General features: G+C 62.8%; 112 protein-coding genes, 1 tRNA gene, 1 other RNA gene and 1 riboswitch (1 of these 115 cut by a window edge). Of the genes, 25 read left to right on the forward strand and 89 right to left on the reverse strand.

The genetic code is table 11. The annotated features are described in order from the left end of the window. Positions 1–285 precede the first annotated feature (285 nt). Positions 286–1,257: a conjugal transfer protein TraS gene (locus tag Q7V46_RS18310; RefSeq protein WP_304915008.1), complete on the reverse strand. Its 972-nt coding sequence runs from the start codon at positions 1,255–1,257 to the stop codon at positions 286–288. A gap of 16 nt (positions 1,258–1,273) precedes the next feature. Beyond that, positions 1,274–1,849: a hypothetical protein gene (locus Q7V46_RS18315; RefSeq protein WP_304915009.1), complete on the reverse strand. Its 576-nt coding sequence runs from the start codon at positions 1,847–1,849 to the stop codon at positions 1,274–1,276. Positions 1,850–2,093: 244 nt separating this feature from the next. Here Q7V46_RS18315 and Q7V46_RS18320 point away from each other — a divergent pair, with 244 nt between their 5' ends. Next, positions 2,094–3,041 (forward strand): hypothetical protein, encoded by a 948-nt coding sequence (locus Q7V46_RS18320; protein ID WP_304915010.1) that lies wholly within the window; start codon positions 2,094–2,096, stop codon positions 3,039–3,041. Here the strand turns inward: Q7V46_RS18320 and Q7V46_RS18325 are convergent. From Q7V46_RS18325 to Q7V46_RS18345, 5 genes are all read right to left on the reverse strand, one after another. Next, complete coding sequence (locus Q7V46_RS18325; protein ID WP_304915011.1) at positions 3,001–3,978, reverse strand: ParB/RepB/Spo0J family partition protein; 978 nt, start codon at positions 3,976–3,978, stop codon at positions 3,001–3,003. The two genes, Q7V46_RS18320 and Q7V46_RS18325, sit on opposite strands and share 41 nt — an antisense overlap. After that, positions 3,959–4,819, reverse strand: a complete 861-nt coding sequence (locus Q7V46_RS18330; RefSeq protein ID WP_304915012.1) for a ParA family protein — start codon at positions 4,817–4,819, stop codon at positions 3,959–3,961. Before Q7V46_RS18330 ends, Q7V46_RS18325 begins: the two co-directional genes overlap by 20 nt. Before the next feature lie 213 nt (positions 4,820–5,032). Continuing rightward, a complete protein-coding gene (locus tag Q7V46_RS18335) occupies positions 5,033–5,896 on the reverse strand; it encodes a DUF932 domain-containing protein (protein ID WP_304915013.1) in 864 nt (287 codons plus the stop codon). A 95-nt stretch (positions 5,897–5,991) separates the two neighbouring features. Continuing rightward, positions 5,992–6,444, reverse strand: a complete 453-nt coding sequence (locus Q7V46_RS18340; RefSeq protein ID WP_304915014.1) for a single-stranded DNA-binding protein — start codon at positions 6,442–6,444, stop codon at positions 5,992–5,994. Positions 6,445–7,145: 701 nt separating this feature from the next. Beyond that, positions 7,146–7,682, reverse strand: coding sequence for a JAB domain-containing protein (locus tag Q7V46_RS18345; protein ID WP_304915015.1), 537 nt, complete (start codon positions 7,680–7,682; stop codon positions 7,146–7,148). Positions 7,683–8,258: 576 nt separating this feature from the next. Here Q7V46_RS18345 and Q7V46_RS18350 point away from each other — a divergent pair. Both Q7V46_RS18350 and Q7V46_RS18355 read left to right on the forward strand, forming a co-directional pair. Continuing rightward, complete coding sequence (locus Q7V46_RS18350; RefSeq protein ID WP_304915016.1) at positions 8,259–8,600, forward strand: hypothetical protein; 342 nt, start codon at positions 8,259–8,261, stop codon at positions 8,598–8,600. Between the two features lie 9 nt (positions 8,601–8,609). After that, the gene (locus Q7V46_RS18355) at positions 8,610–9,398 is read left to right on the forward strand and encodes a FadR/GntR family transcriptional regulator (RefSeq protein ID WP_304915017.1); all 789 of its coding nucleotides are present in this window, start codon (positions 8,610–8,612) and stop codon (positions 9,396–9,398) included. An 8-nt stretch (positions 9,399–9,406) separates the two neighbouring features. Here Q7V46_RS18355 and Q7V46_RS18360 read toward each other — a convergent pair whose 3' ends face one another. Beyond that, complete coding sequence (locus Q7V46_RS18360; protein ID WP_304915018.1) at positions 9,407–10,108, reverse strand: nitroreductase; 702 nt, start codon at positions 10,106–10,108, stop codon at positions 9,407–9,409. A 98-nt stretch (positions 10,109–10,206) separates the two neighbouring features. Between Q7V46_RS18360 and Q7V46_RS18365 the strand changes: the two genes are divergently transcribed. The 4 genes from Q7V46_RS18365 to Q7V46_RS18380 are packed head-to-tail and all read left to right on the forward strand — an operon-like array spanning position 10,207 to position 14,282. Further along, positions 10,207–11,487 carry a CaiB/BaiF CoA-transferase family protein gene (locus tag Q7V46_RS18365; RefSeq protein WP_304915019.1) on the forward strand — a complete coding sequence of 427 codons (1,281 nt, stop codon included), beginning with the start codon at positions 10,207–10,209 and terminating at the stop codon, positions 11,485–11,487. After that, a complete protein-coding gene (locus tag Q7V46_RS18370; RefSeq protein WP_304915020.1) occupies positions 11,484–12,677 on the forward strand; it encodes a thiolase family protein in 1,194 nt (397 codons plus the stop codon). The genes Q7V46_RS18365 and Q7V46_RS18370 overlap by 4 nt, the downstream gene beginning before the upstream one ends. Beyond that, positions 12,674–13,108, forward strand: coding sequence for a Zn-ribbon domain-containing OB-fold protein (locus Q7V46_RS18375; RefSeq protein ID WP_304915021.1), 435 nt, complete (start codon positions 12,674–12,676; stop codon positions 13,106–13,108). The genes Q7V46_RS18370 and Q7V46_RS18375 overlap by 4 nt, the downstream gene beginning before the upstream one ends. Positions 13,109–13,130: 22 nt before the next feature. Beyond that, on the forward strand, positions 13,131–14,282 hold the full coding sequence (locus Q7V46_RS18380) for an acyl-CoA dehydrogenase family protein (protein WP_304915022.1): 1,152 nt from the start codon (positions 13,131–13,133) through the stop codon (positions 14,280–14,282). A gap of 82 nt (positions 14,283–14,364) precedes the next feature. Here the strand turns inward: Q7V46_RS18380 and Q7V46_RS18385 are convergent, their stop codons facing one another. The 6 genes from Q7V46_RS18385 to Q7V46_RS18410 all read right to left on the reverse strand — a co-directional run bounded on the left by Q7V46_RS18385 (position 14,365) and on the right by Q7V46_RS18410 (position 20,359). Beyond that, on the reverse strand, positions 14,365–14,856 hold the full coding sequence (locus tag Q7V46_RS18385; protein ID WP_304915023.1) for a MaoC/PaaZ C-terminal domain-containing protein: 492 nt from the start codon (positions 14,854–14,856) through the stop codon (positions 14,365–14,367). After that, positions 14,853–16,250, reverse strand: coding sequence for an MmgE/PrpD family protein (locus Q7V46_RS18390; protein ID WP_304915024.1), 1,398 nt, complete (start codon positions 16,248–16,250; stop codon positions 14,853–14,855). The genes Q7V46_RS18385 and Q7V46_RS18390 overlap by 4 nt, the downstream gene beginning before the upstream one ends. 31 nt (positions 16,251–16,281) lie before the next feature. After that, positions 16,282–17,244: a tripartite tricarboxylate transporter substrate binding protein gene (locus tag Q7V46_RS18395; protein ID WP_304915025.1), complete on the reverse strand. Its 963-nt coding sequence runs from the start codon at positions 17,242–17,244 to the stop codon at positions 16,282–16,284. A gap of 71 nt (positions 17,245–17,315) precedes the next feature. Next, positions 17,316–17,648 (reverse strand): NIPSNAP family protein, encoded by a 333-nt coding sequence (locus Q7V46_RS18400; protein ID WP_304915026.1) that lies wholly within the window; start codon positions 17,646–17,648, stop codon positions 17,316–17,318. Further along, positions 17,648–19,378, reverse strand: coding sequence for an FAD-dependent oxidoreductase (locus tag Q7V46_RS18405; protein WP_304915027.1), 1,731 nt, complete (start codon positions 19,376–19,378; stop codon positions 17,648–17,650). Before Q7V46_RS18405 ends, Q7V46_RS18400 begins: the two co-directional genes overlap by 1 nt. Positions 19,379–19,393: 15 nt before the next feature. Beyond that, a complete protein-coding gene (locus Q7V46_RS18410) occupies positions 19,394–20,359 on the reverse strand; it encodes a tripartite tricarboxylate transporter substrate binding protein (protein ID WP_304915028.1) in 966 nt (321 codons plus the stop codon). A 147-nt stretch (positions 20,360–20,506) separates the two neighbouring features. Between Q7V46_RS18410 and Q7V46_RS18415 the strand changes: the two genes are divergently transcribed. The 3 genes from Q7V46_RS18415 to Q7V46_RS18425 are packed head-to-tail and all read left to right on the forward strand — an operon-like array spanning position 20,507 to position 23,434. Continuing rightward, complete coding sequence (locus Q7V46_RS18415) at positions 20,507–21,919, forward strand: hypothetical protein (RefSeq protein ID WP_304915029.1); 1,413 nt, start codon at positions 20,507–20,509, stop codon at positions 21,917–21,919. A gap of 13 nt (positions 21,920–21,932) precedes the next feature. Beyond that, positions 21,933–23,042 (forward strand): CaiB/BaiF CoA-transferase family protein, encoded by a 1,110-nt coding sequence (locus tag Q7V46_RS18420; RefSeq protein ID WP_304915030.1) that lies wholly within the window; start codon positions 21,933–21,935, stop codon positions 23,040–23,042. Between the two features lie 8 nt (positions 23,043–23,050). Further along, positions 23,051–23,434 (forward strand): hypothetical protein, encoded by a 384-nt coding sequence (locus tag Q7V46_RS18425; protein WP_304915031.1) that lies wholly within the window; start codon positions 23,051–23,053, stop codon positions 23,432–23,434. A 240-nt stretch (positions 23,435–23,674) separates the two neighbouring features. Here the strand turns inward: Q7V46_RS18425 and Q7V46_RS18430 are convergent, their stop codons facing one another. The 4 genes from Q7V46_RS18430 to Q7V46_RS18445 all read right to left on the reverse strand — a co-directional run bounded on the left by Q7V46_RS18430 (position 23,675) and on the right by Q7V46_RS18445 (position 27,446). Further along, positions 23,675–24,487, reverse strand: a complete 813-nt coding sequence (locus Q7V46_RS18430; protein ID WP_304915032.1) for an enoyl-CoA hydratase-related protein — start codon at positions 24,485–24,487, stop codon at positions 23,675–23,677. Then, complete coding sequence (locus tag Q7V46_RS18435; protein ID WP_304915033.1) at positions 24,484–25,053, reverse strand: DUF2889 domain-containing protein; 570 nt, start codon at positions 25,051–25,053, stop codon at positions 24,484–24,486. Before Q7V46_RS18435 ends, Q7V46_RS18430 begins: the two co-directional genes overlap by 4 nt. 1 nt (position 25,054) lies before the next feature. Further along, complete coding sequence (locus Q7V46_RS18440) at positions 25,055–26,224, reverse strand: CaiB/BaiF CoA-transferase family protein (protein ID WP_304915034.1); 1,170 nt, start codon at positions 26,222–26,224, stop codon at positions 25,055–25,057. Positions 26,225–26,285: 61 nt separating this feature from the next. Next, positions 26,286–27,446, reverse strand: a complete 1,161-nt coding sequence (locus Q7V46_RS18445; RefSeq protein ID WP_304915035.1) for an acyl-CoA dehydrogenase family protein — start codon at positions 27,444–27,446, stop codon at positions 26,286–26,288. Between the two features lie 148 nt (positions 27,447–27,594). Between Q7V46_RS18445 and Q7V46_RS18450 the strand changes: the two genes are divergently transcribed. After that, a complete protein-coding gene (locus Q7V46_RS18450; protein ID WP_304915036.1) occupies positions 27,595–28,188 on the forward strand; it encodes a TetR/AcrR family transcriptional regulator in 594 nt (197 codons plus the stop codon). Positions 28,189–28,286: 98 nt separating this feature from the next. On the opposite strand, the gene Q7V46_RS18455 is transcribed toward Q7V46_RS18450, so the two are convergent. From Q7V46_RS18455 to Q7V46_RS18485, 7 genes are all read right to left on the reverse strand, one after another. After that, the gene (locus Q7V46_RS18455) at positions 28,287–29,441 is read right to left on the reverse strand and encodes an ABC transporter substrate-binding protein (protein WP_304915037.1); all 1,155 of its coding nucleotides are present in this window, start codon (positions 29,439–29,441) and stop codon (positions 28,287–28,289) included. A 44-nt stretch (positions 29,442–29,485) separates the two neighbouring features. After that, complete coding sequence (locus Q7V46_RS18460; RefSeq protein WP_304915038.1) at positions 29,486–30,532, reverse strand: branched-chain amino acid ABC transporter permease; 1,047 nt, start codon at positions 30,530–30,532, stop codon at positions 29,486–29,488. Beyond that, positions 30,532–31,404, reverse strand: coding sequence for a branched-chain amino acid ABC transporter permease (locus Q7V46_RS18465; protein ID WP_304915039.1), 873 nt, complete (start codon positions 31,402–31,404; stop codon positions 30,532–30,534). Before Q7V46_RS18465 ends, Q7V46_RS18460 begins: the two co-directional genes overlap by 1 nt. Then, on the reverse strand, positions 31,404–33,263 hold the full coding sequence (locus Q7V46_RS18470; RefSeq protein WP_304915040.1) for a long-chain fatty acid--CoA ligase: 1,860 nt from the start codon (positions 33,261–33,263) through the stop codon (positions 31,404–31,406). The genes Q7V46_RS18465 and Q7V46_RS18470 overlap by 1 nt, the downstream gene beginning before the upstream one ends. Continuing rightward, positions 33,256–34,035 carry an ABC transporter ATP-binding protein gene (locus Q7V46_RS18475; RefSeq protein WP_304915041.1) on the reverse strand — a complete coding sequence of 260 codons (780 nt, stop codon included), beginning with the start codon at positions 34,033–34,035 and terminating at the stop codon, positions 33,256–33,258. The genes Q7V46_RS18470 and Q7V46_RS18475 overlap by 8 nt, the downstream gene beginning before the upstream one ends. Next, positions 34,032–34,823, reverse strand: a complete 792-nt coding sequence (locus Q7V46_RS18480) for an ABC transporter ATP-binding protein (protein ID WP_304915042.1) — start codon at positions 34,821–34,823, stop codon at positions 34,032–34,034. The genes Q7V46_RS18475 and Q7V46_RS18480 overlap by 4 nt, the downstream gene beginning before the upstream one ends. Positions 34,824–35,018: 195 nt before the next feature. Beyond that, positions 35,019–36,272 (reverse strand): NAD(P)/FAD-dependent oxidoreductase, encoded by a 1,254-nt coding sequence (locus tag Q7V46_RS18485; protein WP_304915043.1) that lies wholly within the window; start codon positions 36,270–36,272, stop codon positions 35,019–35,021. Positions 36,273–36,387: 115 nt separating this feature from the next. On the opposite strand from Q7V46_RS18485, the gene Q7V46_RS18490 reads away from it, so the two are divergent. Further along, on the forward strand, positions 36,388–36,981 hold the full coding sequence (locus tag Q7V46_RS18490; RefSeq protein ID WP_304915044.1) for a TetR/AcrR family transcriptional regulator: 594 nt from the start codon (positions 36,388–36,390) through the stop codon (positions 36,979–36,981). Between the two features lie 110 nt (positions 36,982–37,091). Here the strand turns inward: Q7V46_RS18490 and Q7V46_RS18495 are convergent, their stop codons facing one another. From Q7V46_RS18495 to Q7V46_RS18525, 7 genes are read right to left on the reverse strand one after another with little or no spacing between them, the layout of a single operon-like run. Then, the gene (locus Q7V46_RS18495; RefSeq protein ID WP_304915045.1) at positions 37,092–38,645 is read right to left on the reverse strand and encodes a long-chain fatty acid--CoA ligase; all 1,554 of its coding nucleotides are present in this window, start codon (positions 38,643–38,645) and stop codon (positions 37,092–37,094) included. A 33-nt stretch (positions 38,646–38,678) separates the two neighbouring features. Beyond that, entirely contained in the window at positions 38,679–39,809 is a 1,131-nt protein-coding gene (locus Q7V46_RS18500) for a hypothetical protein (RefSeq protein WP_304915046.1), read from the reverse strand. Continuing rightward, positions 39,806–40,321, reverse strand: a complete 516-nt coding sequence (locus Q7V46_RS18505) for a hypothetical protein (RefSeq protein WP_304915047.1) — start codon at positions 40,319–40,321, stop codon at positions 39,806–39,808. Before Q7V46_RS18505 ends, Q7V46_RS18500 begins: the two co-directional genes overlap by 4 nt. Beyond that, complete coding sequence (locus tag Q7V46_RS18510; protein WP_304915048.1) at positions 40,318–41,361, reverse strand: phosphotransferase family protein; 1,044 nt, start codon at positions 41,359–41,361, stop codon at positions 40,318–40,320. The genes Q7V46_RS18505 and Q7V46_RS18510 overlap by 4 nt, the downstream gene beginning before the upstream one ends. Before the next feature lie 29 nt (positions 41,362–41,390). Then, positions 41,391–42,695, reverse strand: a complete 1,305-nt coding sequence (locus tag Q7V46_RS18515) for a TRAP transporter large permease (RefSeq protein WP_304915049.1) — start codon at positions 42,693–42,695, stop codon at positions 41,391–41,393. Next, positions 42,695–43,201: a TRAP transporter small permease gene (locus tag Q7V46_RS18520; RefSeq protein WP_304915050.1), complete on the reverse strand. Its 507-nt coding sequence runs from the start codon at positions 43,199–43,201 to the stop codon at positions 42,695–42,697. Before Q7V46_RS18520 ends, Q7V46_RS18515 begins: the two co-directional genes overlap by 1 nt. Before the next feature lie 6 nt (positions 43,202–43,207). Then, positions 43,208–44,239, reverse strand: coding sequence for a TRAP transporter substrate-binding protein (locus Q7V46_RS18525; protein WP_304915051.1), 1,032 nt, complete (start codon positions 44,237–44,239; stop codon positions 43,208–43,210). Between the two features lie 246 nt (positions 44,240–44,485). Between Q7V46_RS18525 and Q7V46_RS18530 the strand changes: the two genes are divergently transcribed. After that, on the forward strand, positions 44,486–45,394 hold the full coding sequence (locus Q7V46_RS18530) for a DMT family transporter (RefSeq protein WP_304915052.1): 909 nt from the start codon (positions 44,486–44,488) through the stop codon (positions 45,392–45,394). Here the strand turns inward: Q7V46_RS18530 and Q7V46_RS18535 are convergent. From Q7V46_RS18535 to Q7V46_RS18610, 16 genes are read right to left on the reverse strand one after another with little or no spacing between them, the layout of a single operon-like run. Beyond that, entirely contained in the window at positions 45,351–45,965 is a 615-nt protein-coding gene (locus tag Q7V46_RS18535) for a TetR/AcrR family transcriptional regulator (RefSeq protein WP_304915053.1), read from the reverse strand. The genes Q7V46_RS18530 and Q7V46_RS18535 overlap by 44 nt on opposite strands. Before the next feature lie 45 nt (positions 45,966–46,010). Next, positions 46,011–47,252 carry a CoA transferase gene (locus Q7V46_RS18540; protein ID WP_304915054.1) on the reverse strand — a complete coding sequence of 414 codons (1,242 nt, stop codon included), beginning with the start codon at positions 47,250–47,252 and terminating at the stop codon, positions 46,011–46,013. After that, positions 47,253–48,956, reverse strand: a complete 1,704-nt coding sequence (locus Q7V46_RS18545; RefSeq protein WP_304915055.1) for an acyl-CoA dehydrogenase family protein — start codon at positions 48,954–48,956, stop codon at positions 47,253–47,255. After that, positions 48,956–50,278, reverse strand: a complete 1,323-nt coding sequence (locus Q7V46_RS18550) for an NAD(P)/FAD-dependent oxidoreductase (protein WP_304915056.1) — start codon at positions 50,276–50,278, stop codon at positions 48,956–48,958. Before Q7V46_RS18550 ends, Q7V46_RS18545 begins: the two co-directional genes overlap by 1 nt. Continuing rightward, positions 50,275–51,168, reverse strand: a complete 894-nt coding sequence (locus Q7V46_RS18555) for a CoA ester lyase (RefSeq protein ID WP_304915057.1) — start codon at positions 51,166–51,168, stop codon at positions 50,275–50,277. Before Q7V46_RS18555 ends, Q7V46_RS18550 begins: the two co-directional genes overlap by 4 nt. A 5-nt stretch (positions 51,169–51,173) precedes the next feature. Continuing rightward, positions 51,174–52,025, reverse strand: a complete 852-nt coding sequence (locus tag Q7V46_RS18560; RefSeq protein WP_304915058.1) for an acyl-CoA dehydrogenase — start codon at positions 52,023–52,025, stop codon at positions 51,174–51,176. A 58-nt stretch (positions 52,026–52,083) separates the two neighbouring features. Beyond that, positions 52,084–53,610, reverse strand: coding sequence for a 3-hydroxyacyl-CoA dehydrogenase (locus Q7V46_RS18565; protein WP_304915059.1), 1,527 nt, complete (start codon positions 53,608–53,610; stop codon positions 52,084–52,086). Between the two features lie 4 nt (positions 53,611–53,614). After that, on the reverse strand, positions 53,615–54,388 hold the full coding sequence (locus Q7V46_RS18570) for an enoyl-CoA hydratase-related protein (protein ID WP_304915060.1): 774 nt from the start codon (positions 54,386–54,388) through the stop codon (positions 53,615–53,617). Continuing rightward, a complete protein-coding gene (locus Q7V46_RS18575; protein WP_304915061.1) occupies positions 54,385–55,179 on the reverse strand; it encodes an enoyl-CoA hydratase/isomerase family protein in 795 nt (264 codons plus the stop codon). The genes Q7V46_RS18570 and Q7V46_RS18575 overlap by 4 nt, the downstream gene beginning before the upstream one ends. Further along, the gene (locus Q7V46_RS18580) at positions 55,180–56,382 is read right to left on the reverse strand and encodes an acetyl-CoA acetyltransferase (protein ID WP_304915062.1); all 1,203 of its coding nucleotides are present in this window, start codon (positions 56,380–56,382) and stop codon (positions 55,180–55,182) included. A 3-nt stretch (positions 56,383–56,385) separates the two neighbouring features. Then, entirely contained in the window at positions 56,386–57,864 is a 1,479-nt protein-coding gene (locus Q7V46_RS18585) for a hydroxymethylglutaryl-CoA synthase family protein (protein WP_304915063.1), read from the reverse strand. A gap of 47 nt (positions 57,865–57,911) precedes the next feature. Beyond that, positions 57,912–58,805: an alpha/beta hydrolase gene (locus Q7V46_RS18590; protein WP_304915064.1), complete on the reverse strand. Its 894-nt coding sequence runs from the start codon at positions 58,803–58,805 to the stop codon at positions 57,912–57,914. Further along, positions 58,802–59,548, reverse strand: coding sequence for an SDR family NAD(P)-dependent oxidoreductase (locus tag Q7V46_RS18595; RefSeq protein ID WP_304915065.1), 747 nt, complete (start codon positions 59,546–59,548; stop codon positions 58,802–58,804). Before Q7V46_RS18595 ends, Q7V46_RS18590 begins: the two co-directional genes overlap by 4 nt. 2 nt (positions 59,549–59,550) lie before the next feature. Next, complete coding sequence (locus Q7V46_RS18600) at positions 59,551–60,384, reverse strand: enoyl-CoA hydratase/isomerase family protein (protein WP_304915066.1); 834 nt, start codon at positions 60,382–60,384, stop codon at positions 59,551–59,553. A 27-nt stretch (positions 60,385–60,411) separates the two neighbouring features. Then, complete coding sequence (locus tag Q7V46_RS18605; RefSeq protein WP_304915067.1) at positions 60,412–60,906, reverse strand: aromatic-ring-hydroxylating dioxygenase subunit beta; 495 nt, start codon at positions 60,904–60,906, stop codon at positions 60,412–60,414. After that, positions 60,903–62,198, reverse strand: a complete 1,296-nt coding sequence (locus Q7V46_RS18610) for an aromatic ring-hydroxylating dioxygenase subunit alpha (RefSeq protein ID WP_304915068.1) — start codon at positions 62,196–62,198, stop codon at positions 60,903–60,905. Before Q7V46_RS18610 ends, Q7V46_RS18605 begins: the two co-directional genes overlap by 4 nt. 163 nt (positions 62,199–62,361) lie before the next feature. Between Q7V46_RS18610 and Q7V46_RS18615 the strand changes: the two genes are divergently transcribed. Beyond that, positions 62,362–62,682, forward strand: coding sequence for a 2Fe-2S iron-sulfur cluster-binding protein (locus Q7V46_RS18615; RefSeq protein ID WP_304915069.1), 321 nt, complete (start codon positions 62,362–62,364; stop codon positions 62,680–62,682). A gap of 9 nt (positions 62,683–62,691) precedes the next feature. Here the strand turns inward: Q7V46_RS18615 and Q7V46_RS18620 are convergent, their stop codons facing one another. The 14 genes from Q7V46_RS18620 to Q7V46_RS18685 all read right to left on the reverse strand — a co-directional run bounded on the left by Q7V46_RS18620 (position 62,692) and on the right by Q7V46_RS18685 (position 75,322). Continuing rightward, a complete protein-coding gene (locus Q7V46_RS18620) occupies positions 62,692–63,573 on the reverse strand; it encodes an acyl-CoA thioesterase II (RefSeq protein ID WP_304915070.1) in 882 nt (293 codons plus the stop codon). Positions 63,574–63,576: 3 nt separating this feature from the next. Then, positions 63,577–64,329, reverse strand: a complete 753-nt coding sequence (locus tag Q7V46_RS18625; protein ID WP_304915071.1) for an NAD(P)H-dependent oxidoreductase — start codon at positions 64,327–64,329, stop codon at positions 63,577–63,579. A gap of 1,067 nt (positions 64,330–65,396) precedes the next feature. After that, a tRNA-Val gene (locus Q7V46_RS18630) sits at positions 65,397–65,471 on the reverse strand. 91 nt (positions 65,472–65,562) lie between these two features. Further along, complete coding sequence (dnaQ, locus tag Q7V46_RS18635) at positions 65,563–66,267, reverse strand: DNA polymerase III subunit epsilon (RefSeq protein ID WP_304915072.1); 705 nt, start codon at positions 66,265–66,267, stop codon at positions 65,563–65,565. A 34-nt stretch (positions 66,268–66,301) separates the two neighbouring features. Further along, positions 66,302–66,640: an ISC system 2Fe-2S type ferredoxin gene (gene fdx / locus Q7V46_RS18640; RefSeq protein ID WP_304915073.1), complete on the reverse strand. Its 339-nt coding sequence runs from the start codon at positions 66,638–66,640 to the stop codon at positions 66,302–66,304. A gap of 45 nt (positions 66,641–66,685) precedes the next feature. Next, positions 66,686–68,557, reverse strand: coding sequence for a Fe-S protein assembly chaperone HscA (gene hscA / locus Q7V46_RS18645; protein WP_304915074.1), 1,872 nt, complete (start codon positions 68,555–68,557; stop codon positions 66,686–66,688). Positions 68,558–68,607: 50 nt separating this feature from the next. After that, the gene (hscB, locus tag Q7V46_RS18650; RefSeq protein WP_304915316.1) at positions 68,608–69,126 is read right to left on the reverse strand and encodes a Fe-S protein assembly co-chaperone HscB; all 519 of its coding nucleotides are present in this window, start codon (positions 69,124–69,126) and stop codon (positions 68,608–68,610) included. Between the two features lie 138 nt (positions 69,127–69,264). After that, entirely contained in the window at positions 69,265–69,588 is a 324-nt protein-coding gene (gene iscA / locus Q7V46_RS18655) for an iron-sulfur cluster assembly protein IscA (RefSeq protein ID WP_304915075.1), read from the reverse strand. Between the two features lie 127 nt (positions 69,589–69,715). Then, positions 69,716–70,102 carry a Fe-S cluster assembly scaffold IscU gene (gene iscU, locus Q7V46_RS18660; protein ID WP_304915076.1) on the reverse strand — a complete coding sequence of 129 codons (387 nt, stop codon included), beginning with the start codon at positions 70,100–70,102 and terminating at the stop codon, positions 69,716–69,718. Positions 70,103–70,236: 134 nt separating this feature from the next. Then, positions 70,237–71,454 (reverse strand): IscS subfamily cysteine desulfurase, encoded by a 1,218-nt coding sequence (locus tag Q7V46_RS18665; RefSeq protein ID WP_304915077.1) that lies wholly within the window; start codon positions 71,452–71,454, stop codon positions 70,237–70,239. A gap of 129 nt (positions 71,455–71,583) precedes the next feature. Next, positions 71,584–72,120 carry a Fe-S cluster assembly transcriptional regulator IscR gene (gene iscR, locus Q7V46_RS18670; protein ID WP_304915078.1) on the reverse strand — a complete coding sequence of 179 codons (537 nt, stop codon included), beginning with the start codon at positions 72,118–72,120 and terminating at the stop codon, positions 71,584–71,586. A 376-nt stretch (positions 72,121–72,496) separates the two neighbouring features. Then, on the reverse strand, positions 72,497–74,617 hold the full coding sequence (uvrB, locus tag Q7V46_RS18675; protein WP_304915079.1) for an excinuclease ABC subunit UvrB: 2,121 nt from the start codon (positions 74,615–74,617) through the stop codon (positions 72,497–72,499). Beyond that, on the reverse strand, positions 74,571–74,945 hold the full coding sequence (locus Q7V46_RS18680) for a DUF6172 family protein (RefSeq protein ID WP_304915080.1): 375 nt from the start codon (positions 74,943–74,945) through the stop codon (positions 74,571–74,573). Before Q7V46_RS18680 ends, uvrB begins: the two co-directional genes overlap by 47 nt. Positions 74,946–75,013: 68 nt before the next feature. Further along, the gene (locus Q7V46_RS18685) at positions 75,014–75,322 is read right to left on the reverse strand and encodes a hypothetical protein (protein ID WP_304915081.1); all 309 of its coding nucleotides are present in this window, start codon (positions 75,320–75,322) and stop codon (positions 75,014–75,016) included. A 55-nt stretch (positions 75,323–75,377) separates the two neighbouring features. Here Q7V46_RS18685 and Q7V46_RS18690 point away from each other — a divergent pair, with 55 nt between their 5' ends. Beyond that, positions 75,378–75,971, forward strand: a complete 594-nt coding sequence (locus Q7V46_RS18690; RefSeq protein WP_304915082.1) for a 3'-5' exonuclease — start codon at positions 75,378–75,380, stop codon at positions 75,969–75,971. Here the strand turns inward: Q7V46_RS18690 and Q7V46_RS18695 are convergent. Next, positions 75,932–76,180, reverse strand: a complete 249-nt coding sequence (locus Q7V46_RS18695; RefSeq protein WP_304915083.1) for a DUF3820 family protein — start codon at positions 76,178–76,180, stop codon at positions 75,932–75,934. The two genes, Q7V46_RS18690 and Q7V46_RS18695, sit on opposite strands and share 40 nt — an antisense overlap. Then, positions 76,177–77,028: an alpha/beta fold hydrolase gene (locus Q7V46_RS18700; protein ID WP_304915084.1), complete on the reverse strand. Its 852-nt coding sequence runs from the start codon at positions 77,026–77,028 to the stop codon at positions 76,177–76,179. The genes Q7V46_RS18695 and Q7V46_RS18700 overlap by 4 nt, the downstream gene beginning before the upstream one ends. Before the next feature lie 103 nt (positions 77,029–77,131). Between Q7V46_RS18700 and Q7V46_RS18705 the strand changes: the two genes are divergently transcribed. Then, positions 77,132–77,725: a lysophospholipid acyltransferase family protein gene (locus Q7V46_RS18705; protein ID WP_304915085.1), complete on the forward strand. Its 594-nt coding sequence runs from the start codon at positions 77,132–77,134 to the stop codon at positions 77,723–77,725. A gap of 58 nt (positions 77,726–77,783) precedes the next feature. Here the strand turns inward: Q7V46_RS18705 and Q7V46_RS18710 are convergent, their stop codons facing one another. Next, complete coding sequence (locus tag Q7V46_RS18710; RefSeq protein WP_304915086.1) at positions 77,784–78,986, reverse strand: PLP-dependent aminotransferase family protein; 1,203 nt, start codon at positions 78,984–78,986, stop codon at positions 77,784–77,786. Positions 78,987–79,143: 157 nt separating this feature from the next. On the opposite strand from Q7V46_RS18710, the gene nth reads away from it, so the two are divergent. After that, positions 79,144–79,782, forward strand: a complete 639-nt coding sequence (gene nth, locus Q7V46_RS18715) for an endonuclease III (protein ID WP_304915317.1) — start codon at positions 79,144–79,146, stop codon at positions 79,780–79,782. A gap of 108 nt (positions 79,783–79,890) precedes the next feature. Here nth and nqrM read toward each other — a convergent pair whose 3' ends face one another. The 23 genes from nqrM to Q7V46_RS18830 all read right to left on the reverse strand — a co-directional run bounded on the left by nqrM (position 79,891) and on the right by Q7V46_RS18830 (position 102,251). After that, on the reverse strand, positions 79,891–80,112 hold the full coding sequence (gene nqrM, locus Q7V46_RS18720) for a (Na+)-NQR maturation NqrM (protein ID WP_304915087.1): 222 nt from the start codon (positions 80,110–80,112) through the stop codon (positions 79,891–79,893). 20 nt (positions 80,113–80,132) lie between these two features. Then, on the reverse strand, positions 80,133–81,173 hold the full coding sequence (locus tag Q7V46_RS18725) for an FAD:protein FMN transferase (protein WP_304915088.1): 1,041 nt from the start codon (positions 81,171–81,173) through the stop codon (positions 80,133–80,135). Between the two features lie 2 nt (positions 81,174–81,175). Then, a complete protein-coding gene (gene nqrF / locus Q7V46_RS18730; protein WP_304915089.1) occupies positions 81,176–82,408 on the reverse strand; it encodes an NADH:ubiquinone reductase (Na(+)-transporting) subunit F in 1,233 nt (410 codons plus the stop codon). A 34-nt stretch (positions 82,409–82,442) separates the two neighbouring features. Then, complete coding sequence (gene nqrE / locus Q7V46_RS18735; RefSeq protein ID WP_304915090.1) at positions 82,443–83,051, reverse strand: NADH:ubiquinone reductase (Na(+)-transporting) subunit E; 609 nt, start codon at positions 83,049–83,051, stop codon at positions 82,443–82,445. Next, entirely contained in the window at positions 83,051–83,716 is a 666-nt protein-coding gene (locus Q7V46_RS18740; RefSeq protein WP_304915091.1) for an NADH:ubiquinone reductase (Na(+)-transporting) subunit D, read from the reverse strand. The genes nqrE and Q7V46_RS18740 overlap by 1 nt, the downstream gene beginning before the upstream one ends. Before the next feature lie 6 nt (positions 83,717–83,722). Then, on the reverse strand, positions 83,723–84,514 hold the full coding sequence (locus Q7V46_RS18745) for a Na(+)-translocating NADH-quinone reductase subunit C (RefSeq protein ID WP_304915092.1): 792 nt from the start codon (positions 84,512–84,514) through the stop codon (positions 83,723–83,725). Beyond that, positions 84,504–85,724: an NADH:ubiquinone reductase (Na(+)-transporting) subunit B gene (locus tag Q7V46_RS18750; RefSeq protein ID WP_304915093.1), complete on the reverse strand. Its 1,221-nt coding sequence runs from the start codon at positions 85,722–85,724 to the stop codon at positions 84,504–84,506. Before Q7V46_RS18750 ends, Q7V46_RS18745 begins: the two co-directional genes overlap by 11 nt. 2 nt (positions 85,725–85,726) lie before the next feature. Further along, positions 85,727–87,079 (reverse strand): Na(+)-translocating NADH-quinone reductase subunit A, encoded by a 1,353-nt coding sequence (locus Q7V46_RS18755; protein ID WP_304915094.1) that lies wholly within the window; start codon positions 87,077–87,079, stop codon positions 85,727–85,729. Between the two features lie 228 nt (positions 87,080–87,307). Next, positions 87,308–88,585 carry a DUF445 domain-containing protein gene (locus tag Q7V46_RS18760; protein WP_304915095.1) on the reverse strand — a complete coding sequence of 426 codons (1,278 nt, stop codon included), beginning with the start codon at positions 88,583–88,585 and terminating at the stop codon, positions 87,308–87,310. 77 nt (positions 88,586–88,662) lie between these two features. Further along, the gene (locus Q7V46_RS18765; RefSeq protein WP_304915096.1) at positions 88,663–89,217 is read right to left on the reverse strand and encodes a histidine phosphatase family protein; all 555 of its coding nucleotides are present in this window, start codon (positions 89,215–89,217) and stop codon (positions 88,663–88,665) included. Beyond that, entirely contained in the window at positions 89,214–90,149 is a 936-nt protein-coding gene (gene cobS, locus Q7V46_RS18770) for an adenosylcobinamide-GDP ribazoletransferase (RefSeq protein WP_304915097.1), read from the reverse strand. The genes Q7V46_RS18765 and cobS overlap by 4 nt, the downstream gene beginning before the upstream one ends. A 4-nt stretch (positions 90,150–90,153) precedes the next feature. Beyond that, complete coding sequence (cobT, locus tag Q7V46_RS18775) at positions 90,154–91,221, reverse strand: nicotinate-nucleotide--dimethylbenzimidazole phosphoribosyltransferase (RefSeq protein ID WP_304915098.1); 1,068 nt, start codon at positions 91,219–91,221, stop codon at positions 90,154–90,156. 17 nt (positions 91,222–91,238) lie between these two features. After that, the gene (locus tag Q7V46_RS18780) at positions 91,239–92,702 is read right to left on the reverse strand and encodes a cobyric acid synthase (RefSeq protein ID WP_304915318.1); all 1,464 of its coding nucleotides are present in this window, start codon (positions 92,700–92,702) and stop codon (positions 91,239–91,241) included. 14 nt (positions 92,703–92,716) lie between these two features. After that, on the reverse strand, positions 92,717–93,694 hold the full coding sequence (locus Q7V46_RS18785) for an aminotransferase class I/II-fold pyridoxal phosphate-dependent enzyme (protein ID WP_304915099.1): 978 nt from the start codon (positions 93,692–93,694) through the stop codon (positions 92,717–92,719). Beyond that, positions 93,691–94,662: an adenosylcobinamide-phosphate synthase CbiB gene (gene cbiB / locus Q7V46_RS18790; RefSeq protein WP_304915100.1), complete on the reverse strand. Its 972-nt coding sequence runs from the start codon at positions 94,660–94,662 to the stop codon at positions 93,691–93,693. Before cbiB ends, Q7V46_RS18785 begins: the two co-directional genes overlap by 4 nt. A gap of 12 nt (positions 94,663–94,674) precedes the next feature. After that, positions 94,675–95,667 carry a biotin synthase BioB gene (bioB, locus tag Q7V46_RS18795; RefSeq protein WP_370690400.1) on the reverse strand — a complete coding sequence of 331 codons (993 nt, stop codon included), beginning with the start codon at positions 95,665–95,667 and terminating at the stop codon, positions 94,675–94,677. Between the two features lie 37 nt (positions 95,668–95,704). After that, positions 95,705–96,286 carry a cob(I)yrinic acid a,c-diamide adenosyltransferase gene (gene cobO, locus Q7V46_RS18800; protein WP_304915102.1) on the reverse strand — a complete coding sequence of 194 codons (582 nt, stop codon included), beginning with the start codon at positions 96,284–96,286 and terminating at the stop codon, positions 95,705–95,707. 24 nt (positions 96,287–96,310) lie between these two features. Beyond that, positions 96,311–97,069 carry an ABC transporter ATP-binding protein gene (locus Q7V46_RS18805; protein ID WP_304915103.1) on the reverse strand — a complete coding sequence of 253 codons (759 nt, stop codon included), beginning with the start codon at positions 97,067–97,069 and terminating at the stop codon, positions 96,311–96,313. Continuing rightward, positions 97,069–98,025 (reverse strand): iron ABC transporter permease, encoded by a 957-nt coding sequence (locus Q7V46_RS18810; RefSeq protein ID WP_304915319.1) that lies wholly within the window; start codon positions 98,023–98,025, stop codon positions 97,069–97,071. The genes Q7V46_RS18805 and Q7V46_RS18810 overlap by 1 nt, the downstream gene beginning before the upstream one ends. 76 nt (positions 98,026–98,101) lie before the next feature. Further along, on the reverse strand, positions 98,102–98,983 hold the full coding sequence (locus Q7V46_RS18815; RefSeq protein ID WP_304915104.1) for an ABC transporter substrate-binding protein: 882 nt from the start codon (positions 98,981–98,983) through the stop codon (positions 98,102–98,104). Beyond that, complete coding sequence (locus Q7V46_RS18820) at positions 98,980–99,543, reverse strand: bifunctional adenosylcobinamide kinase/adenosylcobinamide-phosphate guanylyltransferase (RefSeq protein WP_304915105.1); 564 nt, start codon at positions 99,541–99,543, stop codon at positions 98,980–98,982. The genes Q7V46_RS18815 and Q7V46_RS18820 overlap by 4 nt, the downstream gene beginning before the upstream one ends. Then, positions 99,536–100,360, reverse strand: coding sequence for an ABC transporter substrate-binding protein (locus Q7V46_RS18825; protein WP_304915106.1), 825 nt, complete (start codon positions 100,358–100,360; stop codon positions 99,536–99,538). Before Q7V46_RS18825 ends, Q7V46_RS18820 begins: the two co-directional genes overlap by 8 nt. A 58-nt stretch (positions 100,361–100,418) precedes the next feature. Beyond that, positions 100,419–102,251: a TonB-dependent receptor domain-containing protein gene (locus Q7V46_RS18830; RefSeq protein ID WP_304915107.1), complete on the reverse strand. Its 1,833-nt coding sequence runs from the start codon at positions 102,249–102,251 to the stop codon at positions 100,419–100,421. A 77-nt stretch (positions 102,252–102,328) separates the two neighbouring features. Then, a riboswitch (cobalamin riboswitch) is annotated at positions 102,329–102,593 on the reverse strand. A 49-nt stretch (positions 102,594–102,642) separates the two neighbouring features. Here Q7V46_RS18830 and Q7V46_RS18835 point away from each other — a divergent pair. The 4 genes from Q7V46_RS18835 (at position 102,643) to Q7V46_RS18850 (ending at position 104,629) form a co-directional block, all read left to right on the forward strand. Then, entirely contained in the window at positions 102,643–102,885 is a 243-nt protein-coding gene (locus Q7V46_RS18835) for a DUF904 domain-containing protein (protein WP_304915108.1), read from the forward strand. After that, the gene (locus Q7V46_RS18840; protein ID WP_304915109.1) at positions 102,882–103,244 is read left to right on the forward strand and encodes a cell division protein ZapA; all 363 of its coding nucleotides are present in this window, start codon (positions 102,882–102,884) and stop codon (positions 103,242–103,244) included. The genes Q7V46_RS18835 and Q7V46_RS18840 overlap by 4 nt, the downstream gene beginning before the upstream one ends. Before the next feature lie 106 nt (positions 103,245–103,350). Continuing rightward, positions 103,351–103,530: non-coding RNA, 6S RNA (ssrS, locus tag Q7V46_RS18845), on the forward strand. A gap of 283 nt (positions 103,531–103,813) precedes the next feature. Further along, a complete protein-coding gene (locus Q7V46_RS18850; protein ID WP_304915110.1) occupies positions 103,814–104,629 on the forward strand; it encodes a sulfite exporter TauE/SafE family protein in 816 nt (271 codons plus the stop codon). Between the two features lie 171 nt (positions 104,630–104,800). Here Q7V46_RS18850 and rraA read toward each other — a convergent pair whose 3' ends face one another. Then, positions 104,801–105,328: a ribonuclease E activity regulator RraA gene (gene rraA, locus Q7V46_RS18855; RefSeq protein ID WP_304915111.1), complete on the reverse strand. Its 528-nt coding sequence runs from the start codon at positions 105,326–105,328 to the stop codon at positions 104,801–104,803. Between the two features lie 270 nt (positions 105,329–105,598). Here rraA and Q7V46_RS18860 point away from each other — a divergent pair, with 270 nt between their 5' ends. The 4 genes from Q7V46_RS18860 to Q7V46_RS18875 all read left to right on the forward strand — a co-directional run. Beyond that, the gene (locus Q7V46_RS18860) at positions 105,599–106,084 is read left to right on the forward strand and encodes an SWIB/MDM2 domain-containing protein (RefSeq protein WP_304915112.1); all 486 of its coding nucleotides are present in this window, start codon (positions 105,599–105,601) and stop codon (positions 106,082–106,084) included. A gap of 344 nt (positions 106,085–106,428) precedes the next feature. Continuing rightward, entirely contained in the window at positions 106,429–108,231 is a 1,803-nt protein-coding gene (locus Q7V46_RS18865; RefSeq protein WP_304915113.1) for an adenylate/guanylate cyclase domain-containing protein, read from the forward strand. A gap of 25 nt (positions 108,232–108,256) precedes the next feature. Then, the gene (locus Q7V46_RS18870; RefSeq protein WP_304915114.1) at positions 108,257–109,366 is read left to right on the forward strand and encodes a phosphatase PAP2 family protein; all 1,110 of its coding nucleotides are present in this window, start codon (positions 108,257–108,259) and stop codon (positions 109,364–109,366) included. Continuing rightward, positions 109,363–110,758 carry the 5' portion of a hypothetical protein gene (locus Q7V46_RS18875; RefSeq protein WP_304915115.1) on the forward strand. The gene runs 638 nt beyond the window's last position, so only the first 1,396 of its 2,034 coding nucleotides appear in the window; its start codon is at positions 109,363–109,365; its stop codon lies beyond the right edge, outside the window. The genes Q7V46_RS18870 and Q7V46_RS18875 overlap by 4 nt, the downstream gene beginning before the upstream one ends.

The raw sequence follows: 110,758 nt of genomic DNA on the forward strand, positions 1-110,758 counted from the left end.
CAGCGAGGGGTACTCGCCCCGGTGTTCGAGCACCATGCGAACGGCACGCTCGCGGACCTCGGGTGAAAACTGGTTCGACTTCTTGCTCATGGCTCAATCCTCTCAGAGAAAAGAGCCTCCTCAAAACCCGGGGCGGTTCAAAGCGCGCAACACGATTGTAGAAACCTCGTATGAGCACGCGAAGTTCAAGAGCCGCAGAGTCTGATTGCGGGATCGCCCTCAACCTCCCCTGCGTAACCAGCAACCATCTGCTACGCAGAAAGAAGTGCGCACGTTGGAGGGACGCTAGCGGCGAATCTGCGGACTGACCAAGGGTATCGGACGCTGCGTATCCTTGCCAATTACTTGCATGCCTTTCTGAGGATTCCAAGACGAAGTCGCCTCCTGAATGAACAAGGCAATCGATCCAGCCAACCTCACGTCCCTGGCATCGGGTGACTTCGCAAGGGCTTGCCCGATGTGAAGCCAGCCCTTCAATGCTTCCGCCCTGCTGGTGCGGGTCTTGTCCCCAGAACTGGAAGTGGGTCGAGCTTTCCTCAATCGCCCATCTTCCTTGGCCTTCAGCCGCCAGAGGTCCGGGTGCCTCACGTTCCGGCCACGGGTGGCCTGCCGCGTGGCTTCGGCCTCAACCCCATAGCCACGCAATTTCTCGGCAAAAGTCTCGCGCCATCGCTGCAGGTCGGCCTTGCGCGGGTTGAGTCGCCTGCCGTATCGCGATTCGGCCCGCACGCTGATGTGCACGTGCGGATTGGCCTGGTGGTCGTGCAGCACCATCACGTACTTGTGATCGGCCAGTTCGGTCTGCGCGAATTCGCGAGCCGCCTTCTGCACGATCAGAGGGTCGGTTCCCCGGGGCATGGACAACATGATGTTGAAAGCCTCACGCCGGTACCCTACGTCGTCGATCAGGCTGCCCCCGAACCGCCAGTCGTCGGCCAGCTCGTGCACCGCGCCTTTGCCACGGACGGTCTCGCCCTGCTCGTTCTCGATGTCGAGCCGGCCGTTCTTGCTGATGTAGCGGAAGTGGGCCGCAATGGCCTGCATGCCCCGCCCTCCCCCGGTGACCTTGACCATGACCTGCGGCGCCCTGCGCACCACCGTGGCTTCGATGCGCTGGCGGATGGCGGTCGCCCGCTGTCGAATGGCACCACTGTCCAGCCTGGGCTGGGGTTTGACCTTGACGACCCGGTTGCCAGGATAGAACAGGCGGTCGCCCCACTGAACGAGCACACCATCGATGTTGGGGGTCTGGGCCATGGCTTTCTCCTGGGTGTCAGCGGCTGGCACGGTGCCGAGTTTCGGCGGTGTGCCCTCGCGGGCGCAGGTCGGCGAGCAAGCCTGCGGCCTGGGTGAGATGGCGCCGGACATCCCCATCCAGGGTGTCAAGCATGTCGCGGTACACCAGCGCCTGCGGCACGTTGCCCAGGGACAGGAAGCGTGTGAGGGCGTGTATGTTGCGGCTGAGGCTGGAGAGTTGGGCGTTGGACGCCGTGAGCGCAGCGAGCTGATCGGTTCGGCTGACACTGGAGGTCAACGCGGGGATGCCTGCGATGAGCCCGGCCAGGTAAGCGCCACGTGATAGACCCGCTGAACCGGCACCAGCCAACAATCGTTCAGCTTCGTCGGTTGTCAATCTGATGGACAACTTGACGATGCCGGAGCCCGAGGCCAAGCCCTGCAGGGCATCGAGCTTTGCCTGCACAGGTGCCTCACCCACGCCCAGTTCGCGGGCCACCGCCCGCCGGACGAGAACCGACACACTCACTCGCTCGGCTTGAGCGCGTTCGACCAGCAGGCTTTTGAGACCGCGCATATTGACCGTGACGAAGCCAGGGTTGTGGGTGTTCATATGCCAACCGAAGGGTGCAAACGTGAGCGAAGCGAATCGTTTGTGAAATCGGCGGCGGGCCGCCTATCCTGCACTCATCCATGAACCTATGGTCGTCGAGGATCGGTCGATACGAGGCGCTGGATTTGGTCGAAAATCCAGCAAACCGCATGCGGCGCTGATGGCGGGCAGGTTGTCAATCAGATTGACAACCGACCAGGCGAAGCGCGTCTGCATGCACCTTGACCCACACGGGAGGAACCAGTTGAGCAACGAATCAGTGCCTCGCAGGCTGGAACGGACACCAGAGAGAGACGAGGTGCTGCGCCGCATCGGACGCAATGTTGTGAATTTCCAGATGGTCGAAGCCTTGCTCAAGCACCTGAATGCCAACGCGTCGGTGCACGGACCGGCAAGCCAACTGGCAGAACGTATGGAAGCGCAAAGAACTGCGATGCACCGCAAAACCATGGGCGAACTGGCCGGGAAGATGGTGGCTCAAGTCTTTCAGGCTCCGGCAGAAAGCCAGACGCCGGATGAGATCACCGAACCCTGGTTCGGTTTTCACTTCACTGTGGAAACCGATGCGCAGTTCATCGACCAGCACGACCAGGAGATGCGCGCGCTGGTGGCTGCGCGCAATGATCTGATCCATCACTTTCTGCCCCAGTGGTATTCAGCCGTTGACGGTGACGCGGAAACGGCCCTCACTTACCTGGATGCCCAGCGGGACGAAACCTTTCGCATGATGGACAGACTCAGGGGCTGGGTGAAGGCGCTTGACGAGGGCCGACGTCAGACGGCGGCCTTCATGACATCACCCGAAGGCAAACGGCAGATGGAACTGGGGTTGCTACAAAGCAGTCACCTTGTGGCGATGCTCGGAGAAATCGCCTTGAAGACCGCACGGCCAGACGGCTGGGCTTATGTCACCACTGCGCTGAACCTGATTCGTCGCGAGGCACCAGCTGAACTGGCCGACCTACAACAGCGGCACGGACACCAGAACCTCAAGGGCATCCTGCTGGCCGCCGAGCACTTCGACGTGCTGGACGAGGCACTGCTCAACGGGGGCGTTCGAACGGTTTACCGGATCAACGATCGGTACACGCTACAGCTTGGCCAGGATGTTGCCAGCGAACCAACATCGGCATCGAAGGCCTTGCCCTCTGTCAATCAGATTGACAACTCACGTCCCGCACCAGGCCAATGAGAGTCAGGCGACTGGTTTCCACCGTTTCCTTCTGACCGCCCTTCAACGGGGTCACATAGAGCCGTCCGGCTTGCGCCGGAGCCTGCAAGGTGTTCACCACCACTTCGGTACCACCCATGCTCGCCAGCAGCCTCAAGGGCGCCTGCCTAGGAGCGCGAGCAACAGGTTCCGCGGGCCGAGCGAAACCGTCAAGCATTTTCTCTGCCTGACCCTGGGCGACGCCCTCCCTCAGGCTGGCCTCCATCGAATCGATCAGTGCCGAGGTGCCACGCCGCACGCTGCCCGACCCCTCCGCCAGATCGGCTCGCAAGGCCATCACTCGATCCCGGGTGATGGCGCTGTGGTCCGATGCCCAGGCTTCGACGTATTGCGGGTGTTCGTTGGCCAGTTTGCGAAGCTCATAGAGCTCGTTCAAGCCCCGGCAGCGTCCCTCCCGGTACGCAGACATCAGCCAGTCGGGCGGATCGATCAGCGCGGTGGCCAATGTCACGTACTGCCGGCTTTTGCCGATGCTCCTTGCGATGTCGGCCTTTGTCTGCCCCTGTTTCAACGCCCGTTGCACGAACAGTGCGATCTCCAGCGGAGTCAGCCCTTTGCGTTGTTCGTTTTCGATGAACTGGTCCACGCTGTGGGCCGTTTTGTCCACGAAGGCCGGAATGTCAGGTATTCCTGCGAGGCGGGAAGCCCGCAGGCGCCGCGCCCCGAAGTTGAGCATCCATCGCCCCGGCTGCGTGGGGTGTGGGCGCACGGATACCGGCTGACGCACGCCCCGCGCCTTGATGGTCTCAGCCAGCTCGGCCAGAGACTCGTCATCGAATTCCTGCCGTGGTTGCTCCGCGTCTTCATCAATGGCATCGAGCGATATCCGCATAGGAGTGCCGCTTTGCCCCGCGCCAGCCGGTGGCAGCAGATCCAGGTCATCGAGCGACAGGGCCATGATGCGCTCCGTTGAGGGGTTGGATCGTGGTGGGTGCCTCCCCCGCAGGCGGTGACAACACCGTGTTGGCGATGAAGGTCAGTCCGGGCTCGATCTCGCGCCAGGCGTCGCGCGCGGCGGTTTTCTTCATCTCCCACAGGACGAAGCCTTCTGCCTGCGCTTCGGCCACGGCAGACCTCCGTTGCATCGAGGCGATGTCGCCCGGCTTGGGCCCGATGGCTATCAGCATCGGGCTGTATTTCTGGATCAGCTGCATGAAGTTCTCCCGCTGCAGCGGTGTGGCTTCCACCATCGTCGGATACAGGCCAATCAGGTGCAGTTTGGGATTGAGAACCGCCTTGATCCTGCGCACCCCCACCCGCGGGTGGTTGAGCAGCGCGGACACGCCGTCCATGGCTTCCTGGTTGAGCTGGATGGGCGAGAGCACGAAGTCGGCCGAGACCAGCGCCGCGATCATGCGGATGTCCGGGTTGGGGTTGGTATCCACAATGCAGACGTCGAACCGGGCATCCATGGCCGCCAGGAAGAGCCGAAAATTGCTGGCGAAGGTGTTGTGCAGTGCGGGCTGGCGCTCAAGCCCGGAGAGGTCCCGATCAGCGGCCACCAGCACGAAGTCTGCCGCTGGTATCTGGGCGTTGTTCTGCGCCAGCAAGCCGCTGGCCGGCACATCGGCCACGGCGGCGCGTTGGCTCTTTCGCAGAGGATCAGAGAAGTTGCCCTGGTGGTCCAGGTCTATGGCCAGCACGCGCAGGCCGAGTCTTCGGTAGTGGTGAGCCAGCAAGGTGGCGACGGCGGATTTGCCGACGCCACCCTTCTGATTGGCGAGCACAAGGGTCTTCATGGGGAGTCCTCCGGCGCGACCGTCAAGGGGATCACCGAGGCGGAGGACGTTTCCCGCGCGCCGCGCTCGATGCGCCAGCGGCCGGGATCGCGCGAGCCGGCGCCAGCCGGCGAGCGCGCTTCAGACTTTCACGCGCACGCACTACCCGATGATGGGAGCCGTGCGGCGTGGCGCGCGCGCTGGATTCGGGTGTGAATCCAGCGCCTCACTCGTTCATGCCTTGAGCTTGCGCATCTCTTCAGCCAGCACCCACAGCGCCCGGTTCAGACTCACGCTGCGGTCGATGCTGGCCACCGGGCGGGTGTGGAGACGGCGGCCCTTGGCACCCCTGCCCGGCTGGCCGCCTTTCATCGCGTTCTCCTGCACTCGCTGGAAGGTGGTCCATAGGCTGGCACCGAAGTCTTCGGGCCGGCGGGCTTCGATCAGTTGCTCGGCGGTCACCGGGGCCGGTGGTTCGCCCTCCCCTCGTTCTCCGTAGCGCAGCGCCAGCGCGGCGGTGGCAAAGGCCCGCTGTTCCTCGGGCTGCAGGGTCAAGGCTTTCATGCCGTCGGTGGATGCGTCCACAGCCTCGAAATCCTCCAGCACCCGAAAGGCCCCTTCGATTACCTCATCGCGGATGTTGCCCTTGTGCGGGATGCGGATGTCGTTGGTGACGTCGCCAACCACCAGCCCGTTGCAACAGACAAACCTGAAGACACCCGCGAGCATCTGGTAGCTGCTGGCGCCGTCGTGGCTGTTGATCAGGATGATCTCGTTGGCCTCGGGCCGGGTGTTCACCTGCCCGGCGTGGCGCATGCGGATCATGTGCTTGGTGAACTCAGTTTTGCCTTCGATGCGGCTTTTGCTCTGGCACACCATGAAGGGCTCGAAGCCTTCCTGGCGCAGACCGCGCAGCACGTCGATAGTGGGGATGTAGGTGTAGCGCTCGGATCGGCTGCCGTGTTTGCCTTCGGCAAAGATGGACGGCGCGGCCCGGCGCATCTGGTCTTCGGCCAGCGGGGTCTCGCTGCGGATCACGAAGGTGTTGTGGCCGAAACGGGCGGCCAGCTGGGGGCGGGAAGCTTGGACGGTGTTCATGGTGAATGCTCCAAAGAAGATAGGAAATGGAGATAGGAAAAGAAGAAGGGATGGCCAGACACACCGGGCGGATGGGCTCCGGCCGGTGTGGGTGCTCAGGCGTGCCCGGGCAGGTGTTCGCTGCGGGCCTTGCGGTGGCCGCTGGTGGATCGGGTGGGTGCTGCGAGTGGCTCGGCCCCGCCATCGCGTGCCCGTCGGGCTTCGGCCTCTGCGCGACTGTCCAGGTAGTCAATCTCGTCGACGACGAAGTCCAAGGCGAAAACCTCAGCCCCGTCGCTGCCCTGGTACTGGTTGTTGCGCACCCGCCCGACGATGTTCACGTGCGAGCCTTTGCCCAGGTACGCGGCGGCGTGTTCGGCCTGCTTGGCCCACAGCGTCCACAGGATGGCGGTGGCCATCTCCTCACGGTCTTCACCGCTGCCTCGGTGTTGGTTGCTGATGGCGATCAACACCGCCTTGGCGACCTTGCCATCTCTCCCTTTGACGAATTCGAGCTTGACGGCACCGGCCAGGTGGGCGTGGCGCTGGATGACTTGAACGTTGGCCATGATGGAACTCCTTGCAAGAGCGACCAGCCGGACCCCGATGCGGGCTCCTCAAAGCTGATCCTCTCGCTCGGACTCCCTCGCTCCCGCCCACGGGCGGGCGGGGGGTGGGCAAGGCCCCTTCCCTTGGGAAGGGGTGGGGGATGGGGAAAACCACGCAGCCGAAGCAGTGAGCCAGTCACCTGGCCCACCGCTGAAAGATCCCCCCACAAGTCCCCCTCACCCGTGGATGGGGGCGCCGTGGGGGGATTGCGGTGGGCTGTTTGGCGTACGCGCTGCCCCGAGCCACTTCGGGCGACAAGCAAAGCGCAGGCGACCGCATGACCTGAGCAGTGGCGGCTCTGCGGACGGCGTGACACCAAGCGTAGCGACTGGCGCGACGTTCGAGCCGCTGCGATCACTTCAGGACTTCGGGCTCTCCGGTCTGCCAGCGGCCCGGCTTCGGGCATGGCGGGTGAACGGGGGGACGATCTGGCGGGCGGGACGGGACCAGAGCGCAGCGTCGGGAGCGGACCGAGGGTCAGTTCGTCCAGCGGGCTCGTTCCCGCGCAGCGGGAAGGGAAAAAGACCGCGATCCCCGGGCACGGGAAAGGGCCGCGTTCCTTGCTCAGCCGGCTACGCCGGCCAAATTACGCCCTCCCCTGCGCTCGCGCGCAGTGCGCTGTTCAAGATAAGAAAAGAATGGGGCCAAAAGGCCCCAGGGTTCAAACGAGGCCTCGCTCCGCCATGGATTGAACGGAGCCGCCCGCGACGATGAAGTGGTCCAGCACCCGCACATCCACCAGCGCTGCCGCCTGCTTGAGCGTCTGCGTCAGATACTCGTCGGCACGAGATGAGTCGGTTGCGCCTGAAGGATGGTTGTGCACCAGCAGAAGAGCGCAGCTGTTGCGAAGAAGCGCATCGCGCACCACTTCGCGCGGGTAAACCGATGTCTGACTCACCGTGCCCCGGAACATCTCGACGTAGTCGATGACGCGGTTCTGCGCGTCCAAGTGCACCACGGCAAACACCTCATGCGGCAGGTTGCCCAGACGGGCGCGCAGGAAGTCCTTGACCACGGCGGGCGAAGACATCACATCGCTGCCCCGCACCTGCGCCGCCAGCAACTGCTGAGCAGCCATCAGAACCTCGTCGGCCTCGGCCGGACGGTACTGACCCGCGACATCGCGCACCAGCAAAGCGGAAGCGGCAACCGAGAGTGCCTGGAAAGAATCGAGGGAAGAAAACAGATCGTGCTGCATGACCAACTCCAGTGATCGGGCGGGATTGCCCGAGACCGGAACCGGCACGCCGCAGCGCAGCGGTCACAGGTTCGAAGACGGCCGCACGGCCGCAAGCGCACGCAGTGCGCGCAGACCTTGACGGCGAGAACGGTGTGCAAGGATGAAGGGAACAGCAAGCCAGCCCCACCACACCGCCCGAGTGAAACAGGCAAGCGCAGCGCGCAGGCCGGGGGCATGCCCTCGGCCGAAGGCGTCAGGGATCGAAGCCGCATGGCCGCGACCCGGCACGGGGCGCGGGGCGAAGCCTGCAGAGCCCGACGGCGGAAAGCCGGGACGTCAGATCAAAATCGGTACTCGTCATTTGCCGCAACCAGGGCCACCGAAGGCAATCCCATCCGCCATCGGCCGCATCAATGAAGTCCTGGCAGAGATCCCGGTGGGCGTCCGATACGACCCCGCCAACGCAGCCGAAATCGCCGTGCTCCTGCTGGGAAAGCTCCCGGCCCCGCGCCAGACCGTCGGCCACTGGACGCCCTGTACAACGCCACCGTCGGGAGCATCCGAGAACTGGTTTCCTTGATGGATCAAGCATCCGTGAGTGCCACCGTGCGCCAGAAACGACTTGATCGACTGTTTGAAGCTATCAGGAAGACAACCTACCGGCTTCAAGCTGCCGTCGTCGGAGCTGCCAAGGTCAAATCTGTGATGTTGAGCAACCAGGAGTTGACACGAAACTTCAAAACAAACCCGAGCCATGGCCCCGTAGATCGACCGGCAGAAACCCTTCTCCGAGAGGATGCCCTCAACGCCCTTGCCCGGATTGAGATGAATTCCCGGCACAAAATCCTTCAACTCCAAGCTCGAAGTCGCTTATGTGTAGTTGCTTTTTTGGACGCGATTCGTCTTGGTCCTATCATTGACCATATTCGCCTCTGATCGACCGCTATGGCCACCTCGAACATCCCGCCTTCAATCGCAGCTGTCCCCGCACCTACGACCTTCAAGCCCATTCGTTCGCAGCGCGCGTTCGAGGAGATCGCCGACCAGATTCGAACTGAACTGGCGCAAGGTCGTCTGGGCGTGGGTAGCCGCTTGCCGTCTGAACGCGCGCTGGCAGAACAGTTCGGTGTATCGCGCAACACCTTGCGTGAAGCACTCCGATCGCTAGAGCATGCCGGACTCATCAGGCTGCAGAAGGGCGCCACCGGCGGCGCTTTCATTACCGAAGGCAACGGTCATGTCATTGGCACCGGTCTGCTTGACATGTATCACCTTGGCGCGATCCCGCCCGCGAAATTGACCGAGGCCCGAATATGGCTCGAGTCCATCATTGTTCGCGAGGCATGCCTGCGAGCCACTGCCGAGGATCTTGAGAAGCTTCACGCCAATGTTCGCGACGTCGAGGCCGCAATCGCCGCTGGCGACTTCCATCGCCGTGCTGAAATCCATCTGGAGTTTCACCGCATCCTTGCACGCATGACCGGCAATCCCATCATGGAGATCGTTATGGATGGGGTTCTCACGGTTCTCCGTCACTACGTGCTCTCCATTGGTGACTACGAAAACGCCTTCGTTCTGCCCTCGCGGAAGCGCTTCTTGAAACTCATGGAAGCGCGCGATGTGGATGGCGCGATTGCAGAGATGGAGGCCAGTCTTAAGAAGCTACAGCGAAGCTACCTCTCGCAGGCGCGCAACCAATCGCCCATGGGAGTGGCGGTTGATGCCGGCAAATAGCGTTCGGCTCATGTTGAGCGCCAGTCAGCCACATCTTCCAACGAAGCTCGAGCAGTCCTGAAGCCATTGGCGGCATGCGACTCGTCGGCATAGCCGAATGAGATGCCACACACCACAAGCCGGTCCTCGCCAAGTCCAAAGAACTCGCGCACTCGCGCCGGTCGGGATGCCAGTGCCGCCTGTGCAACGCTGGCCACGCCCATGCCGCGTGCGGCCAACAGGAAGTTCGCGACATACCCACCGCAGTCCACAGCCCCATAGACGCCCAATGCGGCGTCGGTGGTGACCATGGCCACATGCGGAGCTCCAAAAAAACGGAAGTTCTCGCGAGCCTGTTGCGCTGAGGCCTCGCGGTCTCCGCGAGCGATCCCCACGCAGTCGTAGAGCTGCAGGGCGCAATCCAGGCGCCTCTGGCGGTAGACACCCCGGTACTCGCTAGGCCAGGCGAAATCCGGCCCCCCCTCGTCTTCGCTCTTGGGTGACAACATCGCCGCCCGAAAGCGCTCTGTGCCAGCACCTTCGGTAATGTGTACTCGCCAAGGCTGCGAGTTGCACCAGGACGCGGTGCGCTGCGCGATATTGAGCAACTCCATTTGCAGTGCCCTAGGCACTGGCGTAGGCAGAAATCCGCGGCAACTATGACGCCCCGCGGTCAGGCGGTCCAGGGCTGCGTGGTCGGCGGACCAGGGGATTTCAAAGCTTGGTTCCATGTCGAGTCTCCAGATATGTCGGATGGCATGCAATGGCTTGGGGTTGCCAACCCGCCGGCAAAAAGTATAATGGTTGAACCATTGATCTGGAGACTAACATGTTTGATCAGCAACGCATCGACGCCTTGCCCATTCACCGCCCGCCCACGGCAGCGGCCGCACCAGTGCTTCAGGGCCTGAAGGTAGTGGACTTCACCCACTTTGTCGCGGGGCCCCTGGCCACGATGACGCTCGGCGACTTCGGCGCTGACGTTATCAAGATCGAGGCCCCTCTGCGAGGCGACGACTTCCGGCACTACCCCACCGTGGACCCTGAAATTCCCGCACAGGGCGGACCGTTCCTCTGGACGAACAGAAACAAAAAGAGCTTGGCCCTTGACCTCAAGAGCGAGGCGGGCCTGCAGGTGGTGAAGGATTTGATCGCTCAGGCCGACGTCTTGGTGGAGAACTTCTCTTCAGGCGTGATGGACCGCTTCGGCCTCGACCCCGAGACCTGTTCGCGAATCAATCCACGACTTATCTACTGTTCTGTCTCCGCGTACGGACGTGAGGGACCGTACGCCGACCGCCTGGGATTTGACCCGATCGTGCAGGCAGAAAGCGGTTTCATTTCCATGAACGGCTATGCCGACCGACAGGGCGTGCGCACCGGCGCCGCCGTGATGGACACGGCCACAGCCATGACCGCCACGAATGCCATCCTGCTGGCCCTGCTGGCCCGGGCTAGGGACGGAGTCGGCCAACGTGTTGAGGTGGCACTGCTAGACACCGCGATTCTGATGACCGGTTTCGGTGCCATGCAGCATCTGACCACAGGCTATGAGCCCAGACGAAATGGCAACGTGAGTCCGGACACCTGTCCGTCCGGTGTGTTCATGGCGCAGGACAAGCCGTTCTACATCAATTGCGGCAACGACAAGATCTATCAGCGCCTCTTCGAGCAAGTGCTGGAACGACCTGATCTCGCGCATGACGCCGTGCTGTCGCAGCGCGTCAACCGCTTGCGCGAGCGCGAGCGCCTCTTCAAGGTCATGGATGAGACATTCTCTGCCCAGCCCTGGAGTCACTGGGCTCCCAAGTTGCGTGCGGCAAACGTACCGCACGGACAGGTAAAGACCTTGAGCGAAGCTCTGGCCTCCGATGAGGTGCGCTCGCGCGATCTGGTCACTCGGATACCACACCCGGTCAAGGGCTGGATTCCGAACATTGCCTCGCCCATCAGGATGTCGCGCACACCCCCGGTGGCCCCTCAGGCGGCGCCCGCCGTTGGCGCTCACAGCGACGAGGTGCTGCGCGACGTACTAGGCTATGGCGAAGAACGCATCGCGGCGCTGCGAGAGGCGGGTGCTTTCGGAGTCGTCGAAGGGGTATCCGCATGACGCGTCGGGTCGCCCTCATCGGTGCGAGTGCGATTCCCGTCGGTCGCCACCAGACGGCAGACAACGCCGCCTTGCAAACACTGGAACATGAAATCATGACGCGCCTGGTCTCCGACGCCGTGCGCGATGCCGGCGTAAACAAGGAGGATATCCAGAGCCTGATATTCACACTGCCGCGACCTTACACACGGCAGAAGTACTTCCACACGTTCCTCATTGGCCAACTGGGACTGACCTGCCGTGGCAGTGTGATGGAGGTGATGGGCAACGGAATGACCGCCGCGCTCGCCTTCGACAAAGCCTGCGACGAGATCCTGCTGGGGCGCACGGACGTGGCCCTAGCCTTGGGCATCAATATGGAAAGCGCCGTATCGGCTGCTGAGCACATGATGAGCAGCATGCGTACAACAGGCGACGTGGACTTCCACACCTCGGCCGGTTTCACACCCATCGCCTGGTATGCGATGGACGCCACGCGCTACATGCATGAGCACGGGGCCACGCGCGAACAACTCGGTTCGGTGGCAGTGAAGAACCGCCACCACGCCTCGTTGAACCCCCTGGCGCAGTACCGCAAACCCATCACGCTCGATGAAGTGGTGGCGCAGCGGCCCATCGTGGAGCCTCTTGGTCTTTACGATGTGCCGCCGCGAGGCGATGGCGCGGCCTGTCTGGTGCTTGCCAGTGAAGACGTGGCCAAGGCCACGGGGCGACCCTACGCCCTCGTGCGCGGCCGAGGCTTCTTCCACGACGGCTCGCACCAAATCAGCGATGTGCCGAACGACATGATCGCCTTCAAATCTGCGGCGCAGGCTTCGTACGACGCGTATGCGCAGGCCGGCATCCAGGCCTCCGACCTTGACCTGGCAGAACTCTATGCGCCCTGCACGATCGTCGAAGTCCTGGTGAGCGAGGCCATCGGCCTAGTCGCAAAGGGCCAGGGAGCGCGCGCCGCCTTCGAGGGTGAGACGCGATTGGGCGGTCGCATTCCTGTTTCAACCTCGGGCGGTCTCACTTCACGGGGCCACCCCGCCTACGTCACCTCGCTCTACAACTATGTCGAGCTGGCAGAACAACTGCGCGGTCGCGCCGGCGAACGCCAGGTCAAAGACGCCCGATGGGGCCTGTCGACTGGGGAGCTCGGCAACTACAACGCTGCCCTGGTTCATGTGCTGGAGGCCGTGCGATGAGCCCCGCAACCCGACTCGAAACCTTCCCCGTGGCAGGCACCCGCCCCTACCCGCCTCGCCACTCGAACTTCACTGCTGTGTTCTGGCAAGGGTTGAAACAGGGGATCTGGCAGACCACACGCTGCGGCGCCTGCGGCCACGCCACCTTTCCGCCCAAACCCGTCTGCCCGCACTGCTGGTCCGCCGATATGTCATGGGCTCCGCTGGGCTCGCGCGGACATCTCTATTCCTGGACGCGCATTCACGCCGCACCTGCCATCTTCGCCGCCGAATCGCCGTACGCCGTAGGGATCGTCGACCTTGACGAGGGTCTGCGCCTGGCCTGCCGTCTGCTGGAAAACGAAAACACCACCTGGACGCCGGGCATGCCCGTCGAGATGGTGGTGCTGAGCTACGAAGACGGCCCGCTATTCGCCGCCCGACCCATCTGACCCCAACCCGAGGAAACACACCATGTCACTGATCAACACCAACGGATTGACCGAAGAGCAAAACATGATGCGCGAAGGCGTGCTGGATCTGCTTTCGCGCCACCTGCCTTGGGAGCGTGTGCGCAAAATGGACGAAGCGCGCGAGTTCCCGCATGAGGCCTACAACGCTCTTGCCGATGCCGGCTACCTGGGCATCTTCTACCCCGAAGAACTCGGTGGCATGGGCGCGAGCTACAAGGACATCGCCGTCTTCATGGAAACGCTGGGCTACTACTACACCGGCATCGCCCAAGGCGTCACCACCACAGCCATCTATGCCGGCATGCACGTAGCCAAGTTCGGAACACCAGAGATGAAGAAGGACATCGTGCCGAAGATCATTGCCGGCAAGGTCAAGCTCGCTTTGGCCATGTCCGAGCCGGGCACCGGCTCCGATGTTGCAGGTATCAAGACCTCTGCCGTGCGCGAAGGGGACGACTACGTCATCAATGGCAGCAAGGTATGGATCACCTGCGCGCACGTGGCCGACTACCTCGTGGCCATTGTCAAGACAGACAAACAGGCTCGCCACAGTGGCATCAGCACCATCCTCGTACCAACCAATACACCAGGCGTGACCATCCGCCCGCTGTCCATGCTGGGCCGCCGCACAACCCACGCCAATGAAGTTTTCTTCGACAACGTTCGTGTTCCTGCGGGCAACCTGTTCGGGGGCGAGGGCCAGGCCTGGAAGAACATCATGGCCGCCCTGGGCCTCGAGCGCATGGGCCTGGCCGCCATCTCGGCCGGTCACTGCTTCAAGATCACCGAGTACGCCCGCGACTACGCGCGCGAGCGTATCCAGTTTGGCCAGCCGATTTCCCAGTTCCAGGTCATCCAGCACAAGCTGGCTGACATGATGATCATGGCCGAGACAGCCCGCCAGTCGGTCTATCGCGTGGCCGAACTGCTCGATGGTGGTCACCGGGTCGTTCAGGAAGCATCCATCGCCAAAATCGTCTGTACCGAGAACAACTTCAAGTGCGCTGACATCGGTATGCAGATCCTGGGTGGCGCGGGCTATTCGAACGAGTACGACATGCAGATGTTCTTCCGCGACTCGCGCGTGGGTCCGATCGGTGGCGGCACCAACGAGATCCAGCGCAACATCATTGCCAAGCAGATGGATCTCTGATCAGGAAGGGCCTTCGGGCCCTGCCTCAATAAAAAAAACCGGGCTCGAGGCCCGGCTTCGCTTCCTTGAGCTTGAGTTCGAGTCAAGCTGCAACGGTAGCCGGCACGGGGCGGCATCGGTACATGTTGGAGATGACCATGGAATGCACGGTTTCGTCGCGCTGATTCTTCACGATTCGCTCGCATGTCACGATGCCCTTGGTACCACTGCTGGTGAGCTTCTTCTCTACCGGCGTGATCAGTGCATGGATGGTATCGCCTGCCTTTACCGGGAGGTGCATACGCCACTGGTCCAGCCCCGTCATGGCAATGATGGTGCCGTCGTTGATGCCGCTGAGGCACTGCAGGCCGCCCACGATGGCCAGCACCAGGGGACCATGGGCGATCGGTTCGCCGTAGGACTGCGTCTTGCAGAACTCGTGGTCGATGTGCGGGGCATTATGATCACCCGAGAGGCAGGCGAAGTTCACGATGTCCGTCAACGTCACCGTGCGACGCGATGTGACAATGATGTGGCCGATCTCGAAATCTTCGAAGTACATGCCACGTGGGCGGTAGTTGGGGTGGTGGCTCATGACATTCCTTCAATAAGGGGGGGCGTCAGCAGCGCGATCAGCTCACGCGTGTTGCTCACTTGTTCGAGTGCAAGGCAGGTATCCGCAAAACGATTGGCGCGCTCGCTACCAAGGACAGGCCGCGACAGCACCATGAATTTTTCAATGACATCGCCTTCTGACAGGGGCGCCTGCGGAGATCCCCGCGGCGCGGACAAGGCTTGCGAGGCGGCTTGCCCGCTGGCATCCGTCACACGCACCTCGCACTGGTGATAGTGGGTCAGCGCCGGGTCCGGTCGGACCTCGATTCGCCGCATGGTGTACTGGAGATCCGCCCGCTGAAGCTGTTGATCCAGGTCGATGCTGTGTTCTGGCAGGATGACGTCGGCGCCGCAGGCGGCCAACGCAATGCAAAACTGCAGATGAAAGCGTGCGTCGTTCGAGGAATGCGGCATGCGATCCTTGGCCACGACATCGGCGACATAGGGCGCCACCCGGACCTCAATCCGGCTTTCATTAAACGTGGGACCGGGTTGACGCATCAGCCGACGCATCGCGTCAACTGGAGCATGCAAATAGCCACAGCAGGCATGTAGCTTTCGGCGAGGTTCTGACAGGGCCCAGCTGCCCTCCCATGCCCCGGCATCCCAGTGGGCCCCGTTCGATACCGAAGAAAAGTATCCGGTCTTACTGTCCAGGATCTCGTTCGGGCCGGTCATTCCGGCGCGGGCGTACCAAGCCGCCGTTGCACCTGTATCCGCCGGTTGCGCACCAAAGAGCATGGGCTTGACAGTACCACCGCTACCGAAGATGACCTCCGCTGGGCACCAGCCAGCCAATGCAGCTGCGATCGCCATGGCCGAGAGGGTCTGCTCGTCGTCCAGGTCGAGCATGCAGGCTGCGGCAGCAGCAACACCGATGGATGACGGGATGCCAACTGGTACCAGAGCCATATCCGTGTAGCGCTTGAGCGTGGGGTAGACGGCGCCATACACTCGTGCTGTCACTTCGATCCCACGAACAAGCGCCTCCTGGGTGCGCACACCGGATGCGCCCAGGGTTTCCGCGAGCGCCAAGGTCGCTGCGACGGTGCCGATGCTGGCGTGTCCGCCGATGAGGTCGTTGAGCTCGAGCACATCACCGAGGTAGCCGTTCACGCGCATTGCGCCTCGCCATCCTCGACGATAGGGTGTTCCCACAACGGTCGCACCGGATTCGCCGGGTATCTCTGTCTCACAAGCCAGCGCAAGAGCGGCCTCTTGCGTCCTTGTGCCAGCCAGCATACAGCCGATAGTGTCCAGCAGGCACAGACGCGCCTGGAGCCGGACGTCATCCGGGATTGTCTGCATCGTCATGGCACTGGCGTGCCGCGCCAGATCAGACAAGGCGGATGGGGAAGCAGAGCGAGTGTTCATGTGCGGCCTTTCCTCCTTTGTTACACGGGCCTTATTCCTTCTCGATTCCGGCCTGCTCGGCAACCTCGCTGTACTTCGCGAAGTCCTTGCGCATTTCGGTGGCATAGGCTTGGGGAGACAGGACGGTCGCCTCCATGCCAAGCCTGGCATACAACGCCTGGATTTCCGGCGATTTCACAGCCAGCGCAATTTCTTTGTGCAGACGATCGACGATGGGCGCCGGTGTCCCGGCTGGGGCAAGAATGCCAAGCCATCCGTTGAATGCGAAGTCTTTGAAGCCAAGCTCCTGCATGGTGGGGACGTCCGGCAGGGACGGCGTGCGGTTTGAGCCGAGGACTGCAAGTGCCCGCATGCGCTTGGCCTCCAGCATCGGGGTGGCGGCGCCAAGTGCGTCAGGATTGACGCTCAAACGCCCACCGAGCAGGTCGGCAGCCGCCTGAGCTGGTCCCCGGAAGGGAACACCGAGCAGATCGATGCCCGCCTCATGGTTGACCGCTTCCATTGCGATGCGGTACAGCCCGGCCGAGTTTCCATACGTCAGCGTCTTCGGCGACTTCTTGGCGGCGTCGATCAGATCCTGCAGCTTCATATAGGGCGACTCATTCTGCACGGTGAGCAACAGCGGTGTGTTGGCCATCGTTGCCACGGCGGTAAAGTCCTTGAACAGATCGAACGGCACGTGCTTCGCAATGATGTGCGGCACCACCGTCGACGAAACGGTGCCGACCGCCAGCGTGTAGCCGTCTGGCGTGCTGCGCGCCACAGCCTGCATGCCAATGCCACCACTGGCGCCGGGCCGGTTCTCAACCACCACGGGTTGGCCCAGCGGCTCGGCAATCTTCTGCGCGATGGCACGCGCCGTCACGTCCGAGCTAGATCCTGGTGTGAAGGGCACGATCAGCTTGATCGGCTGGCGAGGATAGGCCGCATCTTGCGCGTGCAGCAATGGGGTCGTTGCGACCAGAACCGCCATGGCGAGTTTGGCGAATGGCATGGATTTGTCTCCTGTTTCGGTTGGGGGGAAATGGCAGTCCGGCTTCGAAGCCGGCAAAGGTGATGGCCAGGCTATGGCATGGGCACCGCGCGGATCAGACGTGTTTCCTGTGCAGTAATCAGATGGCCGGAGGCGGCTAGGTAGGCGGGGAAGTCCCGGTGCGTGTCGCGCGCCAGGCAGCGGCGCTCGTAGTCCGCGAGATCTTCGTAAGCCCAGAGATGGATGAACTGGTTCTGCGGGCCCACCACGCTGGTCCAGAAGCCCAGCGGGTGGCCCAGGGTCTCCATCAGGATAGGCATTGCCAGCCGATTGAACACCTCAACGAACTCTGGCATCTTGCGCAGAGCGATGGTGTAGACGCGGTGGTCAATCAAGGCCTTGCTCGGAGTATGAATCGCGCTCATCACGCCTCCACAGGCACCTGGTCCACCACCGACTGGAGTGATGTCTCTCCGGATGCGATGTGGCGGGCCGTGATGTAGGCAAAGGTCATGTTGGGCCCGTGCGTGATACCCGCGCCTGGGTAGTTGCCCCCCATGAGGCTGGCTCGGTCGTTTCCAACCGCATACAGCCCTTCGACAACCGACCCATCGCGTCGCAGAACAGCCCCCTCCACACTGGTTTGGAGGCCATCGAAGGTGCCCAGGTCGCCCACGAGTAATTTGATGGCGTAGAACGGTCCACTGACTATTGGCGCCACGCAGGGATTTGGCCTGTTGTCCGGGTCTGCGAGATAGCGGTTGAAACTGTTGCCTCCGCGATCAAAGGCCGGGTCTTCACCTTTGACTGCGTACTGGTTGTAGCCCCGTACGGTGTCTTCAAGGCCTTGCGGGTCAATGCCCGCCTTGCTCGCCAGTTCCCACAACGTCTTTCCTTCCAGCAGGTAGCCATTGCGAAGGAAGGGCGTGATCGGCATCGGCGCCGGCTTGACATAACCCAGACCGTAACTGGCCAGTGCGCGCTTGTCGCAGACCAGCCACATGGCCGTTTCGGGCAGTGTTTCGCATTCCTCGATCATGGCCGCGCCCACGTCGTGATAGGAGTTGGATTCGTTGGTGAAGCGCTTGCCGGTGGACAGCACGCCAATCACGCCAGGCTTGTAGCGATCCAAAAGATGCGGGAACACGCCTGTCTCCCCCTTGCCAAAGTCCACACGTGTCACCGGCATCCAGGCGGCAGGCTGGGGGAACCGGATGTCCACGTGTCCACCCGCTGCCTCGGCCATGCGACAACCGTCGCCTGTGTTGCTGACAGGCGTGGGTGACAGGTGTTCATGCCCGCGCCGCAGGTGCGGATAGGCTTCGCCAATGCGCTTCTTGTCGTGCGGAAAGCCCCCGCAGGCTAAGACGACGCCCTTGCTGGCTCTGATGTGCCGCTCGACACCATCGCTCTCAATGACCACTCCATTGGCACGATCACCGACCATGGCTATGCGTGCTACCGGTGTCGAGGTGAGGATCGGGATGCCCAGGTCGAGAGCGGACTTGGCCAGGCGTGCTGCCAGGGCATTGCCGCTGGTTACCTGGACGGCGCGTCGGTAGAGCACAAGCTCTTTCACATGGTTGAGCAATCGCCTTGCCACATACAGCGCGGAGCTAAGCGACTTCGTTGCCCTAAAGAAGTGCTTGAGGTCGGCGTTCGAGGAGTTGAACATCATCCCAATGAAGGTGATGGTCTTCAGTGGTGGCTTGAGGCGGTCCATGTCCTTGCCCAATCCACGGATGTCGTAGGCCTGGGCCAGGATGGAGCGCCCCACGTCAGCGCCGCCGGGCGCGGTGGGGTGGTAGTCCGGGTAGAGCGTTGGCACGAACTTCATACTGGTCTCGCGCTCAAGGAAGTCCACCATTTGGGGACCATGAGCGATGAACGCCTCAACTGATTCGCTGTCGTAGAAGCGGCCAGTTTCACTCTGCAGGAATTCCCGCACAGACTGCACCGAATCACCAGGGTTCTGCGCGCGCCCATGATGCGTCAGCGGCACCCACAACACACCACCCGACAGTGCGGTGGTCCCTCCGAACACAGGCTCCTTCTCGAGCACCACCACGTCAAGGCCAAGTTTGCGGGCCGTGATGGCGCAGGTGAGGCCCGCCGCCCCTGAGCCGACAACGACCAGATCGTATTGAGACTTCATGCCACGCGTTCCATTTCAGTCGGCCTTGATGTTGTGCTTGGTGATCACTTCGCGCCAGCTGGCATGCTCGCGCTGCATCACGCTGGCGAGCTCTGCCGGGCTGGACACTCGCGGAACGGCACCCGTTGGCAGCAACCTCTTTGCCAGCTCCTCGCTGGACATCACCTGGCGAATGGCAGCGTTGACCTTGTCGATCACGGCATCGGGCGTGCCTGCTGGCGCGAGCAGGCCGAACCATACTTCGGCAACGAAATCAGGCACCACGCTATTGATCGTGGGCACCCCCGGCACAACGGGCGACGGTTCTGCAGATGCCACGCCCAGCATCTTGAGGTTGCCCTGCTGCACTTGCCCCAGCATGACAGACGATGGCGTGGTCAACAGCATCTGTACCTCACCGGTGCGCGCAGCCATCGTGGTGGCCGCCTCGCCGCGATATGGGATGTGATCCAGTTTCAGACCAGTCATCGCGCCAAGGCGAGCTGTCGCCAGGTGCCCGTACGAGGCCGTTCCCGCCGAGGCGTACTGCAGGCCTATGGGTGCCTGTTTGGCGTACTTGAGGAAGTCGGCGAGGTTCGTAGCAGGCACAGCCTTGTTGGTCACCAGCACCATTGGCACGGAGGTCACCTGCGCAACAGGTTTGAAATCCTTTAGAGCGTCATACCCCGTTTTGTCATTGAGCAGCGGGGCAATGATCACGCCATTGTTTGGGTACAGCAGGGTGTGACCATCAGCTGGCGCTCGCGCCACGAATTGCGCAGCAATGGCGCCGGAGGCTCCGGGCTTGTTGTCGACGATGACGGGCTGACCCAATAGCTTGGCCAGCCCATCCTGGAACATGCGCACCTGGTTGTCACTGGTTCCCCCTGCGGGGTAAGGCACCACGATGGTGATGGGACGCGTGGGATACGCGTCTTGTGCAAAAGCGGCCACACCGGCCGAAAGTGCTGCAACTGCAGCAAGAATCTTGATTGCCTTCATGTCTCTGTCTCCTTTGGTTGAACGTTGTCCCTGAAATCTTCGTCATTTGTCAATGGTTGATCCAATGATAGTATAGTTGCGAAAATACACAACCACAAGCGGCTGCTTTTCGCGACTCACCGACGAGCGGCACCTACACCAGCAAACATGCGTGATTCCGCGACGGCCTCCCCCCATGACGTCACGCCACCGGCTTCCGCGTTTGAGCTGGTTGTGACCGGGGCCATCCCCGCCATTACCCTCGTGGATCTTTTGCTGCGCCCTGAGGGCTCCAGCGCTTTGCTCGCTGGGACACTCGTGGTCTTTCTGCTTCTGCATTGCAGTCAGATCAACAAGGGCGTTCAGCGCACGTCGCTGCTGCTGGCCCTCGCCTTGTTGCTGCTGCTTCCCGGGTTGGATCGTCCCTGGCAGGTCATCGAGCAAGGAGTGCGCATCGGAGGTCTGGTTGCCTCGCTCCTCGTCTCGGTAAATCTCCTGTCCCGCGCTGCGGGGCGCGTGCAACATGTGCGCGAAGTGCTGCAGACGATGTACCAGACACCCGGCCACTCGCGCTACTTCCGCTTGAGCGTGGCTAGCCAGTTTTTTGGCGGGCTGCTCGGCCTCGCCGGCATTGCCATGATGATGGAGACTGCGGCGAGTCAGGATGATGCGGACACAAGCGAACAGCTGTCTTCCTTCTGCGCTATCGCACGCGGCTATTCCGCACTGAGCCTATGGAGTCCGCTCTACAGCAACATGAGCATCGTGCTCGGCCTGTACCCGGGCGCAAGCTGGGCGGGCATGCTACCTATGGCCCTCGGCGTCACGGCGCTTTTCATTGCGGTGGGCACCGCAATGAACCGTTTGGCACGGGGCGCCAAAAGCTCCGCGATCGATGCCCGGCATGTGCCGGCTCGCGAACTCTTGCAATTGGGCGCTCCCTTGGGGGCGGCGATGTTTGCCTTCATGGCGCTGCTGGTGGTACTGAGCCTCTGGCTGCATTGGCCCATCACCGCCGTGATCATCATGATCACGCCGCTAGGCGCCTGGCTCGTCAATGCCTGCATCGGCCAACACGGCGCGAAAGGCCTGAATGCGGGCATCCGGATGCTTTGCTCAGACATGGCGGGTTTCCGCAACATGGCCAGTGAGGTGATGATGTTCCTCGCGTCCGGATGTGCGGGAACTGTAATCGCTGGCTCCATCCCCGATGCGTGGACCAGTCAGGTCGGCGCCTGGGTGTCCGGCACGCCCATATTGGCCTGCTTCGCGCTGTCGGCCCTGATCGTATTGCTGTGTGCTGCGGCCATTCACCCCATGTTGTGCGCTGTCATCGTGGGCAGCAGTCTCGACCCCATCACACTGGGGTTGCCCTTACCGGTGCACTTGACGGCCCTGCTGGTCGGATGGGGCCTTGCGATCACCATCACGCCCTTCTCGGTGCTGAGCCTGATGGCGAGCCGCTGGTCTGGCGTGCCCGTACTCACCATCAGTCTGCGAGCGAACGGTTGGTTCGTGGCTCTGGCGCTGCTGGTGTCTTCCGTCCTGCTGGGTGCCCTGGCGTCCTTCCCTGGTCAATAAAAGATACATACTCATGAACAACACCAATCCAAGCCACAGCGGACCACTCAGCGGCGTCCGCGTAGTCGAGTTCGCAGGCCTTGGGCCGGCGCCATTCGCGTGCATGCTGCTCGCCGACATGGGCGCCGACGTGGTGCGAATCGCCCGGCCTGACGTACCGCCCATCGACCCCCACGACATCGTCAACCGGGGCCGCCGCACGATCGCCTTGGACTTGAAAGCGGCGAACGACACAATGCAGGCGCTTGAGTTGATTCGGCACGCGGATCTTTTGGTCGAGGGTTTCCGACCGGGCGTGATGGAACGTCTGGGTCTCGGGCCAGCGACCACACATGCCCTCAACCCTCGTTTGGTCTACGGGAGAATGACCGGCTGGGGGCAGGAAGGTCCGCTGGCCCACGCGGCGGGACACGACATCAACTACATCGCTTTGGCAGGGGCGTTGTCGCTGATTGGCGCACCAGGTGGCGCGCCTGTCCCACCACTGAATCTGGTTGGCGACTACGGAGGCGGCAGTCTCTATCTCGTGATGGGCCTGCTGGCCGGATTGCTGCATGCCCGTGCCTCGGGCCAAGGCCAAGTGGTGGACGCCGCCATCTGCGACGGTGTCCTTTCGCTGCTGAGCAACAACCACTCCCACCGCATGCAAGGCCGCTTGCGTGACCCACGGGGTAGCAACATGCTCGACGGTGGCGCGCCCTATTACACAACCTACGAAACGGCTGATGGGCGATACGTGGCGATCGGGCCCATCGAGCCAAGGTTCTTCCGGGAGTTGTGCCATAAACTTGAACTGCCCGATTCCTTCGCCACGCTGCAGAACGATCAATCGCGCTGGCCAGAATTGCAGGCTGCTATTTCTGGCGCTTTTCGCCGTCACTCCTTGGCTCACTGGTGCGAGCGGCTCGAAGGCACCGATGTGTGCTTTGCACCAGTGCTGACGCCGCCCGAGGCTGCCCTACACCCCCACATCGTGGCGAGACAAAGCTTTGTTCATGTTGATGGCATCGAGCACACGGCTCCAGCACCACGCTTTTCAGCTACACCAGGCTGTATCGGACGCAGTCCCTCCGCCGCACCGGTGTCGACCCAGCAGGTATTACGCGACTGGCAAGTGGCCTGAGCGCCGCCATGCCCATTTCCACCACGCACGAAACCCTGCTGGACCTGCTGGAGCAAAAACGCTCAAGCAACCACCACAAGGTCGCCTTGCGCTACTTCTTCATGCTGGAAGCGCTGGGACACCCGATTCCTGCTGCACAAAGGCGCTACTGCGGAGCAGCCATGCACCGCTGCACGCCCCGCGATCTGGAGCGAATCCAAAGCGCCGCAAGAGATTGGGCCACATTCGTGAATGGTGCGATGCCACGTATTACCCCGTCGATCGCCCTCGATGAACTTGTGGAGCATGTGCTGAAAATCCTCGGTAGCCACTCAGCAGAGTGCCGCCGTCATCGATATCCTGTTTGTACAGAATCAAGAGGCCGGGCTCCTTCCGCACCAACAAAGCTTTGATCGCTTGCCCACGGGCTGCCGTTGAAGCTCCTAGGTTTTTCATTCAGGTTTGTGCGCTCTGCACCGGTGCCTAACGGTGCGTTTTGTCGAAGTCGATGCACATAACGTTGCTCGATGCCAATTCCGTGCATGTTTGCACGAGCTGCAGCTCATTCAACATGGCAGCTTGCTTTTGCGCTCACGGAGCTCGTCACGTGAGATCGACGCCCATTCAGAATGAGCGCCAGAATCGGCGTTTCGTCAATCTCGGCTCTGAAACCTTGGTTCGCGCTTTTCCAGAAATGCCCGCACACCCTCGTCGAAACTGGGCCGATCCGCGAGCTCCATCTGGCGCTCACGCTCGAATACTATCTGCTGGGCAAAGGTATTGACCTCGGAGTTCCGGTACAGCTCGCGCACTTCCTGCACCGCGTGCGCGGGCAAGCGTGCGAGCTTCTGCGCAATGTGCAGGCCCTGAGCTGAAAGCCCTTCGTCATCCACACACGCCCAGATCAGGCCCCACTGAGCAGCCTCCTGCGCAGAGAGACGGTTGCCCATCAGTGTTAGGCCCATGGCACGGGCACGGCCCACCGCACGTGGCAGCAACCAGCTAGCACCGGCGTCAGGGATCAGACCCAGCGCCGGGGTAAACGGTAGGTAGAAGAACGCGGAGCGCGCAGCAATCACCACGTCGGCAGCGAGTGCAAGGCCTGTCCCTCCACCTGCGGCTGCGCCGTTGACGGCGCAGACAACTGGCACAGGAAGCGAGCGCAGACCGCTCACCAGAGGGTTGCCACCTTGCGACAGCAAATCTCCGACGATCTGGCCCGCACTGCTGCGCGCCTCGACCGATGTGGATGAATCGAATGCCGACAGATCAGCCCCGACGCAAAAGGCCTTGCCAGCGCCCGTGATGAGCAGCGCGCGGACTGCAGAATCGTCGTGTACACGCTCCAGTGCCTTCAAGCAACCAGCCATCAGCTCATGGGAGAGCGGATTCATGCGCGGCGCGTCGTTCAAGATCAGGGTAGCGATGCCCTCGGTCACATCGAAGAGCACATGGGAGGTGGTCATTTCGGCAGCTTTCCGGAGACACCGGTGAATTGATCAGGGAAGTGGATCCGCACGATCTCGCCATCCAGCTTCAATGCATGGCACCCCCCCAGCGGCGAGTTTCGGCGTCCCGGTTGATCGGCATCGGTCACGTCATCTGCACCGCGCCAGAGCATCTGGAACGCGGTCGTCGCCATCGGCGGTAACAACTCTGTCATGTGGGTACAGCCAAGTTCACCACGAAACAAGCGCTTTACCGTCAACGTAAATCCTGGCTGGATGCGCTGCCCAATGAGCTGGCGGTAGCGATCGGTGATCGCACCGCACACAGCGTGCGGCCCCTCCACTGTGTGCGCCACCACGTCGTGAATCAGTCTGTCACTGTCGACCGTGATGCACACGGTCATGTGGTGAATCGGCTCACCCGCTTGCACCGTTTTTTCCCGCATCTCCAAGGGAGTGGGCTTGGTGTCGATGAGCGTCCCGACGATATCGAAGAGCCCGTCGTCGCGCTCAAAACCTTCGCAGGTGATGCGTCGCAGATGCACCGTGCGACGCAATAGGTTGGTCTGGCTGGCACCGTTCATGTCAGCATCCACCGGTCTGGAAAACCACACCAGAGGCAATCAGCGCCTTGATCTCGGTCTCGCTGAGGTCAAGCTTGCGCAGGATGTATGCGCTATCGCACCCGATCACCGGTGCGGCCGACGGTAAGGCACTGGGTGTGCGGTCAAATCGAGGGGCAGGAGCGGGCTGCACAACCCCATCCTGCTCCACGAAGATGCCGCGCGCACGGTTGTGCGGGTGCGCCGGTGCCTCTGACATGCTCAACACCGGCGCCACACAGGCATCGCTGCCTTCGAGCACTGCGCACCACTCGTCGCGGCCCTTGCGAAGGAAGAGCCCGGAAAGCTTCTTCTTCAACGCAGGCCATTCGGCGCGTTCCCATTGCTGTGCAAAGTGTGGATCATTGACACCGCACTTCTCAAGCAGCAATCGATAAAACTGCGGCTCGATGGCTCCAACGGAGAGATAGCGCCCATCCGCGCAGCGATAGTTGCCATAGAAATGTGCCGAACCGTCAAGGAAGTTGCTCTCTCGCTCTTCGCGCCAGGACCCTTTGGCCTTCAATCCGTACAGCGCCGCCATCAGCACCGCCGCGCCATCAGTGATGGCGGCATCAACCACCTGTCCCTGGCCCGAGCGTTGCGCCTCGTAGAGCGCGGCCACGACGCCAAGCGCCAACAGCATGCCGCCTCCGCCATAGTCACCCACCAGGTTCAGCGGCACTGCTGGTACTCGATCGACCGGGCCCATGGCGTGCACTGCGCCCGAGAGCGAGATGTAGTTGAGATCGTGACCTGCTGCCTGTGCCAACGGTCCAGTCTGCCCCCATCCAGTCATGCGGCCGTAGATGAGTTTCGGGTTTCGCGCCATGCATTCCTTTGGGCCGACACCTAGCTTCTCGGTCACTCCGGGGCGAAATCCCTCGATCAAGACGTCTGCAGTGGATACCAACTGGAGCACGGTCTCCACGGCACGGGGATCTTTCATGTTTAGCGCAATGGAACGGCGACCCCGATCGACCACGCTGTCATTGCGCATCAGCGCCTCCAGCGCACCACCTCCCCCGGTGGAAGGAATGCGGTCCACACGGATCACATCTGCACCCATGTCGGCCAGCATCATTCCGGCGAAGGGGCCTGGTCCTATGCCAGCCAGCTCAATCACCGTCACGCCTTGCAATGGTCCACTCATGAAGGGGCTCCCAAATGGCAGCGGTGGAAATCTTTCTGGATCACTTGTTTCATATCCCTCCTCACATTCGCTTTGCGACTTCTTCGAGCATCACTTCAGTGGCCCCTCCACCAATGGTGAGAATCCGTGCGTCGCGTGCCATGCGCTCGACCGGGGTGCCGATCATGTAGCCGGTGCCGCCATGCAGCTGCAGGCAGGTGTGCACCACCTCCTGCAATGTCTCAGCCGAATACGCCTTGAGCATCGACACTTCGCGCACGATGTCTTTGCCCTCGTCGATCATCTGTGCGCACTGGTAGGTGAGCGCGCGAACTGCAGCTGTCTTCGAGGCCATCCATGCGAGTTTGTTACGCACCACCTGTTGGTCCCAAAGCGACTTGCCGAAGGCTTGGCGCTGCTTCACGTACTCCACCGTGAGTTCGATGGCTCGTGATGCCGTGCCTGAGCTGAGCGCGCCGATCACCAGCCGCTCGTTTTGGAACGTGCTCATGATGTAGTAGAAGCCCTTGCCCTCCTCGCCCAGCAACGCGTCGTGTGGCACGTGCAGGTCTTCCAGGTAGAGCTCGGCGGTGTCGGACGAACGCCAGCCATGCTTCTCGAGCTTGCGGGCAATCTTCAGGCCTGGATTGCCCTTCTCCACGATGAACAGCGAAATGCCTTTGCTTCCCTTGGCATGCGGGTCGGTACGGGCTGCGACGATGTAGATGTCGCCGAAGACAGCGTTGGTGATGAACATCTTCGATCCATTGATCACCCACCCGCCATCGGTCTGTACTGCACGCGTCTTGATGCCTGCGACGTCGGAGCCTGCGTGCGCCTCTGTCACACAAATAACGCCCACCTTTTCTCCGGCACAGGCTGCCGGCAGGTAGCGTTGCTTTTGCTCGTGCGTGCCACGGTGCGCGATGTGCGAGAGCGACATGTCACTGTGCACCGTGAGCGCGGAAGCCACACCGCCGTAAGTGGAGCGAGACAGTTCCTCGCCCAGCACCAGTGAGGACAGCGCACCCAGGCCGCCGCCACCGTACTCCACCGGGTGTCGCATCCCCAGGAAGCCCATGCTCCCCAGGTCGCGAAAGACGTGGCGAGGGATCTCGCCACTCAGCTCCCAAGCGTCCCCGTTGGGAACGATCACCTCTTCCACATAGCGGCGCAGTTGCTCGCGCACCATGCGAAGGTCTTCGTCGACGATGTCGGGCTCATTGAAATAGGGCAATGTCATGGACAAGTCTCCAGGTAATTTATCAATCATTATAGTCCGACTCGTCGGATTATTAAAGGCCTGACAAGAATGGCTTAATCACGATCCCAGCGGGTACACTCACGCCTCGCCAGGGTCGCCTAAGCGACCTATGAAAGGGAACCCCCACATGCCACGCGTGCGATCAGATGACTACGACACCAAGAGCCAGTCCATCATGGACAGCGCCGCCGCACTCTTTTCGAAGGTTGGCTACCCAAACGCGAAGATGCAGGACATCGCCCAGGCCTGTGGCGCAACCAAGTCCATGCTGTACCACTATTTCCCCACCAAGGACGATCTGCTCAGTGCGATGCTGACGGAACATCTTGAGAAGGTGATCGCCAGCGTAGACGAGGCGGTGTCGAGTGCCAAGCCAGTACAGGAGCGTTTTGCGGTCTTCATTCATACTTATGCGCAGAAGTCCGCACAGTCGCGCAGACGACACGTCATTGCGATGAACGATGTGAAGTTCCTGCCCAAGGCGATGCAGGCACCGTTGCGCCAGCTCGAGAGAACCGTCACCGACCAGGTAGCATCCCTGCTGCGCGAATTGAATCCTGGCCTGCAGGACCACATCTACAAGCCCTACACGATGATGCTGATCGGTATGCTCAACTGGACCGATTACTGGTATCGCCCGAGTGGACCGATGAAATCCGACGAGCTATGCGACCGAATCACGCGCCTGTTCTTACACGGTTTCATGGCGGAGAAAAAGTAGCGCCACAAAAATGGATCCGACCACTGCCTTGATGTATTGGCAAGTTTTCAAGATGCGCCCATAAAACCGCGGGACCAGTGATCCCGCGGTCCATTGGCTCACTCAACTGTCTTATGGGTGGCGGCAGCCGGGTCTGCCTTGAGCAGGAACAGCTTAGGTGCGGCCAGATGATTGGTCGCCGTGAAGCTGATAGGTGTCATGGCGCCAGTATCGAGATTGGTCACCTTGGCCAGCTCAGCATTGGTGCAATCCCATGTGAGTGCCTTGCCACACCGACCCATGGCATCAAACAACGCGCGGGTTGCTGAATAGCCTGTGAAGGAATATCGGTTCGTCCTTGCCAGCTCTTCGGGCGAAAGGTGCTTTGCCAACTTGTCCATGAAGCCTTTTGCCTGCGGCGAGCTCTCAAGGTACACGTAGTCCACGGTGTAAACGTTCTCGCCAGCCGATCCCATCAACTTGGCACTGGCGGGCACGCGTGACACGTAGGTCACGCCGACAGGGATCTTGTGGCCTATACGTTCGAGTTCCTTGACCATGGCCACGTTTTCACCGAGCACGCCACCGGCCATCAGGGCCTCGGCACCGGCCTGTCTGACTTTGAGGATCTCTGACGAAAAATCGGTTTGTCCCTTCTTGTAGATCTGTGTTGAAACGACTTCCAGCTTCTTGGCCTTGGCGGCCCGATCAAAGCCGGCTCGCACGTTCTCGCCATAGTCGTCGTCCTGCGAGATCAGAGCCCATTTTTTGCCCGGGTATCGATCGGCCATCTTGGCGACGAGCTCATCCACCGCATCCGTCATGTCGTAGCCGACTGCAAAAACGTTCTTGATCACCGGTTTATACAAACCTTCATAGGTGGTAATCGGTGCCATTGCCGGAAGGCCCGACTGCACGATCAGCGGCATGGCAGCCTGCGCCTGCGCGGTACCGGACACCGAGGTGAGCGCGAACACCTTGTCGCTGTTGATCAACTTGCGCACGCCCTGGATGGTTCGCGAAGGCACATAGCCGTCGTCCTCAGAAATCAAGCGAACCTTTCGGCCATTGATGCCGCCGGCTGCATTCACCTCGGCGATCGCAACCTTTACACCCAGGTTGTGCGCTACGCCGAGCAAAGCGGGTGGACCCGTCAGGGGCAGGATGTCGCCGACGACGATCTCCGTGTCCGTGACGCCCTGCTGGGCGGTGGCGGCGAGGCAGAAGCCTGCGCCCAGCAAACCGACGGCGAGTTGATTCAATTTCAGTTTCATGGTGTCTCCTTGTGGTTGGGTAGGTAGCCGGGGTGAAAAAGAGGTCAGTAGCGCAGGGGCCAAAACACCCAGGTATGCCGGATGTCATGCCAGATACCGCGAAGGCCACGCGGATCGAAGCGCAGGAAGCCAATGATGGCCAGGCCATAGAGCACGCTTTTGACCTCATGCGCACTGGTGGTCATCACGTCCTGCAGGCGTCCGCCGAGCAATTGCACGAACGAGCTGAACACCTCGGGCAGCGTGACGATGAAGATGGTGCCCAGCACCGCACCCAGCACCGAACCCAGACCGCCCACGATGATGATGGCCAAGGCCTCGATGGACAGCAGGAAGGGGAATCCCTCAACGCTGACGATACTCATGTAAATACCCATGAGCGCGCCCGCGATGCCGGTGAGCGCGGCGCTGATGAGAAATGCGAGCAGCTTGTAGCGCACCAGACTCACACCCATGGTGCGCGCTGCGATGTCGTTGTCTCGCAGAGCTACCAGAGCACGCCCGAAGGACGAGCGCCGCAGGTTGAGTGTGACCAGCACGGCCAGCATGCACATGACCATGCAGAACCAGTAGAAGGCGCGGTCACTGGAGAGATCGAAGCCCAACATGCTAGGGCGCGGCACCATGATCCCGCGGCCTGCTCCAGTGAACGTGCCGCCAGCCAAAATGGCCGCACTCACGATGTGGCTGAAGGCCAGCGTCGTGATCGCCAGATACAGACCATGAAGGCGCAGCGAAGGAATGCCCACCAGCAGGCCGAAGAACGCCGGCACCACCGCCGACAACACCAGAGCGAGCTCTGGGGGCAGGCCTATGCGCGTGACGCCGATCGCATAGGCGTAGGCGCCCAGCATCAGAAAGCCCACATGCCCCAAAGAGATCAACCCGGCAAAGCCTGTGAGCACCGTCAGGCCAAGCACACCCACTACTGTGAACAGAATGATGGTCAGGTACGACAATGCCAGGTTGCCCAGCAGGAACGGGGCTGCGACCAGGATCACGATCAACGCTGCAACCCATGCCTTTACCGCAGGTGAGTCCGTAAGGACAATCAACCCGCTGTAGTTCTCTTTGAAATATCCGCTTCGCATCAGACTCTCTCGATTCGTTTTTCACCAAACAGCCCGTAGGGCCGCACCATGAGTACCACCAGAATCAACGTGAAGCCGGCGACGTCCTTGAGCGTGCTTGACAGGTAGCCACCCACCAGGTTCTCGAACACTCCGATGATCAATCCGCTCACACCTGACCCGAGCACCGAGTCGAAGCCGCCCAGCACGGTAGCCGGGAAGGCTTTGAGGCCGAGCTCGAACACCGTCGGTGTAAGGCCATAGATCACTGCGAAAAGCGCTCCGGCCAGCCCCGCCAGACCCGAGGCCGACGCCCAGGCGACCGCTTGCACCCGCGCGGTGGACACACCCATCAGCCGTGCGGTTTTCTCGTCGGCAGCGACCGCCCGCATGGCCACACCGAAACGGCTGTGCCCAAGGAAGTACCAGAATCCCGCCACCGCCAGCAACAGCGCGCCGAGCACACCGAGCTGGCTCACGCGCAGGCCGATATCGCCTATCTGCACGATGTCGTCCGCCCCGGCCACCTCAAACTTGTGTGGGGATGCGCCCCAGATGATGGTGACCACCGAGCGCAGCACAACAGCCAGACCCACCGTCACCAGAACCACCGAGAGCACTGGCTCGCCGAGCATGGGGCGCATGATCAAGCGCTCGCAAACAAGCCCCAATACCGCGCCGATCAACACCGCCAGAAACACCGTCATCAAGCTGCCGGTCCCCAGTGTTGTGGCCAGCGCCCAGGTTGTGTAGGCGCTGAGCATGCCCATTTCGCCTTGTGCGAAATTGACGATACCCGTGGCCTTGTAGATGACGGCAAAGCCCATGGCCACAAGGCCATAGATGGCACCGACCGCCAGACCAGAGACCACCAGTTCAATGAAGTAACCCATCACGACCCTCCGTAAATGATCTCGAGCTCTCGAGCAAATTTTTTGTTGATCAAGCCACGTCGGACCTTCTGAGTCGCAGTGAGCTCACCGTCGTCGTGATCCAGCTCCTTTTCCAAGAGCACGAACTTGCGAACGTTCTCCACTCGAGCGAAGCGTGAGTTCACGTCATCGATCACCTTCTGGATCAGTTCGATCACCTCAGGCATCTGAGTGAGCGACTTGTAGGTGGTGTACTGCAGGTCGCGTTCACCGGCCCACCGGCCGACGGTATCGAAGTCGATCTGGATCAAGCCGCCAAGGAACTTCTTCCCCTCGCCCACCACGATCGCCTCGCGCACGAAGGGGCTGTCCTTCATGGCGTTCTCGATTTCGGAGGGTGCGATGTTCTTCCCGCCACTCGTGATGATGATGGCCTTCTTGCGGTCCACCACCGCGATCTCCCCATCACCGCGCTGCTCGACAATGTCTCCAGTGGCGATCCATCCGTCTGGAGAGAGGATGTCGGCAGTTCCCTTGTCGTCGAACAGATAGCCTTTGAAAACGCCGGGCGAGCGCACGAACACTTCGCCGTCGTCCGCGATGCGCCACTCCACGCCTTCCATGGCAGGCCCGCAACTGCCCGAGATGAACGGCCGTCCAGGCAGTTGCACGAAGGCCAGGCCGCCGGCCTCCGTCAGACCGTAGCCCTGCCCCACCGGCAGCCCGATGATGTCGAAGAACTTCAGCGTTTCAGGCGACACCGACGCGCCGCCACACATGCGGGTGTGCGTACGGTTCAAGCCCATGTGGCGCTGCATGTTGCGAAACAACAGCAAATACCAGAAGCCAAACTCCAGTCGGTCGCCCACAGCCGTGAGCCTGCCCTGAGCTGCGCGCCGATCAGACAGCACCCGCCCGCGCTTCATGCCCAAGCGGTACAGCCAACGCTGCACGCGCCCGCTGTCCTTCATGCGGAACTCGAAGCCTTGTTGCAGCTTTTCCCAGATGCGCGGCACGCCCAGGAAGAAGGTGGGTCCGATCTCACGGATGTTGGAGGCCACAGTGTCCACCGATTCCGCGAAGTTGACGCAGCCGCCCGAGATCAGGTGCTGCACAGTGGAATAGGTGCGCTCGGCCACGTGGCACAGCGGCAGATAACACACCGACTCAAACGCCTTACCCGTCATCTGGCGGGCCACCATATAGGCATAGGCGCCGTAGACGAAGTTGCGGTGCGTGAGCATCGCGCCCTTCGGTGGCCCGGTGGTGCCCGAGGTGTAGACGAGGATGTTCACATCGTCCGGCATCAGCGCATCAATTTGCGCATCGAGCCGGCCTTCTGCCTCGGGGTCTTCGGCCACCAGCTGGTCACCAAGCGCGAGCAGGTGCTCGAAGCCGTGCGGCTGGCCCGGCTCGTAATGGCGCAAGCCCTTCATATCCACGCAGAAGATATGTTGGAGGTGTGGCAGCCCGTTGCCATTTCGCCTGGCGTCGAGGACCTTGTCGGTCTGCTCTTGATCGCCCGTGATCGCCAGCTTGGCCTGGCAGTGGCTGGCGATGTACTGCACTTCGGCCCATGGATTGGTTGGGTAGATACCCACAACTTGCACGCCAATCATCTGCGCGCCCAGGTCGGCGTAGAACCACTCGGGTATGTCTTCGGCCGCAATGATGATACGGTCGCCGCGCCGCAGGCCCAGTTGGGTCAGGCCGTGCGCTACACGACGCGCAGTGCGGTAGTAATCAAGCCAGGTTCGCCCCTGCCAGATGCCATGTATCTTCTCGCGCAAGGCAATTTGTGCACCGCGTTCATTTGCCTGCAGTCGCAGCAATGCGGGCATCGTGACCTCGCCTCGGATCAGTTGTGCGTGGTCAAGCATGCTCGGCCTCCGAACCCAGGTAGGCACGCATGACCACGGGGTTCGCGGTCACTTCGGCCGGCGTACCTTCGGCGATCAGCATGCCAAAGTCCAGGACGTATACACGGTCCGACAGATCCATCACCACCTGCATGTCGTGTTCGATCATCAGCACGGCCACACCAAACTCGTCGCGAATGTCGAGCGTGAAGCGACCGATGTCTTCTTTTTCTTCGCGGTTCATGCCAGCCACGATTTCGTCCAGCAACAGCAGACTGGGCTCGCAAGCGAGCGCGCGCCCAAGCTCTACACGCTTTTGCTGACCATAGGCCAGTTGAGAGACCGGCTTGTCCCGCAACTCTTCGATCTCCAGAAATTCAATGATCTCCTCGACCTTGCGACGCGCCGCGATTTCCTCACGCCTGGGACGGCCCCAAAACATCAGCGCTTCCAGCACCGTGTAGTTGAAATGCACATGGCGACCGGTGAGCAGGTTTTCCACCACCGTGCCGTGCTTGAACAGCGCCAGGTTCTGAAAGGTGCGGCCAATGCCGGCGCGCGCGAAGTCCGCAGATTTCAGTCGTGCCGTGTCCTCTCCTTTGAAGAAAACCTGCCCCGCGCTCAGGTCGAGAACGCCGCTGATGAGGTTGAAGGTGGTTGTCTTGCCAGCGCCGTTGGGGCCGATCAGGCTGACAATCTCGCCCGGCATGACGCGAAGGCTCACGTTGTTGACCGCAGTGACACCACCGAATTTCTTTGTTGCACCGCGCACGTCCAGAATGGGTTCGTTCATGACAGCCACCTCTTGCGACGCTTGTAGTGTTTGACATCGCGCATGTTGGTGCGGCCTTGCTGGGCGCTCAGACCCAGGTAGAACTCGCGCACGTCGGCATTGCGTCGAAGCGCATCGCAGGTGCCATCAAGCACCACGCGGCCGTTTTCCATGATGTATGCGTAGTCCGCAATCGCCAGCGCGCGGCTTGCGTTCTGCTCCACCAGCAAGATCGTCAAGCCTTTCTTCTCGCGCAGCATTTCGATCGCCGAGAAAATCTCGGTCACGATCAATGGTGCCAAGCCAAGTGAAGGCTCATCGAGCGCAAGCACCTTGGGCCGGCTCATGAGCGCGCGCCCGATGGCCACCATCTGTTGCTCGCCACCGGAGAGATAGCCCGCAATCACGTCGCGCTTCTCAGCCAGACGCGGGAACAGGCGGAATACGTTCTGACGCTCTTCGTCCAGCGACTGTCGGCTCTGCAGGTGCGCGCCCACGACAAGGTTCTCGTCAACCGTGAGCGTGGCGAACAGGCGACGACCTTCTGGTACCTGGACCAGGCCCTGTCGCACGATGTCGGGCGCGAGCGCCTTCTCCACGTTGCGGCCAAAGAGCTGGATCGACCCTTTCTCAATTTCGCCGTCTTCGGCATCGAGCACGGCCGAGATCGCTTTGAGCACAGTGGACTTGCCAGCGCCATTCGAACCAAGCAAAGCCACAATCTGGCCGGCCTGCACTTCGAGCGACACGTCGCGCACTGCCTCAATGGCGCCGCCGTAGACGATCTGGATGTTGTGAACTGCCAGCACGGGGATCTGGACGGGGGCCGTTGCTGTCGGGGGGGAAGCAGCTGTGGGTGAAAGAGACATGAGCCTTTGGGTCTTCTTGGTGATTGCGGTGTCGGAGAGATATCAGTCGCCGAGCTTATTATTAGTCCGTCGCGTCGGTCTTTGTATGATCGGATTATGTGGCTGCATGGCATCCGCTGCGGAGTGGTGTTTACCCTAGCCTGTAGCCGTGGCAGCCAGAAGGTCCTTCAACGGCATGTCGGTATCGGCCAGGGCCTTCGCGCTGACCACTGCGCCCCCAGCCACGGCCTTCTTGGCGAGCATGAAGTCGGCTGGGCGGTTGACGGCGTCGGCCGCGATGACACGCCCTTCGCGCAAATAGAAAGCACAGAAGCTGCGACCTACAAAAGTGCCGCGCACCACGCACGCGTCATGCCCCTCAGAAAGGCCGGTCATCTGCAGCTTCAAGTCGTACTGGTCAGACCAGAACCACGGCACGGCGTGGTTCGGCCGGGGCTTGCCACACAGCCAGCCGGCTGCAGCACGCGCCTGCTCTAGCGCGTTGGGCACAGACTCAAGGCGCACACGCCTGCCGTACAGCGCACTGTCATGCACTGTGCAGTCGCCCGCCGCCATGATGTCGGGGTCAGACGTCACCGAGTGCTCATCTACCACGATACCGCCCTCCACGCGCAACCCGGCGGCTTCGGCCAGCGTGGTATCGGCCAGCATGCCGATGCCGACAATCACCACGTCGGCTGGCAGGCGATTGCCGTCACCGCAAAGCACTGCGGTGACCCCGCCATGGACATCACGCTCGATCGCGCGCACTGAGGCACCGGTGCGCAGATCGACACCCGCCTCGCGGTGCACCGCTTCGTAAAAGCGGGACAGCACGGCGCCGGTGACGCGCGCGAGCACGCGTGACTGCGACTCCAGTACCGTCACTGCCGCGCCGAGCTTGCGCGCCGAAGCGGCGACTTCCAGTCCCACATAACCCGCGCCGATGATCACGATCCGCGATCCTTCGCGGATGCTGCCTGCAATGGCTTTCGCGTCGGATTGGGAACGCAGGCTGAACAGATTGGATGGTGCAGCGCCCTCCATGCCTGGCACATCGAGCCCGCGGGCACGTCCGCCGGTACACAGCGCGAGCTTCTTGTAAACCAGCGCGCTGCCATCCTCCAGAATCACGTGATGCGCGGCGCGGTCTATGGCGTGAACGCGCAAGCCCAACCGCAACGTGATGCGATTTGCCTCAAAGGCTGGGGCCTGGCGCAGCGAGAGCGCGTCAGCGTCGGCTGTGCCGCAAAGAAAGGTCTTCGACAACGGCGGGCGGTGGTACGGCAAGTGGGGCTCCTCACCCAGCAGCACGATGTCGCCGGTCCAGCCCTGCTGGCGCGCCGCGAAAGCCAGTTCGACACCGGCGTGTCCCGCGCCAATGACGATCAATGTCTCTGTGTTATCCATGCTTTCCCTATATCCGGTGGTGGGTATTCGTTCTATAGTCCGTCTCGTCGGTCTAATATAAAAGGGAAACTCCATTCATGCAACACACCACCACAAAGCCAGAAGGGCATGCGCCATGACACGCGAGCGCGCCAACGACTACGACCTCAAGAAGCAGGTGATCTTGGACCAAGCGGTCGCGCTGATTGCGCAGAAGGGCTTCGATGGCGCGACCATGAGCGATGTGGCCGCTGCCTGCGGCGCATCCAAATCGCACCTGTACCACTACTTCCCAAGTAAGGAGGACCTCTTGTTTGCAATCGTGAAGGAGCACATCACTGAGCAGGTTGCGGTATTGTCGGCAATCGTGCGAGAGCCAAGGCCGGCATCAGAACGTTTCACCAGCTTCGTTGGCGCATTCGTGCAGGAGGGCGCGAGATCGCGCAACCACCACCTTGTGTTGATGAACGACATCAAGTTCCTGCCGCCGGTGCAACGCGAGGAGGTCCGCAAGCTCGAGCAGGAACTCATGCATCTGATGGTCAGCCTGCTCCATGAGATCAACCCCGATCGCATGGCACCTGCCAAGGTGCACTCGCCCTACGCCCTGCTGCTGTTCGGCATGGTCATCTGGACCTTCACCTGGTACGAGAAGAACGGTGCGATCTCGCCAGAAGAACTGTCCGAACGGATTTCCCAGCTTTTCCTCGACGGATTCCGCGCGGCGTAGGCTCCCTCGCCTCTTGCGAAAGGAACTTGGGCCAGGGGCATGAGCCAAAAAACTCTGACCGATGCCAAGCCCTTTCAATACGCTCCCAGAGAGAGCGCTAGCGCAACCGTTTAGTTCACCGACCGTGCCCTACCCCGCCAGTACGGTTCGCGCAGCACGTTTTTCATGATCTTGCCCGCGCCTGAGAGTGGCAGCGCATCGCTGAAGTCCACCGACCTTGGAACCTTGTAGCCCGCAATCATCGTGCGGCAATGGTCAATGATGTCTTTTGCAATGGCGGCTTGCCCTTCTTTGAGCACCACCACTGCATGTACGGACTCACCCCATTCCGCATTGGGTATGCCAATCACCGCACAATCTCGCACGGCCGGGTGTGAGTGCACGGCGTTCTCCACCTCGCGCGAGTAGATGTTCTCGCCACCGCTGATGATCATGTCTTTCACGCGATCGACGATGAAGACAAAGCCGTCCTCGTCCATGTAGGCAGCATCACCAGTATGCAGCCAGCCGTTGCGCAATGCCGCCGCTGTTGCCTCGGGCTTGCGCCAGTAGCCGATCATGACTTGCGCACCGCGCACCGCGATCTCTCCGTGGGTGCCGCGTGGGACTTCGTTGCCTTCTTCATCCACGATCCGCACATCCACACCATAGGCGGTTCGACCAGCGGCAAGGCGCTTGCTCGGCATACCCTCTTGGTCAAAGTGGTACCGCCAGGGGAGGCTTACCGTGAGTGCAGCCGACTCCGTCATGCCGTACCCCTGAATAAACTCCCACGTGGGCAGCTTCTCCATCGCTGCGGCCAGTACCGGGACCGGCATGGGGGATGCACCGTACTCGCAGTAACGCACACTGGTGAGGTCGTATTTTCTGAAGTCCGGGTGGTTCACCATCATGTTCACCATCGTCGGCACGAACAGGCAATAGTTGACACGGTGCGTCTGGATGGCGTCGAACGCCAGCACCGCGTCAAACTTGGGCAGGCACACGTGCGTGCCGCCGGCCAGCGTGAGTGCGATGGCCGGCGAGCAGCCGGCCAGGTGGAACAGGCCGGCCGAGTGCAGGTACACCGTGTCCTCACTGAAGTGCAGCGTCGCAATCCAGTTCACTGCGGCCGAGATGAAGTTCTTGTGCGAAAGCATCACCCCCTTGGGATGGCCCGTGGTTCCACCCGTGTAGTAAATGCCACACAGGTCGTCGTCGCTGCCGCATTCGTCCGCCATTGGCGGGGTCGTTGCGATCAGCGCTTCATAACTTGACATGCCAGCTGGCGCATCGCCCTGCCCCGCATGGATGACATGTGCCATCGCGCGTCCGGCGAGCAGCTGCGGCACTTGCGACACGAAAGCGTCGTCCACGATCAGCGCCTCGCATTGCGCGTCGTCCAGCGTATAGATGTTCTCGGGCACAGCCCAGCGCGTGTTGAGGGGCACCAGCACCAGATTGGCCCAGGCAGCGGCGAAGAAAATTTCGATGTAGTTGTCGCTGTTCAGTGCGAGGATGCCTAACCGATCACCCGGCTGCAGCCCCAGCGCACGAAAGGCTGCGGCGGCACACGGCACCCGGTGACCCACTTCTGCCCAGGTGCGCTTGCGGTCTGCAAAAATAGTCGCGGTGTGATTGCGCCGGGTCTGAACGGCGCGCGAGAGAGCCTGTGTCATTTGCATGGTGGGGTCTACTCCAATTGGATCTCTCTGGCTTCAGAGCGCAGGATGCTTCTGCGGTCCGTGGTAGCGAGGATAGCCTTGCGCCACACCGTACTCGCTGATGCCGATGCCCGTGCGTCCGTCGCAGGTGGCACGCACCACATGGTCGCCGAGCGTGCGGGCCCTGGCGCGCGTGTCTGCATCGTCAAGGTCCCACACGTCATGTTCCGCATGGTAGTCGCCCTTGTGGTCGCCATGGTTCCAGCCTTTGAATCCGCCGTAGAGGCCGCCCTTCAGGTAGAACCGAGCCTCCTGGCCTTCCATGCGCACGGTAAGCGGCGGCCCTTCAGCGAACGTGAGCGTGAAGCTGCCGGCCAGGATGGTCTGACCCAGTGGATCATCGGCCCACGTCAGATCGTGCGTTGCGCCTGTGGCCTCGCGGTGCGTCACGCTGCCGTCTGCGGCGCGCACGAATTCAGACGCCGACAAGTAGTGCGGCTTGCCGGGCTCGCGCTCCTTCAGGAAGATGGAGATACCCCTGTCTTCAAACTGGAACATCGACCAAGTCCAGAAAAATGAACTGTGCTGCTGCACAGGCGGCGCGGCCTCGTCGGTGCGCATTTCTGAGCGGATGCCCCACGAATGGTCGCGCTGGCCCCACCAGGTCTGCGGCGTCACCTCATGGCTTGTGCCGTTGATGACGAACCAGCCCTGCCAGCGCCCGAATTGCATGGTGCGGACCATGTCTTCCTCGACCTGACCCTTGCGCTCCCGGTAATTCTGCTTCTCTTGCGCCACAGGAAAGCTGGCTTCGAAGTCCAGTGCGAAACTGAAGCCCGAATCGTTGTCCATCAGCGTGAGCCGGTGCAGCTTCGCACCTTCGACCACGTCGATGCGCAGCGGTCCCGCGCCAACATGCAGCGGCGTGTCGCCCAGGGTGCGTGTTGCCCGGAAGTTGTGCTGCTTGCGGCCCATGGTGATGCCCGCAAACACGTCCATCACACCCTTGTTGGGGTAGTAGCCCATACCGATGTCGATGATCATTGGCGTTCCGTCCACGGTACCTGTGATCGGGTGCAGTGTGTACCAGTAGCGTTCGGTGAATCGGGTGTCGCCATTGCCGGCGCGCTCGGCGAAAGGTGCCGGGGCCTGATGGCCAATGAGATCGTCCTGGGCAGAAATCATGGGGTTCCTCCTTTTGCGCCGGCTTGTGGGCGCGGCGCAGTCATTGATGAAAAATCGGCGCTCGGCACAAGGCGCCTCTGCGCCTTGAGCGTGTTGCGAAGCGTCGTGCGCAACAGTTCGTGCAGTTCGACACTGAGCGGCCCTGGTAACCGCTCTGGAGGCGAAAACAACCAGTCGGTGAACCGTGCAAAGCGGTATTCGGCATCCGCCAGCGCCGCCAGCAAAGCGGTCTGTGTCGCGGGATTGACCGGCTCGTCAGCCGCGATTCCGGATGGGGCCGAATGACCACTGGCGGCGATGAAGACCACAGCCTTCGAGAGGCATGACTCGATCAGGTCCACCTGTTCGCGCACCACGTCGGGTGACCACACCACCATGCTCTCGACCTTATCCAGCACATCCAACACACCGGCCAGTTGGGAGCGTGCGTGGTCGCTCGACAATTCCGGAAGAATGTCTTCTTGCAGCGCTCTGCAGACGCTGCTCATCAGGGCCTCCAGCGACTGGTTCATGCGGCCTCCGCGATCAACTTGTTGAGTTCAATCAGTGTGGACGTGAGCTGGAATCCCATCGCGGCCATGCGCACATCGCGCGAACGGCCCGTCTGCACGCGGATCGTCGCGCCCATCAGCATCGCGGCCATCTTGAACTGCACCATCACCTCGTAGTAGCGAACGACATCCTGTCTCACCTGAAGGCCCGTTCTCGCCTGCCAGCGGCTGTAGAACACATCGCGGTCGATCAACCCGCCGATGCGTGTGGTGCCGGCCGCGAAGGTGCGCAACCCGGCCCAGGCCAGGTCAGCGTGTGGATCGCCCAGGTGCACCAGTTCCCAGTCCAGGATGGCGGTGATGCGCCCACCAAGCTGCAGGAAGTTGCCAACCCGATAGTCACCGTGCACGATGGTGATGCGCTCGGCCTCGGGTGCATGCGCTTCGAGCCAGCGCATGGCGTAGTGCATCTGGGGTGGTGTAGGGCCGACTCCGAGGTTGGCGTGTCGGGCCCAACGGTGTGTCTCGTGCAGCGCCGTGGTCTGGGGCGTAATCGGGCCTTCGCTGCCAGCCACCCATTCGGCCAGTGGCGTGTGCGTCCAATCAAATGCATGGATGGCGCCCAGCGCATCGGCAAAGTCATGACCCAGCGACTGGTTGGCCGCTTCACCGCGCTCGTTCGCGCCAGCCCAGGGCGTGGGTGTATCGCCGTCAACGCACTGGGTGATGACGAAGGGCGCGCCGAGGATGCTCGGGTCGTCGCTGTGCTCGTACGCCTTTGGAATCGGGAGGCCACTCACGCTGGACAGTGCTGAAAGCGCCTCAAATTCAGGTCTTGAGCTGTAAGGTGAGAACAGCCCGCCCGGGTCACCCACGCGCAAGATCAGTTTGAGCGGGGGCTCGCCCGGCGATGCAACGGTGAAGCCGATGGTCACCCAGGACATGCCCGCAGGAAAGCGCCGCAGTCCGGTGACCTCGACAGGCTTGCCCCAGCGCTGGGTCAGCCAAGACTGGAGGCGCACCGGCAATTCGGGCGCGGCAGGATCAAAATCAGGGTTCACGGTTTCGGCGCTTACAGGCGCAATGAGGGTCAGGCGGCGGACTTGAACAGCAAGTTCGGCAACCACAGAGATAGAGCCGGCACGGCGGCAATGAGCAGGATGCGCAGGACGTCGGCCACGATGAACGGCGTCACGCCCCGCACCACGGTCATCATCGGAATGTCGGACATCACGGAGCGAATCACGAACAGGTTCACACCGATGGGCGGGGTGATCAGTCCGATTTCCACCACCATCACGACCAAAATACCGAACCACACCGGGTCGTAGCCCAGGGCCATGACGATGGGAAAAAAGATCGGCACGGTCAGCAGGATCATCGACAAACTCTCCAGCACCATGCCCAGCAAGATGTACAGCACCATCATCAGAAGAATGATGCCGAACGGTGGCAAGCCGCTTTCCTGCACCACTTGTAGAAGGCCTTCGTGCACGCCTGTGAGGTTGACGAACTCGCCGAACAACGCAGCGCCCAGGATGATGGCGAACATCACGGCCGACGTGCGCGCCGTGTCCACAAGGATCGCATAGATGTCCTTGAGCTTGAGCGCGTGGTGCGTCAGCGCAAACACAAAGGCAGCCATGGCGCCAATGCCAGACGCCTCGACGGACGTGAAGAAGCCACCGTATATGCCGCCCATGACCACGCCGAAGATCAGCGCCACAGGCCATAGCGTTCGAAGTAGCGCCAGCTTGTTGACTGGCTCCTTTCCATCAGCGAGTGGCGCGACAGACGGATCCCGCCATACCGACCATTTCACCGCCAGCACATAGCCGGTGACGGCAATGATGCCGGGCACAATGCCAGCAGCAAACAGCATGCCGATATGCGTCTGGGTCGCCACGCCGTACACCACCATGATGACGCTGGGTGGGATCAGGATGCCCAACGTGCCGCCCGCAGCGACAGCGGCGGCAGATAGCGAGTCACCGTAGCCGAGGTTGCGCATTGAGGGGATGGCCACCTTGCCCATGGTAGCGGCCGTGGCCACGCTGGAGCCGCAGATGGCACCGAAACCGCCGCTGGCCACCACAGTGGCCATGGCCAGGCCCCCGCGGCGCCTGCCAATGAAAGCCTGCGCCGCGCGGAAGAGATCACCCGAAATGCCAGCACCCGCAACAAGATTGCCCATCAGCACAAAAAGCGGCAACACGATCAACGAGTAGGCCAAGGTGCTGTCTTTTGTGATCGTGGCCACCATGCTCAACGCCGGGGTCCACCCATTCAGCAGCACATAGCCACCAAATCCCGTGATCGCCAATGCCGTGGCGATGGGGATTTGAAACAGAATGAACGCAAACGCGATGAAGAACCCCAGGCAAGCGGCAAGCATCAGTTCACCTCGGTGGCACGCGGCGCATCTGGCGCGCCGGGATGGTGGATGGACCGAACAGTCGCCTTCAGAAAGGCCAGGGCACTGATCGCAGCCAGGGCAGCGATGCCCCCCAGCACCCAGGACAGCGGCACATTCAGCAGCGGCGTGGCCTCACCGTAGCTGGCCGAGCGCAGAGCCTGACGCCCCATGCACCACGCAATGAGAGCGAACACCGTGGCACCAATCGCACCGCTCAACACCCGCTGAACCATGCGCAGGCGGGGTCGCACCTGGATCAGGTCCACCGTAATGTGTCCAAAGCTGAGCGCCAGCAGGGGGTAAATTGCGAAGATCATCAGGGCCAACACAATCTCCAGCAACTCGGTTCCCCAGGGGAGTGGCGTGTTCAGGAGGTTGCGCCCCACCACATCAATGAAGACGGTGACCATCAGGACCATCAGGCTGACCGCGCCGATGGCCTCCATGGCGCGAACGAGGCGGCCGCCGGTGCGGGTTTCAGACATGGCAACTTATTTAGCTGCAGCGATGTCAGCGCGCAATTGGTCCAGCAGCTTCTGCGGATCGGCCACGCCCTTTTTCTTCGCCTTTTCGATCCAGTCGCGCTCGATGGGCAGCAGGACCTTCTTCAGCTCGGCGAGCGCTGGAGCCGGGAAGACCTCCGCTGGCTTGCCAGCATTTCGCATGAGCTCGAACGCAGCCTTGTCGCCCTTGGCGTATGCGCGGCCGATATTGCCCGCAAAGACATCGCCCGAAATGCGGGTGATTGCCTCGCGGTCTTCGGCACGCAAGGAGTTCCACTTGCCTTCATTGATGCCCAAGACCAGCACGGTGTTGTAGATGGCGCCCGGCACAATGGTGGCGTAGGGAACGAGCTCGGTCAGCTTGAAGGCGGGGATTGACTCGGGCGGCATGAAGGTGCCGTCGATCACGCCGGAGGACAACAGCTCATAGGTCTCGCTCACGGGCTTGGAGATGGGCACGGCACCCAGCAGCGTCAACGCTTGCGTGGCGCTGGCCTGCGGGCTGCGGATCTTCAAGCCCTTGAAGTCCACCACGCTTCGCAGCGGGCGCTTCGAGTTAAACACCTGGCCGGGCGAGACGACGTACACCGACAAGGGGTGCACGCCCTTAAATTCGCCGTACGAGGCGAGGTGCTGACGGTAGAAGCGATCAGCCAGAGGAGCAAACACCTCGGGGTTATCACTGACAAACGGCATCTGAAGCACTTCCAGCAGATCAAACCGATTGGACGTGTAGCCCGGAATGAAGATCACCAGATCGGCCTGGCCATCACGGGCCACGTCGAACTGAGCCGGCACAGAACCCACGACTTTGGGCGCGGTTTCGATCTTGACCCTGCCCTCCGTGACCTTCTCGACTTCAGCGATCCAAGGTTCCACCACTTCCATGCGCATGGCCTGCCCTGGTGGCAACCAGTTGGAGTATTTGATGACGGTGGTCTGTGCCAAGGCGGCTGTGCTGGCAGCGAAAGCACCGGCAAAAGCGATGATCGTGGTGATCTTCGGGATGGAAATGCGCATGTTTGTCTCCTGGGTTGAGTTGACGTGAGAACGACCAACAACTGACACCCATATAATAGACCGACGGGACGGTTTAAGAAATGGTCTGCCCGAGAGAATTGTTAGGGATTTCCCTTGTTTGGCTCGGCACTACTCGGCCTGACTGCCATTTTTTCAACAATATAAGCGTCTCGCTGGACGGTTTTATTCAATATGAACCGAAACTTTCCACCACCCTCCACCGTCCACACACGGCTAGCAATTACCGTGGCGTTGCTCCTGATGCTGCTTTGGGGCAGCAACTACAGCCTGCTGAAGGCCGTGCTGACCCAGATAGGACCAGGCGCCTTGGTATTCATGCGTTACCTAATCACACCTGCTTGCGCCGTTGCCCTTCTGCTGTGGCGATACGGCTTGCATTGGCCCCGCGTGGAGCGGCGCGACTGGATAGGGTTGGCGGGGCTGGCCGCGCTGGGACACGTGGCACATGTGAACGTGATGATGCAGGCGATGCACCTGTCCACCCCCTTTTCAAGCGCCTTGATGTCCGCGCTCGGTCCCATGTTCACACTGCTGCTGGTGCGTCTGCTGCACAGCCAGCATTTCTCGCGCACACAGGTTGTGGGGGTGGCCCTGGCCTTGGCGGGCGTGCTCGTGTTTCTGGCGGACAAGCTCGCGCTCATGCGCATACAGGGCTTGGGCGATCTGCTACTCCTGTTGGCCACCCTGCTGTTTTCGGCGCACACCGTGGCGGCCACCCGGCTGCTCAGCCGACATGGCGTCACGGTGGTCATGGCATACAGCACGCTGCTGGCCATGGTACCGATGCTGGTGATCAATGCGCCCCAGGCGATGCTGATTCCATGGGGCAGTTTGCCAGCGGTCATCTGGTGGGCCCTGCTCTGGTCGCTGGCAGTCGCCTCATTCGCGGGCTGGCTGGCCTGGGGCTGGCTCAACGACCACATCGGGGTTCCCCGAAGCGCCCCACTGCTCTACCTGCTGCCGCCAGTGGCAGGTCTGATCTCGTGGATGACACTGGGCGAAGCGTTCAGCAGCCTGAAAATAGTTGGCGCCGTGATGGCCGGCATCGGCGTGGCGGCGACGCAGTACGGTGCTGTACCGTCGAGCGTGCCTAGCGATAGCCCGGCGGATGGTCGCCGCCATCGAAGCCGTTGAGGAACACCTCGGTCAGGCGGTCGGCCAGTTCGTGCGGAGTCATGCCACCCCCTCGGCGATACCAGGTAGCGGTCGAGATCATCGACCCATATAGAAACAGAGCGTACGACGCGCCTTCGCGGCGTCGCCGCATGAGGTGGGGGTTGATCTCGGTAAGCAGTTCAATCACGAACTCCAGTGCCCGGGCCTGGGCCAACTTGATCTCCTGTTGCTGCAGAGCCGGCAAGAACTTCAGGTCATTCGTCAGCACCATGTGTTCATGGCGATGTTCGGCAGCTCGCTTCACCATGGCCCGCGCCAGTTGCGTCAGCCGCTCCTTCGCTGTGCCTGCACCGTGCGCGATGGCTTCCAGTTCTTGTACCGCGTTCATGATGTGCTCGCTGATGATCACATGCAACAGCACCTCCTTGCTGGGGAAGTAGTGGTACAACGCCGACTTGGACACATTGCACGCCGCTGCGATGTCCTGCATCCGGGCAGTCTCGAAGCTTGCACTGGCAAACAGCGCGGCTGCCACCTCAATGATTCTCAGGCGTTTGTCGTCGTGGTTGCTTGCAAGCGATCTGGCCATCGTTTTCTGCTCAGGTTCTAAGCAGGCTATTCTGACCCAAGGACACTAGCGACCCACCACGCCCCGCTCTACTATGGCCCCGTACTGCGCTTGCGTCACACCCAATAGCTCCGAGAGCACTTCATCCGTGTGTTGCCCCAAGGTCGGCGCGGCAGCCACCGGCAGACGCTCCCACGCCGAGAAATTCAACGGCAACCCCGCTGCCAGGTGCTTTCCGACGCCAGGCTGATCAATCGTCCGAAACATTGGATTGGCCAGTGAACAGGCTTCGTCCTGAGTCACCAGTTGCCTGAGGGTCTGGTACCTGCCCCAGCAGGCGCCCTGCTTCGCCAGCGCCGCAGAGGCCTCTGCATAGGTGTGTTGAGTCATCCACTCCTCCACCATCACGCCCAGTTCCTTGCGTGCCTTGAATCGGTCACCCTCCAGGTCCAAATTCAGGCCCGTGCGTTCGCCGAGCCCCTTCACTGCCTCGGTCAACCCCATTGCGCCACAAATCGCCTGCCATTGCTTGAGGGTCAGGCCGACGATGATCACGAGTTCACCATCGCTTGTCTTGAAGTCTCGGCCGAATGCGCCAAAGAGTTCGTTGCCGTGGCGCTGGCGCTGCTGGCCGAGCTGGGCTTCGGCGATGAGGCCGAGGTGGCTCACGACGGCGAGGGCCACGTCTTCGAGCGCCAGCTTCACGTGTTGGCCGTGACCAGTCTTGAGGCGGTGGCGCTCGGCGGCCAGCAGGCCAACCGCAGCCATCTGACCGGTGACGAGGTCCCAGGCAGGCAGCACATGGTTGACGGCTTCGTTCGTGGCAGCACCGCTTTCGTCGCCTGTGATGTATGGGATGCCGACACGTGAGTTGATGGTGTAGTCCACAGCCGATCCGCCGTGCCGGTCGCCCTGTACCGTGAGCTGGATGAGGTCTTCGCGCCTTTCTTTGAGCTTTTCGTGGTCCAGCCAGCCGCGTGGGGGGAAGTTGGTGAGCAGGATGCCCGCGTCCTCGCCCGGCGCGGTGATCAGTGCCATCGCGATCTCACGCCCTTCGGGCTTGCCGAGATCGAGCGCGACCGAGCGTTTTGACTTGTTGAGGCCGCACCAGAACAGGCTGGTGTTGTCAGCGGTGACGGGCCAGCGCCGGAAGTCGAGCCCGCCGCCGAGCGTGTCGATGCGGATCACGTCCGCGCCCATCTGGGCCAGCGTCATGCCGCCCAGCGGCGCGGCCACAAAGGCGGCCGCCTCGATCACGCGCACGCCCGCGAGTGCGCCACCTGTAGGGTTGATCGTTGGGGTGTTCATTCAAGCCACCGCCTTCCGGGCCTTGGGCTGCTGCTCGGCGAGCGCATCTTCCAGCAGGCTGCGACCAATCACCTTGAGTGCCAGCGTTTCTTCCGCGCCCTCGAAAATCGAGAGCACGCGCGCATCCACGAAATAGCGGCTCACCGCACTCTCTTCCGCATAGCCCATGCCACCATGCAGTTGCAGTGCCTCGCGCGTCACGGTCTCGGCCGAGCGGCAAGCCAGCAGCTTGACCAGGCTCGCTTCCATGCGGCCCCCACCGTTGTTGAGCTGCTCGGCAATGGTGTAAGCCAGCGTGCGGCAGGCCGCGAGCCGCGCGGCCATGCGCGCGAGTTTCCCGAGCGTGAGCGCGTAGCTCTGCAGCGGGGCACCGAACACCTTGCGATCGGCCGTGTAGCGCATCGAGGCGCGCAGCGCCGCCCGCATCACGCCGCACGCGCGCGCCGAGGTCTGCATGCGGCCGCCGACCATGCCGGCCATCGTGAAATAGAAGCCCTTGCCAAGACCACCCGCCTCGCCGATCACGTTCGCATCGGGTACGAAGAAGTCGTCAAAAGACAGATCGAAGGAATGCATGCCGCGGTAGCCAATAGTGGGGATGGCCTTGCCGCTCAGGCGTCCGCCTCTGGACTGCTGGAAGTCAAAGGCATGGCCGTCGTACGACGGCTTCTCCACCAGCAGCACGCTCAGGCCCCGATACCCGGCCGAGCGGTCGGGGTCGGTGCGCGTCACCACCATCAGCAGGCCAGCCTTGCCAGCAAAGGTGCACCAGGTCTTGGCGCCGTTGAGTAACCAGCCGCCTTCGGTGCGCGTGCCCTTGAGCGCCAGACTCGCCACGTCCGAGCCGTAGTCGGGCTCGGTGATCGCGATGGCGCACAGCGGGTCGCCTGCAGCAATGCGCGGCAACCAGGTGGCCTTCTGCTCTGGCGTGCCGCCGCTCATGAGCGCACGGCTCAGGATCTCGGGGCGAGTGATCAGGCTGCCTGCGGCGGCGAGTGATGCCTCCGACAGGGCTTCGGTGACCACCACCATCATGATCGCGTCTTCGCCTTCGTTCGGCCCGGTACCGCCGAACGATTCGGGAATTGACAGGCCGAACACGCCCATGTCGCGCATGGGTTGCAGCAGCGACTCGGGCACGGTCTGGTCGTGGCGGTGAATCTCTTCGGCCTGCGGCGCAACCACGTCGATGGCGAAGCGTCGGAACGCGTCCTGCGCCATCACCACCGATTCGTCGAGCACCACACTGCCGAGTTCGACCGCATCGCCGGCCGCCACCAGTGCGCGCCCCGCTGCTGTGAGCGCCTGCGCTCCACAGGTTGCGCCACGTAATTCGGCCCACGACACATCGGCGCCGAGCTGCTGCAGCGGCGCCAGCGGCAGGCTGAACTCGATGTACAGCGCTTCCAGCCGGGGCAGCAACGCTCCGATCGCGTCCACCGCGAAGATCAGCGCCAGCCGTGACTGCAACTCACTGCTGTCCGCGTCCAGCCGCACCAGCGCAGTCTCAGCGGCGAGCAAGTCGGCGCTGGCCCACGCCAGTTCAAAGGTGGCCACCTGGTGCTCGTCAAGCCGCGCGGCATCAAGGCGTCCGCCGTGCGTACAGGTCTTCGCGAGCGCACCCGCGCCCTGGTCGAGGAGCGGCCGCAGCCGCGCCAACAGCGCCTGAGCCGCCACCACATGCCGGGTCTGTTGAGCATCCATCACACCGTAACCTCCGCACGCGAAACATCCAGGTGGGCAGTGGCATGCTTCGCGGCTTCGCGCCCTGTGTAGGCGCAAGCCTGCGTGCCGCCGTCGCCGTAGTCCTTCACCGCGTCACCGACGTGCCACAGGTTGGCCAGCGGCGTGGTCTGCGGCATGTCGAAGCCGGCACAGGAACGCTGAGCCGGCCAGCCGTCGCGCATCACGCGCACCGACAGCATCTTGGCCTGCGCGAAGCCGGGAAACTCGTCGCGCAGGTCTTGCAGACCGGCTTCAATTTCGGTCTTCTCGTCGAAATCGCCAATGGCGGGGATCGGCACCGCATAGGCCACGTACTGGTACCAGCCGGCGGGGGCAAGTTCGGGGCAGGTCGCCGTGAGTTCCCCCATGTTGCACAAGCGGCGTGTCTTGCCAAAGGTGACCAGGCCGGGCACGTCAACCAGACGCGTCTGTGTCGCGAAGTTGATGACGATGTTGGCCGAGGGCTTTGGCACGCTGTGGGCTTGCGAGATGTACTCGCGACCAAAAGCTTCGCCCCCGGGCAGATCGACCGTGGCGCGCGGGCCGATGTTGCTGATGACGGTGCGCGCGTGCACGCGCGTGGGCATGCCATCCTTCATCACCGTGACCCCTGTGGCCAGGCCGTCCTGCGCGTGCAGCTCGGTGACCGGCGCATTCAGCCAGATCTCACCTCCGGCTTTGCGGATGCCGTCGGCCAGGTCGTTCCACAGACCCACCGTGCCGCGTGGGCAAAAGCCGAAACGCTTGAACGCGCCTTTGACCGCGAAGTAGGTGAGGAAAGCGCGCGCCGGCACCTCGTCGGCGTTGGCCGCGAAGATCGCCGCGCACAGGTTTCGAAAGATTGCGTGCACGGTATCGTTCTTTGTGTACTGGGCGAGCCACTCCTTTGTAGTCATCTTCGCCTCAGGCAGATCACCGGCACGGGCATCCGCAAACTTGGTACCGATCTTGGCCGCCTGCTTGGTGAAGGTGCCCAGCAACATGCCCCAGCCGCCCTTGGCGACATTGATCACCTTGCCGTCGATCCGGAACACCGTGGCCGGGCTCGGTTCGCGCAGGTCCAGCGGCACGTTGAGCAGATTGAAGGTTTCCTCGAACACGCCGCCGAGCTCGATGGCGATAGCGCCGATGTTGACCGTAAAACCGTCAATCTTCTCGCTCGAAGCACGACCGCCCACGCGGTCCAGACTCTCGACGACCAGCACCTTGCGGCCAGCGGCCACCAGGCGCGCCGCAGCGCTGAGTCCGCCGGCACCGGCGCCGATCACGATCGCATCGTAGGTGGTGTTGGGTGTGTTCATGTTGTCTCCTGTTGGGTGGGAAGTGAGGCGTTGGCGCGGCGCAGGGTTTCCCTTGCGCGCACAACCACGGGCAGATCGACCATCTTCGAGCGGTACTCGGCCGCGCCGCGGCCTTCTTGCTCTGCAGCTTCGAAGGCAGCGATGGCGCCGCGCGCATGCGCCACGTCATCGGCCGAGGGCGAGAAGCCGGCGTTGAGCACCGGCACCTGCGCGGGGTGGATACAGAAGGCGCCGACAAAACCGAGCCGGCTCGCCAAGCGGATGGTCTGCGCAAAGGCTTTGGCATCGCCGAAGTCGGCAATGGAGCCGGGAAAACCGAACGGCAATATGCCGGCACGGCGGCATGCGAACAACACCATCTGGTTGGGCAGCGTAAGCGCCTCGGGAACCGGCAACATGCCGGCCGAGGCCGAAAAATCTTCGGGGCCAAGGATCATGCCGAGCATGCGCGGCGTGCTTTGTGCGATGGCGTCGAGCGCTGGCAGCGCCTGAACGTCTTCGATCAGGGCGATCAACCGCGTGTGGCCTGCGCGCAGACCACGCTGTGCCTCAAGCGCGTCGATTCGCTCGGCGACGGCATGCACGGTGGCGGCGTCGTTCACCTTGGGCAGCACCAGCGCGCTCACGCCGGTGCTGATGGCGGCGTCGATGTCGGCCGCAGCGAGTTCCCAAGGCTGGTTCACCCGCACCAGTACTGGCGTGCCGTGGCCGGCGATGGTGGTGGCGGCCGCCGCCACGGCTTCGCGCGCGCTGGCCTTCTGCGCCAGCGGCACGCCATCTTCGAGATCGAGGATGCAGGCGTCGGCGCCGCGCGCGTGGGCGCGTTCGACAAAACGCGCCACGTGCGCAGGCACAAAGAGCATGGAGCGCCAGATGGAGTCGTCGCGCATGGTGGTCACCCGAGTGTGGCCCGCGCTGTCATGCCGACAACGCCCTGAGCGTCCTGCGTCCAGAGCTCGACGGTGTCGCCTTCGGCGGTGGCGCACAGCTGAAGCGTGTCGGTGTCGAAGGCGGGGCGCAGCGCGCGGAAGTCGAACGCGCGCACCGCCGCGCCGGGCCGGCCTTGCGCAACCAGCTCCAGCAGCGCGGTGGCCAGCAATGGGCCATGCACCACCAGCGCGGGGTAGAACTCTTCGCGCACCGCGTAGTCGCGGTCGTAGTGGATACGATGGCCGTTGTAGGTGAGCGCTGAGAATCTGAACAGCAACGCGGGGTCGGGTTTCAGCGTTGCCGACCATTGCGCGGCTTTTGGGGCTTGCTCTCCAGGCGGCAACGGCGCCGGGGCTGTGGGTGCCTCGCGGTAGACGATGTTCTGCTCTTCGCGCAGGCAGGTTCGGCCTTCCTGCTCCAGCACGTGGTCTACGACGACGAACACCAGCGGGCCACTTCGGCCTTCTTTCAGATCCACGCTGCGAACGGTGGAGCGCTTTCGCGCGGGGGCACCAACGCGCAGAGGCACCTCGCATTGCATCGCACCCGCAGCCCACATGCGGCGCGGCAGCGGCACTGGCGGCAGAAAGCCGCCGCGCAGTGGATGGCCATCCACGCCAGTAGCGGCGCGTGCCGGGGCGTCCAGAAAATACAGCCAGTGCCAGGGCAATGGCAAGGCTTCACCCATGCCTGGTGGAGCGGCCTGGTCCAGCAGGCCGCTCATGGCGACGGTAGCGAACGGCTCGATCGTCTGCTCCATCACCTGCTCGCGGCCGACCCATTGGCGCAGGTGCGCGATGTCGATATCGGTGGTCATACCGGAACCTCCGCGCGATGCGATGCGGTGCGAACCTCTTCGAGCGACGGTACGAGGTTCATGCGCGCGCGGCCTCCGGCGTGAGCAGCGACACGCCCAGCGCGACACGGCGCACCAGCCAGGGACTGGGTCGGTAGCGTGGGTCGCCTGTTTCCGCCTGCATCGTGCGCAGGATCTGCAGGATGCGGGCACCACCAATGCGGTCGCCCCAGGCCAGTGGGCCGTGCGGATAGCCCAGGCCGAGCTGCACAGCGTCTTCGATGTCCGCCACACTGGCTATGCCGCGCTGCGCGATCTGCGCCGCGATGTTGACGACGGTCGCCAGCACGCGCTGCGCGATAAAACCCGGGCTGTCGTTGATGAGGGTGACAGGCACGCCGTCGGCCGCCAGCAGTGCCCACGCGATGTCGCGCGCAGAGGCAGAGGTGGTTGTTGTGAGCATCAGGGTTCGGCGCAGGTCCAGCGGCACCATCGGGTCGACCGCCACCACGCGCGATGCGTCCAGACCCAGCGCTGCGGCCACGCCGGTAGCGTCACCGCCCCAAGGCTGCACGAAAAGAATATCGGCCTGCGTCGTATCGTCGACGAGCACCGCGCCTGCGTCGGACAATAAAGCGCCGAGCGCTTCGCGGCCACCGGCCTGCGGGTCGATCCAGGCGCGCACGCCAGCCACCGGCGGCGGTGGCGCGAGGCGCTGCGGCGCACGCTTTCTGTCGCCGTCGTAGGCGTACCAGCCCTCCCCCGTCTTGCGGCCAAACAAGCCGGCGGCCACGCGCGGCGCCACCAGAGAAGATGGTCGAAAACGCGGCTCGTGCTGGAACTGCTCATAGATCGAGGCCATCACCTTGCTGGACACATCCAGGCCGGTCAGGTCGAGCAGCTCGAACGGCCCCATGCGAAAACCCACGCCGTCGCGCAGCACGTCGTCCACATCAGCAGGTGACGCGGCCTGCTCTTCCAGGATGCGAAGTCCTTCGGTGTATAGGCCCCGCCCAGCGTGGTTGACAAGAAAACCCGGCTGATCTGCCGTGACGACCGCGCGGTGACCGGCGCCGCTCACCAAGCGGCTCAATGTGTCCACGGTCTGTGGCGAAGTGCGCAGGGCCGCGATGACCTCGGCCACCTTCATCAGCGGCACGGGGTTGAAGAAGTGCAGGCCCGCTACGCGGGCGGGGTGGCGACAGGCTGCAGCGATGTCGGCCACGGTGAGTGACGAGGTATTGCTGGCGAGCACCGCCGTCTCTGAGACCACATCTTCCAGCGCGCGAAAGACGGTTCGCTTGACCTCGATGTCTTCAACGATGGCCTCGATCACGACGTCGCAATCGGCCAGGTCGGCCATCTGTGCGCAAGCCGAAACGCGGCCCTGAATGGCGTTGAAGTCCTCGGCGCTCAGCCGGCCCTTTTCCACACCGCGCCCGATCATGCCGAGCGCGAACTCGACCGCCTTGGCTGCCGCACCGGACGCCGCGTCAAAGCAGCGCACACGGTGGCCCGCCTGTGCAAACAGCTGCACGATGCCGCGCCCCATGGCGCCGGCACCGACGACGCCCAGGGTGAGCGTGTTCCCGTTGGTTGAATTCATGGGGTCATTGGCCCTTGAACTCGGGCTTGCGTTTGTCGAGGAAAGCACGCATGCCTTCGGTTTTGTCGGCGGTGTCGAACAGCAGTAGAAACTCGCGGTTCTCCAGCGCGAGCGCAGCGTCCAGCGGCAGGTCGGCGCCCTGGCGCAACACCTGTCGCGTGGCGTGCACGGCCTTGGGCGGCATGCGCGCGGCCTTGCGCGCCAGCTCGATGGCGCGTTCAAGCGCCTGACCATCTGCGGCGAGATCGGCCACCAGGCCGAGCTGCCAGGCGCGTTCGCCGGTGATCATTTCGCCGGTGAGCAGCATGAGCGACGCGACCTGCTTGCCGATCGTGCGCACCAGGCGCTGCGAGCCGCCTGCGCCGGGCATGATGCCCACCGCCAGTTCAGGTTGGCCAAGGCGCGCACTGGCATCGGCCACGATAAAGTCGCACATCATCGCCAGCTCGCAGCCCGCGCCCAGAGCGAAGCCACTTACCGCCGCGATGATGGGCTTGCGGCTGCCGACCACCGGCGCCCAGTACTGGCCGAGATCAATGTCGGCCACGGCCTGCGCGCCCTTGTCGACCAGCAAGTTGAGGTCGGCGCCAGCGGCGAACACGTTGTCCCCACCGGTGATGACGATGGCGCGGATGTTGTCGTCACCGTCCAGCTCACGCACGGCTTGCGCGATCGCGGCGCGCATCAAAAGGTCTAGCGCATTGCGTTTCTCCGGTCGATTGAGCACCACGGTGCCGACAGCGCCGTCGCGTCGCACCAGAACAGGCGACCCGTTCATCGGCGCACCCCCGGCAGGCCGACAAAATCGGCGGCACGTTTGTTCACATAGGCGTCGTGCCCCTCGACGAACTCATCGCCCAGCAGGCAGACCGTTTGGTCCGATTCTTCGCGCGCCAGTTCTTCGCCTAGCGAGGCAGAAGGGTGGTTCAGCCTCGCCTTCATGCGCGCAAAGGCTTCGCTTGGCAGCAAGGCCAGTTCGCCGGCTTGGGCGACGGCGGTGGTCATCACCTGCCCATCGGCCACGAGCGTGTCGGCCAGGCCGATGCGCTGCGCCTCCGAGCCACCCACCGGTGCACCATCGCTCAGGATGCGTCTTGCCACCGGCAAGCCCACGCGCCGGGGCAGCGTGAGCAACTGGCCCCAGTCGGGCACGAGGCCGAGCTTGAGAAAGGGAAAAAGGATCTTTGTGTCCTCGCCCACCACGATGCGGTCGCCCATCAGCGCCAGGCCCACGGCCGCGCCCGCGCCGATGCCTTCGATCGCACTGACCACCGGCACACCGGCGCCAGCGATCAGACGGCACAACACGTGGATGTGCTGCATACGCTCGCGCGCCTGTGCTTCGTTCAAACCCACCATGCTGGGGACATCCCCGCCCGCAGAAAACACGCCCTTCGCACCGCCAAACACAATGGCGCGCACCGATGAATCGATCAGCAGCGTGCTCAGTGCCTCGGTGAGCTGCTGGCGCACGTCGAAATCAATGGCGTTGCGTTTTTCGGGGCGATTGATCAACACCCGCGCCACGTGGAGCGCGGGGCGATCGACGAGAACAACAGCGGGGGTCATTTATACGTCCTCACGGCCAACGATGGAAACCGAGCACACGTTCTGCGACGGCTGGCCGCCCAGGTTGTGGGTGAGTCCGATCTTCGGGTCCTTCAGCTGGCGCGGGCCGGCGCGGCCTTGCAGCTGCAGGTACATCTCGTAGAGCATGCGGATGCCGCTGGCGCCGATGGGGTGGCCGAAGCACTTGAGGCCGCCGTCGATCTGACATGGAATCGCGCCATCGGCGTCGAACTTGCCATCGAGAAAATCGCGCACCGCCTCGCCCTCCCCGGACAGACCCAGGTCTTCCATGGTGACGAGCTCGGTGATCGAGAAGCAGTCGTGCACCTCGGTCATGCTAATTTCCTGCTCGGGGTTCTGGATGCCGGCCTCGGCATAGGCTTTGCGCGCAGCGATGCGGGCGGTGTGCACGTAGCTGCCGTCCCACTCGTTCGAGTGCATCTCCCAGCCGTTGGACACCGCGAGTTGCAGCGCCTTGAAGGTGACGAGATCGCGCTTGCCGAGCGAGCGAGCAATGTCGGGGCGCGTGACGATCACAGCGGCTGCGCCGTCGGACACACCGGCGCAGTCGTACAGACCCAGCGGCTCCGCGATGATTGGCGCCTTGAGCACCTGCTCTTCGGTCACGGCCTGACGGAAATGCGCTTTGGGGTTCTTGGCGCCGTTGGCATGGCTCTTGATCGACACGCGCGCAATCGCACGCTTGAGGAGCGCCGGGTCCACCTTGTGCTTGCGTTGGTAGGCCGAGGCGAGCTGCGCGAAGTTGGCGGGCGCCACCGCATTGGGGTACCACTGCGGAATGTAGGTGCCCACGGCGGAGACTGGCAGGCCGCCGTAGCCGGTGTCCTTGAGCTTTTCGACGCCGAGCGCAATGGCGATGTCGCAGGCACCCGCAGCCACCGCGTACACCGCGGCACGGATGGCTTCAGAGCCACCGGCGCAGAAGTTCTCAACGCGCGTCACGCCGATGTTGGGCAGGCGCAGCGCAATGCCCATGGGCGTGCCGCCTCGGCCTGTGCCCACGTCGTCCATGTGGGTCGAGAACCAGGCAGCATCGAGCTGCTCCGGTGAAATGCCGGCGTCGGCCATGGCCTCGTTGTAGGCCTCGACCATGAGGTCTTCGGGGCTGGCGTCCCAGCGTTCGCCGAATTTGCTGCAGCCCATGCCGAGGATGGCGACTTTGTCCTTGATGCCAATGGCCATGACTTACTCCTTCGATTGCGTGGTGTCGACGCCGGAGGCCACGGGCGTGGCTTTCCAGAAGTAGCGGGTGAAGCCGCGCAACTCGTCGATGTCCTTGATGCGAAACGCCACCTCGACCTCGGTGCCCGAGGCGACGTCGCCCTTGGCCACATCGGTGAACTCCATGAGGATGCGCCCGCCGCCCGCGAAGTCAACCTGCCCATACTGGTGCGGCGGCGCGCGGTGGAACGAGAGCGATTCGGCTGACCAGCTCAGCACGTGGCCACGGCGCTCGGCGAGCTTGTAGGGCTTCTGCGTGTCTTGCAACGGCTTGCTCTGGTCGTACGAGATGCGCGAGGGCGGGAAGTGCACCGCGCCAGTCATCTCGCAGCGCCCGGCCACCAGGCCCAGGATGGCGCTGCGGTGGCGGTAGGCGGTGCTGAGCGCGGTCTTGCGGTCCTGCTCGCCACGCATGCCGCGCTCCAGACGCAGTTGCTCCCGGAACGAGAGGAACTTGGTGTAATTCTTTTCTTCGACGCCGCGTGCGAGCCAGCCAGAGACGCCTCGCGCCGGGCGGAACGATGCGATGGCCGGCGTGACCCGCAGCACGATGGCTTGCGCGCCGCCGCCAAACTGGGCCAGCAGGATGTGCTGGCCGGGCTGTGCGCGTTCGAGCACGGCCGCAAGCATGAGCAGGGCGTGTGGTGTGCCGGTTTCGCCCACGCTGGTGGCCAGCGAATCGGCAAGCGCCTCGGCGCGGATGCCGCAGGCCTTGGCCAGTTGCGCGTCCATCTTCGCGAAGGTGGTCGGGAAGATGAAATGGTCGATCGCACCGGCTTCCACGCCTGCCTTCTCCAAAGCGCTGGCAATGGCGCGCGGCACGAACTTGCCGATGCCTTCGTCGCGCACCCAGCGTTCTTCCCAGTGGTAGTCGATCTCTTCGCCGGCCATGCGGAAGTGGTCCACAAAATCGACCGTGAGCGTGGCGCCTCCCAGGTACTCGGCGATCACATGTCCGCTGCCGATGCTCAGCGCGGCGGCACCGTCACCGTAGTCCATCTCCTGCGAGCTGGCCGCGCGGGTCTTGCGGTGGTCGGTAGCGATCACCAGCGCGTCGCCGCCGCGTGCGTTCACGCGGTCCAGCGCACCGATCACGGCGCTCAGCGCGGCGCTCGGTGAGCCGCCCATGTCCAGCGCCTCCACGCCCTCCTCCAGTGTGAGCGCTTCGCACACCACCCCGGCGTTGAGCCGTTCGGCGAACGGCAGGGTGCTGGAGACCAGTTGCACGCTGCGGATGTGGCTGCGGTCATCGCCCGCGCCCAGGCAATCGCGTGCGGCGGCCACGGCCATGGTGATGCTGTCCTCGTCCCAGTTGCTCATGGAACGTGTGCCTTTGCGGCCTGCGAACTGCGGCGCGTACCAGGCGTTAGCCTGGGCCACCGCCTGGCGGCTCAGCCGAAGCCGGGGAATGTAGCTGCCGTATCCGGTGATGCCTGCTGTCATGTGTCTCTTTCTCCGTGGATGGTGTTCGTTCGGTGGGCGTCGCGGCCTCAGGCCGCGAGGTGTTGCCGCAGGAAATTGCCCATGTCATCGATGGCCGCGCGCGCTTCGGGCAGCTCCGTGGGGAATTGCTGGAAGACGTGGATCATGTGGTCCCACACCTGCAGGGTCGCGTCCACGCCGGCTTCCTTCGCGCGGGCCACGAAGTCGCGCGAGTCGTCGAGCACGGTCTCTCGGTCACCCACCTGCGCCAGTAGCGGCGGCAGCCCCTGCAGGTTGGCAAACAATGGCGAGACGAGTGGGTCTGCGGCGTTGCCTTCCTTGCCGAGGTAGTTGCGGGCCATGGCCACGATCATCGGGCGCTGGTGGATCGGGTCACTGTCGGCGCGCGTGCCGTAGCTGGCGCCGGCGGCGGTGAGGTCGGTCCAGGCGGACATGAGCAAGGCGGCAGCAGGCAAGGCCTGGCCGGCGTCGCGCAGGCGCAGCAGCAAGCTGAGCGCGAGGCCGCCACCGGCGGAGTCGCCCGCGGTCGCGATACGGTTTGGCGCGAAGCCCTGGCCGATCAGCCACTGGTATGCGGCCCAAGCGTCGTCCAACGCGGCCGGGTAGCGGTGTTCGGGCGCCAGGCGGTAGTCCACGCCCAGCACGCGGCAATGCGCGGCGGCAGACAGATCGGCCATGAGCGCGCGGTGCGAGACCAGCGAGCCGACCTGGAAACCACCGCCGTGGAAATACAGAACGGCACGCTGCGTGTCGGCACCCGGTGCGCTGACCCACTGCGCCTTTACGCCACCCGCGTCCACGTCTTCGATCTGCGCATGCACTGGAACGCCACCGAAGAGTTCGTCCCAGTCCTGCCGCATCTGCGTCACAGTGGTATCACGCTTCCAGCTGCCGTAGACGCGGCGCACGCGTTCGATCACTTCTTCGACCGCCGTGTTCATGCGCCACACCCCATGCCGCCCGACACACCAAGCACCTCGCCGGTGATGAAACCAGCGTCCGTCGAAGCCAGGAAGGCGACCGCCGCAGCCACTTCTTCTGGCGTACCTAAGCGGCCGGCCAGCGTCGCGCTGGTCATGGCCTGCAGCAGCTTGTCGCCGCCGTGCTCGATCGCCTGGCGCAGCAGCGGCGTATCGATCGGGCCGGGCGCGATGACATTGGCAGTGATGCCTTTGCCGCCGTTTTCGCGCGCAATGGAACGGGTGAAGGCGATCACACCACCCTTGGCCGCCGCGTACACGGCGCCGCCGCGCGAACCCAGCCGGCCCGCTTCGGACGCGATGTTGATGAGACGGCCGAAGCCCGCCGCCTGCATGGCGGGCAGAGCCGCGTGGGTGGTGGCGAACACCGATTCGAGGTTGATCGCCAGCAGGAGATGCCAGTCGTCTGGCGTGGTCTTGGTAAAGAACGCATGCTGGTCGACACCCGCGTTGTTCACCAAGATGTCGAACGGGCCGTGCGCCGCAATGGCGGCAGCCACTTGCGCGGTATCGGTCACGTCCAGTTCCACGGCGGTGCCCCAGATTTCCTGGGCGAGCGCCTGTGCGGCGGCGATATCCAGGTCGGCGATCACCACCTGCGCACCGTCGGCCGCAAGCCGACGCACGATGGCAGCCCCGATGCCCTTGGCACCGCCGGTGACGAAGGCGCTGCGACCCGCGAGATGCGTTGTGACGTTCGCCATGCTCAGCGGCCCGTGAATGTCGGTGTCCGCTTCTCGATCACGGCGGCCAGGCCCTCGCGGGCGTCGGCCATGCCGGAGAGCTGGGCCTGCATGCGGTTTTCTTCAGGCATGCAAGCGTCCACGCTGGAGCCCAGGCCATTCCACAGCAGGCGTTTGGTGCCCGCAAGCGCGGCGGGTGCGCCGGCGGCGAGTTGGCGCGCAAGCGCGAAGGCCTCGTCCACCAGCTTGTCGTCGTCCACCATGCGCGTGATCAGGCCCATGTCCAGCGCCTCACGTGCGGTGATGACGGGGTTGAGCATCAGGATTTCCATCGCCTTGCGAAGACCGACCAGATGCGTGAGCGTGACCGACACGCCAGCGTCGGGCACCATTGCAACGCGCGTGGCGCCGGCAAGGAATTTGGCCGAAGCGCCAGCGACGACCATGTCGGACGAGCACACCAGGCCCATGCCACCGCCACCTGCCGCGAAGCCGTGCACGGCACTGACCACCGGTGCGTTCAGCCGCATCATCATGGACGCGACGATCTGCAGATACGAGGTGGCCATGCGGATGTAGTCCGGTAGCGCTTCACCTTTGGAAAGGAAGGTGTGCACGTCGCCACCGGCGCAGAAGTTCTTGCCTTCTCCGGTGATCAGCACGGCGCGCACGCGGCCATCGCCGTGCACGCGCGTCATTACAGCGTGCAGTCCCTGGAGCATGTCCATGTCCAGTCCGTTGGCGGCTTCTGGCCGGTTCAGGCGGATGTGGGCCACGCCGTCGGCGTGCAGTGCGAGCAGCGCCGGGCCTTCACCGATAAGCAATTCGGGAGGGGTGTTGTTCTGTTCTTCTGTCATGGTGTCTCCTGCGAGCCGTGCTGCGTGCTAGATGAGAAAAGCCATCGAATACAGCGCGGTTTCGTTGTTGACCAGCACCACCTTCTTGCGCGCCATGCGCAGGTCGTCGCCGTCACGGCGCAGGGTGTATTCGTTGCGCGAGGCCCAAATGGTGTCGCCGCGCGGGGACGACTCGAACACCATGGCGTTGGACGTCACCAACAGCTCGTCGCCCTCGTGTTTGAGGATTTCGACATTCGAGACGATGCGGCGCAGGCGCGATTGCGGCGACTGGCTGAAGCGCTTGCCGGTGTGGAACTGGCGGATGCGCAGCGCGATGCGCGAGCGGTTGTCGTAGATGATCGACATTTCCTTCTCAGGGTCGCCACCTTCGCCGTTGGCGGGGATCCAGTAGACACCGTCGTTGGTCCAAAGAGCCTCCCACTCGTCATAGGCATGGTCGTCCTGGAAGCGCGCTTCCCGGTAGATGAACTGTGTGACCTCGTCAAGCAAGGAACGTGCATCGAGTGCCACGGCGTTCATGCAGCCTCCATCAGGGATTTGTAGTGGCGCCAGATTCCGCGCGACGGGGTTTCATCGGTGGCGTCGCCGATGCGGTAGCCGTTTCCGTCCAACCGCTCGCGGTGGCGCCCTCGCCCGAGGTACAACCACTCGGGGTTGCTGGCCTGCACACCAAGCTGCGTGCGCTCGTACATGGCTGCGTCGTCGGCCAGCAGGAAACCGGCCGGGCCGACCGAGCCCATGGTCTGCTGTCGCAGACGGCGGTTGATGTCAGGCGCGCCCTTGAACTGGATCGCGGTGACGTGTTGCACCGTGTGGTCCACCGACAGTGGCTGCAACACGAAAAGCTGGATCTCTGCGATGAACAGGTTGGGGAAGATCATGATGTGCGGCGTGCCGTCGATCATGATCTCGCGCGCCTTGTCTTGGCCGTAGGCAGCTTCCATCTGCGACACGTAGGCCGGCAGCTTCTCGGCTGTGGTACCGAACCAGCTGAGCGGAACGCCGCGCTTGCGGAACTCGGGGCGCAGGTCGTTCTCGGTGTGGCCCTTGCCGAAGTCGCGCGAAACGGCCGTGGAATCGCTGTCGTACAGCGTGCCGATGCCGCTTTCTGCCACCTCGAAAATGGAGGCATGCACGAACGAGGGATGGTAACCATCGGTTTCGTTCTCAACCAGGAATTTCCAGTTGGCCTTGACCTTGTGCTTAAGGTAGCCGGCGGTGACCTCGACCTCGCCTTCAGGCGAGTTCAAGCACAGTGCGTCTATGGCACCGGCCGCCGCGCCCAGGTGCTCCAGCAGCGACTCGCCTTCTTGCGCGAACGACCCAAAGACGAACCCCCGATGCGACGCGACGCGCGCCACCTTGCCCAGACCTAGCTGGGAGCGGTCGGCGCCTTCATAGCCGGAGGGGAACGGGTAACCGCGCAGTGCCCCGTCGTTACCGAACGTCCAACCGTGGTACGGGCAAGTGAAGGAACGCGCGTTGCCCTTCTCGGTCATGCAGACACGGTTACCCCGGTGCGGGCAGCGGTTGTGCAGCAGGTTAATCTGGCCGGTCTTGTCACGCGTCATGAGGATGGGCTCGGGGCCGATCGACTTCATCACGTAGTCATTGGCGTTCGGCACTTCGCTCTCATGGCCCACATAGACCCAGGTGCTGTACCAGATCTTCTGCAGCTCGGCCTGGTAGATCGCGGGGTCGGTATAGAGGGAGCCGTGTACGTGGTCTTCGCGAACGAGCTCGTCCCAGCGAATGGCCGGGCCCGCCGTCGCGGTAGGCGCAATGGGAATCACATGGGCGCAGTTGCTCAAGGTGTTATCTCCGTGGTGACAGTGGCATTCACTTGAAAGGACTTCCTCCCGGACCGCCAGGCGGGTCCGGGTTGTTTCCCGTTTCTGTTGGTGCAATAATAGTCCGACGAGACGGACTATGTCAACACATCAATCGCTGACTTGAAGAAAAGGAATTACCCCCATGCCCATCGTCACCTTCATCGAACACGACGGCACCACCCGTCGCATCGACGCCCCCAATCAGCGCAGCCTGATGCAGATTGCGGTGGACAACGGGGTCACCGGCATCTTGGGTGACTGCGGGGGGTCCTGCAGCTGCGCCACTTGCCACGGCTACATTGGCTCTGAGTGGGCACCACACTTGCCGCGCATCTCAGAAACTGAAGCCTTCATGCTCGAAGGCGTGCCAGAACCGCGCGAGACCAGCCGCCTGTGCTGCCAACTGCGCATGGCCCCGGAGCTGGACGGCATCGTCGTCCACCTGCCGGCCGAGCAAGTCTGATGACTCCGCTTACTCCGCGTAAGCCATCAGGCATTCCTGCGTCATGGAGGCCAGCGTGCGACCCTCGATGTCGTGCACGGCGCCAATCGACAAGCCACGGCCGGCCGCTGCGCACGGACTGGTGCAGTCGACGTGCATCCACTGATCGGCCAGAATGGAGCGGTGAAGCCACAACCCGTGGTTCAGGCTCGAGATGTACAGCGCGCGCCCGTCGAGGCCACGCAAATGCAGGCCGAGTGCACTGAAGTTGAGCCACCAGTCAGAAAGATAGGCAAACGCTGCCGAATGGACGCGGACATCGTCGGGCAAGGCATGGGCGGCGCGCATCCAGAAGCGGAAGCGCCCATTCATGTGAGTCGACGAGAGCTGCCGCTCAGGGTCCGGAATACGGAAGTCGATGCTGGGCTTGCGGTCCTGCGAGTAGCCACCCAGTAACGTGATGTTGTGCAACAGGGCTGGATCAACCTCGCAGAACGGGGTCAAGTCCTCAGGCCGCTCACCCGCAGGCGCGGTGCTCGGGGTTCCGTGGGCAGGTGCGTCTAGCGGCAATGCGCAGGTGACCTGCGCATCCAGCACCGTGCGCCCATTGCCTTGCGCGGCGCGCACATGCCGGGAACTGAAGCGCTTGCCCTCTTGCAACACCGTTACCTGGAAGTCCACAGACTCCTGTGGCATGGCCCCTTGCAGAAAGAGGAACTGCATCATCGACGCCTCACGGCCAGCAGGCACTTCCATGAGGGCTGCCATCATGGCCTGCCCCAGCAGCTGACCTCCATAGGAGCGACCGTTGAGGTTGGCATCGCCATGGCAACTGCGCCAACGCCCTCCCCCAAGATCCTCCAGCTTCAGCAGTTTTTCAATATTATGTTCGTTCCAAACAGCCTGTGACATGTATCAAGTCCCGGGTTGGGCGCGGCGGTGGCCCACCGTGCGGGGCGCCACATCGGGCTTGAGCCGCCAGTCTGGTCCAAAGTCAGTCAGCGGATGGCTGGGCATGACCTCCTCCTGCTCAATGCCGCGCAAGCGCACCTCGTAAGCATCGAGATAGGCGCGCCTCTGGACCTCATCGGTGTACTGGATCGAAAAGCCAACAAAGGGCTGCAGGACCTGGAGCCCGCTATAGCCGAAGCTGCCGTGCTGCAGGTGCCACAGAATCACGTCGCGCTGGCCCAGCAGGCCATCTGGCTCCATCATGTCGGGGAAGCAACCGGTCGTGAATGCCAGCATGGCCTTGCGACCTTTGAGACCTCCATTGTCGAAGCGCATGCCACCAGCTCCATACACCGTGCCGTTGACAAACACACGGTCGATCCACCCCTTCATGATTGCAGGCACCGAGAACCACCAGAGAGGGAATTGCAGGATGAGCAGATCGCAATCCAGCAGCTTGTCGATCTCGGTCTGGATGTCGGGCGAGAACGTGTGGCGCTGTGAGGACTGCTTCTGCTCGCGGTCGTACTGCAGCGCGTCCGGGAATCGTCGCTCGGTGAAGTCCCCTTCGCACGCAACGGGCTGGAAATCCATGGCGTACAGATCTGACACAACCACTTGATGACCACAAGAGCGAAGCGTCTCGACCGACCTGTCCAACAACGCCCTTCCGAAAGAACGTGGTTCCGGATGGGCATAGACGATGAGCACATTCATGAGGGATCCTTCGTGAAGAATGCACTGCTGCATTTAATAAACCGACGTGACGGATTATTATCAATGATCGAGATGGCGATCAACAAGTGCTGTTGTGCACACAGAGAACCCCGGAGCCCGCAGCCGTGTCCTCCAGGCTTCAACGCCTCCGGCGGGAACCTCGGGGCGTGTGTCTGCCTGCACTTAATATCGCTTCTCGTGCAGCAAGCTGTCGGCCGCCAGCGAATGGCGAGTCCCACTGCGGCGACTGCAGCAGATTGGCGTGACGCCGACACTGCGCTTACGTTGCATTGCCACTACGCCCTTGCTCATGAACTGAGGCAGCGAGCAGCCAGGCGTCAGGCAGGCCCCAATCACTGCACCCACCAAACCTGCCTAGGTTGCCAAATTCTCCACCTTGACCCCGGTGTCGACGGTGCCAGTGCTGTTCAGCAGCTTCCTGGCGGGCATGATTGCGTTTCCCGTGCGAATCAACAACTTGTGCATGCCTTGACAGTGTGTGAACTCCATACCGCGAAAGTCCTTCTGGTTCAACTTCTTGCCCCTAAGAACGAGGGCCAACAGCAAGATCCGGCTTGTATCACTGCACACGCAGAATTCCACTGGGCACTGGCGGCGAGATGCCCCAATCCCTGGCTGCTGAAGATGCACCAGATGCTGTAGGAGCACACCGAATGCTGACCGGCAGATGGCTGCTCCGTTGCAGGTTCACAGCTGACGCGACATAGCCACCGAACACCAGGCCTTGTTCAACGCGGTGCTGAGCAAGGACATTTCACTGACTCAGAAAATCATTGCGCCACACCTGCAAACCACGGTAGATCTGCTCCTGCGCGAGCCAAGCGATAACCTGATCAACCATGAGCCTGGAAGCACGGCTACCGTTACATGAAACCCGGTCACCAGACATTTCCATTGGCCGGCTGCTCAGGGTCATCGCTTCCACTTCTCGGTGATGTTGCTCGAACAATACACGGGGAGGCACAGAACTTTGGCCCACTTTTGGCCCACCACAAACGACTACGCCACCCGAAGGTGGCGTAAACCGTTGTCATGTATGACAATTTTGGTGGGCGGTGCAGGGTTCGAACCTGCGACCCCTGCCGTGTGAAGGCAGTGCTCTACCACTGAGCTAACCGCCCAAATGACTTTATTCTCTAGATCCAATCATTTGGAAGCCTCAGATTATAGCGTGCTTCTGTCCTCATTTTTTCCAGGTCAGGGATCTGCGCGCTAGAAAACCAGCTGCCGCCATACCGCTTTGCCTTTGCACGCCTTGTCAATATCACACAAGACAGATTCGTGGATTTGCTGCTCCTGCTCGTTGGCGCGAATCACTGGCAGTTCAAAGCCACCGAGGTCGATCTGAATCACTTCACCTGCATCACTGGTGTTGGACTCGAGATCAATGATCAATGCGTCCTGGCCGCGCGTCATGTTGATGTAAACGTCGGCCAACAACTCGGCATCCAGCAACGCGCCGTGCAGGGTCCGCCCGGAGTTGTCGACGCCCAGCCGGTCACATAAAGCGTCCAGACCGTTGCGCTTGCCAGGGAACATCTCCTTCGCCATCACCAGACTGTCCGTGACCTGTGCGATCAAGCCATTGAGTGGTGGACGACCCAGTCGTTCGAGCTCCTTGTTCAGGAAGCTCATGTCGAACGGGGCGTTGTGGATGATCAGTTCTGCATCGCGCAGGTAGTCGAGCAGCTCATCGGCAATGGCTGCAAACTTGGGTTTGTCACGCAGGAACTCGTTGCTGATGCCGTGCACCTTGAGCGCATCTTCATGGCTGTCGCGCTCCGGGTTGACGTAAAAGTGCAGGTTGTTGCCCGTGAGCTTGCGGTTGAGCAGCTCCACACAGCCGATTTCAATGATGCGGTCTCCGCTGTCGGCAGACAGGCCGGTGGTTTCGGTGTCGAGGACGATCTGGCGCATGGTCGTGTCTGCTGGTTGCTGTCGATCCGCAATGTCAATGCTTCTCTTTGGCGTGATTGATCGAATACTTGGGTATTTCGATCGTCACGTCCTTCTGTGCCAGGATCGCCTGGCATGAGAGTCGGGACTGCGGCTCCAGGCCCCATGCGCGGTCCAGCATGTCTTCTTCGTTTTCATCGAGTTCGTTCAAACTATCGAAGCCTTCTCGCACGATCACGTGACAGGTGGTACAGGCACAGACCATGTCGCAGGCATGCTCGATCGGGATGTTGTTGTCCAAGAGCGCTTCGCAGATGGACGTGCCCGCCGGCGCGCTGACTTGCGTGCCTTGAGGACAGTACTCGGGATGGGGGAGGATATGGATCGTGGGCATGAATTCGCTTTATTCTGGAATGAGCCGGAGAGCCGTTCAGCGCTCTCACACTTCTTCGAGCTTTTTACCGGCCAGGGCCTGCTGAATACCTCGGTTCATTCGCATGGCGGCGAACGCTTCCGTGCCTTTGGCCAGTGCAGTGGTCCCTGCTTCGATGGCGGCGGCATCGTCGCCTGTCACACTCTGGGCGAGCGCGTCCATCAGGCTGTCAATACTTGTGCGTTCGGCCGGCTCCAACAGGTCAGCATCTGCGGCAAGCGCCGTGCGCGTTGCGGCCATCATGCGGTCCGCGTCGACGCGAGCCTCCACCAATGCCCTGGCCTGCATGTCTTGCTGGGCCGTGGCAAAGCTGTCCTTGAGCATGGCAGCGATCTGCTCGTCCGTGAGGCCATAGGCGGGTTTGACGTCGACCCGGGCTTCCACCCCGCTGCCCTGCTCCCTGGCACTGACAGAGAGCAAGCCATCAGCATCAACGGTGAAACTCACCCGGATGCGTGCTGCGCCGGCTGCCATTGGCGGGATACCGCGCAACACGAACCGGGCCAGACTGCGGCAGTCGGCCACCAGGTCACGTTCCCCCTGCACCACATGCAACGATAGTGCGGTCTGCCCATCCTGGTAGGTGGTGAAGTCCTGGGCCATTGCCGTGGGAATTGGGCTGTTGCGCGGAACGATGCGCTCAACCAGGCCGCCCATGGTTTCGATACCCAGCGACAAAGGGATCACATCCAGCAACAGCAAATCGCCGTCTCGGCTGTTACCGGCCAGTGCGTTTGCCTGGATGGCGGCACCCAGTGCCACCACTTCGTCGGGGTTGAGATTGGTCAGAGGTGCCTGCCCAAAAAACGCCCCCACCGTGCGCTGAATCACCGGCATGCGGGTGGAGCCACCCACCATGACCACGCCCTGGATTTCGTCTTTGGCAACCCCCGCGTCGCGCAGCACCTTGCGCACCGCCGTCATGGTCCGCGCCGTGAGATCTGTCGTACATTGTTCGAAGTCGGTGGCTGTCACCGGCCGTTCAATAGCCTGGTCTGCCACTTGTGCAGAAAAAACCACGCGCTCGGCTGTGGAGAGCGCCTCCTTTGCACGGCGCGCCTCTACGTACAAGGCGGCGCGCTCGGATGCCGTCAATGCGCCGGCGATGCCCTGCTGAGCCAACACCCAGGCGGCCAGCGCCTGATCGTAGTCATCGCCTCCCAATGCGGAATCTCCACCGGTGGCCATCACTTCAAAAACGCCACGCGTCAACCGCAGAACGGACACGTCAAAGGTGCCGCCACCGAGGTCATAAATGACATACACACCCTCTGACCCATTGTCCAACCCATAGGCGATGGCGGCAGCGGTAGGTTCATTGATCAAGCGCAGCACATTGATGCCGGCCAATTGCGCAGCATCCTTGGTTGCCTGCCGTTGTGCGTCGTCGAAATACGCTGGCACGGTGATGACGGCCCCATAGAGCTCTTCATCAAAGCTGTCTTCCGCCCGGAAGCGAAGCGTGGCCAAAATCTCGGCGCTGACTTCCATGGGTGTTTTGCGCCCGGCAACCGTTTCCACCACCGCCATGCCATTGGCGTCCACCACCTCGTAAGGCAGGCGGTCCGCGTCCACCACCTGAGCGCGCGTGCGCCCCATGAGCCTTTTGACCGAGCTGATGGTGTTGGCCGGGTCGTCGACCTGTGCGGCCAGTGCATCAAACCCTATCTGACGGCCAGAAGTGCCCTGAGCCGGATCTGTGTAGCGCACCACGCTGGGCAGAATCACCCGGCCGTCCTCAGCTGGCAAACACTCTGCGACGCCATGCCGAACCGCCGCCACCAGCGAATGGGTGGTCCCCAGATCAATACCCACGGCCACGCGGCGTTGATGGGGATCGAGGGATTGTCCGGGTTCGGAAATTTGCAGTAGCGCCATGAATACAGTAAGTAGAAAAAAGAAGCAGAGGACTTGTCTAAGGGCAAAGCCTATTGTCCGTGCTGATCGAGCCGTTGCTCGACATCGCGCGCAAAGCGCTCAACAAACATAAGGGCTCTGACCTGCTTGGCCAGTGCGGGATGGTCCTTCTCCACATCAGCGGTCTGGGCAAGTGCCGCCAGCATATCGCGGCGCACAGTGGCCACCTGTTCAAGCATGCGCTCCATATCTTCACCTGTGACAGCCTCTTCCAGTTCTTCTCGCCACTGCATCTGCTGAATCAGGAAGGCCGCAGGCATGGCGGTGTTGTCTTCTGCACCAATGGGAACGCCATGAAGCTCGCAGAGATAGGAAGCCCGCTTGAGCGGATCCTTCAGGCGCCGGTAAGCCTCATTGATTCGAACCGACCACTGCATCGCCTGGCGCTGGGCCTGGGCATCGGCTGTGGAGAAACGATCCGGATGAGCCTCTCGCTGCAGCGCCTTCCAGCGCTCGTCCAATGCGGCAAGATCCACTGAGAAACCGGGGGCGAGACCGAATATCTCAAAGTCGTTGGATTGCAGGTTCAGGCTCATGCAAGGATCACACTCTCAAGAAAATGGCTGCATCGAGACGGGCCGAACAGAAAACTCATCAGCGGCGCTCCTTCAAGACAAAAGCCGCCAATACCTTTGCGCACTGGCGGCCCGGATTCATCTGGTAGAAGGTCAGATGCGGAAGCTCTCTCCGCAACCGCAACGGTCCCGCTCGTTGGGATTGTTGAAGCGGAAGCCCTCGTTGAGCCCTTCACGAACAAAATCGAGTTGGGTGCCGTCAATGTAGGCCAGGCTCTTGGGGTCGACAAGCACCTTCACGCCGTTGTCTTCAAACACCACATCCTCGGGCGCGATTTCGTCAGCGTATTCCAGCTTATAGGCAAGTCCGGAGCATCCGGTCGTCTTCACGCCCAGACGCACGCCCACGCCTTTACCACGCTTGGTGATGTAGCGGTTGACGTGCCGCGCAGCGGCTTCTGAAATCGAGATGGCCATATCTATCGTTCAATCCAAGCGTCGTAGCAAAGTGGTCTCTGCACAAGAATCCACCACAGAATCGGCTTCGCTGGGCAGCAAGCGTGGTGCCCCAGGAAGAAGGCGCGAAGCGGCGAAGGGGGGGTTCTTAGTTCAGGTGCTTCTTGCGGTAGTCATCCACAGCCGCCTTGATCGCGTCCTCCGCAAGGATGGAGCAGTGGATTTTCACCGGCGGCAACGCCAGTTCTTCCGCGATCTCGCTGTTTTTCAGTGCGGCCGCCTGATCCAGGGTCTTCCCCTTGACCCATTCGGTGACCAGTGAAGAAGAGGCAATGGCAGAACCACAGCCGTAGGTCTTGAATCGTGCATCTTCGATTACACCCGTTGTAGGGTTGACCTTGATCTGCAGCTTCATCACGTCGCCACAGGCCGGCGCGCCCACCATACCGGTACCGACCGAGTCGTCGCCCTTGTCGAACGAGCCGACATTGCGGGGATTTTCGTAGTGGTCCACCACTTTTTCAGAATAAGCCATGATGATTTCCTTTCGCTCACATGTCACGTTTGCCGATACCGGTCCAGAGATGCCGCGGAACCGGCTTTGCCGGGCCGCTGGCATCGCCCCCTTAGAGGGGGAGACGCGAAGCGGCGCGGGGGTGTTTCACAAATTCAGTGCGCTGCCCATTGAATGGTGGACAAGTCCACACCATCCTTGAACATCTCCCACAACGGCGAGAGTTCGCGCAGCTTGGCCACGTTCTCCTTGATGGTGGCGATGGCGTAGTCAATCTCTTCTTCGGTCGTCCACCGGCCGATTGTCATGCGCAGGCTGCTGTGGGCCAGTTCGTCACTACGGCCCAGGGCGCGCAGCACATAACTGGGTTCCAGGCTGGCCGATGTGCAGGCCGAACCGGACGACACCGCCAAGCCCTTGATTCCCATGATGAGCGACTCACCTTCAACATAGTTGAAACTCATGTTGAGGTTGTGAGGCACACGCTGCGTCTCGTGACCGTTGATGAACACTTCCTCGATGTCTTTCAGGCCCGTCACCATGCGGTCGTGCAAGGCGCGGATGCGTACGTTCTCCGCGTGCATCTCTTCTTTGGCGATACGGTAGGCTTCGCCCATGCCCACGCACTGATGGGTGGGCAGCGTTCCCGAGCGCATGCCTCGCTCATGACCACCACCGTGCATCTGGGCCTCGATACGCACACGCGGCTTGCGACGCACGAAAAGCGCGCCGATGCCCTTGGGTCCGTAGGTTTTGTGCGATGTCAGGCTCATCAGATCGACAGGCAATGTGCTCAGATCCACATCGACGCGCCCCGTTGCCTGTGCGGCGTCAGTGTGAAAGATCACGCCTTTCTCGCGGCAAATGGCGCCAATGGCAGCGATGTCCTGGATCACACCGATTTCGTTGTTCACGAACATGACCGAGGCCAGGATGGTGTCGGGGCGAATCGTGGCCTTGAAGACCTCCAGATCCACCAAGCCATCGGCTTGAACGTCGAGGTAGGTGACCTCGAAGCCTTGTCGCTCCAGTTCCCGGCAGGTATCGAGCACGGCCTTGTGCTCGGTCTTGACGGTGATGATGTGCTTGCCCTTGGTCTTGTAGAAGTGCGCAGCACCTTTCAAGGCCAGGTTGTTTGACTCGGTGGCGCCGCTGGTCCAGACGATTTCACGGGGATCGGCGTTAATCAAAGCAGCCACCTGTTCACGAGCGGTTTCAACTGCTTTTTCCGCCTCCCAGCCCCAGGCATGGCTTCGCGAGGCCGGATTGCCGAAATGCTCGCGCAACCAGGGAATCATCGCGTCGACCACCCTGGGATCACAGGGGTTTGTGGCGCTGTAGTCCATGTAGATGGGGAAGTGTGGAGTGCTCATGGCTGACAGTTGAAAGCTGGTGGAGATTCGCAGAAACTTGGTCTCACGCCGAAGCGATTGAACAAAAGCAAAGCAAGGATGACCTTGGGGGAGTCTGCCACCAGGGCTGGGCCCCAGCAGGCAGACAATTCACTTTGAAAAGGCGGCACCGCCAAGTGCAAACACCGAATTGGGCGCGTTCACCCGAATCGGCTTGACCACAGGCGCACTGGAAATCGCCCGCTTGATCATCGGAGCGTTCTCCACCACCACACCCTTTGCAAGCTGATCATCCACCAGGGACTGCAATGACACCGAATCGAGAAAATCGACCATCTTGGTGTTGAGGGCAGCCCAAAGTTCATGGGTCATGCAGCGATTGCCTTCGCCCAGACAGTTCTCCTTGCCACCGCATTGCGTCGCATCAATGGGCTCGTCGACCGACACGATGATGTCGGCCACCGTGATGGCGGTGGCTTTGCGGCCCAGCGTGTAACCGCCGCCTGGCCCACGGGTGGATTCCACCAGTTCGTGCCGCCGCAGCTTGCCGAACAGTTGTTCAAGGTAAGACAGGGAGATTTGTTGACGCTGGCTGATGGCGGCCAGCGTGACGGGACCGTTGTTCTGGCGCAGGGCCAGATCGATCATGGCTGTGACCGCAAAGCGGCCTTTGGTCGTGAGGCGCATTTCAAGCTCCTTAAATGTTGGCTTGACTGTCGTTGAATGGCGCAAAAGCAAATGCTTTTGAACCCCTTCTCCGCCCACCCCGGCCTTGTTTTCGGCCGCTTCGCTGAAGGATTCCCGACTGTTTTCGTCGAGTATACCTTAAAAACCCAGTGATTTGCTCAGCATTGTACCTTCAATACGTATTTTGTCTAGGACAAACTGAGTTCAACTCGGGCTTTGAGTTCCCTCAAATGATTCGACCGGATTTTCAAGCTGTGCAAAGGGACCGGAAGGCCATGGCACCCTGATGACGCGACTCCCGGCTTTTCAGGCAGCAAGAACCTGTGCTTCGCACGAATCGCCATCGCACCGCCGCGGCGACAAGGTCCGGCCCTTCCTATGAGATGTTGTCGGTCCCCGACGCACCAAACACCTTGGCCTTGAGTCTGCTCAACTGGTCACGCACACCTGCGGCCTTTTCGAACTCCAGGTTGCGGGCGTGCTCCAGCATGAGTTTTTCCAGCCGTTTGATCTCGCGGGCAACGTCCTTTTCGTTCATTTCCTCGACACTGGCACGGTGCGCGCTCTCGGCAGCCAGGCGATCGGCTTCTTTGCCGGCCTTCTCGCTGTACACCCCATCGATCAGGTCCTTGATGCGCTTGTTGATGCTGCGCGGCTCAATGCCCATGGCGAGGTTGTGAGCTACCTGTCTGGCTCGGCGGCGATTGGTTTCGTCGATCGCCTTTTTCATCGACTCGGTGATGCGATCAGCGTAGAGAATGGCGCGGCCATTCAGGTTGCGCGCGGCACGCCCGATGGTCTGGATCAGGCTGCGCTCGGAGCGCAGAAAGCCTTCCTTGTCGGCGTCCAGAATCGCCACCAGCGAAACCTCCGGAATGTCCAGCCCTTCGCGAAGCAAGTTGATGCCGACCAGCACGTCGAAGGCGCCCAAGCGCAAATCGCGCAGAATTTCCACGCGCTCCACGGTGTCCACGTCGCTGTGCAAGTAACGCACCTTCACGCCGTTTTCGGTCAAGTAGTCGGTGAGCTGCTCGGCCATGCGCTTGGTCAGCGTGGTGATGAGCACGCGCTCGTTCTTCTCGACCCGGATGCGGATTTCCTGCAGCACATCGTCCACCTGGTGGATGGCCGGGCGCACCTCCAGTTCGGGGTCGACAAGTCCCGTGGGCCGGACCAGTTGTTCCACCACCTGGCCGGCGTGGGTTTTTTCGTAGTCCGCCGGGGTGGCCGAGACAAACACAACCTGGCGCATGCGCTGCTCGAACTCGTCGAATTTCAGCGGCCGGTTGTCCAGCGCACTGGGGAGACGGAATCCGTACTCGACCAGCGTGGTCTTTCGGGCACGGTCGCCGTTGTACATGCCACCAAACTGGCCAATAAGCACGTGGCTTTCGTCCAGAAACATCACCGCGTCCTTGGGCAGGTAGTCGGTCAGGGTCGACGGCGGTTCTCCCGCAGCACTGCCGGCCAAGTGTCTTGAATAATTCTCGATGCCCTTGCAATGGCCCACCTCGCTGAGCATTTCCAGATCAAAACGTGTGCGCTGCTCCAGTCGCTGCGCTTCCACGAGCTTGCCCATGCCCACCAGCTCTTTCAGGCGATCGGCCAGCTCGAGCTTGATCGCCTCCACCGCGTGTACCACCTGCTCGCGCGGCGTCACGTAGTGGCTGCTGGGATAGACGGTGAAACGCGGAATCTTCTGCCGCACCTTGCCGGTGAGAGGGTCGAACAGCTGCAGGGTTTCGACTTCGTCGTCGAACAGCTCGATGCGGATCGCCATTTCGGAGTGCTCGGCCGGGAACACGTCGATGGTGTCGCCCCTCACGCGGAACTTGCCGCGCGAAAAGTCCTGCTCGTTGCGGGCGTACTGCATGCGCACCAGTTGGGCGATCAGGTCGCGCTGGCCGATCTTGTCGCCGGTGCGCAGCGTCATCACCATCTTGTGGTAACTCTCCGGCTTGCCGATGCCGTAGATGGCCGAAACCGTGGCCACGATCACCACATCTCGCCGCTCCAGAATGCTCTTGGTGCACGAGAGCCGCATCTGCTCGATGTGCTCGTTGATCGCGCTGTCCTTTTCGATGAACAGGTCGCGCTGAGGCACGTAGGCCTCGGGCTGGTAGTAGTCGTAGTAGCTGACGAAGTACTCGACCGCGTTCTTGGGGAAGAACTCGCGAAACTCGCTGTAGAGCTGCGCGGCCAGCGTCTTGTTGGGTGCGAACACGATGGCCGGGCGCCCCAGGCGGGCGATCACGTTGGCCATGGTGAAGGTCTTGCCCGACCCGGTTACGCCCAGCAGGGTCTGGAACACCTCGCCGTCGTTGATGCCTTCAACCAGTTGCCGGATCGCTTCAGGCTGATCACCCGCTGGCGGGTAGGGAAGAAACAGCTCGAACGGCGACCCGGGAAACTTGACGAACTCACCCTCTACGGGCAGCTCGCCACCTTTGTCAGCGGGGGGCGTCGTCGTGGGAAGGGGTGTCTGTGTCAAGGCCATCCACAGATTGTGCCGGATGGTCTGGCTCCTCATTGACAGCTGCTTCCCGACGTTGCCAGACAGCCGGCTTGGCCAACAGTTCAACGTAGCAATGATCTGCGCCACCCTGAGCCAGCACATCAAGCAAGCCCGTGAGCTGGCTTGGCTGCACCACCTCTGCGGTGTCCTGTGTGGCACCGAAACGGCAGTCGAAATCCCAGAAATCGGCCCCTTCGGGCAGATCGCGCCGACGCTCGCGTTTCATGTACTTGCGGATATCGTGTTTGACGGCATCAAGCACGCGGTCCGGGTGCTTGCCTTCGGGGCGAAGCGGATAGGTTTTTCTCATGGGAAGTCCAGGTGGAGCGAGGGGGAGACCGCGCTGTGTGGACGCGAACCGAAGCGTGGATTATGCGTTCAGCCCTGCAGGCGGATCTCGACGAGGCCTTCGCCCATGTGGCGGTGCGGGCCAAAAACCGCTTCCATGGCGGCTGCTTCAGCAGCTTGCCACTGGTCGAACACCAGCCGTTCACCATCGCTGAGGGCGTCTGGGCCGGGGGATTCCCCATGCAGGCCGGCGATGCGAAGGTATGCCGCGTACACCGGTGCGACCAGTGATTCGTCGCCCAGCGCACTTTCCAGCGCATCCCGAAAACGGCGCTCGGCCGCCTCTCGCTCGGCGGGCGTGGTGTCGTCGGGCACAAAGAGCTTGAGGGAATAGGTCATTGCAGTGTGAAAGGCACAATCATCCAATTATCGGCTTGGGCATCACACACCACGCATGCAAACCACACGCACCACACCTGACAAGGAAGCGATCGCGCTGCTGCCGGCATTTGACCGTCTGGGACCCGATCGCATCACATTGGTCACCCACAAGGCGCAGGCGGTTGAAGCCAGCGCTGCGCTGCGCGACCATTCCGCCTGGGGCTTCGACACGGAATCCAAGCCCACCTTCTTCAAGGATCAGCTGTCCGACGGGCCGCACATTGTTCAGTTGTCTACCCTGCAAAGGGCCTGGGTGTTCCAGTTGCACGAGCCCGGGTGCCTGGAAGTGGTGGCCGGCTTGCTGGCAGATGGCGCGTTCGTCAAAGCCGGGTTCGGCCTGGGAGACGACACCAGACGCATCAGATCCAAATTGGCGGTGGAACCGGCAGGGGTGCTGGAGCTCAACGCCATCTTTCGCGAACGCGGCTATCGCAAAGACATGGGGGTCAAGGGAGCCGTGGCGGTGCTGTTCAACCAGCGCTTCATAAAGTCCAAAAAGGCGGCTACGTCGAACTGGGCCAACCCGCGCCTGAGCGAAGCCCAGTTGATCTACGCCGCCAACGACGCCTATGCGGCAGCTCGCGTCTTCGCTGTGCTCAAAGACTGAGCCTGGCGCAGAGGTGTGAGCAGGTCGCTCAGGCCGTTGTGATCGATCTCGTGCATGAGCGCCAGCAAACGACCGACATCCCCCTTGGGAAACCCTTCGCGCGCAAACCAGTTGAGGTAGTTGCCAGGCAGGTCGGCAATGACGCATCCCTTGTGCTTGCCGAAAGGCATTTCTACCGTCAACAGGCGCTCAAGATCTTCTGGCTTCATGCAACCGCCTCGGCTCGCGATGCCCGCTCATTGGTCCTGCTCTGGTCCAGCCAGCTTCTCACCACGGTGGTGAACTCCGCTGGTTTCTGACGCATCAGCCAGTGACCCGCCTCAAACCCCTGCGCGGCAGAACCCGGCGTATTCGCCAACTGGGCCAGCCAGCGGGAGGAATGGAACATGAACGGCTTGCGCTTGCCGAACGTGAACAGCGTGGGTATGCGGGGGCCAAACACGTTGTCGACCCTGGCCACGCCGCGTAGACCGCCGAACGAGCCCAGCCACTGCATTGCGTAGGGGTAGTTCATTTGCCAGCCGATGCGCTCGGGCGCCGTTCGACAACCGATTTTCCGGGCCATGAAGCGGGTCATTCGGTCGGCCAGCCCTGGCAATATCGAGCCCAGCTTCCATGCTGCCGCCAGCCAGACCTGGTAGCCCGCAATCAGGAGCTTTTCCTTGCCGCTGAGACCTTTCAGGTAAGCGCCGGAATTGGTGTCGCCAATGTCCACGCCCACCACGCGTGAAACCCGTGGGGAGTGCCGGGCAGCGTATTCGTAGCCGAAGAAACACCCCCAGTCATGCAGCAACAGGGTGACCGGTTCGTCCGGGCTGACGGCATCCACCACCGCACCGACCAGCTCACACATCTGGTCGACCGATACCGGACGGGGTGGTCTGGCGAGATCAAAACCGGGCAAGGCGAAACGCACACATCGATAGCCATCGCTCAGCGCGGCAACCGTTTCATCCCACAAGGCAGGCGAGTCGGGCCAGCCGTGCAGCATGACCACGGTCGGCCCCTGACCTTCGATGAAGACGTCCAGATCCTGGACGCTGAGGGTGCTTGGCATCGGGTGTCTCCGTTGGGAATCTTGTGTTCGGCATCGTAGCGCACGCCTGCGGAGCAGGCGTCGCAAAGATGTCAGCGTCTGGCTGCTGGGTCATACTTCCTATATGCGCAGAACCATCTGCACCACGCCAGGAATCAACACCCTGTTGAGGGTATTTTCAGTCGGCTTTTTGCGACTCACCGGTTGGCAGCTGGAGGGGGCGCTTCCTCAACATGCGAGCAAGAGCGTGTTCATTGCCGCACCCCACACCAGCAACTGGGACCTGCCCTACACGCTGATGGTGGCCTTCGCCTTGCGGCTCAACATCCACTGGATGGGCAAACATAGCATCTTCAAAGCACCCTTTGGCGGCGTCATGCGGTGGCTTGGCGGCATTCCGGTGAATCGCGAGCAATCGAACAATCTGGTCGCGGCTTCCGCCGCCGCCATCAGGACCGCAGACGGGCCGTTGCAGCTCATCGTGCCCCCCGAAGGCACGCGCAGCAAGACGCGCTACTGGAAAACGGGCTTCTACTACATCGCGCTACAGGCCCAAGTACCGATCGTGATGGCGTACATGGACTACTCAACCAAGCGCAGCGGACTGGGTCCGGTGTTCATGCCCAGTGGCGACATCGAAGCCGACATGGTCGCCATCAAGGCGTTCTACGCGCCGTTCAAGGGCAAGAACGAGGCGCAGTTTCAGGCGCACAACTGATTTGCCGCTGAGGCTTTCCGGTGGAGACCTCCCATCTGCGGGCAGACAGGCGTCTCGCTCAGAGCGCCTGCGCCAGGCGCCCGACGCCCTCCTCGATTTTGTCCACTCCCACGGTCGCGAAGCTCAGGCGCAAGGTGGCCCGGTCTGGCTGTGAGGCGTAGAACGGAGCACCCGGCACAAAGGCAACACCTTTTTCAATCGCCCGTTTGGCGAGCTCGCCGCCATCAGCCACTTTTCCGTCCGCCCCTGTGAGTCGGGCCCACACAAAAAGCCCGCCCTGGGGCTGCACGAAAGAGATGGCGTCGCCGAGTTCACGTCTGAGCGCAACGCTCATGGCGGTGGCGCGTTCCGCGTACACAGCGCGCACTTTGGCCAGCGTGGCGGGCATGCGCCCTGCTTTCAGGTAGTGAGCAGCCGTGGCCTGCGCGAAGGTGCTGGTGTGGGCGTCGCTGAACTGCTTGCACATGGTGGCCTTGGCCAGCAGCTCGGCTGGACCGACCATCCAGCCCACCCGCAGGCCAGGGCTCAGCACCTTGCTGAGCGACCCGCAGTGCACCAGAAGTTCGCGACTGCCGGGCACGCTGGCGCTGAGTGCCAGCAGGCTGGGCGGGGGTGCTTCGCCGAAATACAGATCGCCGTACGGGTCGTCTTCCACGATCAGGGTGTTGTGCCTTACCGCCATCTCCAGCACCTGCTGACGCCGCGTCTGGCTGAGCATGGCGCCACTGGGGTTGCCGAAGGTGGGAATGAGGTAGACGAACTTGGGCTTGTGTTGATCGATGAGCTTTTCCAGTGCATCCGGCTGAACGCCCTCACCGTCGACCGGTGCAGTGATGAGCTCGGCGCCATAAAGGCGGAAACACTGGATGGTGGCAAGAAAAGTGGGGCCTTCGACGATGACCTTGTCGCCGGGAGAGATCAGCGTCTTGCCCAGCAGGTCCAGCGCCTGCTGGCTGCCGGTGGTGACGATCAGGTCTTCGGGTGCCAAGGCCTGGGTGCCCTTGCCTTTCATGAAGCTGGCAATCTGCTCCCGCAGGGGCTGGTAGCCTTCGGTGGCGCCGTACTGCAAGGCGGCACCTGGCTCCTCGGTGAGTGCCGTGTTGACCGCTTCGCGGATGCCCTCGACATCGAACATGGCACTGTCGGGGAAGCCACCCGCAAAACTGATGATGCCGGGCTTGCCCAGCAGCTTGAAGAGTTCGCGAATGGCCGAGGTTTCGACATTGTTCAGGCGGTCGGCGAAAGTTGTGGTGAAGGGCATGGTGGCGGCGTCGGTGTACGGGTCTGATCAGGTCGGGGAAAAGTTCGATCCACCATTGTCGCCAATTCGCAGCGCAAGATTCATGCGTTTCGGTCACCGCTAGACTTGCCTCCCGTTCCCACGAAGACACAGTGAAGACATGCCTGACGCCAAGCCCATGACCCCGGCCCAGATCGAGGCCTTTTTTGCCACACTGCAAGCGGCCAATCCACAGCCGCAAACCGAACTGGAATACACCAGCGTGTTCGAGCTGCTGGCGGCGGTGTTGCTGTCAGCGCAGGCCACCGACGTGGGCGTGAACAAAGCCACTCGAATGTTGTTTCCAGTGGCCAACACGCCGCAAAAGATCCTCGCCCTGGGTCTGGACGGCCTGGAGAGTTACATCAGGACGATTGGCCTGTATCGCAGCAAAGCCAGGCATCTGATGCAGACCTGCCGCTTACTGGTGGACCAGCACGGTGGCGATGTGCCGGGCTCACGGGAAGCGCTGGAAGCGCTGCCCGGCGTGGGCCGCAAGACAGCCAACGTGGTGCTCAACGTGGCCTTTGGTCAACCCACCATGGCGGTCGACACGCATCTCTTTCGGGTGGGCAACCGCACCGGACTGGCACTGGGCAAGACACCGCTGGCGGTGGAACTGGCGCTGCTCAAGCGGGTACCTGAAAAGTACCTGGTGGATGCGCACCATTGGCTGATCCTTCACGGGCGCTATGTGTGCCAGGCACGAAAGCCCATGTGTGGGCCGTGTGCGGTGTCTTTCTGCTGCAATTTCCGGCACAAGACCGTTTCAAGCTAGTGGACTGTAACCGCATGGCATCGGGGCGAGTGTTCTGGCTGCGTCATTCGGCAGGGCCTTCCACTCGCAACTAACCTGATGTTCAGGAACAGACCATCGGTCCGTTGCTCAGCCCGCTTTATGCCGGTGGAGGACGGCAACCACTTTCTGCTCGCCTTGTTTGCGCTCGCAGGTGTTGGGGTCGCGGCCGCAAACGCCACATTCCTTTTCGCCCATGAGCGCGGCGGCCCCGCCGCACGAACCCTGCAGCGGTTTGCCTCGCAGAATCAGCCCCAGAGCCAATGCTCCAAAAAAGGCCAGAAACAGAACCAGGGCAAGCAGCATTTCCATCGTCGTCTTTCGGTTAGGGCTCAGTGTTTCGCCGCGTCCAGATAGGGCTGCATTCGGCTGCTTTGCCGCGTACGATGCCCTCCATTGTCCTGGTAGACCCAGTACACCGCCAATTGGTTCTTCTCGGCCACCGCGAGCCCACGGTCTTCGTCCAGCACCATGAAGGCCGTGGCCCAGGCATCGGCCAGGGCCACGTTTGGCGCGATCACGCTCACCGACACAGGGGGTTGCGGCACGGGGTAGCCGCTGACAGGGTCAATGATGTGCGAAAAACGCCGACCCTCCACTTCAAAGAAATTGCGGTAATTGCCTGATGTGGCCAGTGCGCCATTGCTCAGGTGCACCCGGGTGAGCACCCGACCGGTGACCACCGGGTCGGGTGCCTCGATGCCGATCCGCCAGGGGCCGCCGGTGGGGCCGTTGCCCTGCGTGGCCACTTCACCGCCGATCTCTGTCATGAAATGCTGCACGCCATGTGCGCGAACGACCTCCGCGATCAGGTCCACTCCATAGCCTTTGGCTATTGCAGAAAAGTCCAGTTGCACTGGTGCATGTTTCACCAACTGGCCGGGTGCACTCTGGGCGATTGCATCGAAGCGCACCCTGGCGGCCTCAATGGCCGCTGCCTCTGGCAGACGGACCAGCGGCTGTTCTGGCTTGGGCCAGCCAAAACCCCAGAGTTTGACCAGCGCGCCGACCGTGGGGTCGAAGGCGCCACTGCTGGCCTGGTGCACCTGGCGCGAGAGGGCCAACATGTGCTCGAAGTCGGCATCAATGGGCATGACCTGACCGACCGGCGCCTCGTTGAAGGCGGTGATGAGTGAGTCAGGCCGGTAGGTGGACAGACTGGCATTGAGGGCTTCAAGCCGGGCATCCACCACAGCCTGCATGGCGGTGGCGTCAAACGAACTCACAGGCGGCCGGAAGCGGACGTGGTAGCGCGTGCCCATGGTCGCGCCTTCGAACTGCAGGTAAGGCTGCTCACGCTTGCAACCGACCAGACCAAATGCGCCAGTCAACGGCAGCAGCGACAGCAGGCCGACCGCCCGGCGGCGCTGCATGGTCAGCCCCCGAAGTCGTCGAGCATGATGTGCTCGTCTTCGACGCCCAGGTCCTTGAGCATTTTGATGACCGAGGTGTTCATCATGGGTGGGCCGCACATGTAGAACTCACAGTCTTCAGGCGCCGGGTGGTCCTTGAGGTAACTCTCGTAAACCACGTTGTGGATGAAGCCGGTGGGGCCGGTCCAGTTGTCTTCGGGCAGAGGGTCAGACAAAGCCAGGTGCCAGCTGAAATTTTCGTGCTTGCGGGCCAGCTCGTCGAATTCCTCGACGTAGAAGGTCTCGCGCAGGCTGCGGGCGCCGTACCAGAAACTGATTTTGCGCTTGCTGTTGAGGCGCATGAGCTGGTCGAAGATGTGCGAGCGCATGGGCGCCATGCCTGCACCTCCACCAATGAACACCATCTCGTTGTCCGTCTCTTTGGCAAAGAACTCGCCGTAGGGTCCAGAAACCTTGACCTTGTCTCCCGGCTTGAGCGAGAAAGCCCAGGACGACATCTTGCCGGGCGGAATGCCTTTGCTGCCCGGTGGCGGCGAAGCCACGCGGATATTGAACTTGATGAGGCCCTTCTCTTCCGGGTAGTTGGCCATGGAGTAGGCGCGGATGACCGTCTCGTCAACCTTGGAGACGTTGTCGAACACCTTGAACCGGTCCCAGTCGCCGCGGTACTCGTCAGGGATGTCAAAGTCGCGGTAGTTGACCTCGTGCGGCGGGCATTCGAGCTGCACATAGCCGCCCGCGCGGAAGTCCACGCTCTCGCCCTCGGGGATCTTGAGCACCAGTTCCTTGATGAAGGTGGCAACGTTGTCGTTGGAGATCACAGTGCAATCCCACTGCTTGACGCCAAAGAACTCGGGTTCGACCTCGATTTTCATGTCCTGCTTGACGGGCACCTGGCAAGCCAGGCGGGCGTGGTCGCGAACTTCACCTCGGGTGAAATGCTGCTCTTCGACCGGCAGGATGGCGCCGCCGCCGTCCAGGACGTGGCAGCGGCATTGCGCGCAGGTGCCGCCACCGCCGCAGGCCGACGACAGGAAGATGCCTTCGTTGGCCAGGGTCTGCAGCAGCTTGCCGCCAGCCGGCACGGTCAGGGTGCGCTCGGGGTCGCCGTTGATCTCGATGCGCACGTCACCGCTGCTGACCAGGTGGGTGCGCGCATACAGGATGACGAACACCAGGGCCATGATCATGACGGTGAACATCGCGACACCGCCTGCAATCGTGGTCACATCCATTTTTGCTGTTCCTTGTTGTCGACGATTGAAAGGCTCAGATCGTCATGCCGCCAAAGGACATGAAGCCCAGCGACATGAGACCGACCGTGATGAAGGTGATGCCCAGGCCGCGCAGGCCTTCGGGTACGTCGCTGTACTTGAGCTTTTCGCGGATGCCGGCCAGCGCTGCAATCGCCAGCAGCCAGCCGATGCCGGCACCCAGGCCGTAGACCACGCTCTCTCCGAACTGGTAGTCGCGCTCGACCATGAACAGGGCTGCACCCAGGATGGCGCAGTTGACCGTGATCAGCGGCAGGAACACCCCAAGTGCGTTGTAAAGCGCGGGTACGTACTTGTCCAGGAACATTTCCAGGATCTGGACCACCGCGGCAATCAGGCCGATGTAGACCAGAAAGCCCAGGAAGCCCAGATTCACCTCGGGCAAACCGGCCCAGGCAAGCGCACCGTCCTTGAGCAGGTGCTGGTAGATGAGGTTGTTCAGCGGCACCGTGATACCCAGCACCACCACGACGGCGATGCCCAGGCCAACAGCGGTCTCGACCTTCTTGGACACAGCCAGGAAGGTGCACATGCCCAGAAAGAAGGCCAGCGCCATGTTCTCGATGAACACGGCCCGGATCAGCAAACCAATATAGTGTTCCATCAGTGAGCCTCCAGGGATTTGGACTGCGGCGCCATCGGCAGTTCCTGCTTCTCGACCTGCTGGCGCTTCCAGCTGCGAAGGATCCAGATGAAACCACCAATGATGAAGAAGGCACTGGGGGGCAGCAGGAACAAGCCGTTGGGCACGTACCAGCCACCATTTTCCACGGTGGGCAGGATGGTCATTCCCAGCAGGGTGCCGCTGCCGAACAGCTCGCGCACCACCGCCACGAACACCAGCACCGCGCTGTAGCCCAGCCCGTTGCCGATGCCATCCAGGAAGCTGGGCAGTGGCGGGTTGCTCATGGCGAAGGCCTCTGCGCGACCCATCACGATGCAGTTGGTGATGATCAGCCCGACGAATACCGACAGCGACTTGGCGATGTCGTAGGCCACAGCCTGCAACACCTGGTCGGTGACGATCACCAGCGAGGCAATGATGGTCATCTGCACGATGATGCGGATGCTCGACGGGATGTGGTGCCGGATGATCGAAATGAACAGGTTGGAGAACGCGGTCACCGAGGTCAATGCGGCACACATCACAAGCGCCGTGGTGAGGCTCGTGGTGACAGCGAGGGCCGAGCAGATGCCGAGAATCTGCAGGGCAATCGGGTTGTTGACGAAGATGGGTTCAATCAGAACTTTTTTGCTGTCGATTGCCATGGTGCGTCATCCTTTGCCAGCTTGGAGCTGGGCAATGAAGGGGCCGTAGCCCCGCTCGCCCAGCCAGAAACGAATCATGCGGTCCACCCCGTTGGTGGTGAGGGTCGCGCCGCTGAGGCCGTCAATCTCACCCGGGCCGTCGCCCCGGCCCTTGACCACCGACAGGGCCACGCTGCCGTCGTCGTTGAAAGCCACCTGGCCTGGCCATTGGGCTCGCCAGTCGTCGTTCTCGACTTTGGCGCCCAGACCGGGGGTCTCCTTGTGTTCGTAGTAGGACAGGCCGCGCACGGTGCGCAAGTCGCCTTCGAGCACCAGAATGCCGTACATGGCGCCCCAGAGGCCAGCGCCATGGATGGGCAACACCAGCAGGTCGGTCTGACCAGCGTCGGTCTGACGCAGGTAAACGGTCGCGAAGTCGGCCTGCCGCTGGATGCCGGCGGGGTCGTTGCCGCGCAGCGAGCGCGAGATTGCCGGATCGCGCGAGGCGGTGCGGTCGTTGTAGTTGCGCGGGTCGATGCCGGCTTGACGCAGCTCATCTTCGGTGGCGAACCGCCCTTCGGGCAGGTTGACCAGACGCAGATCGAACTCTTCAAACAACCGCTGGATTTCCTCACGGCTCTGCTGCGGCTTGAGCAGACCGGCCGCGGCCAGCACGTTCTTGTTCCGGTCGAGCGCCTTGTTGGCGTCCTGAAGGGGCTTCAGGCCCACGGCCGCCACCGAGACCAGGACCGAGCACACCAGGCACAGCGTCAATGCCACGGTGAGGGTCTTCTTGGTGGAGTCTTGTTTACTGCTCATAACGGACGAGCCTACGCTTGATGTTGGCCTTGATGACGAAATGGTCGATCAGGGGCGCGAACAGATTGGCGAACAGGATGGCCAGCATCATGCCTTCGGGGAAGGCCGGGTTGACCACCCGGATGAGCACCACCATGAGGCCGATCAGCGCGCCGAACAGCCACTTGCCGGTGTCGGTCATGGAGGCAGAGACCGGGTCGGTGGCCATGAAGATCATGCCGAAGGCGAAGCCGCCAAGCACGAAGTGCCACCAGAATGGCATGCTCATCATGGCATTGGTATCGGAGCCGATGGCGTTGAACAGCAGGCTGGTGGCCACCATGCCCAGGAACACGCCGCTGACGATGCGCCACGACGCGATGCCGGTCCACAGCAGCACGGCACCACCGAGCAGGATGGCCAGGGTCGAGACCTCACCGATGCTGCCCTGCATGTTGCCGAAGAAGGCATCGAACCAGGTCAGCGAACTGCCCCAGGGGTGCGTCAGCGCATCGACCCCGCCAGCAGCGGCCTGGCTGAGCGCGGTGGCACCACTGAAGCCGTCAACCGCCGTCCAGACGCTGTCGCCCGAAAGCTCGGCCGGATAGGCAAAGAACAGGAAAGCGCGCCCCGTCAGAGCGGGATTGAGGAAGTTCTTGCCCGTGCCCCCGAACACTTCCTTGCCGATCACCACACCGAAGCTGATGCCCAGCGCCACCTGCCACAGCGGGATGTCGGGCGGCAGGATGAGCGCAAACAGGACGGAAGTGACAAAGAAGCCTTCATTGATTTCGTGGCCCCTCACCGTGGCAAACAGCACCTCCCAGAAACCGCCGACGATGAAGGTGACGGCGTAAATGGGAAGGAAATAGGCCGCACCGTGCCAGAAACAGTCCCACCAGTTGGCGGGGTCGTAAGCGGCGGCCAGACCGATGAACGCGCCGCGCCAGCCGGCCACTTCGGCCATGCCCATCTGCGCCATGGCCGTGTTGGCCTGGAAGCCCAGGTTATACATGCCCCAGAACATAGCCGGGAAAGTGCACATCCAGACCGTGATCATGACCCGCTTGAGGTCGATGCCGTCGCGCACATGGGCGCCACTGTGGGTCACGCTCTTGGGGGAATAGAAAATGGTGTCAACCGCTTCGTACAGTGCGTAGAAGCGGTGCCACTTGCCCCCTTTGACGAAGTGGGGCTCGAAGCGGTCCAGGAGTGAGCGGAGTGCTTTCATGCTCAACCTTCTTTCTCGATGCGGGTGAGGTTGTCGCGCAGGATGTCGCCGTACTCGTACTTGCCCGGGCAGACGTAGGTGCACAGTGCCAGGTCTTCCTCGTCCAGCTCGAGTGCACCCAGTTGCTCGGCGACTTCCAGGTCACCGACGATGAGCGAGCGCAGCAACTGCGTCGGCAGGATGTCCAGCGGCATGACCTTTTCGTAGGCACCGATGGGCACCATGGCGCGCGGCGAGCCGTTGGTGCTGGTGTTCATGACAAGGCGCTTGCCGCCCCCGAACTGTGACAGGTAGATGCGCATCGCCGAGAAGCGGTCGGCCCCCAGCGACAACCAGCCCAGGAAGGCACGCTCGTGGCCCTCGGGCAGTACCGACACGTGCTGGTGGTAGCGACCCAGGAAACCCAGGTGGCCAGATGCTGTGCGGCCGGAGAGCACCGAGCCGGAGACCGTGCGGTGGGTGCCGGGTTGCAACTCCCCTTGGGTCAGCTCGCCCAGGTCGGCCCCGATGCGGGTGCGCAACAGGCGCGGCTTGAGCACAGAGGGGCCGGCCAATGCAACAACACGGGTCAGATCGAGCTGGCCGGTGGTGAACAGACGGCCAATGGCCATCACGTCCTGGTAGTTCAGGCTCCAGACCTGCCGTTTGCGGCCGGCGGGCAACAGGAAATGCATGTGCGTGCCGGTCAGGCCCGCCGGATGTGGCCCATCAAAGGCTTCTGTGCGGACCTGCGATGCGCGCGCCGCGGGCAGGCGGGTGCCGGGTGCGTGGCAGACGTAAACCGTGGGGGCGAGGCGAGCCAGCACATCGAGGCCGGCGACAAAGGCATCGGCGCCTTCGTTGAGCACGGGCTGCGGGTCGAAGCCCAGCGGGTGCGTGTCCATCACATTGACGAAAATGGCCGCGGGTTCCGCTTCGGGCGCCGGTACCTTGCTGAACGGCCGGGTTCGCAAGGCGGTCCACAGACCGCTGTCAACCAGGGTCCTGACCACGTCTTCGCGTGGCAGGCTGGACAGTTCTGCCACCGAATGGGTAGGGAACCGGATGGCATCGTGCTCGGCCCCCTCGGGGGCGACATCGATCACCAGCGACTCGAACATGCGCTGGTGGCCGCGGTGAATGGCCCGCACGGTGCCACTGGCCGGAGCGGTGTAGAGGACACCGGGGGTCTTTTTGTCTTCAAACAGCACCTGGCCCAGCCGAACAGCGTCGCCTTCCTGCACACGCAGCGTCGGGCGCAATCCGATGTAGTCGGGCCCCAGCAGCGCCACCGCACGGGGAGCAGGAGCCATATCGAGTTCAGGGGCCGGTGCGCCCGCCATTGGCAGGTCCAGGCCTTTTTTGATCTTGATCATGTTGTTGGTTGCGACAGGACAGCTCCAGGGAACAGACTTGTGAAGATCCGTGATGACGACGCAGACAACTTCAAATGCGCGTGGATTCTCGGTTGCAGCCAGATGAGAACCCCAGGCCGAAGCAGCCTAGGGAAAACACGCGGAACTTGCAGGACAGCAGGGCGCCGGGGACGGACGCGAGGCTGAAGAGCACCGGGCATTCTAACCAGCCCGGATTTCCTCAAACTTTCAGCGCAGCCATGCTTCTGTGAACGCGTGCAATGTCAATCCCACGAGGGCACCCACCACGGTGCCGTTGATTCGAATGAATTGCAGGTCGCGTCCGATGTGGCTTTCGAGGACCGTGCTCAATTCCGTGGCGTCCCAGGACTGCACCCGTTCGCTGACAAAGTCGACGATGGTGGGCCGGCTTCGGTCGAGGGTGGACAGCAGAACGGTGCGCACCTGCCGGTTCAATCCCTGGCGCAGGCTGTCATCCACCTCCAGTTGATGCCCCATGGCCTGCAGCAAGGTGAGCACATGTTCGAGCAGTTTGCTGTCGGCAGCTTGCGCGTCCTGGCGCAGGCGCACGACGAAGTCGTGCCACCAGGCCTCGACCGGCGCGTGCCAGCGCGGCTGGTCCAGCCAGGCATCGCGCCAGGCGGCCACCTGCGCCTGCCATTGCGGGTCGTCCTGCATGCGGGTGGCGGTGCGTTCGATCCAGGCATCAAATCGGTGCCGCCACTCGTGCTCGGGATCCGCAGCCACTTCCGCCAGCGTGCGCGTGAGCGCGGCCACCAGCTTGCGCGTGGCCAGACGGGCGGCCACCTGATCCAGACCCACATAGCGAAGCTGCGCCAGCTCGCGCGCCAGCACCTCGGTCAGGCGCTCTTGCACACTGTCGCGTGCGGCCCAGGCGGCCAACTCGTCCAGAAGACCGTCAAGCCAGCGTTGGTGGTGGCGCTGTCCGGTCAGCGCCTCGATGGCCTGACCACCCAGTGTGGCCAGGTCCACTTCGCGCAGCAGGCGCTGGGCCAGGCCGGAGAGCCAGGTACGCACCGGCTGCCGGTCAAGTGTGGCCAGGACATCCGGTGTGGCGTCGCAGATGCCTCTGGCCAGGCGGCGGGCGCGCTCAGGGTCGCCAAGCCAGCGCGAGAGGTCACCGGCCATGTCCCAGCGGCTCAGGGCTTCGTCGACCCGCTCGCGGGTCAGGAAGTTCTGGTCCAGAAACTCGGCCAGGCGCCGCCCCAGGCGGTCCTTGTTGGCCGGGATGATGGCGGTGTGCGGAATGGGCAGGCGCAGCGGGTGGCGGAACAAGGCCACCACAGCAAACCAGTCGGCCAGCGCACCGATCATGGCCGCCTCGGCCGCTGCCGCCACATAACCCCAGGTGGCGTGACGAGGCTCCAGCAGTGTGGCCACGACATAAACCAGAGCGGCGAGCATCAGCAGGCCCACCGCCAGCAATTTCATGCGGGCCAGGCTGTAGGGTTCGCCCAGGAGTGATACAGGAGACGGACTTGTCATGCCGCGAGTGTGCCCGCTTCAGGCGGGTCCGGGCTTGGGACGTGTTCACGATCTCCGTGGGGATCGTGAACACGTTCTTACAGGCTCAGGCAGACGTGACCACCCGTCTCAGGCGCATCTTCCGGCCATTCGCTGGCCGCCTGTATGGGCTTTTCGCCATGGGCCGCCAGGTATTGCACCGCACGGATCACACCGGCGTGCGTGACCCAGATGGCTTCCAGAGGTTGGGTGCTGCGCAAATCATGCAAGGCGGCAGCCACACGAGAGATCACTTCTTGTGTGCTTTCGGCGCCGCCAAAGCGGTGGTGGGCAAACTCGGCCAGCCAGGTGTCGAAAGCAGCCCGAGGGATGGCGTTCCAGCGCTGAAGCTCCCACTGACCAAAATCCATTTCATTGAGTCGTGCATCGGTGTGCACGGGCTCCATATCGGGGCGCAGTTGCCGGATGGCTTCGGCCAGTTGCCGGGCTCGAACCAGACCCGACACCCAAAGCGGCGCGCCCTGCGGCAACAGCGGCGCAAGTGTTTCAGCTGCTGCGAGCGTGTGTTCGGTTTGCGCTGGCACGTCGGAGGCGCCGTAACACAGGCCCGGCGCCAGGTCGACGCGCGCATGGCGCAGCAGCCAGAGTTTCACGCCACCGCGCCTGCCAACGAAGCAGGCAGTGAAATCGCCAGCGCCAGCAGGAAACCGACTTCACCGACCTGCTGGGTGGCACCCAGCCCGTCACCAGTGAAACCCTGCAAACGCCGTCTGAGCAGGCGCCACATCCAGGCCAACCCCACCATGGCCCCCAGTACCGCCTGAGGCCAGGGCGCGCCAGGCAGCGCCCAGAACACCAACGCCATGGCCAAGGCCCACCAGACCACACCAATGCAAAGACCCGAGTTGCCTATCCGATCGGCCAGCGGCTTGCTTTTGGAACTGGGCGTGTCCCCCACATGCGACAAGGTGCGGATGATGAAAAGCGGCAACAAACGCGAGGTCACGTGAGCTGCGAACAACGCTGCGGCGGCCAGCACGGCATCCACCTGCGCCAGCAGCGCCAGCAAGGCCACCTTAGACAACAAGGCCAGCACCAGTGCGACGGCGCCATAGGTGCCGATGCGCGAGTCCTTCATGATGTCCAGCGCCCGCTCCCGGTCCATGCTGCCACCCAGACCGTCAGCCAGATCGGCCAGGCCATCTTCATGAAACGCGCCGGTGAGCAGCACGCCCAGGACGGTGCTGGCCACCGCTGCCACCCAGGGCGCAGCAGCCACAGGCGGCAAGACCAGCAGCAGCCCGAACAGCATGGCAGCGGTCAACCCACCCACCAGCCAGCCCACGCCAGGAAAGTGCGCGGCACTGGCGCGCAACATGGCTGGGCTGAAACCCACCCAGTCCGCCAGCCGACCCGTCACAGGTATGCGTGTGAAGAATTGAAGCGCCAGCAGGAAATGGCGGATCACCCCCCTGCGCCGCTTCGCGTCTTCCCCCCTCTCCTGCGGGACGGGGGACGCTGCCAGTGGCCCGGCAAAGCCGGTTCCACGGCTGCCCTGACCGGGGTCATCCCGCTCGTCTGACATGCGCTCAGGCCTGCGATTGAGCCACGGGCGGGGCTTCATCCTGCCGGGACACCCCGGCCGATTCGAAGCTCGCCATGTCACGCAGCAGCGCGCAGGCACTCACCAGCAGCGGCCAGGCCAACGCCGCACCGGAACCCTCACCCAGGCGCAAGCCCAGTTCAAGCAAGGGCTCTGCACGCAGATGCGCGAGCATGAGCGCATGGCCGCGTTCGCCCGACCGGTGGGCAAACACGCAGCGCTGCAGCACGTGCGGCTGCAGGTGGCTGGCCACCAGGACCGCCGCGTTGGCGATGAAGCCGTCCACCACGATCACCCGTCGTTCGGCAGCGGCCTCCAGCACCGCGCCCACCATGGTGGCGATCTCGAAACCGCCGAAGGCAGCCAGTGCGTCCAGCGGCTGTTTGGCATCGGGGTGACGCGCCAGCACCTGGCGCAGCACGGCGATCTTGCGTTGCACGGCATCGGCGTCCAGGCCGGTACCAGCTCCCGTGCAGTCCGCCACTGCCAGACCGGCCAGGCGGGCCAGCAGCATGGATGCCGCCGATGTATTGCCAATGCCCATTTCCCCCAGCAGCAAGGCGTTGCCCGGCAACTGGCGCACCAGCGCCGCACCCGCCGCAAGCGCCTCGGCGCATTGCCCGGCGGTCATGGCCGGCCCATCCAGTGCATCGGCCGTGCCCTGCCCCACCTTGCACACCACCAGCCCGGGCCGTGGCGCGAATTCGTGGCGCACACCGCAATCGACCACAGTCAGGCCGATGCCGTGCTGGCGAGCGAGCACACTCACCGCCGCGCCACCCGACAGAAAGTTCTCCACCATCTGCCAGGTCACGTCACTGGGGTAGGCCGATACACCGCGCGCCGCCAGCCCATGGTCGGCAGCGAAAACCACCAGTTGGGGAGAAGCCAGCACAGGCGCTTCCGTGCCAAGGATCAGGCCGATGCGCAGGGCCAGCGTTTCGATGCGGCCGAGGGATCCCACCGGCTTGGTCTTGTTGTCCAGCAAATGCTGCAGGCGCGCAGCCAGTCCGGTTTGTTCAATGTTGTCGATGGCGGGCAATTCAAATGACATGGGAGCCTCCTCTGATCTCAGGGTTGTACAAGTTGGTCAAGCACACCTGCCTCAAAATGGGTTTCGATGAAATCGGCCAGACCGTCAAACACGCTGTCCAGGGTGGGAACGGCGGCACCAAACAGGGCTTGCAGCACGCGGGGATCTTCAAACAGGCCGTGCAGATACACCCCCAGCACGTTGCCCCTGCCCGCTTCCGCGCCATTGTCGGACTGCCACGCCAACCCGGGCAACACCTCGACCGCCACCTGACCACCGGCGGCCATCGCGGGGTGTTGCGAAGTGTGTCCGTGGTGGATTTCGTAGCCGGCCACCTCCACACCCGAGAGCGCCACCCATGGGCCGGTCAGCGTGCCAAAACGGGATTGGGTGTGGCGCACAGTTTTTTGCAGTTCGAACTGCGTTACCAGCGGCAACAAGCCCAAGCCAGGTGCGTTGCCATCGATCTGGTGCGGATCGATCAATGCCTCGCCCAGCATCTGCAGCCCACCGCACACGCCCAGCACCGCCCCACCCTGCGCAGCATGCACGGCCACCGCACGGTCCAGTCCCTGTGCACGCAGCCAGACCAGGTCGGCCGCCGTGGCCTTGCTGCCGGGCAGCACGATCCAGTCCGCACCTGCACAGTCGGCCGGTGTGCGTGCCCAGACCAAGCGCACACCGGGCACGTTTTTCAGCGGCTGGAATTCATCGAGGTTGCTGATGCGGGGGTAGGCGATGACGGCGATGGTCTTGTGTACCGCGCCGGCCGTACGGGTCCTGTCATTGAAGACGCCATCCTCCTCTGGCAAGCCGTGCTGCCACCACATGGGCAAGGTGGCCACCGTGGGAACACCGGTCAGATCCTGCAGCATCTGAGGCGCTGGCGCAAGCAGGCTGGCGTCGCCCCGAAACTTGTTGAGCACGAAACCTCGGATCAGCTCCTGTTCGTCGACCGGCAGCAGCGCCCAGGTGCCGTAGAGGTGGGCGAAGGCACCCCCGCGGTCGATATCGGTCACGAGCAGGCAGCGCGCCTGGGCATACCTGGCCACCCGCATGTTGACAATGTCACTGGCATGCAAGTTGATCTCGGCCGGCGAGCCCGCGCCTTCGATCACCACCACATCGTTATCTTCACGAAGCGCATCCAGAGCAGCGGCGATCTGCGGCCACACGTGCTGGCTGCGGCCGCGCCACGGCATGTTGGAAAGGGCCTCGCTCACCTGCCCCATCAGCACCACCTGGCTGCGTGTGTCGACCTCAGGCTTGAGCAGCAGGGGGTTCATGCGCACGTCGGGTCGGGCATTGGCTGCGAGCGATTGAAAGTACTGTGCACTGCCGATCTCGCCATAGGCATCACCAGGGCCAGCCACCACCCTGGCGTTGTTGCTCATGTTCTGCGCCTTGAATGGCGCCACCTTGAGCCCCAGCCGCGCATAGTGGCGGCACAGCGCCGTGGTGAGCCAGCTTTTTCCCGCACCACTGGTGGTGCCCAGCACCATCACGCACACTGCGCTCACGTCACGCGCTCCTTTCGCCGCAACAGAGCGGCGCGCAACGCACCTTGTGCATCAGGCGACTGCACACTCAGGCGCCAATAGCCAGGCAGACCCAGGGACCGGGTGTCGCGCAGCTTCACACCGTGCTCGCGCAAGGTTTCTCCATCAACGGGAGCCGGTGCGCTGGCACAGAAGTAGTTCGTCACGCTCGGCAGGCATTCCCAGCCCAGTTGGTCCAGCAGGCCAATCTGCTGCTGTTTCCAGAGACTGAGGCGATGCCGGCTCCAGATCAGCCACTGTTGGGCTTCGACACCCACCCAGGCTTGCAGCATGGCCACGCCGTGTGCACCCAGCGGCCATGAGGCTGCCATGTCCTCCATTTCATGCACCAACATCGCACCATGGACGGGTGCAATGGCGTAAGCGCCGCGCACGCCGGTGAGTCCCATGGCCTTGTTGGGAGACCAGAGTTGCCAGACTCCATCCAGTTCGGTTCTTGACAGGCTGGACTCACCGCTCAGGCGCAGTGGCTCGTAAGCCCGGTCGACCACCACGATGCGACTGCCATCAGCGACTTGAACCCACTGGATTTCGGTCGCACCCAACGGGCTGGAGGGTTCGCACAGCCAGACCAGGTCGGCCTGCTCTGGGCAGTCAGCTTGTTTCAGCCGCCAGGCTTGAGCGGCGAGCGCGTAGTCTCCATAAGCCAGCGCCGGCCGCCAGAATTGGCGCGCGCCAGCCCTGAATGCGCAGGCCGTGATACGTGAAATGAGTTCGCTGCCACTGGCGCCGAGCACGATGCGGCGAACGTCCACCTGATGGAAGACGGCCAGTGCCCCTCGCAAGGTTGTGTAGTGCGGGTCCGGATAGTGGGCGGCGTCGGCGCGTCGCACGGCCTCAAGCGCCACCGGGCACGGACCGCAAGCGTTGCCGTTGGTGGAGAAGTCCCATCGGGGCAGGCCGCCGGCATCCGTTCCGCCGTGTTCACGCATCATGAAAAGTGTCTCCAGGCAATGAACAACGCCGTAAAACAGGCAGATACCGCCAGCGCCCCGACCACGCGGGCGCCAAGGCGCAACGCCTGTTCCGTGTCAGCGAGTGTCGGGCTGCGGCCCTTCGGGTGCAAGCTGTAAATGCCCGGCTTGGCCAGACGCACATCCAGGGCCAGGGCCATGGCAGCCATGGGCCACCCCCCATTGGGCGAAGGTGTCTCCCCCGCCTGGGCAGGCAACTCGCGCAGCCGCTGCCAGGCACCCGGCACGGCCAGCAAGGCCGCTGTGATGCGCGCGGGCAACCACGACAAAACATCATCTGCCCGCGCCGCCCATTTGCCGGCCCAGGTCCAGTCGCGCCCGTTGCGTTCGCCGCGGTAGCCCCACATGGCGTCTGCCGTGTTGGCAAAGCGGTAGAGCGCGGCGCCCGGCAGACCCGCCACGGCGAACCAGAACAGGGGGGCCACCACTGAATCGTTGAGGTTCTCGGCCAGAGTTTCAATGGCGCTCTCGCGCACCTCGGATTCGCTGAGTTCAGTCACATCGCGGCTCACCAACCGGGCCAGCCGCGCGCGCCCTGCCGGTAGCGACATGGCCAATGCAGTTTCAACGGCGTACACCTCGTCATACAACATGCGCCACGACAGCATGGGCTTGAGCAGTACGCCCAGCGCGAGCGCATGCGCCCACCAAGGCCAGCCGTTCAATGACCAGGCAAGAACTGCGGCGAACCCCACGCAGAACGCCGCACCCAGGCACCAGGTGAGCACTCCCAGCGCAAATTCGATGGCCTGGCGTTTGTCCTTTGTATCGATCAAGGGTGCGATACGTCGCCCCATGAACGCCAGGTAGTGCCCCATGGCCACCACCGGGTGGCAACGCGCGGGAGGTTCGCCAAATGCGCGATCCAGCGCCAGGGCCACCAGCACAGCAAGGGGCGCAGCGATATCGAGTGACCAGAGCACAGGCATGGCGCACGATCATCAGGTGCGGCGTGCCTGCAGGCCCAGCTTGGCGAGGAGGTCCATGTCTGCGGCCACGTCCGGGTTGCCGGTGGTGAGCAGCTTCTCGCCATAGAAGATGGAATTGGCGCCCGCCAGGAAGCACAGGGCCTGCACGGCTTCGCTCATTTGCTGGCGCCCGGCCGACAGTCGCACCCGCGCGCGCGGCATGGTGATGCGGGCCACCGCGATGGTGCGAACGAACTCCAGCGGGTCCAGGTCGGGCTGATCGGCCAACGATGTGCCGGCCACCTTCACCAGGTGGTTGATGGGCACGGACTCCGGGTAGTCGGGCGCGAGGTTGGCCAGTTGCGCCACCAGCGCAGCGCGCTGCAGCCGAGATTCGCCCATGCCCACGATACCACCGCAACACACTTTCACACCCGCACCACGCACGCGCTCCAGGGTGTCCAGCCGGTCCTGGTAGTCGCGAGTGGTGATGATCTCGCCATAGAAGTCGGGCGCGCTGTCGAGGTTGTGGTTGTAATAATCCAGGCCGGCGTCGCGCAGGGTCTCCGCGTGCCCTTCGCCCAGCATGCCCAAGGTGGCGCAGGCTTCAAGGCCCTCTTCTTTCACGGCGCGCACGAGTTCGGCCACGGCGTCCACGTCGCGGTCTTTCGGCGCGCGCCATGCGGCACCCATGCAGAAACGCGTGGCACCGGCCTGCTTGGCGCGTTGCGCGGCCTCGCGAACGGTGTCCACACCCATGAGCTTGCCGGCGGCCAGACCGGTGTCGAAATGCACCGACTGCGGGCAGTAGCCACAGTCTTCCGGGCAGCCGCCGGTCTTCACCGACAGCAAGGTGGCCAGCTCCACTTCCCCAGGGTCGAAGTGCTCGCGGTGCACGGTCTGGGCCCGGTACAGGAGATCGGCAAACGGCAGATCGAACAAGGCGGCCACTTCGGCCACCAACCAGCGTTCGGGCGTGGCGGCAGGCGCGGAGCGCGGCACCAGGCGCACCGGTTGTTCGTTCAGGGTGGTCGTGTTCATGGTCTTCCTTCAAAAAACGGAGTCAATCTTCAATACCGCGCTGGGCGGGAATGCCCGCCTTGAACGCATGTTTCACCAAGGTCATCTCGGTCACGGTGTCCGCCAGCTCGATGATTTCGGGCGGGCAGCGCCGTCCCGTCACGACCACATGCACGTCGCGCGGACGTTCGCGCAGCGTCTGCATCACATCTTCCAGCGGCAACCAGCCGTAGATCAGCGGGTAGGTCAGTTCGTCGAGCGTGACCATGAAGTATTCGCCACCCAGGATGGCAGCCCGAGCCTTCTGCCAGCCGTCCCGGGCGAGCTGCGCGGAATGTTCCAGGTCCTGGCTTTTCCAGCTGAAGCCGTCGCCCAGTCCTTCAATGGGCAGGCCCAACTGTTCAAAGATGCGGTGCTCGCCAAACCGTGCCGAAGGCACCTTCATGAACTGAAAGATCTTCACCAACTTGCCGTGCACATGCGTTCGGCCCAAGGCGCGCAAGGCCAGACCAAAAGCCGCCGTGCTCTTGCCCTTGCCGTCGCCCGTGTGCACGATGACCAGGCCGCGGCGCTCACCCTCAGGCTTCTCATGACGCTTCTCGGTCGGCGGGGATTCAATCTGCATGAACGGACTCCGTTTCAACAACCGTCAACGAGGCACCGCCACCCACTGGTCGCCCAGCGGGTGGATGGCGATACGGTGATCAAATACGTTTTCCAGCGCCTGGTGGGTCACCGGGTCGTCGCAATCGCCGGCGTGGACCACCCTCCCCTGCGCCATCACCACCATCTGGTCAGCATGCAGCGCCATACCGATCTCGTGCAACACGCTCACCACCGTCTTGCCCTGCGCCACCAGTTCGCGAACCAGCAGCAGCCAGTCGGCCTGGTGCGGCGGGTCCAGGTTGGCCAGCGGTTCGTCCATCAGCATCACCTCGGCCTGCACGGCCAGCAGGCGCGCCAGCAGCACACGCTGGCGCTCGCCACCAGACAGCGCGCCCAGCGGCCGTTCACGCCAGTCCCAGGCTTGTGTGGCGCGCAAGGCGAGCGTCACAGCAGCGCGGTCGGCGTCCGACGGCGGGGCCAGCCAGGGCTGGTGCGGCAATCTGCCCAGCATGGCCACGTCCCACACGCTGAGATCGTCTGCGCCCTGCTCGCCCTGCCCCAGCCAAGCCAGACAGCGCGCACGCTCGCGGCCGCGCCATTGCGCCAATGGGCGGTCCAGCAAGTGCACATCGCCAGTGTGTGGCAGCAGGCTCGCCACGGCCTTGAGCAAGGTGGACTTGCCTGCGCCGTTGGGACCCACCACGCTGGTCCAGCATCCCGCTGCAAAAGACACATCAATCCCATGCAACACCGGCACGCCGCCAAGCGCCACACCAATGCCGGAGGCTTGCAACGCCTGCATCACAAGCCACCCCCTGGCCGGCGGCGCCGGTGCATCAGCCAGAGCAGATAGCTACCGCCCAGCACCGCAGTGAGCACACCCACGGGCAGTTCCTGCGGTGCGATCATCCAGCGCGCCAGCACATCGGCGGCCATCAGCAGCAGGCCACCCATCAGCGCACTGAGCACAAGCAGCCTTGCGTGCGTGGTTTTCAATATGGAGCGCACCAGGTGCGGCGCAGCCAGGCCCACGAAAGCAATCAGACCGGTCTGCGCCACGGCGGCACCGGTGGCCAGCGCCAGCACCGCCACCAGCACGCCCCGCGCCGCCACCAGCGGCAGGCCCAGACTGAGCGCCGTGGATTCACCCAGGGCCAGCCCGTCAAGCACCCGGCCCAGCAAGGCGGCCACCAGCAAGCAGCCCAGCAGCGCCGCGGCCATCACGATGCAAGCGGTCCAGCCTACGAAGCCAGTGCTGCCGAGTACGAAGCCCTGCATGGCCTGCAACGTGTCCGGTTCGGCGATGGTCACCAGATCGCGCACGGCGCCCAGCACCACGCCCACGATCACGCCGGCCAGCAGCAAACGCAGCGTGTGCTGAACCCCTTTGGCCAGCGCCAGCGTGAGCATCACGCCCAGCACCGCACCGGCAAAAGCCGCGCCCGTGAGACCCAGCCGCACCAACCACTGTGTGGCAAATGGCGACGCACCAAAAAAAGCCAGCGCCAGTGCCACACCCAGCGCCGCGCCCGACGCACTGCCCAGCAGGTACGGGTCCGCGAGCGGGTTGCGGAACAAGCCCTGCGCCACCGCGCCGGCCAGGCCGAGCAAGGCGCCGGCCACCCACGCCCCCAGTGTGCGCGGCAGCCGGATCTCCCACAGGATCTGCCAGGCCACCGGGTCGGTGCGGGCGTTGAGCACGCTGTCAAAGCCGGTGCTCCCCACACCGGCGCCCAGCAGCAGCACCACGGTCGCCATTAGCAGCAAGGCGGTACCCAGCCAGAGGCTGTGCCGCACCCCGCTCACGGCCACCTCTGCGTGTGGTGCCCCGCCCTCATGGCGCTGCCTTGTCGGACACGCAGCGCGCCATGATTCGTGCGGCCTCGGCCATGCGGGGACCCGGGCGCACCAGCACATCGGATTCTTCTGCGGTGAAGACACACACGTGTCTTTCGCGCAAGGCACGCATGCCAGCCCAGCCCGGCCTCTGCTCCATGCCCTGCACATTGCGTGCGCCGATCATGATGAGGTCTGGATTGGCGCGCACCACGTATTCGGGGTTGATGCGTGGGAACGGACCCAGCTCGGGCGGCACAATGTTCTCCAGCCCCAGGCGCGTCATCATCTCGCCAATGAAAGACTGGGTGCCGGCGGCATACCCCCCCGTGCTGACCTCGTAATACACACGCAGCGAGCGTGCACCGGGCGGCAGCGACTGCGCCGCCGCGCTCACGCCCGCATCGATGTGACGCCAGATGCGCTCGGCATCGGGCACCTCCAGCAGCCGTCCAAGCGTGCCCATCACGCGCTGCACATCCGCTGAGCGCTTGGGCTCCAGTGCCACCACCTTGATACCCAGAGACTCCAGCCGCTGTACCCCACGCGACGAAATGGCCATCAACACCACGTCGGGCCGCAGCGCCACGATGGCCTCGATGTTGGGGTCGATGCCGCCACCCGTCTTGGGCAGGGTCTGCACAGCCGCCGGGTGGTTGGAATAACGATCCACACCCACGAGCCGGTGGCACTGGCCCAGTTCGCACACGGTTTCGGTGAGCGAAGGCAGCAACGAGACAATGCGCTGGGGTGACTGCGTCAGCGCCACAGTCACACCCCTGTCGTCGGTGATCTGCAAGCCCGCGGCCTGGACAGCACCCGCGCACAGCAGACCAATGCCCCACGCAAACCATCGACAGCAAATGTTCACGGCATTCATGACCCGTCTTTCAGTGTCAGCGGCAGCCCGGCGGCCATCAAGGTGGCACGCGAGCATACGGCCGCCACCCGCTGGTTCAAACCGCCCAGGGCGTCCACGTAAGCGCGCACGTCGCGACCCATTGGAATCACGCCCAGGCCAATCTCGTTGCTCACCAGCACCACCGGCCCGGGTGCGTTCTTTATCGCGCTGCACAGTTCAAGGGTCGGCGCATCAGGATCGGCCGGCGAACTTTCGGCCGGCATCATCAGATTCGTCAGCCACAGGGTGAGGCAGTCCACCACCACCAGCGTCTGCGGCGCACTGTGTTCCTGCAAGGCCTCGGCCAGTGCCAGCGGCTCTTCCACCGTTTCCATGCCAGGCAGACGCTCGGCGCGGTCGCATTGGTGGCGCGCGATGCGCTCGCGCATCTCGTCGTCCCAGGCTTGGCCGGTGACGATCATCACCGCAGTGTGTTCGGGTGCAGCGTCGATCCACTGGCGCGCCAGCCATTCGGCACGGCGGGACTTGCCGCTGCGCTGACCACCCAGAATGAGTTCGCTGAGCACGGTGTCAGCCATGCGTCTTCATCCATTGCATGACGATGCGGTGCAACTGTTCCACGCCATCGGTGAGTGCTGCCGGCCCTGGCTGCAGGATGTCCGCCGACTTGATTTCAAACAGCTGCCCGGTTTTCACAGCAGGCACGTCTTGCCAGCCGTCCCGAGCCGCCACCTTCTCTGCCCGGAATTTTTTTCCGCACCACGATCCGATGATGATGTCCGGGTTGCGCCGCACGATCTCGGCACCGTCCGCGATGATGCGGTCCTTGCCAAGCGACTGCAGCGCCAGTTCGGGAAAACAATCGTCTCCACCCGCCACGCCCAGCAACTCGGAGACCCAGCGAATGGCGCTGATGTGCGGCACGTCCCATTCTTCAAAGAACACGCGCGGGCGACGTTTGCCATCAGCGACCAGCGTATGCACCTCCCGGCGCATCTCGTCGAGACGAACTCGTCGCTCATCCATCCACGCCAGCCCGGTATCCGCGCAACCCACCATGGCCGCCACCTGGTACAGCATGGAAAACACCTCTTCCACGCTGCGCTGGTTGAACACTGTCACCTGCACACCGGCGCGCACCAGCGCCGCCGCAATGTCGGCCTGCAAATCAGAAAAACCAAACACGCAATCGGGCTGCAGCGCCAGTATCTTGTCGATTCTGGCCGTCAGGAAGGCGCTCACCTTCGGTTTTTCATCCCGTGCGCGTCGCGGGCGCACGGTGTAGCCGGAGATGCCCACGACGCGGTGTTCCTGCCCCAGCAGGTACAGCCACTCGGTGGTCTCTTCGGTCAGGCAGACGATGCGCTTCGGACCCAGTGTCGGCTGCAAGTTCATGAAACCGCTTTCAGTAGAAAGAGAAACGCCCCCAAAAGAACAGCCGACCAGTGCGCACTCACCGCTGTGGTTTCCAGTCCAGCGTGAAGTAAGCAGCGCGCCCTGGCTGGTTGTAACCGCGTGCGGTTTCATACACCTTGTCGGCCAGGTTGTTCAGCCGCAGGTTCAGCGACCAGTCTTTTTGCACTCGATAGACGGCGTAGAGGTCCAGCGTGGCAAAGCCCGGCAATCGCACGGTGTTGGCCGCGTTATCGAAGCGGTCGGATACCGCCAGCAACGACCCACCCCAGGTCCAGGCGCCGCTCTGGCGGTCCAGGGCCAGCGTCAGTGTCTCGTCGGCGCGGCGTTGCAGCTTGAGCCGATTGGTCTCGTTGCGCGCGTCCAGCAGTTCCAGATTCGCGTTCCATTTCCAGACCCCCGCCGACCCGGTGTATCCCAGCGACCAGCCTTCCATGCGGGCACGAGGTACGTTCAGCACCACTGGCTGCGTGGTGATGAAGCCACGCACCCGGTTGTCGAAGCGCGTGAGCTTCACCTCGTGCAGGCCCCGGTTGTAGGTGAGGCCCACTTCGCTGTTCTTGCCTCGCTCAGGCTGGGTCGTGGGGTTGCCATTGAAGAACGGCGACACGTAGTACAGCGTGTTGAAAGACGGCATCTTGAAGGAGGTACCGTAGGCCACGTGCGGACGCCAGTTCGGCGTGAGCTGGTAGCCATAGCTCGCAAAGCCGGTGGTGGCGTCACCAAACTGGGAGTTGCTGTCGCGCCGCAGATTGGCCTGCCAGAAGTGCGCACCTGATTGGCCATGAACGCCGGCAAACACGGCGCGCGTGGTGCGGCTGTTAACCGCATAGGCCTGGGTGCCAGACACTTCTTCGCGCACCGACTCCAGGCCCATGAGCACATTGCCTGCGACCGTGTTCCAGTCGTGCTGCAAAGTCGCCTGCGTCTGGGCGGTGTCGAACCGGGCGGTGTCGAAAACGCTGAAACTGGTGGAGCGGTCGTCGCTGCGCGCCAGCTTGAATTGTGTGCGCGAATCGGCCGACCATTGGCGCTCCAGCCCCCAGCCCGCGATGCGTGTGGTGACGTCAGACCGCACATCAAAAACACCCGGCCCCTCGTCGTACGCCGACGTGCCGTCGGCCTGGGTGACATGCAGGTTGCTCGACCAGCCAGGCGCAAACGCCCAGCGAACCGTGGCAGATACGCTGTCCTGATCGAAGCCGTCCTTGTCCGGGTTGTGGCTACCGAAGGCCACGTCCGGGTTCGTGGCAGAAAAGCCTTTTTCGCGCACGGTGCCAAAGTGGAGTGCGTAGGTCAGCGCATCGGTGCCACCACTCAGCCCGCCCGAGGCAGCACGGTGACCAAAGCTGCCCAGCGTGACGCTGGCACTGGGATGAAATCCTTTTGAACCCTGCTTGGTGAACACCTGCACAACACCGCCCACGGCATCGCTGCCGTACAGCGCAGAAGCAGGCCCCTTGAGCACTTCAATGCGCTCGATGATGCCCAGCGGAATGTTGTCGAACGAGGCTGAGCCCGCCGTTGATGTGCCGTACCTAACCCCGTCCACCAGCAGCAGCACATGGCGCGACTCGGTGCCGCGCACGAACAGGCCCGATTGTTTCCCCAGTCCGCCGTTGGCCGACATCTGCAGGCCGGCCGATCGCGACAGCACTTCAGACAGCGTGCGGCCGTTGGACTTTTCCAGCGTGTCGGTCTCGATCACCACGACATCGCTGAGCACAGCGTCCGAGCGGGTTTCGACCCGCGTGGCGGTGACCACCGTCTCTGAAAGGTAGGCGACCGTTTCGGCCTGGGCGTGGGAAGGGAAAGCCGCCAGCAAGGCAAGCGGCAACGCGGCAAGATGCATGCGCGAAGAAACGTTTTTCATGAAAGAGAACCAGCTTGGGTGTCCTCACCGTCTTCCCCGACAGTGCATGGACGTCACGGAAGCGCGTCCGTTGCCAGGCGCACTTCCACCTTGTTGGCCGGTATCCGGGCTGACAGAACAACCTCCATCGCCTTCCCAGGGCACAGGCCTTTGACAAGGCCGGTGATCCAGTGGCTGCGTGATGAAAGCGGAGCGAACCGAAAAAGGTTTCGGGACTCTCGTCTGCTTACCGTTGCGGGGGCAGCGCAGGTTAGGTCTGTTCGGATGAACGCAACCCTCCTGCTTCCCGTTGAACTGCGGCATGTGAACCACACCGCGAGCACCAACGGCTGGCATTGTACGCCCCGCCTTGGCGCGTCGACCCTACAATGAGCAAACTCAAGTGGTAACCATGGCCGACATCAAGCACCTTGACCAGATCGCCGAGCGGGTAGAACGCTTGCTGCTGCGCCACGAAGAACTGCAGCGCACCAACGTCTTGCTGCACGAGCAGATTCAGGCTTTGCAGGCCGAGCGCGACACTCTCAAATCGCGCCTCAACGCCGCTCGCGCCCGCATCGACGCCTTGCTCGACAGGCTGCCCGCCGGTCAAAGCATTGAAGATCCCGATCCCACCCGCCAGGAACGCGCATGAGCAAGCCCACCAGCAAACAGGTTGAAGTTCAGATCATGGGCCAGAGCTATTTGCTGGCCTGCCCGGTGGGTGGTGAATCGGCACTGCTTGATGCAGTGGAGCGCGTGGACACCGCCATGTGCCGCATCCGCGACGCAGGCAAAGTCAAGGCACGTGACCGCATCGCCGTGCTCGCCTCACTCAATCTCGCGTTCGAACTGTCGCAGCGAGAAGCCGACAGTTTTCAGGCCTCCTCTTTCGGCGGCGAAGCTTCCCACCTGGGTGACGCCGAAGACACCGACCCCGCCGTGCAAGCCCGAGTGGACGACCTCATCCGCCGACTCGACGGCACGCTCGGCGTCGATGGCCAATTGCTCTGACGTGCGCTTGAAGCGCGTTTACCTCACCGCTTGATCCGCCGTCCGTCTGTCCGGGGTCTTTCCGGACCAGTGGTCCACACACTGCTTCGCGTGCACCTACAATTTGAACTGTCTGCAGTGCGCGCCGGGCTTTATATTTCCTTGAACCAATGCTCATAGAGCCCGGGCTTGGAACATCGCATGGTGGGTGTGAGCGTCTCGCGTCAGACGAACCCGAAGCCATGCTGACCTTGCCCACCTGAACCCCGGTTCAGGATGCCGGTCCGGTGGCACTTGCAGACACCCCTATTCGGAACACCCCCCTGCGCCGCTTCGCGGCTTCCCCCCTCTCCTGCGGGATGGGGGACGCGCCCAGTGGCCCGGCGAAGCCGGTTCCACGGGCGCCCTGGATGGCTCCCTCTCCAGCGGATGCTTTTGGTGTTTGCTGCCCCCTCTTCCCAACACCCTCTTTCAGTGCTTCGCCCTGCGGGAGTGATGCGCACCCGGGCTGAGCCGCTTTCGGGGTCACGACGAGTGGCTGGCTCTGCCTCGCTCGCTTCTGACATCTGGCGTTCGGCCACAATCCCCCCATGATTTTTGAACCTCTGTTGATCATTCAGTTGGTCGTGCTCGGCCTTTTCACCGGTTTCCTCGCAGGCCTGCTGGGCATTGGCGGCGGCATGATCATGGTGCCGTTCATCTCGGCCATTCTGGCGGGCCGTGGCGTGCCGGTAGATCTCTCGGTCAAGATGGCCATTGCCACTTCCATGGCCACCATCATCTTCACCTCCATCTCCAGCGTGCGTGCGCACCACCAGCGCGGTGCCGTGCGCTGGGACATTGCCAAGCGCCTTTCCCCTGGTATCGTGCTGGGTGCAGCGCTGGCCAGCCTGGGTGTGTTCGCCTTGCTCAAGGGCAGCTGGCTGGCGCTGTTCTTTGCGGCCTTCGTGAGTTTTTCTGCCACGCAAATGCTGATGGACCGCAAACCCAAAGCCACCCGCACGCTGCCGGGCACCGCCGGCCAGGTGGCCGCTGGCACCACCATCGGTTTTCTTTCCGGCCTGGTGGGAGCAGGCGGCGGTTTTGTGAGCGTGCCCTTCATGACCTGGTGCAATGTGGCCATCCACAACGCCGTGGCCACCAGTGCGGCGCTCGGCTTCCCCATTGCGCTGGCCAATGCGGTGGGCTATGCCATTTCCGGCCAGGGTGTGGCCGACCTGCCGCCGTGGTCATTCGGCTACATCTTCGTGCCGGCCCTGGTGGTGATCGCCACGTTCAGCGTGCTCATGGCGCCACTGGGTGTGCGGGCAGCGCACGCCCTTCCGGTGAAATCGCTGCGGCGGGTCTTTGCCGGCATTCTGTATGTGCTGGCGGCCTACATGGCCTACAAAGGGATCACGGGTTGATCGCGCCCTGATTGGCAGAGCCTGCTGAAGCCCTCGCAGACCCTTCGACAGGCGCAGCCCGCGACCCACGACGCATGAAATGGTCCGGTCCGTGGCACCGCCGGGCCGGCTTTGCCGGACGGCCAGTGCCGCCCCCTTTGAGGGGGTGACGCGAAGCGGCGCGGGGGTGTTTCATTTCAGCTTGCGATCCGCGACCACGATGCCGTCTTCGTCGGCGTACAGCCAGTCGCCCGGCCTGACCCAGACGCCCTGCATCTGCACCGCCACCTCGCGCTGCCCTTCGGTGCGCCGCTCGGTCGGCAGGGGTATCAGCGCCAGTGCCCTGATGCCCACATCACAGGCGGCCAGCTCCGCAGCATCGCGCACGCAACCGTTGACCACCACGCCGGCCCAGCCATTGCGAGCCGCCGCCGCAGCCAGGTTGCCGCCCACCAGCGCACGGCGCAATGAACCGCCGCCATCCACCACCAGCACGTGCCCGTCGCCCGGGCTCTCCACCGCCTGCTTGACCGGCGTGTTGTCTTCAAAGCACTTCACGGTGACCACCGGACCGGCAAACCGCTGACGTCCACCCCAGCTCGGGAACACCGGCGGCAGCACCCTGAACCGGCCGGAATCGTCACCCTTGTGAGCATCACACAGATCGCAGGTGGGCACAAAAACGGAGGCGTCGGCTGGGCGGGAAGACGTTGGCTGCATGGTCGATCCTGTGGGTTTTTTCGCAAGAAGCGGTGCGCAAAAAGCGCCATCATATTCAGCGCACACCGCGCGCCATGCGGGTGCCCCGCACATATGCTGCGCGGAAGTGTTGTTTTCCGTGCCACAAACCGATGTTCCCCCTATGAAATTCGCTGAAAAAGCGCGTTGCCCATCTTGGATTGACCCTGCAAGTCCATTAGCATCCGAGACACCGGTAAGAAAGCGCGTTTTCTGCTGGTGAATTACAAACTTCTAGAAGGACATTCAACCATGGCAACTGCGAAAAAAGCGCCCGCTAAAAAAGCGGCACCGGCAAAGAAAGCCGCCGCACCAGCGAAGAAAGCTGCACCGGCCAAGAAGGCAGCAGCACCTGCGAAGAAAGCAGCACCTGCGAAGAAAGCGGCACCTGCGAAGAAGGCTGCACCGGCCAAGAAGGCGGCACCTGCCAAAAAAGCCGCTCCAGCGAAAAAGGCGGCTCCTGCCAAGAAGGCAGCACCCGCCAAGAAGCGCACCCCCAACGCGGCCTTCATGAAGGCCATGACCCCCAGCGCCGCTCTTGCAGCCATCGTGGGCAGCAACCCCCTGCCGCGCACCGAGGTCACCAAGCAGGTCTGGGCTTACATCAAAAAGAACAAGCTGCAGGACGAAGTCAATCGCCGCATGATCAACGCCGACGCCAAGCTGAAGGAAATCTTCAAAAAGGCACAGGCTTCCATGTTCGAAATGACCAAGATGATCAACGATCACCTCAAGTGATGGATTGATGGCTGTGCTTGCTCCCTTGCGGAGCGGCCACTCGAAAGAAAAGCTGGCGCAAGCCGGCTTTTTTTTGCTCACTGAGTTGTCGCAATCGGCCCTATGTGCAACTCAGGAGTTGACACCCGGGCACCCACCCCTGCCGAGTCATTTCACAACTGTGGGACCCGAAACGATTTGTCGATGCCCCAAAAACGCCACCGATAAATCTCTCAGCCTCCAATGGCCTCGATCTCCATTGCTGGACGGCGCAACCGATGGTGCGCCACCGCACGAAACTGTGAGAAACTTTGTTCACTGTTTCCCCCAGTTGTGGGATGACACCTCCAATCACAACCACCAACATGCAGTTACAAGGTTCCTGCGTCGACGCGCCACCGGATGGTGCCTTGCCTTTGCAACAACACAAGGTGGTGCTGGTGGTGGATCTGGTGGAGTCGGTGCGCCTGATGGCGGGCAATGAAGCGGCGGTGGTCAAACGCTGGCAAGGGTTCATGCGGTTTGCCTCCACCTGCGTGCCGAAGCATCGTGGCCGGCTGGTCAAGAGCCTGGGCGACGGCCTGCTGGCCGAATTCGACGAAGCATCAGACGCCGTGCAGACCGCCATGGCCCTGCACAGCCATTTCATCCCCGTCAACAAAACCCTGCACCCGAACGAGCAGATGCACCTGCGCGCCGGCATCAACGCCAGCCAGCTGTACGTGGGTGAACACGATGTGTACGGCCATGGTGTGAACCTGGCGGCGCGGGTGGCGAGCCTTGCCGGGCCTGATCAGATCGTGGTCACGGCTTCGGTCCGCGATGCACTGGTCGATGGCATGGACGGTGATGTCGAAGACATGGGGGAGAGCTACCTCAAGCACTGGCCCGAGCCGGTGCGCACGTGGCGCGTCTGGCCCGCAGACCGGGTGGGTGATGGTGCAGCACGGTCCAAAGAAGCCCTCCCAGTCCAGGAAGACTTGCGCCCGAGCATTGCGGTCATTCCCTTCGACTGTCACCCCCCCTCACCGGAACATCAGGTCGTGGGTGAACTGATCGCCGATGGCGTCATCACCCAGCTCTCACGCGAAGGTCAGTTGCGGGTCATCTCGCGCCTGTCCACCACCGCACTCCGCGGTCGCCAGGTGACGCTGGGCAACATCCACCACCTGCTGGCGGCCAGTTTCGTGCTCAGTGGCAGCTACAGCGTGGTCGGCGGCAAGGTGGTGATCAACGCCGAACTCAGCGATGCGCGCCGCAACGACGTGGTCTGGGCCGATCGTGTGATTGGCACGGTCGACGACCTGCTGCAGATGGAAAGCCAGCTCATTCACCAGCTCACCGACGCCAGCACCCAGGCCCTGATGAGCTGCACCATCCGCCGCGCCATGGTGCTGCCCGTACCCCATCTGGACAGCAACGCCCTGCTGTTGGGTGGCATTGCCATGATGCATCGCTCCACCGCGCGCGACCTGGATCGCAGCCGCGAACTGCTGGATGCCGTCACCAATCGACACGCCCGCGTGGCCACCCCTTGGGCATGGATGGCCAAATGGCACATCCTCAACGTCATCCAGGGCCGCAGCGCCGACGCACCAACCGAGTTCCGCCAAGCCATCGACATCGCAGACCGCGCGCTCGACCTTGAGCCCCACAGCTCCCTGGCTCTGGCCATCAAGGGCCACCTGCTGTGCCATCTGGGCGTCGATCTCGACAAGTCGAGGGATTTGCTGTTGATGGCCACCGAAGTCAACCCGAACGACCACAACGCCTGGCTCTATGCGGGTTTCTGGTCAACCATGTGGGGTGATGCAGCCGACGCAGTTCGAGAGTCCGAGCGTGCGCTGGACCTGTCTCCACTGGATCCGCAGCGCTTCTTCATTGAGATGCTCGTTGCGCACAGCTACCTAGTGGCAAACGATCTCTCCAATGCGATCAACATGTGCCATCAGTCCCTGCGTCGCAACCGCTATTACCTAGCGACGCTTCGTGTCTTGATGACCGCCCAATACGAGGCAGGACAGGTCGAGGACGCTCGTCAAACTCTGGGACAGTTGCTCGCGCTTCAACCCGATCTGAGCGTAAGCAAATTCCTCTCTTACGGGGGCCAAAGCAAAATTAGACAACGTGCAGCTGACGCGATGGCCGGGCTGGGCTTGTCACGTTGAAATCAGAAATCACTAAGGAGCAGAAATGAGCATCGTCGGCGGTATCGGTGGGATAGGAGGTATTGGGGGCATCGGTGGAATAGGCGGCATTGGTGGGATAGGCGGCATTGGTGGGATAGGAGGCATTGGTGGGATAGGAGGCATTGGGGCTGCGTCTCCCGACGCAGTCGTTCTGAACCGCAACGCCATCGCAGGCCCCTTCGAGGGCCCTGTCATCACCCCACCAATTCCGGACTTCAATGACCCGGCCAACCTGAAACTCTGGTCCGACGGTCCTCGCATGGCCGCCTGCTTCAGCGAACTGGTGGAAGGCCTTCAATACAGCGCACACAAGGGGAAGGCAGGGCTGCACTTCGTCGAAGTCACCAAAAAGGGCTGCAAGCAGCGCAATCTGCTGGAGCTCGACGCGCCAGACATGGCACTGCTCAAGAAGCAGATGGAACTGGTGGCTGCCTACGCCGACCTGCGCGGTGACCGGGGTGCCGAGATCCTGTCGCAAATGGGTCTGCCCGTGCCGTTCTGGGCCGCCATCATCGGCATCCTCGATCACAAGCAGAAGAAGACCCTGCAGTTGCTGGGCCTGGCCTTTGCACTGGCCAATCATGTCGAGATGCGCCTCAAGCAGATCTTCGCCGTGGTCCGGCCGGTGGAGCTCTCGCCCCAGATTCAGCCCATGATTGCCACGCCCGGGCATGGCGCCTACCCCAGCGGCCATGCCACCGAGGCGTTCATCGCCGCCACGCTGCTTGACGCCCTGCTGCGCGCCGCTCGGCCTGGCGCCGGCCACAAGGAGGGCAACGAAGCGAGACACGTGCAATTGCAACGACAGGCCTACCGCATCGCGGTCAACCGCACGGTGGCCGGCGTGCACTACCCGGTGGATTCGGCGGTGGGTCGCGTGCTCGGCACCCTGCTAGGTGAATTCATGATTAGCCGCTGCAGCGGCAGCAACCTGCGCGAGCGCGAGTTCTTGGGCAGCACCTACATCGGCCCCGGCGGTAGTGCTCGCGACTTCGACCTGCAGGACTCGATCAACAACGGCGAAGCCGGCCGCCAGGTGGGCCCGGCCTTTGGCCTGCCGACAGGGCCATTGATGGCCTGGCTCTGGGACGAGGCGCTCAAGGAGTGGCAATGAAGGCCGGGCGCGCCAGCGCCCCGAAAGCGCAAGAAGTCTGGGCGCCTCTGCCGCGTGGCCGGTTCACCGGCATCGATTGGTCGGCTCCCGGCGCGCTGGACCGCAGCGACCCGTACCTGGCCTGGGCCGAGACCACCAACTTCTCCGGGTTTCGGGATGCGAACGGCATGCCTGCCGACCCACAGTGGTTGCCGCTGCTGATTGAACTGCTTCCGGGCCACGGCGTGGTCGATCTGGTGGCCGCATCAAACCCCACCTGGCTGCAGGTGCCCATGGTGTACCTTGGCCTGGGAAGCAGTCTGCGCTTCTGCACCGCCAAGGTCAGGCGCGGCTTCTTCAACGCGCTGAAGAAGGGTGGCGCACTCCACGGCATGGTTGCCCGCTACGACCTGGGACTGCCCGTTGGCCACCAGGCTCGGCCGCTTGACCGCCATGCAGGAGACGGCACCCCACCCCCACCTGCCCCCACGCAGGTCAGCGGCAACGTCACTGTGGTGATCGACAACGGCCTGGCACTGGCGCATGCCGACTTCTTGAGTGGCCCGCAGCACAAAACCCGTGTCGCAGCGTTCTGGCGGCAGGACGAAACCGTGGGGCCGCACGGCCGTGCCACCGCCACCCTGCATCCGGAACCGCTTGACCCGGCCCGCGCCGGCCCGGCGCCGGTGGACATGGGCTATGGTCATGAACTGATCCGCTCAGCCATCCAGGCCGCCATCCAATCGCATACGCAGGACGGGCGCGTCGATGAAGATGCGCTGTACAGCTACTGGCAGATGTGGGAGATCAACCACGCCGCCAACCACGGCACCCATGTCAGCAGCCTGGTGGCCGGACCGACCGTCTACACCCACACCATCGGCACAGAGGATAGCCCCCCGGACTGGCAGGACGCAGACGACGTCGCCTCGTGCAACACGCTGCTGGTGGCGCAGCTCGACTGGGCCAGTGTGGCCGACAGCTCCGGCGGCGCATTGACGGTCAGTGTGATGGACGCTCTGGCCTGGGCCCTGGCCCGCTGTGCACCTGATGCCTGCGTCACCATCAACCTGAGCTGGGGTGCGCTGGCGGGGCCGCACAACGGCAGCTCCATTTTGGAAGCGGGCATGGCTCAGCTTATTGCCGCCAGTGGCCTCCACTGTCGCCTGGTCATCCCGGCGGGCAATGCCTACCAGGCGCGCACCCATGCGAATGTCTTGCTCACCGGAAAAGACGCCGCCAAGTTGCACTGGCGTGTGCAACCTGACGACCACACCCAGAGCTTTCTGGAACTCTGGTTTGAAGATCACGAAGATGCCGAACGCACGCTCAGCCAGGTGCTGGTTGAGTTAACGCCACCTGGTACCACTACCCCCCTGCCCCCCATGCCCATCGGGCAATGCGGCGTCTGGC

This window comes from Hydrogenophaga sp. (genome assembly GCF_030651625.1).
Lineage (GTDB): Bacteria > Pseudomonadota > Gammaproteobacteria > Burkholderiales > Burkholderiaceae_C > Hydrogenophaga.

Excerpts from the sequence above, each read along its gene's own strand:
- Q7V46_RS18310 (WP_304915008.1), bottom strand. The coding sequence starts at position 1,257 with ATGGCCCAGACCCCCAACATCGATGGTGTGCTCGTTCAGTGGGGCGAC.
- Q7V46_RS18315 (WP_304915009.1), bottom strand. The coding sequence starts at position 1,849 with ATGAACACCCACAACCCTGGCTTCGTCACGGTCAATATGCGCGGTCTC.
- Q7V46_RS18325 (WP_304915011.1), bottom strand. The coding sequence starts at position 3,978 with ATGGCCCTGTCGCTCGATGACCTGGATCTGCTGCCACCGGCTGGCGCG.
- Q7V46_RS18330 (WP_304915012.1), bottom strand. The coding sequence starts at position 4,819 with ATGAAGACCCTTGTGCTCGCCAATCAGAAGGGTGGCGTCGGCAAATCC.
- Q7V46_RS18335 (WP_304915013.1), bottom strand. The coding sequence starts at position 5,896 with ATGAACACCGTCCAAGCTTCCCGCCCCCAGCTGGCCGCCCGTTTCGGC.
- Q7V46_RS18340 (WP_304915014.1), bottom strand. The coding sequence starts at position 6,444 with ATGGCCAACGTTCAAGTCATCCAGCGCCACGCCCACCTGGCCGGTGCC.
- Q7V46_RS18345 (WP_304915015.1), bottom strand. The coding sequence starts at position 7,682 with ATGCAGCACGATCTGTTTTCTTCCCTCGATTCTTTCCAGGCACTCTCG.
- Q7V46_RS18355 (WP_304915017.1), top strand. The coding sequence starts at position 8,610 with ATGGCCACCTCGAACATCCCGCCTTCAATCGCAGCTGTCCCCGCACCT.
- Q7V46_RS18360 (WP_304915018.1), bottom strand. The coding sequence starts at position 10,108 with ATGGAACCAAGCTTTGAAATCCCCTGGTCCGCCGACCACGCAGCCCTG.
- Q7V46_RS18365 (WP_304915019.1), top strand. The coding sequence starts at position 10,207 with ATGTTTGATCAGCAACGCATCGACGCCTTGCCCATTCACCGCCCGCCC.
- Q7V46_RS18370 (WP_304915020.1), top strand. The coding sequence starts at position 11,484 with ATGACGCGTCGGGTCGCCCTCATCGGTGCGAGTGCGATTCCCGTCGGT.
- Q7V46_RS18375 (WP_304915021.1), top strand. The coding sequence starts at position 12,674 with ATGAGCCCCGCAACCCGACTCGAAACCTTCCCCGTGGCAGGCACCCGC.
- Q7V46_RS18380 (WP_304915022.1), top strand. The coding sequence starts at position 13,131 with ATGTCACTGATCAACACCAACGGATTGACCGAAGAGCAAAACATGATG.
- Q7V46_RS18385 (WP_304915023.1), bottom strand. The coding sequence starts at position 14,856 with ATGAGCCACCACCCCAACTACCGCCCACGTGGCATGTACTTCGAAGAT.
- Q7V46_RS18390 (WP_304915024.1), bottom strand. The coding sequence starts at position 16,250 with ATGAACACTCGCTCTGCTTCCCCATCCGCCTTGTCTGATCTGGCGCGG.
- Q7V46_RS18395 (WP_304915025.1), bottom strand. The coding sequence starts at position 17,244 with ATGCCATTCGCCAAACTCGCCATGGCGGTTCTGGTCGCAACGACCCCA.
- Q7V46_RS18400 (WP_304915026.1), bottom strand. The coding sequence starts at position 17,648 with ATGAGCGCGATTCATACTCCGAGCAAGGCCTTGATTGACCACCGCGTC.
- Q7V46_RS18405 (WP_304915027.1), bottom strand. The coding sequence starts at position 19,378 with ATGAAGTCTCAATACGATCTGGTCGTTGTCGGCTCAGGGGCGGCGGGC.
- Q7V46_RS18410 (WP_304915028.1), bottom strand. The coding sequence starts at position 20,359 with ATGAAGGCAATCAAGATTCTTGCTGCAGTTGCAGCACTTTCGGCCGGT.
- Q7V46_RS18415 (WP_304915029.1), top strand. The coding sequence starts at position 20,507 with ATGCGTGATTCCGCGACGGCCTCCCCCCATGACGTCACGCCACCGGCT.
- Q7V46_RS18420 (WP_304915030.1), top strand. The coding sequence starts at position 21,933 with ATGAACAACACCAATCCAAGCCACAGCGGACCACTCAGCGGCGTCCGC.
- Q7V46_RS18425 (WP_304915031.1), top strand. The coding sequence starts at position 23,051 with ATGCCCATTTCCACCACGCACGAAACCCTGCTGGACCTGCTGGAGCAA.
- Q7V46_RS18430 (WP_304915032.1), bottom strand. The coding sequence starts at position 24,487 with ATGACCACCTCCCATGTGCTCTTCGATGTGACCGAGGGCATCGCTACC.
- Q7V46_RS18435 (WP_304915033.1), bottom strand. The coding sequence starts at position 25,053 with ATGAACGGTGCCAGCCAGACCAACCTATTGCGTCGCACGGTGCATCTG.
- Q7V46_RS18440 (WP_304915034.1), bottom strand. The coding sequence starts at position 26,224 with ATGAGTGGACCATTGCAAGGCGTGACGGTGATTGAGCTGGCTGGCATA.
- Q7V46_RS18445 (WP_304915035.1), bottom strand. The coding sequence starts at position 27,446 with ATGACATTGCCCTATTTCAATGAGCCCGACATCGTCGACGAAGACCTT.
- Q7V46_RS18450 (WP_304915036.1), top strand. The coding sequence starts at position 27,595 with ATGCCACGCGTGCGATCAGATGACTACGACACCAAGAGCCAGTCCATC.
- Q7V46_RS18455 (WP_304915037.1), bottom strand. The coding sequence starts at position 29,441 with ATGAAACTGAAATTGAATCAACTCGCCGTCGGTTTGCTGGGCGCAGGC.
- Q7V46_RS18460 (WP_304915038.1), bottom strand. The coding sequence starts at position 30,532 with ATGCGAAGCGGATATTTCAAAGAGAACTACAGCGGGTTGATTGTCCTT.
- Q7V46_RS18465 (WP_304915039.1), bottom strand. The coding sequence starts at position 31,404 with ATGGGTTACTTCATTGAACTGGTGGTCTCTGGTCTGGCGGTCGGTGCC.
- Q7V46_RS18470 (WP_304915040.1), bottom strand. The coding sequence starts at position 33,263 with ATGCTTGACCACGCACAACTGATCCGAGGCGAGGTCACGATGCCCGCA.
- Q7V46_RS18475 (WP_304915041.1), bottom strand. The coding sequence starts at position 34,035 with ATGAACGAACCCATTCTGGACGTGCGCGGTGCAACAAAGAAATTCGGT.
- Q7V46_RS18485 (WP_304915043.1), bottom strand. The coding sequence starts at position 36,272 with ATGGATAACACAGAGACATTGATCGTCATTGGCGCGGGACACGCCGGT.
- Q7V46_RS18490 (WP_304915044.1), top strand. The coding sequence starts at position 36,388 with ATGACACGCGAGCGCGCCAACGACTACGACCTCAAGAAGCAGGTGATC.
- Q7V46_RS18495 (WP_304915045.1), bottom strand. The coding sequence starts at position 38,645 with ATGCAAATGACACAGGCTCTCTCGCGCGCCGTTCAGACCCGGCGCAAT.
- Q7V46_RS18500 (WP_304915046.1), bottom strand. The coding sequence starts at position 39,809 with ATGATTTCTGCCCAGGACGATCTCATTGGCCATCAGGCCCCGGCACCT.
- Q7V46_RS18505 (WP_304915047.1), bottom strand. The coding sequence starts at position 40,321 with ATGAACCAGTCGCTGGAGGCCCTGATGAGCAGCGTCTGCAGAGCGCTG.
- Q7V46_RS18515 (WP_304915049.1), bottom strand. The coding sequence starts at position 42,695 with ATGCTTGCCGCTTGCCTGGGGTTCTTCATCGCGTTTGCGTTCATTCTG.
- Q7V46_RS18520 (WP_304915050.1), bottom strand. The coding sequence starts at position 43,201 with ATGTCTGAAACCCGCACCGGCGGCCGCCTCGTTCGCGCCATGGAGGCC.
- Q7V46_RS18525 (WP_304915051.1), bottom strand. The coding sequence starts at position 44,239 with ATGCGCATTTCCATCCCGAAGATCACCACGATCATCGCTTTTGCCGGT.
- Q7V46_RS18535 (WP_304915053.1), bottom strand. The coding sequence starts at position 45,965 with ATGGCCAGATCGCTTGCAAGCAACCACGACGACAAACGCCTGAGAATC.
- Q7V46_RS18540 (WP_304915054.1), bottom strand. The coding sequence starts at position 47,252 with ATGAACACCCCAACGATCAACCCTACAGGTGGCGCACTCGCGGGCGTG.
- Q7V46_RS18545 (WP_304915055.1), bottom strand. The coding sequence starts at position 48,956 with ATGGATGCTCAACAGACCCGGCATGTGGTGGCGGCTCAGGCGCTGTTG.
- Q7V46_RS18550 (WP_304915056.1), bottom strand. The coding sequence starts at position 50,278 with ATGAACACACCCAACACCACCTACGATGCGATCGTGATCGGCGCCGGT.
- Q7V46_RS18555 (WP_304915057.1), bottom strand. The coding sequence starts at position 51,168 with ATGCGCGACGACTCCATCTGGCGCTCCATGCTCTTTGTGCCTGCGCAC.
- Q7V46_RS18560 (WP_304915058.1), bottom strand. The coding sequence starts at position 52,025 with ATGACCACCGATATCGACATCGCGCACCTGCGCCAATGGGTCGGCCGC.
- Q7V46_RS18565 (WP_304915059.1), bottom strand. The coding sequence starts at position 53,610 with ATGAATTCAACCAACGGGAACACGCTCACCCTGGGCGTCGTCGGTGCC.
- Q7V46_RS18570 (WP_304915060.1), bottom strand. The coding sequence starts at position 54,388 with ATGAACGGGTCGCCTGTTCTGGTGCGACGCGACGGCGCTGTCGGCACC.
- Q7V46_RS18575 (WP_304915061.1), bottom strand. The coding sequence starts at position 55,179 with ATGACCCCCGCTGTTGTTCTCGTCGATCGCCCCGCGCTCCACGTGGCG.
- Q7V46_RS18580 (WP_304915062.1), bottom strand. The coding sequence starts at position 56,382 with ATGGCCATTGGCATCAAGGACAAAGTCGCCATCCTCGGCATGGGCTGC.
- Q7V46_RS18585 (WP_304915063.1), bottom strand. The coding sequence starts at position 57,864 with ATGACAGCAGGCATCACCGGATACGGCAGCTACATTCCCCGGCTTCGG.
- Q7V46_RS18590 (WP_304915064.1), bottom strand. The coding sequence starts at position 58,805 with ATGAACACGGCGGTCGAAGAAGTGATCGAACGCGTGCGCCGCGTCTAC.
- Q7V46_RS18595 (WP_304915065.1), bottom strand. The coding sequence starts at position 59,548 with ATGGCGAACGTCACAACGCATCTCGCGGGTCGCAGCGCCTTCGTCACC.
- Q7V46_RS18600 (WP_304915066.1), bottom strand. The coding sequence starts at position 60,384 with ATGACAGAAGAACAGAACAACACCCCTCCCGAATTGCTTATCGGTGAA.
- Q7V46_RS18605 (WP_304915067.1), bottom strand. The coding sequence starts at position 60,906 with ATGAACGCCGTGGCACTCGATGCACGTTCCTTGCTTGACGAGGTCACA.
- Q7V46_RS18615 (WP_304915069.1), top strand. The coding sequence starts at position 62,362 with ATGCCCATCGTCACCTTCATCGAACACGACGGCACCACCCGTCGCATC.
- Q7V46_RS18620 (WP_304915070.1), bottom strand. The coding sequence starts at position 63,573 with ATGTCACAGGCTGTTTGGAACGAACATAATATTGAAAAACTGCTGAAG.
- Q7V46_RS18625 (WP_304915071.1), bottom strand. The coding sequence starts at position 64,329 with ATGAATGTGCTCATCGTCTATGCCCATCCGGAACCACGTTCTTTCGGA.
- dnaQ (WP_304915072.1), bottom strand. The coding sequence starts at position 66,267 with ATGCGCCAGATCGTCCTCGACACCGAAACCACCGGCCTGTCTGCCGAC.
- fdx (WP_304915073.1), bottom strand. The coding sequence starts at position 66,640 with ATGCCCACGATCCATATCCTCCCCCATCCCGAGTACTGTCCTCAAGGC.
- hscA (WP_304915074.1), bottom strand. The coding sequence starts at position 68,557 with ATGGCGCTACTGCAAATTTCCGAACCCGGACAATCCCTCGATCCCCAT.
- iscA (WP_304915075.1), bottom strand. The coding sequence starts at position 69,588 with ATGGCCATCTCGATTTCAGAAGCCGCTGCGCGGCACGTCAACCGCTAC.
- iscU (WP_304915076.1), bottom strand. The coding sequence starts at position 70,102 with ATGGCTTATTCTGAAAAAGTGGTGGACCACTACGAAAATCCCCGCAAT.
- Q7V46_RS18665 (WP_304915077.1), bottom strand. The coding sequence starts at position 71,454 with ATGAGCACTCCACACTTCCCCATCTACATGGACTACAGCGCCACAAAC.
- iscR (WP_304915078.1), bottom strand. The coding sequence starts at position 72,120 with ATGCGCCTCACGACCAAAGGCCGCTTTGCGGTCACAGCCATGATCGAT.
- uvrB (WP_304915079.1), bottom strand. The coding sequence starts at position 74,617 with ATGGCCTTGACACAGACACCCCTTCCCACGACGACGCCCCCCGCTGAC.
- Q7V46_RS18680 (WP_304915080.1), bottom strand. The coding sequence starts at position 74,945 with ATGAGAAAAACCTATCCGCTTCGCCCCGAAGGCAAGCACCCGGACCGC.
- Q7V46_RS18685 (WP_304915081.1), bottom strand. The coding sequence starts at position 75,322 with ATGACCTATTCCCTCAAGCTCTTTGTGCCCGACGACACCACGCCCGCC.
- Q7V46_RS18690 (WP_304915082.1), top strand. The coding sequence starts at position 75,378 with ATGCAAACCACACGCACCACACCTGACAAGGAAGCGATCGCGCTGCTG.
- Q7V46_RS18695 (WP_304915083.1), bottom strand. The coding sequence starts at position 76,180 with ATGAAGCCAGAAGATCTTGAGCGCCTGTTGACGGTAGAAATGCCTTTC.
- Q7V46_RS18700 (WP_304915084.1), bottom strand. The coding sequence starts at position 77,028 with ATGCCAAGCACCCTCAGCGTCCAGGATCTGGACGTCTTCATCGAAGGT.
- Q7V46_RS18705 (WP_304915085.1), top strand. The coding sequence starts at position 77,132 with ATGCGCAGAACCATCTGCACCACGCCAGGAATCAACACCCTGTTGAGG.
- Q7V46_RS18710 (WP_304915086.1), bottom strand. The coding sequence starts at position 78,986 with ATGCCCTTCACCACAACTTTCGCCGACCGCCTGAACAATGTCGAAACC.
- nth (WP_304915317.1), top strand. The coding sequence starts at position 79,144 with ATGACCCCGGCCCAGATCGAGGCCTTTTTTGCCACACTGCAAGCGGCC.
- nqrM (WP_304915087.1), bottom strand. The coding sequence starts at position 80,112 with ATGGAAATGCTGCTTGCCCTGGTTCTGTTTCTGGCCTTTTTTGGAGCA.
- Q7V46_RS18725 (WP_304915088.1), bottom strand. The coding sequence starts at position 81,173 with ATGCAGCGCCGCCGGGCGGTCGGCCTGCTGTCGCTGCTGCCGTTGACT.
- nqrF (WP_304915089.1), bottom strand. The coding sequence starts at position 82,408 with ATGGATGTGACCACGATTGCAGGCGGTGTCGCGATGTTCACCGTCATG.
- nqrE (WP_304915090.1), bottom strand. The coding sequence starts at position 83,051 with ATGGAACACTATATTGGTTTGCTGATCCGGGCCGTGTTCATCGAGAAC.
- Q7V46_RS18740 (WP_304915091.1), bottom strand. The coding sequence starts at position 83,716 with ATGGCAATCGACAGCAAAAAAGTTCTGATTGAACCCATCTTCGTCAAC.
- Q7V46_RS18745 (WP_304915092.1), bottom strand. The coding sequence starts at position 84,514 with ATGAGCAGTAAACAAGACTCCACCAAGAAGACCCTCACCGTGGCATTG.
- Q7V46_RS18750 (WP_304915093.1), bottom strand. The coding sequence starts at position 85,724 with ATGAAAGCACTCCGCTCACTCCTGGACCGCTTCGAGCCCCACTTCGTC.
- Q7V46_RS18755 (WP_304915094.1), bottom strand. The coding sequence starts at position 87,079 with ATGATCAAGATCAAAAAAGGCCTGGACCTGCCAATGGCGGGCGCACCG.
- Q7V46_RS18760 (WP_304915095.1), bottom strand. The coding sequence starts at position 88,585 with ATGACAAGTCCGTCTCCTGTATCACTCCTGGGCGAACCCTACAGCCTG.
- cobS (WP_304915097.1), bottom strand. The coding sequence starts at position 90,149 with ATGTCAGACGAGCGGGATGACCCCGGTCAGGGCAGCCGTGGAACCGGC.
- cobT (WP_304915098.1), bottom strand. The coding sequence starts at position 91,221 with ATGTCATTTGAATTGCCCGCCATCGACAACATTGAACAAACCGGACTG.
- Q7V46_RS18780 (WP_304915318.1), bottom strand. The coding sequence starts at position 92,702 with ATGGTGCTGGGCACCACCAGTGGTGCGGGAAAAAGCTGGCTCACCACG.
- Q7V46_RS18785 (WP_304915099.1), bottom strand. The coding sequence starts at position 93,694 with ATGATGCGTGAACACGGCGGAACGGATGCCGGCGGCCTGCCCCGATGG.
- cbiB (WP_304915100.1), bottom strand. The coding sequence starts at position 94,662 with ATGCCTGTGCTCTGGTCACTCGATATCGCTGCGCCCCTTGCTGTGCTG.
- cobO (WP_304915102.1), bottom strand. The coding sequence starts at position 96,286 with ATGCAGATTGAATCCCCGCCGACCGAGAAGCGTCATGAGAAGCCTGAG.
- Q7V46_RS18805 (WP_304915103.1), bottom strand. The coding sequence starts at position 97,069 with ATGCAGGCGTTGCAAGCCTCCGGCATTGGTGTGGCGCTTGGCGGCGTG.
- Q7V46_RS18810 (WP_304915319.1), bottom strand. The coding sequence starts at position 98,025 with ATGGCGACCGTGGTGCTGCTGCTGGGCGCCGGTGTGGGGAGCACCGGC.
- Q7V46_RS18815 (WP_304915104.1), bottom strand. The coding sequence starts at position 98,983 with ATGAATGCCGTGAACATTTGCTGTCGATGGTTTGCGTGGGGCATTGGT.
- Q7V46_RS18820 (WP_304915105.1), bottom strand. The coding sequence starts at position 99,543 with ATGGCTGACACCGTGCTCAGCGAACTCATTCTGGGTGGTCAGCGCAGC.
- Q7V46_RS18825 (WP_304915106.1), bottom strand. The coding sequence starts at position 100,360 with ATGAACTTGCAGCCGACACTGGGTCCGAAGCGCATCGTCTGCCTGACC.
- Q7V46_RS18830 (WP_304915107.1), bottom strand. The coding sequence starts at position 102,251 with ATGAAAAACGTTTCTTCGCGCATGCATCTTGCCGCGTTGCCGCTTGCC.
- Q7V46_RS18835 (WP_304915108.1), top strand. The coding sequence starts at position 102,643 with ATGGCCGACATCAAGCACCTTGACCAGATCGCCGAGCGGGTAGAACGC.
- Q7V46_RS18840 (WP_304915109.1), top strand. The coding sequence starts at position 102,882 with ATGAGCAAGCCCACCAGCAAACAGGTTGAAGTTCAGATCATGGGCCAG.
- Q7V46_RS18850 (WP_304915110.1), top strand. The coding sequence starts at position 103,814 with ATGATTTTTGAACCTCTGTTGATCATTCAGTTGGTCGTGCTCGGCCTT.
- rraA (WP_304915111.1), bottom strand. The coding sequence starts at position 105,328 with ATGCAGCCAACGTCTTCCCGCCCAGCCGACGCCTCCGTTTTTGTGCCC.
- Q7V46_RS18860 (WP_304915112.1), top strand. The coding sequence starts at position 105,599 with ATGGCAACTGCGAAAAAAGCGCCCGCTAAAAAAGCGGCACCGGCAAAG.
- Q7V46_RS18865 (WP_304915113.1), top strand. The coding sequence starts at position 106,429 with ATGCAGTTACAAGGTTCCTGCGTCGACGCGCCACCGGATGGTGCCTTG.
- Q7V46_RS18870 (WP_304915114.1), top strand. The coding sequence starts at position 108,257 with ATGAGCATCGTCGGCGGTATCGGTGGGATAGGAGGTATTGGGGGCATC.